This is a genomic window from Mycolicibacterium llatzerense, assembly GCF_025331195.1.
GTDB classification, from domain to species: domain Bacteria; phylum Actinomycetota; class Actinomycetes; order Mycobacteriales; family Mycobacteriaceae; genus Mycobacterium; species Mycobacterium llatzerense.
Genome location: NZ_LXOV01000014.1, coordinates 1 through 96,262, shown reverse-complemented (window position 1 = coordinate 96,262; position 96,262 = coordinate 1). Strand labels below are relative to the sequence as shown.

Below are 96,262 nucleotides of genomic sequence, written 5' to 3'. Positions count from 1 at the left end.
CCCCCGCCCCGCCGCGGGTGAACACCGCCGCGTCCACCGCCTGCTCGACGAGCTCAGTGCGCATGTGGTCAGCCACCGACCAGCCCAGCACCCGTCGCGAGTGCTCGTCGCGGATCGCGCACAGGTAGGCATCGCCTTCACCGCAGGTCAGATAGGTGATGTCGGAGGTCCATACCGCATCGAGGCGGCCTTGATCGAAGACCCGGCCCACCCGGTCGGGTGGGAAAGACGCCGCCGGGTCGACGACTGTGGTTTTGACCTTGAAGGTGCGCGGGCTGATGCCTTCGATGCCCATCTCGGCCATGATCGCCGCGACGGTGTTGACCGACACCGAGACCCCAGCGGCGTGCAGGTCGGCGGTGATCCGTGGTGAACCGTAAGTGCGTCGGGATTCTTGCCAGTGGGCCAGGATCTTGACCTCGAGATCGCGGCGCCACTGCTGCCGCGGCGTGGGTTCGGTGCGTCGCTGCCGTGCTTCCCAGGCGTAATAGCCCGAGCGTGAGACGTCGAGGAGCTCGGTCAGTGTGGCGATGTCGTGGTCGGCGCACTCCGCGGCGATGAGCTCAAACCGACTCACCGATGTTGCTGTGCCGCAAAGTACGCCGATACTTTTTTCAAGAAGGCGATATCTCGGTCCTTCTCGGCCAGTTCCGCACGCAGCCGCACCAATTCGGCGCGTTCACGGGCCGTCAGATCGCCTTCTGGCGGCCCATGGCGGGCATCGCTGGCCACCCCGTCGCGGACCCTCTCCTGACGCACCCACTTGCCCAGCAGACTCTCGTGCAGGTTCAGTTCGCGGGCCACCTCCGAGACCGGCCGGCCCCTGTCAATCACCCGACGAGCAGCCTCCACCTTGAACTCCGGTGTGAACGACCGACGCGTCCGCGACATATCGACATCCTTCCAGCAGGACACCGTCCCGCTATCTCAGGTGTCCACTGAAACTGGGGAACCTCCATCGGCCTGGAAGCCGGCGCTTCTGAGGTGCTGGTCGATGACCTCTCCGTTCAGGTCAAAGCGGCGCTGTCCGGACCGGTCGAAAACCTGGCCTTCACTCGGTCGTAGCGCAAACTCGGACTACTACTGCGGATAATCCGATTTACTGTCCCTAGCTCAGATTAGTGGCGGTGTTAGTCCGAGTTAGGATACGCATGGAGCCAGCAACTGCGTGGCCACCGCACGACCGAGAAGCGCGCTCTACATCCCACCGCCCGCAGAAACCGTGCCGGCCTAGATGGACGACCTCATCGCCTATACACGTCGCAACGACATGCCGTCACTGTTGCAGGCCGCGGTCTCGCGTGCGCAGCTTGAGTCGATCCACCCGTTCACCGACGAGAATGCAGCTACGTGGCCCCATCGCCGCGCGCTACGAGAATCTGGTTCTTGATCTCCCGGTAGGCCTGCACCCGCGCCATCACCGCATCCACCGCCGAGTCCGTTGGGCCGACATCTTGAGTGGCCTCGATCCCGTACAGCATTGCGCTCAATTTCGCGTGCAGCTCGGCGCGCTGCTCGGCAACCCGGGCATCCTCACGTTCGGTGCGCAACGACTTATCGATACGCTGCGCTTCCATGGCACATTTGCCAATCAGCTCCACCCGCTCGGTCGCAGCGGTTTCCAGACTTGCAATGGTGCTCTTGGCCTCCGCCAGGATGTTTCGGTCCTCTCTCGTCGGCTTGTCCAACGCCGACAGTGTGTTCGCCACCTTGCGCAGGGCGTACGCCTTCGTGAAGTTGTCGGTAATCCCTTTGATGTCGACACTGAAGTCGACCTCACCCAACCATCCGGCGCGAGCCGCCTCGGACGCGGCAACCCGCTTCACCGCGCTCAGCGCGGATTCCAGGAGCGTGGCGTTCTGCTTGCCCAGCGTATTGACGCGTTGCTGCGCTTCCTTGCGGACCTGTTCCTCTCGTTGACGTTTGGCGGCCGCGGCCTGCGCTGCCTGCTCGACACGAGCCCGCTCCTCGGCCTCGATGCGTCGCTTCTCCGCAGCCGTGACGACCGCATAGACAATCCAGATCACGAGACTGACTGCGGTGATGACCCCGAGGAAAATCCAGACCGGCTTGGGGATCATCACGACGAGCAGAATGACGAAGAAGATGAAGCCGCCCAAGGCATTCGACCCATCAGATGAACGCTTGCTGCTCATCGGGCAGCCATGTCTGCACGGGAGTGAACTTCACTCCCAAGGCACGCGCGCTGGCCGCCGGATACCGATCGAACTGATCCAGCCATCACAGTCGTTCTCATCAACATTGTCCGCACCTGTCTCGCTCACTGGCGCTACCTGCATTCCAGGCAGCCGAACAGGATGACACAGGTCACCGACAAGTCGGCTTGCCAGGACGTGGGTGCCAACGCGATCACGACGGATCTATCAGGTCCCCGGCGTTTCTGCCCACAGCGCAATGTGCGTCGCGCCCCAACGAACGGGTGAACCGCCCGCTCACCACCACTCGTGACCACACGGCTCGCAATGCCATTTCTCGTCTTTCACGCAGCACCCGCCCATATCGAGCCACGGTGCCCATACATCCGGGCTCATGACCATGCCGTACCGAATCACTTGAGTCCGCTGGCCACCACACCGGGGACAGCCGGGATTCTGGGCGAACTGAAAATCGATGAAAGACCGGTAGTTGCCGTTGCGTATCCGGTCCCGGCATCGACGGCAGAGCACCGCCGGCCAGTCGTCTGCTGAATGCCGCAGCCAGCCGCGGTACGTCTGTCCGCTTGGGCCGTTCAACGTCCGGATCGGCGAAGGGGGCGCGGGGCGTCGCAGCGGGTCGACAGTATGCACGTGGATCTCGTCCCGCGCGTCAACACCGGTCAGGTCAATCTCCTGAGCACAGCAGTGGCATCTGCCATTGAAGGACAGCAGATTTCGTGCCGCGACCACCGATGAGTGCCCCCATCGATAGTGGATGCCTCCGCGCACCCGACTCTCGTGCAACGCGAGGATCAGTCGCTCGGCGTCGTCGTCATCGAAGCGCCACGTCTCGCACGGATCGCTGAGATCGAGCATCATTGCCAACGTGGTCAAGTCCACGAGGCTGGCCAGGTATCGCGGTGTGCCGCCCACCAGTGCCCCACCGAATCCGCCTTCGTGATCAATACGACCGAGGACCGTCAGTACCGACATCGGATCTGTCCCCAACACCAGCAGCACACAGTCGCCAGGACGTGACTCGCCGAACGCGTAGCGCCACGGCCGGTAGGGCGACTGGGGCTCGAGCAGAGTGATGACGCCGTCTTTCCAATCGGCTGCTTCGAGGACGTGCAGGCGGTGGTGAATCGTTTGCGACATGAGTCAATTATCGCAGTGGGGTATGACAATTCAGGCGTTAGGTGATTAGCTGGAGGGCTGCGTACTCATCGTCCGCCAGACCCAGAATCTCGGCTATTGCCGTGAACCCCGGTGTCCCCCGGGAATGCCGGCGGCATGTAGCCGCCATAGGTGCCGCGCGGATCGCCCTGGACGTAGAACCGGTCCTCGCGTTCGGCACGGTTGGCGATCATGTCCCGCTCGAACTGTTCCCTGCGCAGTTCAGCGTCGCGTGCTTGGGCCGACTTGAGCGTCCAGGCAGCGAACAGCGACAGCACCACCAGAGCGATCAGCACGCCGTACAGCCACGGGTGCTCGTGAGCAGTGCCCAGCAGAAACAAGCCGCCGAAGACCGCAGCCACTCCCACCGCCGGGCGCCTCCCTGGGGCACGCGCCACGGCGCCAAAGCCATTGCCTCCGTCGGCAATCGCGACCGACGAGGACGAACCTCCGCCGAAGATCGCCATCAGGACCCAGATCGGTAGCCACAGCCCGCAGGACAGGAGGGTCAGAATGGCGTGCAGCGCGTGGTTGGGTCCGCCGCCGGCTGATACTGCGACGGCCACCGCAGGCGCCGGGGCGGCAGGCGCGGTGGGGACGAAGTGTTCAGTCCAGCGCTGGCCGTCGTGGTAGCGCTGGCCGTGTTGGCCGCTGGGGTCTGGGTACCAACCCGGCGCGGGGGTCGGATAGTTGTGATTCGGCATGTCGGTTCCTCTCAGCGCATTTCAAGCAGCCGAACAGAATGACAGCGGCCACCGACAAGTCACCGACACCGACCCAGAGTATTGGCTCACACACCAAGTTCACGCCTCGAGCACGTCCCCAAAATCAGACTCTGGCCGGCGTCCCGGTAGTGGCGCTTGCCGCTCGTGCACGCGGTCGCGTCCCTTGAGCCACTGGGCTCAGTCGGTTCCGGGCGGCGGTGCCGAAGTCATGCCATACGTCTGATGCACTGGATCCACGGGCTGACGATGCATACGGTAGGCGCCACGGCGCCGTGAAGCAATTGAGGAGGCGAATCTTGTCGTCCGCCAACGTCAACGTCACAGTTCGAAGTAGTGGCGAACCAGTCGACCTGCTCAAGGATCGACCTGTCCGTATTCTCCCAACCGGTACAGCGGGCGTTGTCTACGCGGGTGAAGTCTTCCCTCTGCATTCGGGAAACACCATAGATCTCGAAGATGACCGCTATGACAAGGCCGCTTGCAAATTCTTCGTCGATGCCCGGAAAGCAATCCCATATAGCCCAGTCGCCTCTGCGACACCGACCACCACCCGGCTAGAGGTCACTGCCTGGAATATCGAGCACAATCGGTTCGGCAATTACCTCGTATTCGACGCGACCGAAAGCACGGCCGAGAGAGTCGCCCAATTGATGGACGACATTGGGCTAGGGGTAGTTCGATGGGATTCGAGCAATCGCCAATCCGTCGATGGCTATCACTACGATTGGTTCGTCCGCCTAAAGTTCTCCGGCAGCCAACAGGATGCGTACGCTGCCGTCGCAAAAGTACTAGCACCGCATAGCTCAGTGCCACCAGCTGATTACCCTGATATCGCAGGGTATTCCACATCATTTCAGACAACAGAGAAGGTAGCTGCCGAGGCTGAAGAGCTCGCTCGTTTAGCAGCTGTCGTTGAAGGGCTCTTCGCAAGTGTCGAAGAGTGGCGGAACTCGCATGGACAAGTTGTCACAAAGGTCGTTCGACTCGAACAGGAGCTTGACAAGGTACTGAGGGCTGAACGCCAACACCGGCAACAGTTGGTTGCTGAACAACGTCGTCGCATCGACGCTGAATCCACAGTCGCCTCAATGCGGACCCTTCAGGACGATCAATCCACGAGCCAGACCGCGCTCGCAGCCGCAGTGAAGGACGTTGAAGCTCTCGCTACCGAGCGCCTCCATCGCGCAGATGAAGATCGGCGCGCGGCAGAAGAACTAGCGGAGGAGGCTGAGGCAGACGCCGCCAAGAATCGAGCGCGCATTGTAGAACTCGAAGCCGAATTGACTTCGCGCAACGCGCAAATAGCGTCAACACTCGAAGAGAAACACAAACTTGCGTCCTACATAGCTGAGCTAAGCGCGGCCGACGAAGAGCGAGCAAGACTGCGCGTCGCAGGGCGGAAGCGCCAGACTGCCAACGGACGTAGCAGTGCTGACCGTTTCACTGAAGCGATTCTGCCGAACATCACGTTGTCCAATGAGGCGCTAGACACCCTGCTTTCGATAAAGAATCCGTCGAAGGTCTTCGCGGTGCTATACGAGTTGAACGGTGGAACCACGGTTCCCGCCAAGGTGTTCAAAGGCACCAATAGTCTCCGTGTGATGGAAGTGGACCGCCACCTGCACATCGGCGACGAGGGAAAGTCCTCAGACATGGGCCGCGTGTACTACTGCCGAACCGAGGGACGAGTATTGGTCCATATCCACCGAAAGCAAAGTGACAACGAGCAGCGGCAGACGGTTGAGCGCTTTGCAGCGTGGTGCCGCGAAGAACTATCGAACTGAATCTTGGCCAAGCGACGTTTGCAGGGCGGGTCAGCGTGACCCGAATATCCTTCGGACTCCTTCACACGGGGCGGCGTTAGAGGACAGTTGAGACTTGTCGACGCGGTCGGCGGCGTCGACAGTCGGGCGACGAGTGTCCCGTGCTCGCTAATGTTCCCCCATGGGTGGACACCTTTTTGTCATCAATGGTGACCTAACGAAGGTCGCGTGCGATGCGTTGTTGATCCCGACCGACACCGGCCTGAACATCGAAGGGCCCTGGAGGAAGTTCCTTGAGTCGCGCAGGTACTCCACGCCCGAGTCGTGGGGGCTCGGCAATGCCTTCCTGGCGGCCGCCGATCAGGCCCCACACGTCTGGCTCGGCAACATCGGCCAACTCAATAGCAGCTCTGGCTTCACGGCGTTCGCGCCGACTGTTGAAGCGTTCGTTGAGGGAGCGAAGGCGGGACTGGAGAAAGTCAAAGATGCTGACCGCATCTGCGGGTGGCCCAAGAGGCGCCTAGCGGTGAACGTCGTCGGATCGGGCGCGGGCGGCGGTGTGGGCATGAAAGGCGACCTCACCCTTGGCCTGGTCCGGACATTGCGCGAGCTGGCAACGACCCACGACGTCGACATCGTTTTGGTCACCTGGGGCGAGAAGGCTTACGCCGCAGCCCAACAGGCGCGTCGACAAGTGATCGACGGCCGCGAGGCTGAAACCTGGAGATTCCATGAGCGGGCCAATCGCGACCTCCTCGATGCGGCTCGCGACCTAGCCGACGAAGCCCGCAGGAACCAGTTGGTGCTCTTCATCGGCGCAGGAGTGAGCGCCGGCGTGGGCCTGCCGACGTGGGATCAGTTGCTCCGGGACGGTGCTGAGAAGGCAGGATTCGACTCAAGCCAGATCCCGCTCTTCGAAGATCAGGACCACCGAGACCAGGCCACCCTCATCGATCGTCGGATGCGTGCGATCAGCGGCGACCCCGTTGATGGCCGCAGTCAATTCAAGACCGATATCGCTGCGAAGCTCTCTGCGACACAACCATATTCGCTAGCCCATGGCCTGCTTGCTTCGCTTCCCAGCAAAGAAGCCATCACGACCAATTTTGACGTGCTGTTCGAGCAAGCGTGCAAGATCGCCGACGCGGACATCGCGGTGCTACCCGAAAGTCCTCGCACCGCCGATGGCCGTTGGCTCCTGAAGCTGCATGGCAGCGTGGACGCCCCGGAACGGATGGTGCTGACGCGTTCTGACTATCTCGAAATGCCGCGGCGGTACGGCGCGCTGATGGGCCTGGTCCAGGGCCTGCTCATGTTGCGGAAGATGGTATTCGTCGGATACTCATTGAGCGACGAAGACTTCCATGAACTAGTCGACGAAGTGCGTGCCGCCCGAGCAGGTGCAACCGAAATTTTCAGGGGCACCGTGCTATCCCTCGCTGAGGATCCACTCCAGAATCAGCTATGGGGCACCGATCTCGACGTGGTGCCGATGATCGTCGGAGTATTCGATAGGAAGAACCCGACGGAAATCGCCCTTGCGGCACGCGAACTCGACCTATTCCTCGACCTTGTCGGCTACTGGTCGACGACGTCAGCGTCGTTCTTCCTTGACGACACCTACAGCGATCTGACCGCAGGTGAACAGAAGCTTCGCAACTCCTTGAGCAAGCTGCAAGCATCGATGCGGAAGTGCGAGCGAGGCCCTGTAGCTGAACTTGTCGGCGAATTCCTCCACGGGTTGGGTGCGACGGACCGTTAGGCCTGCACGCCCAATTGCATGTAATTCTCTGCCCGCACAGTCGATTCCCCTGACCATCGGTAAGCGGTCAATGCCCCGCCTTTGACGGCGCTGAAGTCGACACATGCCGTGCGCTCGGTCCAATCCAGGCCGTGCTCAGGACTTCCTGTCCGCCAGTAGTGGCCATACACCACCGGTACCTCGCCACGGTAGACGTGATCGTCGTTGGCGATTGTGAGTGACGGCAGCTCGGGATACGGCGAGCTATCCGGCCTGGTGAAAGTACTTGTCATCTCTGCCAACTCGCGCAGCGTCGAACCGGTGCTCCACCACCGCAGCCGCGCATGATCACGGGCGTGTCCGTCTTTGTCCAGATATGACAGCTGCCCGTGGTCGGTCAGGCTCAACTCGGGCCCTTTGATAAGTGTCTCGATGGCTTCGTACAACGGGTGGCCTTTGGTCGATGCGTTGGCGAACTGCGCGTCGTTTCCAAAGACATTCGAACCCAGCTCCTGCTCAACGACTTTCATCGAGGGCTCATGCCAGCACGCATGCACGACCCGCACACCACCGAGGTCCAGCCACAGCGGAATGCTGCGGAACCAGTCCAGGTAATACCGCTGCTGCTCAGCAGTCAACTGCTCCAAGAATGCGCGGTGCTGATGGGCGTTCTTGTCCGAGTGCCGACGCAGATGTTCACCGTCAGCATGCGGGATGCCGTAACAGATCGCGTTGAACTCGTGGTTACCCATGGTGATCTGCGCACTGCCGGCGTCGACCATGGCCTTGACCGTTTCCAGGACGCGCAACTGTTGCGGTCCGCGGTCGACCAGGTCACCGACGAACACTGCTTGGCGGGTCGGGTGCCGAAACGCGCCGTCGGTGTGGCGATAGCCCATGGCATCGAGCAACGACTCCAGCGGATCGGCGCAGCCGTGGATATCGCCGATGATGTCGTAGCCGGTCACAGGCTGATCATCGCACCTCATTCGCGCAGACGGCCCAGCATCAGGGCTCCCCTACCTGGTTAACCCGCCGATACGCCGCCGCGAAGCCCTTGGCGATCCCCGCAGCACGGCGGCGATACTCGTCATCGTTCAAATCACGATCGCCTCGTCGATAGCGTGACGCCAGGCGTGCCAGCGCATCAGCGCCCTCGTTCAAGGGCTCGCCGCGATGGCCGTGTACCCAACGCAGCTTGATCCGGCTCCGTTCGGCGTGAATCCGACGTTGCATGGCAATCAAGTTCCGATCGGACCCGGACTCCACCACCGGGTATTCCGCAGGCAGTACGAAATCTCCACGTTTCCAACGATTCACCATCGCCACCGCGGCGCGGCTATCAGACAGCACCGTCAGACGATTACGCGGAAGTCCATACACCGCACTACCGATGGCGTACAGCTCGGCCACCAGCACGGGGTTGGCGCCAACTCGCTTCGATGACGAAGCGAACGCCGCAAGTCCGTGCTCACCCGAGGAGGCCAGCCAAGCGAAGCCTGCGTGCCGGCACCTCATCGAGCCATCGGTAGCGACGGTGAAGGGACCACGGTCCAGGGGAAGCGACGGCAGCGACAGACGCGCGTTCTCCAATTCAGCGGCCGCGCGTTCAACAAGTGATCGGTCTGCGTGGGAGGGACGCTCGATCCACCAATCCGTTGCGGCAGTCCAGATCTGGCCGGCGTAGCGCCACAACGGACTACCGCTCCCCACGCAGGCAACGAACCGGATGCGCTGTTGTTCGGGACGCTGGGCGCAGATTTCGTCGATCGCGTTGAGCACCGCGACCTCGGCGTTCGGCGCTGCGACGACACCCGACCACGATCGCTGCGCGCTGACGGCGACGTAGCAATGGCCCAGGTGCGATTCGGCCACATCGATCACGATCGATTCGACTGGCCGTGGCTGCGCGAAAGCGAGATCGGTGCGTCTGGGCTGCGGACGCGGCAGCGGCGTCACGGATTCGCACCGTGAATCGAGGCGACCGACCATCATGCCGGCACGCCTTTACCGCCTGCAGTTTGGTTGAGGAAGGCGTCGATCACCGGTTGCGTGTCAGGGCACATGTCGTCAACGGCTGCGACGATGATGGTCGCCGCCTCGTAGCGCTCGTAGCCAGCTCGTCCCAGGAAGCCCATCGCGCCGGGTACGCCACCACCGGAGCGCAAGATCCGGCAGGTCATCTTGCCGGCGTCGATGACCCCGGAGACCGACGAGTAGTACACGCCGTTGTTGTCCAGGTACACAACGAAGTCGTACTGGTCGGCGTGAGCAGGCGCCGAGCCAATCAGCCCCGCCAACACCATGAAGGCAGCGATGACCGATATGCGGCCGCGGTTGAAGTAGGTGGTCATCGGGCTCTCGGTCCTTCTGAGGAAATGCCCGCTTCCTGCGAGCCCTACAGATTGACAGACACCACCGACAAGTTCGGTGCCTGCGTAGGCCCTCGCCGACACCGTCGAATTGTCGGTAGCTTGCGATACGTTCGCCCGTTCGCCAAGCCGCGCCGACAACGGCGCCAAAAGAATGGATGGAGCAATGGCCACAGCGCATTTCGGCGACGGGTCCCGAGCGTCGCGGGCGCAATCAGCGATGGCGCATGCGTTGATCTACGTACTTGCCGTGGCAGTGCTGGCGCGGATCGCCTCCTGGTTCGGACTGCTCGGGTGGGTCGATATCGCAACGGCATCGGCGTTGGTGGCGTGTTGGGCTGTTTCGGTGTTCCATCGGCGTCGGGACCACCTTTGCGCGCGATGCATGTACGCCATCCCCGCCGACGCCCCGACTCAAGCTGAAGGACGACGGTTCCCGCTGTGGTTTGTCCACTTCAATAGCACTCTCCGCGGCATGACGATCACCATGCTGCTGGTCGTCGGTGCTCGACTGCCCCACGCAATCGCTGGCGATCCCGGTCTGCGACTGGTGCAGATCCCGGGTGATCTCTGGATGTTCGCGATCATCTACAGCGAATGGTTGCACCACCGGTTGCGTCCATGGTGCCCCTATTGCCGGCCGTGGGACGACGGCGGCGACGAGGAGCATGCACCGGATCCGACGCTGTTCGGCACCAAGGCGGGTCGCTGACAGTGAAGCTGCTCTGGATGACGAGCGCCGCTGACGGCGGCACGCCGAGCGGATTCGGCTACAGCTCAAGGATTGTCGACGGGTCATGATGCACCACGACACCCGCAAATCGGGCCAGGAGTGCGAACACGAATGCCGACCGCTTGACAGTCTTCACCAGCTCCCCTTGCCTGAGGGTTCGCTTCTGCCGCAGGAGATTCCATCCGGAAATGATCATCCAGGCCGGCACCAGCTGCGGGCCGCTGCCCTTCTGCCTGGACGCTTCAGTCTCAACCCAGATACCGGTGCGGTCGATGCCAGCGATCCAATTGGGCTGATTGCGAGTCAGCGTGGGAATTTCGTCGCCGATAGCGACTGCGGTGTTGATGCGCTCGAACAGGTCGTCGTCGAACTCGGTTGGGCGCGCTGGACCGGTCATCCAATCAGTGTCACTTATGCGGCCCCGGGGTGGTAACACAGTCCCATGGCTGACGATCCACTGCTACTGGGCCAGCGTGTGGTGGCGATCCTGGAGACCGGCCAGCGCGACGCGACCTACAAGCTGGCCACCTTGCTAGCGCTGATCGAGCACTGCATCGAGAACCTACCGCCCGCCCCGGACGATCGTCTGCGGGTGCCGATCGCCGATCTCGCCCACCGGGTCCTGGCGATCTACTGGCGGCAGGTCCGGACCTTCGACGGGCATGTGCTGTCACAGCGCCGGACCGGATCGAAAGCACGGCTCATCGACGCGACGCTCGAACTGCGCGCAGCCGCCGGCGCCGGGAACACCGGTTTGTCCCTGGAAATGGCGAAAGCCCGCGCGCCCGAGGACTATCGCGCCGCGATCGACAAAATCGTGATCGCTCTGGCAAAGCAACCACTGCCACGGCTACAGAAGCTGCCGGGAGCTGCGACCAGCGACCCGTTCCTATATGACGATTCGTTCCTCGGCGAGGACGTATCGCGAAAGATCCTGCGCGACAACGGTAATGCCATCGAATTGATGCCCGGCGTCGCGAACGGCCTGGCCCGACTCGCCGGGCTCCTCAAACCCGCCCTGGAAATCATGTGGGTGGACGACGTCCGCGGGATGAACAAGTTCCTGACTGCGGATGTACCCGATCTCGCCGGCCACCTGTTCGGCCGCGACCGCACCGCGTTGGCTGCGGTCCGCGGTCCTCTCAAGGAAGCATTCGGTCCTCACTGCTTCTACTGCAATACCCATCTGCCTGCCGGCAATCCGGTCGACCATGTGCTGCCGTGGTCGCTGGTCGGCATCGACGGGCTGGCCAACCTGGTGCTGGCGTGCCGTCAGTGCAACGGTGACAAACGTGATGCGCTGCCCGCAGTCGGCATCGTGGACCGTGTGCTCGGCCGCGACCGCGAAGTACTGGAACAGATTGCCGACGAAATCTGTTGGCCTACAGAGCACAAGCGCGTAGTCGCGGCAGCACGTGGAATCTATCGCGGCCAACCGCCGGGCGTCCCCACATGGTCGGGCTACAAGGCAAGTATGCGGCTGGACATCGCGGTGCCGCCCTGGTGGGTGATGATGTAGAGCGCCACCCGACACCGATCGTTGTCACGCCGGCAACAACGACGCCACGACCCCGCACAGGTGCTCAATCTCCGCCGTCGACGGCTGCAGTTCAAACGCATGCACATGGCAGGCGGTGCTCAGGCGGCTCCACGCGACGGCAGCGCTATCTGCCGCGTCCTGGGTATCCAGAGCACGCAACACCACCAGTCGGCTCCGCGCCGTCGCCCACGGCGCGGCTGCACCGAGACTCGCGCACCGCAGATCGATGATCTCCTCAAGGGCCTGACGAGCGAGGAACGCGGCCATGCGGGCCGAGAGGCCGTCAGCGCGTGCACCGTTGAGTACCTTCTGTGCCTCCACGAGAAGCTTGATAGCGCTCATTGCTCTGCCAGAATGTCTTTGACGGTCCGACGTAGGTCACTGATGTCTGCGTCTCCGACTCCGTGAGCGCCGTGGGCACCCGCGTTTCCGATGTCCAGTGTGTTCTTCCGATATGGCTTCGCAAGCAGCCAGCCCGTCAAGTCCGCCGTCGAGTCACCGAGTACCGCAAGCGCCAACCGTGTTCGTGTGTTCCTCGCTGATTCCCACTTCTTCTCGGCGTCCACTCTCGATTCGCCGCCCTTCGACTGCTTGGCGTAGTGCACCTGGGCGGCAACCGCTTCGAGCGCCATCCTAAAGAGGCTCGGCGCCACCCGACTCTTGACAGCGGGCGGGAGCTTCTCATCCTTGACCATCGCGTTCGCGTCACTGACTAGCCGGCCGGCCGGGTCAAGGTTCGGGCGCACTACAACCTTCGATCCGGCCTCACGAACAACTTCGACGAGACGGGCGTTCACGCCGGTCTGGCGGACCACCGATGCGAGACGGTCATCGTGCGAGAACACGATCACCTGGTGAGTCCGGGCGATGTCGGTGAGGATACGAACGAAGCCGTCGATCTTGGCTGGGTCCATCGCCTGAATCGGGTCATCGAGTACCACGAACCGAAACGGACTCTTGGCGGATGTCGCACGCGGTAGGAACAGCGCCAGCGCGACAGCGTTCTGCTCGCCCTGACTCATCACCGACAACGCCTGCGTCTCATGACCATCCACCGATCCGCCGAGCACGGCCTTCCGCTTGGTCGCAGTGCCTGCCAAGGTGATCTCGGCGAGGTCGACATTGCTCTCCTGCCGCAGCTGACCCCAGATCTGGCGTGCCTGGGCGGCAATGGGTTTCAGCCGCGCATTCCGAAACTCAGTGCCGTTGTCGGTGACCCATTTCTTGGCCGCGGTGAGCGCTTTGAGCTGGTCGTCCGATTCGCGGGCATGTCGTTCGTTGGGCACCCAGGCCGCGATCTGTTCCGCTACGGGCGACCAGACATCCTCACGCCGGGACAGCTCCGCAGCGGCCTGTTCGCGTAGTACGTCCGCGGCACCGACTGCGTCGACAAGCAACGATTCCACATGATCGGCGAGCTCCAGGTCGTCGGTCGGCACCTCGCCGGCCTTGAGGGCGGCCTTGTTGTAGCTCTCGAGGCCGGCCAACTCGACGCCGGGAACAGCGGCCGCCTGCCGAAACCCACCAACCGCACTGGCCGCAGTCTGGCGCGCTTCCTTCAGTTTGGCTGTTGCCGAACGGTATTCCGCCAGTGCGGTTTCAGCTTCGGCGACAGCAGCCCTGGTCCGTCCAGTCCAGTCAGCATCAAGCTCACCACCACCACAAACCGGACAACTCGTGTCACCGGCATGCTGATGAAAATCCAATGCAGCATGCAGCACTGCGACGCGTTTGTCCACCAGGGCCGCGGCGTCTACTGCCGCGCTCTGCAACTCACCGACAGCGGTCCGCAGATGCGATGCCGCCGACGCGATGTCGTCGATGGACGGAACCGTCAAATTGGACAAGTCACGCAGCGCTGCAAGCACATTCAGTTCAGGCGAGCCGGCGCCGGTAATGACCGACACAACCTCGTCCAGCGGAGGCGGCCGTTTCCTCAGCAGCGTCACGACACGTTCAGCACGTTCATCGGTCACGTCACCCAACGCTGCCAACAACTGTCGACGCTCGCTGTCGGCCGCTTCGCGCGATTCCTTGGCCACCTTGAGATCCGCGGTCAGCTTCTTCTCCACTGCAGCAAGCACATCCAGCCCGAGCAGTTTGGCCAGCGCGTCATACAGCACCGACGGACCGCCGTCGAACAGCCTCCCGAGCTCTTCGTAGGACAGCACCGGTCGATACAGCTCCAGCGGATTCGCCCAGCCGAGTTCGTCGATGCCCTTGGTCCGCTCCTCGCCGCCCGACTGGGACCATAGGTCGCGGTCATCGAGTTGAGCTTCATCAGCCCAATCCACGCCCACGGTGACCGGGCCGGCACCTTCACGGGTGAACTCGACGCGCACCGCGCAGGGATTGGGCTTGTGCAGGTTGCGCCAGGACTCCGACCACAGCGACTGGCGCTCCCGCCACCGGTAGCTGGTGCCGGTGAGCGCCAGTTCCAGTGCCTCGGCAAAACTCGACTTGCCGGAGCCGTTGCGGCCACTCACCACCGTCAGGCCCGGAGCGGGATGCAGCTCAAGCTTCGCTGTCGACCCGATGCCCCGAAAACCGCACACCTTGATAGTGTGGAGAAAGGTCAGAGACGGCTCCGTGCCGGAAGTGCCGCCGTTCTGGTCAACAACGGCGGCAAGCGTCTCAAACACCACAGCCCGAGCCGCATCGCTCAGGTCCGCTTCGTCTTCCATGTCCAGCAGCCGGATGATGACGTCCTCAACTGATTCTTCACTGTCGGCCACGGTGTCTTGCGATGCCTGTTCCACACCGAGATTGAACTACGAGTCACCGACAGTCAGAAGCAATTCAAGATAGCCGGCGTGTAGCACGACAGTCTCCGCAGCCGACGCCGCCAATCGGCGCCTTGACCGGGGAGTCAACGAACCACTTCGACTTACAACGGATGTCGATCTCGCGGCAGGTAATCACGTAGCCACTGCGGTAGCAGGGGCTTCATTCGGCATCCCCCCTTCGGGCATCAGCCGAGCTGAGCGCCGCGTCAGTCGCCAGACGCCCGGGAACGCTGCTCGTCGCTGAATTCGGGCATCCGCGCGGCGCAGTCGCGTATCTTCGCGTTCCGGTACTTGCGCACGTTGTCAGACACGACCTCCATTGCCTCGCGCGACTTTCCGCGGCTGTAGGTAATGGACTGTTCGGCCTTCACGCCGAGTCCTTTACCGACTTCGACGGCGTTCTGGTTCGCGCCCATGTACAAGAATTCCCAACCGAATTCGTTGGTTTGTTGCTCCACAAGAGATTTGACGTCCGGCTGGCGCCATTCCCGGCTGGCGTTCTCGAATCCGTCGGTCATGATGGCCACGATCACGGTACCCGGCTTGTCGTCCTCTGAGAGTTCGTTGATCTCGATGGCCGCACCAGTGATCAGCCGACCCATTGAGTCGAGCAGTGCGGTACTCCCCCGAGGCTCCAACACTAATTGCGGCACATCCGCCAGCGGAATGTTCCGGTAGACGACCTCGTACTCGTTGTCGAACTGAGCGAGGGTTGCCGTGCACTGCCCTTCGCCAGTGCGTTGTTCCTCCACGAAGGCGTGGAATCCGCCAATGACATCGGTCTTGATCGACTGCATCGAGCCCGACCGGTCGAGTAGGAACATCAGGTGGGTGAGGTTCTGATTGGCCATTGTGGATTTCCTTTCGAAATATCAAGCAGAGTTGTCGTTTTCAGACAGTGAGTACCGCCAAGCAGTGAGCGGCGGCGACGTCAAGGACGCACGAGACCTTTCGGCAACGACGTGTCGCACTAACGGTGACATGCATATCCGGGACCACCCGACTAATTCAGACCGAAAGGCACTAATTGCGGATACAGCAACAACTGCGGACATCGGAGCGTGGTTGCTGACCGTGCGGGCCCTAAAACTCGAACCGCGGTCCGCGTTTTGGTGCTGTCTACATGTTACGTCCGGGCACCGACAAACTGCCCGGCCCTGGCCGTGACGAATGCTCCCGCAGAACGATGCAGTCCGAGCAGCACGCATTGCCGATACCACCACATCATGTCGGTGGGTGGTCGTAACCTGCTCTGAGGATCAAGGGGAGGTAGCCAACGTGTTGTGTGTCGGCATCCGGGCATTCATCGGATTGGGTGCGAACAAGAAACTTCATCAACGACGACGTCTCGCTATGGCAGCCCATTGGCGGTGGGCCGACGACAATGCTCATCAAGGCCTCAGCCGATGAACACCGACCCGCCCGCGACCGAAGCCCGCGCCTGGACGGAAGCAGGTGTCGACCCAGCGGACGTTGAGGATTTCATCGAGCTTGGCCTGACCCCCGCGGAGGCGGCGACGTACGCGACGAAGGGGGTCCGTCCATATCAGATCACCCGCACCGACAGCGGGTACGCAGTCGAACTCGAACCCTGGCAGGAGGACCCTGTCGATCAGCTGCCGAAGGTGATTGAGCCAGGGCGTATCAGCCTCAGCTTGTGGGCAGAGCCCTCGTGGGGCGACGACTATCTAGAGAGTGACGTGGTCATGACCTGGGATGGCGGGCACACGGTCGATTGGTCTGTAGTCAGCGGCTCGGGCCTGGGGATGGCTTCGAGTGTGTCGTTCCGCGGCATCGCGGGATGGCCGAACGGCAAAGACGTTCATCTGAGCTGCTACTCCGGTGATGTCGGCGTCCGAGGAGCTGCCACGCTCATCGGTGCCGCACCCACATCAAGTGGCGCTACCGCCACGAATGACCCTCAGAGTTGGGTCAATCTGGCCCAGAAATTGGTCTGGCTCGCGGACGAATTCGATGATTCAAACAGAGAAGATTGTGAATACGCGGCCGAGTACCACCGCCCCGCTGACGACTGGTGGGGAGAGTTCGACGATTTATTCCTCCAGTTCTTAGAAAGCGCCGATCCCGACGGTTCCCTGCCTTCCTTCGACAGCTGGCTCGCCGACGCGCTCGAGACGGGGACGTACCAACCGGGGGATGGGACAAGTTGACGTCACCAATGCAGGGCTATGGCGACTTCGAATGGACATCAACAGCCGATCTTGCTGAGCACGCCCACGATGACGAACCAGACGAGCCATGGCGCTTCTACCTTGCTACTGCAGTGCATTTCGCCGACGGAAGGGTTCTTCCTTCGCAGGACGGCGACGGCGACGAGCCGCCGTTCGGACCACTACACGTGATCAGCGCGGTCCAACCGGATGCCGACCCCGAAGATACCGACAGCGCCAATCGGCTGGACATCCTCGACCGCGAACTCACCGAACACGGCGTTGATGCGGTTCCTGTTGTCGGTACCGCGTTCGACGGAAGCCACGCCGAGAACAGCCGGGCAGTGTTCGGACTCACCGACGACGAGGCCCGCGCTATCGGGTTGCGATTTGGCCAGGTAGCGATCTTCAGCTGGCAGGGGTCATGGTGGTCAGTGCTGGCATGCGCGACCAATCGGGTCGACCAGCGCCGATGGCGGTGGGAACCCAAGAGCTGAGGATGCCGGCCAAGGACCGTTTCCGTCGCAGGTGTGCTCAACAAGGGGATCTCAGGACGCGCCTGCTGCAACTCCCGACACCGACCTCAATTGCTGTGGGTCAGACAGGAACGAGATCCGAATGACTGACGATCACCCAAAAGTTTTTCCACCTCAAGACGGCACAACGGACTTCGGACGCAGCCAATTCGCGACCAGTCGGCACGCAAGCAAAAAGGACTACTCCGTGAGCGATTTCGGAATGACAGTGATCGACGACCTACGGCAATCGCCCATGATCGAGGATGAGTGGACAGTCCGCCATGACCGCGGATTCACTTGGTGGTCAGGAGATTTAGCTCAGCACTTTGCGCTTGGTGAAGTGCGAACAACGCCTTCCGGGAACGAGTGCACCTTACGAGTCTGGACCGACGTGGTCACCGACGTCGACCCTGACTCAAATCCCGAGCGACTGCTTGCGATGGTGAACATGCGGGAGCTCGCCATGAATGCGTTGATCTGGGATCGAGAAGCGGCGACCATCAAGGTCTCCTGTTCGATGTCAATTCACGACGGCAACACAGGCTTCGCTGCGAGGCTGATCGGTTTGCCAACGGTGCTGCAGAACTATATGGCCCACGCCTTGGCCGACCGATTGGCTCACCAATGCCGTGGGGCCCGCGCGTCGTCATCCAATCCAAGCACTGGAGCTCACGGAGATCCGAACGATCTTCGGGCGTTCGCCGGTATGGTCATCGGCGCAGGTGAAGACCCATCGGTGTTTTCGAATCCAGAGCCCGATGCGATGCCGGGCGAGCCACTGGGGTCGTGGATGAGCAGATTGCCTGCTTTTGCCGATCGACTCCACTGTCGTGGCAGTGGCAACGACATCGCATTCAGTGCCGAAGTGCCATTCGCGGAGTCCGGGCCGGCCGGGTGCGTCGAGGTTTTTACACACCAGCCGCATCCGGTGTTCGGCAATGGCGTGTGGTTCGTGCTGCAACTGCCGTTGGCTCCCGGAGTCGACAACGCGTTCGTCATGGCAAATGCACTCAACGCACAGGAATTCGACTGGGTCCCGCCGGGACTCGCGGCGCTCGGCGCGTGGTCACCAGACTTTCTTGAGGACAAAATGAATGGATTGGCGTTCTCAACGTTCGTCCCGAACAAGCTCGGCGGCTCAGGGATCCTGGAGAACCTTTTCACCTACGCGGCTCTCCGCGCTCGGTTCTCGGCCGATGTCCTCTCACCTTAGTTGGCTTTATGACCTGCACGGCACGCAAGGAGGACGCATGGTAGAACGGCTGCTGACCCCGTCAAAAGTTACGGCGTGGCTTGATTGCGCCCACTATCTGTCGTTGCAGAACCAGGTCGATGACGGCACGCTCGCGAAACCGAACCAACCGTTCGGGTCGTTCGCACAGTTGTTGGCGGACAAAGGGACCCGGCACGAGACAGATTGCCTCGCGGAATACCGACGGCAACAGAAGTCGATCTGTGAAGTACCAGCCATCTGGGAAGGAGAGAGATTCGCCAGCTGGGTTCAGCGGGTCGGTAACCCCATGGCCGATGGGCACGACGTGATCTATCAGATGCCGTTCGTGCATGACGGCATCCGAGGCATCGCGGACTTCCTTATCCGAGTGCAGGACCCGGAGACCGGTGTGGTTTCTTATGAGCCGGTGGACGCCAAGCTGGCGCGCAAGGAGGCCAAGCCCGGGCACCTCCTGCAGCTGTGCTTCTACGCGGATGCGGTCGAAGCGTTGACTGGGGTGCGACCGGCGCGCATGCACATCTGGCTGGGGTCGGGCGTCGTAGAATCGTACAGGGTCGATGAATTCAGTGCTTATTGGCGACGGCTGCGCGGCCAATTGCGCGCCGCACTCGAGGCCGGCGCCGCCGCCAGCACGACGCCGGCGCGTTGCACCCACTGCCAGTTCTGCGAATTCAGCGATCTCTGCGAAAACCATTGGCGGGATGAGGATTCCCTGATCTACGTCGCAGGGATCCGCGCAATCGACATAGATGCGTTGACCGCCGCAGGTGTCAACACCCTGACGGCGCTCCTCCAAGCTACCGGACCGATTACCGGTGTCCGGCCGCTAAGGCTGATCCGCCTAGTCGGTCAGGCCGCGTTGCAGCTGCAGGCCCGGCCCGAGGACCGCCCGCCATTCACCGCAATCGAGCCAGTCGATGAGACCGATTGGGGCCGAGGACTCCAGAAACTCCCCCAGCCCGACGACGGGGATGTATTTCTGGATTTCGAGGGACACCCGTTCTGGCGCGCCGACACCGGCCTGTTCTTCCTGTTCGGGCTGATCGAGCGCACGGTGGGCGAAACCTGGGACTATCGGGAATGGTGGGCGCACGACCCCGAGCAGGAAGCTGTCGCCACTGCCGCCCTCATCGATCATCTGGCTACCCGGCGGGCAACGCATCCGGGGATGCACGTCTACCACTACAACCACACCGAACGCAGCTCCCTCGAGGCATTGGTCACCACCCACCGGGTGCGGGAGGATGTCCTGACCGAACTCGTCGGACAAGGGGCGTTCGTGGACCTCTACCCCTTGACACGCAACAGCTTCCAAGTAGGAACGGAAAGCTACGGGCTGAAGTCGCTGGAACGACTAACGAATTTCGTGCGCAGCCACGAAATCGACAAAGGCGCCGGCGCAGTGGTTCAGTACGAAAAGTACATGACAGAAGGCGATGCCAGCCTGCTGACCGACATCGCCCGGTACAACGAGGACGATGTCCGGGCCACCATGGCGCTACGGGACTGGCTGATCGAGCGCCGTCCTGGGAGCCTCGAATGGTTCGTCGCCGAACCGGAGCCGGAGGGCTACACCCCCAGTGAGCTCATCGTCCGATTGCACGAATTCGACTCGGACAGTGTGGAATACCTACTGGGAGACCTGCTGGGCTACTGGAGCCGCGAATGGTGGGCGTACTACGCACCCAAGCGGATCAAACTCCAAGCAGACCCCGAGGACGTACTCGACGATGCAGCTGTCATCACCGCCCTTCAGTACACCGGCCTGGTCGAACGGACCGGCACCAAAGGACGAAAGGTCCTGCCCGCTCTGGGATTCACCTTCCCGCCGCAGGCGCTCGATGATTTCCCGACGGAGGGCGACCGAGACAGCGACGTCCACACCATCAACGTCGAGGGCCAGCGCTTCGACCTCAAAATCGCCCGACTCGACCGAGACGCCGGTCTTCTAGAGCTGGTACAGAGCAAGAAGGCCGCCGAGGACGGCCATGTGCCCAGCGCAGCAGTGCTCCACGAATGGGTCTCGCAGCGCGCCAAAACGGACACACTAGAGGCTTACGCGACCGACTGGCTGGACGGCAACAGGCCCGAGACAGCGACGGCGGCGCTCCTGCGCCGAGACCTGCCCCAGTTCCGCGACAAGGGCGGACCAGTCGGTGGTGTGTTCACCGATGACATCGACGACATGTGCCGCTGGGTCACCCAGTTGGACACCGCGGTGGTGGGCATCCAGGGTCCACCTGGGGCCGGAAAAACCTACAGTGCAACACATCTGATCTACACCCTGATCACGGCCGGCCAGAGGGTCGGTATCACCGCAACCAGTCACCACGCCATCATCAACGTGCTGCGCGGCGTCGTCGCCGTCTTCGCTGAGAAGAACCAACTGGAGTTGCTGCGCGGGGTGTATAAGCCAGCGGCCGGCAGCAATCCCGCGCTGCCCGGGATCGATGTGGTTGACAAGAATCCCGCCAGCGCAGACCCCGAATACAATCTGGTGGCCGGAACGACGTGGTTATTTGCATCATCGGCGATGCAAGCCGCGCCGCCGGTTGACGTGCTGCTGATTGATGAGGCCGGGCAGATGTCGTTGGCCGATGCGGCCGTAGCGTCCACCGGGGCCCGCAACGTGATCCTCTTGGGAGACCCGCTGCAGCTGCCCCAGGTTGCCCAAGCTAGCCATCCCGGGCACAGCGGCCTGAGTGTGCTCGATTACCTCCTAGGTGAAGCCACCACCATGCCCTCGGAGCGAGGGGTGTTCCTGTCCACGACCTACCGCATGCACCCCTATGTATGCCAGTTCATTTCAACGCAGATCTATCAAGGCCGCCTCACCAGCGCCGACTCCTGTTTGCAGCAGAACACCGCGGTCGGCACGGGTTTGCGGTGGCTGCGCGCCGAGCACACCGGCCGCTCTACCTTTTCACCCGAAGAAGCTGATCTGGTTGCCAAACAGATCAGCGCACTCATCGGAACACCGTGGACGAATCAGCACGGCGAGCAAAACCCTTTGACGACATCCGATTTCATGGTCGTTGTCCCGTACAACGATCAGGTCCGCACCGTCAAGCAACGGCTTGCCAGCGAACCCGCGCTGAACGGAGTGCGGGTCGGGACCGTCGACAAATTCCAGGGCGGCGAGGCCGCGGTGGTGCTGTTCAGCATGACCGCCTCTAGCCGCGACAACATCACCCGCGGGGTGGACTTCCTGTTCTCCCGCCACCGGTTGAATGTCGCAGTAAGCCGAGCCCGCTGCCTGGCCTACCTCATCTGCACCGAGGACCTGCTCAACGCCCGCGCCCGGGATGTCGACGAGATGCGGCTGATTGGAACGGTGTCGGCATACGTGGAAGCAGCGACTCCGTAGAATATTGTTTCGGTGCGGATTTCGTCTTCGAACGTTGCCTGCACAGTGTCCGATGCCGTCGCATCGCCAAGACGTCTCGTTCAAGTCTAATAGCGACAAGCGAAGGAGCATCACCACCGGCCGCGTTCGACGCGCGAGTCAGAGGCACCGAGTCGATCAAGGCCAATGTTGGGACTGCGCCTGAATTCGCTGACTCCTGATCCGTCAGGATTCGTGCTCGCTCGAAGGATCAAATCTCGTGCCGAAACCGCTCTCTGCCGATTTCCTCGAGCAAGAGGCCGAGCTGAGCTATGCGTCGCATGTCAACTGAACTCGGGGCAGCCTCCGAGTCGTTCATAGCGGTCGATTCCATCACAGTGGATCACTTCCCGCGAGCGCGAAGCTAAAGGGGGCCTACTGTCGGCAGGTTGCGCCTTTACTGCGCTCATCGCGGCGAGAACCAGTAGTGCAGACCACTGCCCTTATAGCGATATACCTCAGAACCTCTCTGTGCAAATGGGTTTGGTAACAGCAACACTGACGTCTCTGACGGCTCGCATACATGCCGGACGTAGATAATCCGGTACTTGTCACGCGACGTGTTCCGTCTGGCGGCATCAATCTCGGACGGAGTCAGTTCAAATTCGGTACTGTCCTCTGCCGCACCCTTGACTTCAAAGAAGTACGAATTGGATGCAGTGAGGACCTCGATGTCGTATCCCAGCCTGTCGTTTCCCTCTGAGCCACCTAGGACTTTGTCGCGATAACCAGAGCGCCAGATGACCTGCGCATCTTTGTACTGAGGCTGCGCTTTCAGCCAGTCGAGCGCGATGACTTCGGCAGATAGGCCAACCACAGCACGTTGCCCGTCATTCAGGCGAACTGGATTGCCGCGATAGAAGGAACCTTGCTTGGCTGAGTTAGCGGTGTCCGAGCTTCGTCGGGCCGGCGTTTGGCCAAGGTCCGCGACACGGAAAGGTGTCTGCGTGAGGCCGGGCCGCATGCTGGAACGGATGGTCTCGACGACATCGACGAATGCGTCGGGGTTAGTTGACACGCGCTCAGAGCCGATCGGAAGGGTGACTCGCGAGAGCTGCTGCTGAGTGCGTACGCGGTCTTCTTCGGTCTGCCCTCCGAGGAGGTCTTCGTCCGTCAGCGCGAGCTGCTCGGCGTCGAGAATGTGCGGCATCCCGCTCGGCCAAGCCCCGGCACGGGCTAGGTGTGGGATGAGTGGTTGGAGGTCTCGCAGAATGACGAAATCGAGCAGCCCCTGGTCGTCGGACCAGTCTGCGAGTCGCCCCCCGGTTCCGTCCCCTTCCCAAAGGCCCGAACATGACGTTCCAGCCGTACGCGCCCATGCACGAACCAACACACCAGCAGTATCGCCACTTGTTGTGATCGTCCTGCGGTTCTCCGTCCTCATGCGGTCTACCGACTGATCCTCGACAGAAGTATCGAGGGTCGGCGCACCGGCCGATCTCAACCAATTGTTCACCGCCTCAGTCATCATGGAGTCGGTCGGGATCTCAACTTCTTCGACCCAAAGGGGATCTCGCGCTATCTTGAGCTTCCTCGCAGCCAGATACATCGAGAGGTCTTCGCCGGCATGGAACGCCGCTGCGAACCGGGTGCGCAGTCGCGACAGGATGGCGTCGCGACGGGTCTTCAGGAAGTATTCGAACGACTGGTCGTGCGAAGCCGGATCGGCCAGCGATCGTTGTCCCATCGCTACCAGCGCAGCATTGAAGTCCTTATAGGACGTGCCCAGTTCAGCGCGAAGTTCAAGATAGTCTGTCGCACGCGTCGCCAAGGAGAGCACCGCCGCTTCCTCTGGTACCGCGAACCGTCGTAGCAGCGCGACTACGTCATCCTCATCGTGGGCGGCTTCGAGCAGTTCCTGAAGTTCATTACCCACTTGGATAGACATCGTGCAGGCTGCGATCACCGGAATTCGCTCGCGCAGAACGTCAATCGGGGTTCTCAGGATGTCGCACACGTCGTTGAACTGGCGCATGCTGATGCCCAGAGCGTCGGCACATTGCTCGGCGGTTGGATCGGACAGACCGTTATCACTGCGGTCAAGCAACGCGATGGCTTCAAACAGCACTGGTCCGATTTCTGGTGCGCCGGCTACTGTGGCGACGGCACCGGATAGCCGCTCCAGCGTTTGGGTGTCGAGATCTCCGGAGAAATCCTTGACAACTATGTAGGGCCGAACGAGGTTTCTCACGGCGAATACTCCGCGCATTCGACTTGCATCGATCGACCGATGCCCGTCGAGGGTCAAGTCGATGTCCCGGGCGGCGACAAGCTGCACATCGCGCAGCTGCCGTGCAGCCGCCCGCAGGCGATTCTCGCCGTAGCGCCGAAACTGGCCGCCGCGGAACTCCATTGCAGCGACGGCCAGCGGCACAATCCAGTCAGTATCCGCGCTGACAAGAGCAATCCCAAGGGTGTCGTCTGTGACAGGTACACCATCGGCACGAACGACCACATCTACGTCAGATACCAGCCGCACTTCAGCGCCGGGGACGTCATCGAGCAGTTCGAATACCCGTGGTCCGTCGGCAGCCCGCGCACAGAGGATCGCGCCACCAAGTTCGCGAATCATGCGAGTGTTAGCGGAATCACCGTCGGTGTCGACGTAGATCGGCCCATACCCGGCGCCCAGCTCAATCGCTTCCACGCGGTCGCCGCAACGCACAACCACGTCGCTCACCGCGTTCTCTTGGCTCCAAGGTTGTTGGTGCTGAGCCAGGCTGCGGCGAAGCGCGGTCTCGTATTCACGCGCCAACACTGACCACTGGTCTGCACCGACCCTGTCCTCCTTCAATGACTCGGAGAGGACGCGCATGACCTCGACGGCGTCCAGCGAATTGTTCCAACATCGGATACCGCACCACTCTCTGAGTCGCTGCCCGGCTAACGTGTCATCGCGCAATATCCGACGGTACCGACGAGGAATGATGGGGGCGAATGCGGGAGGCTGCGCGTCCTGCGGAGCGTCGTCATCGAAGTACCATGCCTCTACTGGGGTTACGAGCCGCACTGGTGTGTCGCCAGTCTTCACCGGAACCCAGGATTCACTGTCGAGAAACTGCGCCAACGGCGTTGGCCAGTCTGGTGCCAATTCATAGGGATAGTTCTCGCGGCGAACCGAGACCTGCTGACAATCGGCTGGCCAGGTGCCGAGATTGTCCAGAACAAGCTCGGCATAGACTTCCTGAGCCGCGGGAATGAAGCGCTTGAACTCGAACTGCCCTGGAAGGCACCACAATTCGGTTGTCGACTTGTAGATCGAGCGACGATGCTCGCCGTAGCCGTCAGGTCGGGGAACTCGGGCTCGCCATACTTCGCTAAAGCCAGGGTGGTCGAAACCGGCTGCCCGCGCCCAAGCACCTGGCGTGAACATTTCACCGCGAGTCGAGAAACCTTTCTTTGCGATCGGGTGCAGTCCGTCGCGGACGCCGAGGCGCAGCAGGAATTCAGTCCATTCGGCGACCGAGGTCCCTGCAGGTATCCACTGCCTTGGATCTTCGACCAGTCGGGCCGCCAGGCCGGCGATGTCAGGTGAGATTGCCGCAGTCAATCCGATCAACTTTGTCAACAACGGGCCCTGCGTATCTGCCCAGTCCTGGGAGAACACCGCCTGGACCGCCGGTCGCCACCCACCTGCAGTCGGTACGTAAAGCCGCACTGACTGCAGGGTCTTATCTGCGGGTGCACGGTCGCGCAGTCGAAAGACGAACAGCAGGGCCGCGCGGAGCACCTCCGCATCGCTGCGATGGCCACGAACGAAGCGTCCGACCGCCTCCAAGACATCTTGGGTGTTGTACCGGCGAACAAGTTTGTTCTTCTCGAAGAACGAGCGCGCCGGCCGTTGTGATCCGTCGCTGGTATACCAATCGAGGTCGCGGTGGGTGAACCAGAGACCCTTCCGCAGTTCCCGGGGAGGATCCACGTCGACAGAAGCGTCGACGTCCTCCTCCCCGGCGGTTCGGTCTCGGACTGGATAGAAAAATGCGGTCCGCGCGCTTGGAATTGCCCCAGTCTCAGTCGAGGGAAACTTCCGCAATCGGTTCTGATTATCGACGATGAGCCGCCTGCCACTCAAGGCACCCACATCACGGCCCTCGAAAACGGCTGCGATGTCGTCGTAGAAGTCCATCCACTCACCGGGCTGAGCCGCACGACTCGATTTACTCAACGCTTGAGCGCAGCTTTCGACCCATCCCGCCAGTTCATGGTCATTGGGGCTGCCGTCGTCGTAAGGGTTCAGACTGCGACGCAGATTTCTGAACCGCGCGATTCGTGTGCTATCCAGCTTCGGGTCGACGATCACGGCGTCGGTGCCAGCGGACAGGGTTTCAGCTGTCAGCGTGGTTAGTTCGGCGTCGAAAGGCCCCCACACCCGGACCCCGGCCACCGAGCCAAACGACTGGCCCGCGCCAGAGGCAATCGGTATGAGCTCGGCTCCATCGAGTTCAAGTCCGCGATGGACGAATGCCTGCTTCAACCACTCAAGGTATTCGTTGGACCAGCAGGTCAGGTCCACGCACAACGCACTGTAGGCAGGTGCATTGTCTCTGATCCACAGAGCGGTATCCACGCATAGTGCAGCAAGTTCGGTTAGCAGAAAGGCATTGAAGTACACGTCGAAGCTGACGCTGTTGCGATCCAGTTTCGTGAAGAACGGAGCGTTGGCGTGAGCAGCCAGCGGGGACGGCGCCTTGCTCATCGGCAAGAATGTGTAAAACCGCCAGTCCACGCCGATCGAATCTAATTGCGCTGCAATGGAGACTGTCGCGTCGTCGGACCACGACTCCCATCGCGAATCGATATCTGACGACGATTCGACAATCGCAGCCTGGAGGTCCTCGGCGGCAACGACCCGCGTCGCCACCACGAACCTTCCCTGATCGCCGAGATCGACCTCTGCGAGGGTAGACGGATCGTCGCCTCCGTAGCCGTAAATGGATTTGGCTTCCCGGAGAAGCAGCGCATCAAGGGCCGAGGCGGTATCCACGTCCTCGATAGTCAGTCGCAGCGAGGCGATCCGGTCCAGAAACAACAACACAGGAGTTTCGGAGCTCACGAGGTGGCGTAGTTCGTGTTCAGATCGTGCAGCTGCCTTGACGTCGCGCAGCGGTAGCCGTATCACCGTGCAGAACCCATGAGAACGTAGTTCGACCACGCGTTGAGGCACGCGCTCGATCGGGATCGGCAATGCCAACGCAGACAGGGCTCGTACCGCATCGTCGAGATCAGCAGCATCGACGAGGGCGGCGATGTCGTCGCGGCGCGCGAAGCGGAAACTGTAGCCTTCGAAGGCGCTCTCGGTGGTGTAGTCGGTCTTGGTTGAGTACACCTCTGGCCAGTCCGAGACCTGCAGAACACTCTTGAAGCCGACGCCCTTATTGCCGATGCCCTGGCCCGGCGGCTTGCTGCTCTGGGCGATACCGGTGATCGCAACGAAGTTCTTATCGGTGAACGCCCGGCCGGTGTTGGCAACATAAAGTACGCCGTGATCGCCTTCAGCGAGATCGAGTAGCACCTCAATCTTGCCGCCAGACGATCCTGGCGGATGAGCATCGTAACCGTTCTGAATCAACTCGACGAGGAACCGATCCTCATACTCACGCGCAGCGTCTTCAGCGAAACGCTTAAGGCTTGACGCCCACTCTCTGCCCATTTCTCCGTTGCGGAGACACATGTCCAGCGTTTGCCGGGTTTTACCCAGGATTCGCTCCGCTATGGACGCTTCGATTTCTGTATCCATCGACAGGAAACACTACGAAAGATCCTGATGGTGGAGGATGAGTTTGCCGGATGCCGCTCACGGCGTGCCCGCCCGCGGTGACCTGCCGGGTCCTGGGGTTCTCTACCCAGACGTTCTGCAATTGGCGTAAAAAACCTGCTGCACAACGTGATGGGGACGATGCTCACCTGATCAACGCCGTCCGTGACATCCATGCCGACGACCCCGCATTCGGCTACCGGTTCATCGCCGACGAACTCCCCAGGCGTGGAATTGCCGCTGGCGAGAACCGCGTCGCACGGTTGTGCGCTCAAGAGCGCATCTGGTCGATCTTCGCCAAAAACGTGAACTGAACCGCCGCTCCCAGCCACCAGTCCACGACGATCTCGTGCAGCGGCAGTTCAGCACCCAGGTCGCCAACCAGGTCTGGCTGACCGACATCACCGAACACCGCACCAATGAAGGCAAGCTCTACCTGTGCGCCATCAAGGATGTCGACTCCAACCGCGTCGTCGGCTACTCGATCGACTCGCCGATGAAGTCCACGCTGATGGAGGCAGCCGACTCCGGTCACGAAAATTCCTCCAAGCACTGTCGCACAACGGATTATAAGGTTCGATGGGTCGCGTCGGCGCAAGTGGGAACAACGCCGCGATGGAGTCTTTCTTCGCGCTTTTACAACGTGCTCGACCGCAGACGCTGGTCCACCCGAGCCGAACTACACCTGACGATCGTGACCTGGATCGAGCGTACCTACCACCGCCGGCTCCGCCAATGTACCCTCGGCAGGCTCACTCTGATCGAATTCGAACTGCTCCACACTCCAGTCGCAACCGCGGCCAGAAATTCACACCCGCCGAGTCGGCTGAACTCGGGGCAGTCCCGACGACCCGCCGGGGCTAGGGTTGCGTCATGGCACGCGTGCGCTCGCTCGAACAAAGCACCCAATCGATCAGCCCCCATAACTCGGAGGTGGACTGCCTGTACGCCGTGGTCCACCAGCCGGACGGTACCGCGCTCCTGCATCTCAGTACGTTTGGCTCCGATCAACGACAGTCAAAACCCAAGAGCAGCCAGTCCATTCAGGTCGATGAAGACATCGCGCGCGAGCTTGTGGCGCTGCTGGAGCAGACATTCCCTCGGCTACGCCACTAGGGCTCGAGCGGCTGCGGCCGTCAGCTGTCAGCCATAGCTCGACGGGCCCCGCCCGATTCGCCAGGAGCTTGGCTTGTAGGACCGCATCGATTCGCGAGCGGCTTCATCCGACCGCTTCTCCGCTTCAGTTTTCGGCCGCCGAGGTGCGTTCATCTCCTGGATGCGCTTCCTTACCACCTCCGGATCCGGAACGCGAGGCTCGCGTTTGGCAGTAAGACGAGAGCTGGTGCGGTTCAGCTTGAACGGATTGCCGGCCGAGCTCGCAGTCGTTCGTGTCCGGCGCGGGTTCGCTCGGTTAGCTGCCGGCTGCCTCTTAGGTGGCGGCTGTTTCCTAGGTGGCGGCTGTTTCTTAGGTGGCGACTGGTTCAGTTGGCTATTACGTTGCAGGAGTTTCTCAATGTGCTTCCGTTGCTCCTCGGAATGCGCCTGCAACCTCCGGCATTCGGCCTTCAGCTTGGCCACCTCCGCTGCGGCATGTCGGCAGTGCTCACGCCACCAAATTGCTTGGTATTCAGGAAGTTTCGCGACGCATTGCTCGCAGATTTCCCTGCCTTCCGTGTCCACCGAGGGTTGCGACTTCATGCCGCCACAACCACACAGCGCATGGTCAGGTCGCTTACCTAGGTAATCCAAGTGGTGGACTGGGGTTCCCCTGAAAAAGTGGACACGGTTAGCTTGATTGCTGATTGATCCGTGCGGTGATCTCGAAGTCGATAGGTGAGATCATTCCCAGTGAACTATGCCGCCTGTCATGGTTGTAGTAGCGAAGGTAATTGTCAAGTCCCGCAGCAAGATTCGCATACGTTGTGAAGGCATGCCGCTTGTAGTACTCGTGCTTGACCGTCGACCACAGTGATTCGGACCCGGCGTTGTCCCAACATATGCCGGTGGCCCCCATAGAGCGGCGCAGGCCGTGATCGGAGCAGACTGTGGCCAAGTCGTGACTGGTGTATTGACTGCCCCGGTCCGAGTGCAAGATGGTGCCGGCCACCGACCCGCCGCGGGTGAACACCGCCGCGTCCACCGCCTGCTCGACGAGCTCAGTGCGCATGTGGTCAGCCACCGACCAGCCCAGCACCCGTCGCGAGTGCTCGTCGCGGATCGCGCACAGGTAGGCATCGCCTTCACCGCAGGTCAGATAGGTGATGTCGGAGGTCCATACCGCATCGAGGCGGCCTTGATCGAAGACCCGGCCCACCCGGTCGGGTGGGAAAGACGCCGCCGGGTCGACGACTGTGGTTTTGACCTTGAAGGTGCGCGGGCTGATGCCTTCGATGCCCATCTCGGCCATGATCGCCGCGACGGTGTTGACCGACACCGAGACCCCAGCGGCGTGCAGGTCGGCGGTGATCCGTGGTGAACCGTAAGTGCGTCGGGATTCTTGCCAGTGGGCCAGGATCTTGACCTCGAGATCGCGGCGCCACTGCTGCCGCGGCGTGGGTTCGGTGCGTCGCTGCCGTGCTTCCCAGGCGTAATAGCCCGAGCGTGAGACGTCGAGGAGCTCGGTCAGTGTGGCGATGTCGTGGTCGGCGCACTCCGCGGCGATGAGCTCAAACCGACTCACCGATGTTGCTGTGCCGCAAAGTACGCCGATACTTTTTTCAAGAAGGCGATATCTCGGTCCTTCTCGGCCAGTTCCGCACGCAGCCGCACCAATTCGGCGCGTTCACGGGCCGTCAGATCGCCTTCTGGCGGCCCATGGCGGGCATCGCTGGCCACCCCGTCGCGGACCCTCTCCTGACGCACCCACTTGCCCAGCAGACTCTCGTGCAGGTTCAGTTCGCGGGCCACCTCCGAGACCGGCCGGCCCCTGTCAATCACCCGACGAGCAGCCTCCACCTTGAACTCCGGTGTGAACGACCGACGCGTCCGCGACATATCGACATCCTTCCAGCAGGACACCGTCCCGCTATCTCAGGTGTCCACTGAAACTGGGGAACCTCCGACTGCATCAGGTGACTGCTCCTCGACATAGAAATACGCAGGATCGGGCAACAATTCGTATCGTGGCGCCTTCGCATCGGCTGCTACAGCCGGCTTCGCCTTTGCAGGTCGCTCCTTAGATGGCATCTGCCTGGTCGTGCTGTTGGTCTCTGACGCGAACCTAACCTTCACTTGCTGGGCAAATTCGGGTGTGACCGAGGAGCTGCCATTCTGTACATTCACACCAAGGTGGCAGAGGTATCCGACGACGGCAGCCTCGTGCACACTGAGCTCGGCGACGAGATTGGCAACTGTAGGGCCAAATACATCCGGAGCTGGCACTGGCACTGGCACTGGACAAACCGCAGTCCGGAAATGTTCACGTACGGCACGTACAACCGGGGCCTCAAGCGTAGATGATGCTGACTTGACAAACTTCCCCTGTTGGCCCAGTACCGACAAGACGTCCTTACTTCTGACGCCAAGCTCCTTGGCGAGTTCGTGAACACGTGCCTTACCAGCCACGCTATGTACCCCCTTCTAAATTCCGCTGTCAACGACGGTCCAAGTCGTGTGCAGTGGAATCGACCTCGTCATCTAACTATTTACGCCCCGCCAATGCTGTCAATTTGCTGAAAGTCATATGCAGCCGCCGGCCGCTTGTCGCGATGCAGTGCGCGCGAGAACATGATGACCGCGTTGGACAGGTCGACGGTGGCTAGCCCCAATCGGCGCAGGAATCACCGCAATCCGTGGCCTGTATCCACCTTCTCATCACCTACTGTGGCGCCGACGGGCGGTGCCAAATCTCGCACACTGCTTCCGCGAGATGTTCCGAACGAGAGAGGATGTCGTCGTCGCCCCAGGAATGCTCATGGCTTTGGATGATTTCCTTGTTCAGAACGAGCAGGCTGAAACCGTCGATCAAGCTGCGCTTGCCTCTGCCCGGCTCGCCACCATCTTTCAGGCCCGCGGCCTGGAGGTCCGTCCACGGCCGATTGGAAAGAGATCCATTGAGAGCCTTCGTCACCAGCGTCAAGTTGCCGATGGTGTTGATGCGCTTGTCGCGGACGGCCGCATCCTGAGAATCCAACGGGGGGTTGGTATCCCAGTGCGTCCGCCAGCCTTGCGGCATGATGTGCTCGAGTTCCAAGCCAGTAGGTAACGTCAGGGCCTCATATTTGGTGCTTCGCTCTCTGAGGTGCTGCTCAACCGCAGCGAGAACCACCCGGAGCCGTCCCTGGTTGATGACCCCGTACATCTTCGCTTCCGGCAGAGATGCTTTCATCGTGGAATCAGTAGGCCAGAATCGAGTTTCCGCAGTCTGCTCTGCCAAGAAGGAACGGATCGTATCGCCAGCCGCTTCAGATGCGACGGCTCCGAGCTCCTTAAGTACCGCGACCATGAATCTGTTGATGTCCTTGGTCGTAAGTCGCAGAAGAGAACGACGGATAGCCCAACTCTCCAATGAGTCGAGCCCGATGCGGACCTGCGAGGCGGGAACGCCATGGTTCTGCGACAACATCCAAAGAAAGACAGGGGTTACTACGGCGAGCTCCATGATTTCAACTACTCGGCGGTAGAAGCGGCCTTCGGCAGTTGACTGTTCGAGTTGAGCGAGATTGCGATACGTGTCGGCGTCCCGGCGCAGTTCGCCGAGAAGAACGTCGGCCTTTTCTGCAGTCGTCATGTACGGCTCCGCATATTCGGCGAAGACGCGAAAAGCCTGTTCCGACTTCACTTCGTCTTGGCGGCGCATGGTGAGCCAGTACTGCAGGAAGATATCTACGCGAGACCGCATCTGGCGGCCCTGTTTGATTTCCTGTCGCCACCATGCGGTGTCGAAGTCGGCCCAGTAGCTGATTGACCAATTCTCGACGTCGGCCCCGACGGCCTCACCCTTCCGAAAAATCCAGTTCTTGATCAGGTCAGCCTTCAACAGAGGGGTCCCGCGATCGTTGAGCGTTTCGAAGATGAGCTGCGAGTCGTCGTGACCTGAGAGGTCGATAGCGATGAGCGTCAATCGGTCCTGCAAAGTGGAACTAAGCGCCTCGACACGTAGTTCCTCCGATCCCGGGGGGACTACTCCGTCGTCATCAGGCTTACCAGTGAGCCAGCGCGTCGTCTCTTGCCTGAAGAACCTATGGGCTTCGGTGACACGGTGTTCACCCACCTCGTCTCCCTGGGGATCCATAGCATTCTCGAAGGCCTGTCTATCCGCTTGGGAAGGCCAGAGTTTGAAACGCTCGCGCTTGCCCGCGAATGCCTTCGGCTTGTTCAGAATCAGGTCTTCGAGCGCCTCGGCGTGGAGTTCATGCCCTCGGGCTTCCACGACCTCGTGTACTGCGTCCAGCAAAAGCTGGAGCGTAGTCATGCGTTGCTGTCCGTCGATAACCTCATGGCGCGTGACGTCGCCAGCAATCGGAGGCTTCGATTCGAAGACAACGGCACCGAGAAAATGTTGCGGCACCGCCGGGTCGACGCCCGATTCCTTAGCGGCTACGTAGCTCTCGGCCACTCGCACGACGTCGTCCCAGAGCGGCGCCCACTGGTCCTCTTCGTTCCAGACATAGGGTCGCTGGAAAGCGGGGATCTCGTAGTGCTCCTTGCCTTCGAATAGTTCGCGTGGGCTTCGCGGGTTCGCCTCCACAGAAGCTTCGCCTCCAATCTCATACTGATCATGCGTAGGGAGAACGCTAATAACTCAATCGCAGGATGTGGCTACTCGACGGCACTCTCGGCGAAATCAACACCTCCGGCGAATCTGATTTCGCTATCGGCAGGAGCAAATCCGTAGTAATTGACACCATTCCAGTCGGTGTTCACAACAAGCATGATTGCGCCATCGATCTCGAGACTCTCCGTAAATTCATCGGGCTCCGCGTCGTCAACGAACCTGATCACCTCGCTTGGAAAACGCGGGCTGATGTAGTCCCATTGACTGACCATCCCGCAATAGACGAAAAGCAACGTAGGGTCAGCCTAGTTTGCACCCTCATCGTTCAACTCGGCCGGGAGACCGCTGAAAGGGGAATGGATCTGGCCCAGGTACGTGAATTCAATTGCAGGCAGAGACATTTGGTGCCCTTTACTGGGATTGTGGTTACGTGCACGGATACGAATAGGGAGCGGTTGAAGTCAGGAACCAAAGTCTCGAATGTAGGTCACTCCGAATGCAAAGACCTGTCGGAACTCTTGCCGACGCGTGCCGAAGTCGAACTGGGTTCCGGAGCCTCTCTGGAAGATGTCGAGACCTCGGCCGAGGAGGATCTTCCAGCCGGTATCCGTTCGGATGGATCGGTCATGGATGGACTCGTCCCACTGAACATTGAACTTGATTCCGACTGAGGCTGCCCCGTCTTGAATGGCCTTGAGCATCAACAGCTGTTGCTGCTGGTATTCGGGCTTGTCCTCTTTGGTCACCAGCATCACGGCGATCTCGTCGGCGGGGTCCTTCGCTGAGGCCAGCACGGCAAGAAGGTCAACGAGGTTACGACCCTGGTGCGGCGCGCGAATGTATGGGTCGACGATGGTGATGCCAGCCGCCCCACGAAGGTAAGGCATCAGCAGATTATCGTAGGAGACGCCACGCTGGTTCTCCTGAAACTCGCGATGGCCCTCGAATAGCGGCTTGGGCTTCGGGGGTTCACCAATCGTCGGAGTAGCGGGAGGTTTTGGTTCCTCACTGCCCGAGGAGCCGGCGGATTCGTCGTCACTTCGCCGGCACTGGTGGTAGTAGGCGGGGTACTCGTCCTCTTCGAGCGTTGTCACAGAACGCCATTCGCCCGCTTTGTCCAGGTAGCCGAATTTGACCTCAGCCATCGTGGAATCGATGCGGAGGATCTGGTCCTTGACGCGTTTGCGACCCTCCACGGCGAACCGGAGGACTTCTTCGATCTCCTCGCTCGTGGCCTCCCCGTGCGGGTACAGGATCTTCATCAGCCCAGAGACCGTCTTGTGGATTCCGTCCCGGTCACGCGTAGAGATGTCGGAGCCGAGCGTGAAGTGCTGTTGGTAGCGGTCGGAGTAGTCCGCGTCGCGCATGGACTTGAGCACTTCGGCTATGTAGTCGACGACGAAACCGTAACCGTCGGAGAACATCTCACCGCGGATCGTGTCCACTTCCCAGCCGGGAATGTAGAAGTGCAGGCGGTCGAGGTAGGCCGAGTCGTGGTAGCTCTCGGGGAGTTCGTCGAACAGGTCTGCGTGTTTGAGCATGTAGGGCACGTTGTGGGAAGTGTTGCCCACAAACACCATTGAGGCTTCGGCGCCGAGAGTTTCAACACCACGGGAGAACGATTTGTTCGCCATGTAGTTCTTCATGATGTCAACAAGCGCCTTGTCCGTGCGCTTCTTCTTGCCCGCAAACTCATCGAACGCGACAACGTCCCAGTAGCCGACCAGCCCGATGCGGCCGTTCGAGTTATTGACAAACAGCTTCGCAACGGTGACCTCACCGCCGGAGATGAGCATGCCGTGCGGCGAGAACTCGGAGAAGATGTGTGACTTGCCGGTGCCTTTGGGGCCCAGCTCTACGAGGTTGTAGTTGCGCTCGACAAAGGGGATCAGCCGCACGAGTTGGATAAGTTTTGCGCGCCGGCCGAACAGTTCCGGGTTGAACCCGATCGACTGGATCAGCAGGTCGATCCACTCGTCGGTGGTGAATTTGCGCCGCGAGGCGACGTAACCGTCAAAGTCGAAGTTAGAGAGCTGGATCGGTTTGATGGAGCCGAGGATCCACGGGACCACGCGGGCGTTGTCACTGTGCTGGTACTCGATGTCGCAGATGCACCAGACGCCGCCGACTAGCAGCTTGGGGTGGGCCTTGATGATCGCTGGCGCGACGATCACCTGCTTGATGCCGAGGTTTGCAAACTCGGCCTCGTAGGTGTCGTCCTTTTCGTTGAGCTGGACCTGGACCTTGTCGATCACGCGGTAGCGGCCTTTTTCGCGGATGTGAGACTTCACGAGTTCGGCTTGGTTGCGGTGGACGTAGTGGTCGGCAAGGATCTTGCGGACACTCTCGATGCCTGACTGGATGGTCGCCTCGTCGTCGGAAGCCGCGTATTGGCCCAGCAGGTACTCCAACACGAATGACGGCACGATTGCGTTGCCTTTGACGGCCTTCACAAGGTCCTTGCGCACGACCGCGCCGCCGAAGACATCGTTGATCTTCTGGTCGAGTGCTGACTTCACTGGAGGGACTGGCGACGGTCCGCCGGTCAAGCCGTCCGAGTGGTCATCATCCGCTGCGGCTAGGTCTGTCTGCTCGGTCATTGTTGTCACCCGTTAGAAGTCGAAGTCCGTCATGAACGAACGCTTGATGGTGTAGTTGGCTTTCGAGAACGTCTTCCATTGATTCGTGTTGGGGATGCGGTCTTCAAGCCGCAGCTCCACGGCGCGGTTGTTGACATCATCAGCGTCCTGTGTGAGATACAGCGTTACGGATTGGTACCGCTCGCGCTGGTCACCCGAGGAACTGTCGAAGGTCAGTACCGGCTGGTCCGAGATCGGCGTCACTCCGGCGTAGATGCCGAGCCGGACCTGGCGTGGCTGGATCTTGTCGGTGACTGCCTCGCGCTGAAGCAGCTTGACCGCGAGCTGTCCGGTCGTGATCTTGTCGGTTTCGGGCATGAGGTCGACCTGCACGGGCCGAATGTCGCTCTTGCGCTTCTTGTTGACGGCGATGACTGGCACGACGATCTCCTGCAGCGACGCGCCGCCGTGGACGTATCGAGTGCCAGCGCCGGCTTGCGGGATTCGGTGAATGGAGTTGGGGATTTGGATGTCAATGTCGCCGACCAGTCCAGCCTGCGCTGAAGTGAAGGTCATGAACGAAGGCGAGGGTTTCAGAGACCTGCCCAGCACGTAGCGGCGATTGGTCTTGGTGATTGCATCTCCTTGCGGCGGCTCGGAGACGTAGTACGCCTGTTCCAGCGGAGTGTCTTGGTAGAGGAACCCGTGATCTGCGGTGATCACGATGTTTGTGGCATTGGCGTTAGTCCACTTCTTAACGAGTAGCACCAATTCGCGCAGTGTGTCGTCGGCTGCCTGGAACACCGTGCGCTCGGTGGCGGCTTTGTCCCCGGCCGCGTCGATGCGGTCGTGATAGACGTAGAAGATTTGGTGCTGCTTATAGAGGTCACGTAGTTCATCGCCGGGCATCGCCAGCACATCTGCTGCTGAAATCGCATGGCCCTTGACCGCTTGTAATATCTTGTCGCGGTTTGCAGTTCCGTTTGTGGGCTTCCCGTCCGCCAGTACCGGCAGTGCCTCTGGGTCCAGCTCTAGCGCCGACTGAGGCAACAATGCGGCCATACCGAGCTGGGTGTAGCTAGGTAGCATTCCGAGCACCGCAGACAGCGAGCCATCGAATCGATCCTCATTGCGGATCAGGGATGTCAGTTCGTGCGCAACCTCATAACGCATGCCGTCCGAGATTATGACCACCGCTTTTGTGCGGCCGTCTTTGACGATGGGAGCGACATGGTTGTCGAAGAACTTGCTCTGGGGCCCAAGGGAAATGGACTTCCACTGGTCCGTCGGCTCCAGCGCCTGCTGCCATAGTCCACCGAAGTTATGGAGGAACTTGTTGGCATATTGCTTGTCGACCTCGGCCTTTAGGGCTTCGAGGGGCTTCTGGAATCCGGCGGTTTGGTAGGCGAATGTGAACCAGCGGTATTGCTGGTCGATTCGGAACCACTCGGATTGGTACTTCTGCAGGCCGGCGTCCATTGATGGGATCGTGTTGGGCAAGGCAGCAATGGCCGCGAGGAGCTCAGAGGCGCTTTGGGTCGCCTCGTACAGCTTGGCGTATTTGTCTTTCCAGAGGCTGTCTTGACGCTGCCGTACCGTTTCGGCTACCTCTCGGGGCGTTATCGACTGAACTGCGACTGCGGCCGCAAGATCGACGATGATCTTGCGATCGATTTCCTCGAAGGTCGTGACTGGGATTAGTTCGCGGAAGTCGCGGTGCTCGATCTTTGACTTCACGTCAAGTGCATCGGCCGCCCGGGAGGCCAGCGTCGTCATCATGCCTTGGGTGCGAACGTCGTAGCGCAGGCTGTTGAAGTCATTCCGGATGTTTCGGAACTCGCCGGGCGTTTCTGACGCGAAGTCTTCGATCGCCCGGCTGTACATCCACAGCACGAAATCGTCGATGGTCGGGTTGGCGCCCGAGTACTTATAAATCTTCGCCAGACCGCCCCAAAGGAACTGGTCTAGTGCGAATGTCGCGAGGTCGTCGAATTTAGCCCGTTTGTTCGCGGCGTTCTCGGCGAGGAGTTCGCGAATTATGTCGGTCAGCGTGTGGCCTGAGGACTTCACGAGAACCTGGGACATCTTGGCCCGCATCTTGGCAGCGTCGTCGCCTGGGGCAAGGAGCTTTGCCAGTGCGAGCTTTCGAGAGTTGGCGCCGAAGAAATTTGGGTGTTGCTCGATGACTGCAGCTAGCGCGGGATCGCTAAGCCCAAATTCCTGTTGGAGCATGGATGTCTTGTCTGCGGTGAAGACTCCGTAGGCCAGCTCAAGGTCAAGTAGCCAGTTTCCTGTGCCCCGCGATATCTCACCCGAGCGATAGACAAGATGCTTGGTGACGTGATCGGCGAGAATCGTGCTCTTCACGCCAAATTCGTTGCCGTGCACTCGCATGACGTTCAGGACGCCGAGTTCGAGCGCTTCGACGTCTGCGTCGTACTCGCCGGTAGGGTCGTGCCAGAACACGACTCGCTGCGTGGCCAGTCGGTTGCTGATGGCGTCCTTAACCGAGTCCAGCTCAGTCACCCGAAGACTCCAACCCGGTGATCTTCCTTAGAGCTCCACCGAGCTTTGGGTAGTTCACCTTCACACCGTCGTCGAGGTCGATGACGACGTTCTCGGATGCCTTCGGATAAAGCGTGTCGTGCTCGTACTCGTTCAGTTCAACGAGGATCTTGCGCAGGCGGTCTGCTTCCTTGGCGTTACCGGCGCGCTCCGCCTGCTGAAGGCTCGACTCAAGCTTGGTCACGTACTCACGCAGGTACGTCAGCACTGTTGAGGCGGTGGACGGCGTGTAGCGGTGTAGGTAAATCAGCGCGTTGAACGATCCCTTGGGACTTGAAAACAGCCAGTAGATCGGGCGCTTCTTGTACCGCTGAACATGGTCATCATAGAACTTCGACTTTCCAGCCTTCGTGATGAAGTACTCGCGAAGGTTCTTGACGCTGAGCGACTCCGTCACGAAGCGCAGGTTCTCCTCGAAGTTTTTGTCGCCGAACGCAACTCGGAGGAACTGGCGGAACCGACCGACGATGTCATCCTCGAACCAGTCGCCATCGACAATGGGGATGACGTTGTCTTCGTCTGGCGCGAACGACGATGTTGGCACAATGGCGAAGAAGTCCTTCAGGGTTGCCCCCTGATCAGCGAGGATCAATCCGGGCAAGTCGTGGCTGTATCGCCCGAACATGCAACCGACCGCGAAGGAGATGAAGTCTTCGACAAGCAAATGCCGTCGGTCAACCTCGTTTGCCGACACGGGACGTCGAGCGACATTTTTGGTGGATTGCGGACCCAAATATGCCGCCGCGAAGAACTCATCCAACTCCGCCTCAGCAGTCGCAAGTGCGTCAGCGCGCTCGTCCTCAACCCCCTGGCAGGCCTCGATAGCCGTTGCAAGAGACTCGCTCAAACCAACGAGTGGTGAGCCCTGGAAGTCGGCCGACAGCTCGCAAGTATCCCATTCCTGCTTGGACAGGTCGACGCACCGTGCGACCAGCCCCGACACATGAGCGCTTTCCCGTACGCGTATCGGCAGGCTCAACACGTGACCAAGCTTGAAGTCGAGTCTCGGTGCGAGCAGGCGCATGAATTGTGTCGCTGTAGAGCTATTGAGGAAGCCTTCCAACACCGGCAGCTCATCTGGGCGATGCGGGAACGCCATCGGACCCTTAGTGTCGAACATGAAACTGCCTTCAACGTGACGAACGGCGAACCCGTCGCCAGAGATGCTGGACCACGTCAGGCCCCGTTTGAACCCATACGTCCCGTTGTAGTTGTGCGACCGGACTCGTCCGGTCGCCTCATCGATGTTGGCCTGCACCCGTTCGCCATCGTTTTCCCAGTCGACAACGAAGTCGAAGTTGCCATACCAGCGCCGTGAAGAGCCACCCTTCTGGTAGGGGAACCAGCGAGCGCCGGATGTGACGCCATCCGCCGCAGACTTGATCCCGAAGCCGACTTTGCGCTGCGATATCTCGTACCAACGCCGGAGGAACCGGTCGTTATTGCCAGTCGTGAGTCCTTCTCTAGCCTGGAGCAGCTCGCCGAGATATGGGCCCTTTCGCAATGCAGCAATCTCATCGTCCGATGCCCAGTAGATAACTGGCGTATTCGGCACATCCAGAAAATCGGAGACGCTCCGCACATAGGCTCGCTGCGCCTCGGAGCCGGCCGCCACACCCCGGAGGACGGTTGCTTTAGCTTCGCCCTCGACATCCACTGCTCGAACAAAGATCGATTGCGCGGCACCCCTTTTATTGGTGTCTGCAACAAACGCGACTGTAGAAACTACCTCTCCACTGATTGTGTCGAAGGCTGACGTTCCGAGATGGGCGAGGGTCGCTACCGAACCGTGCTTCAGCAACCAGGCGCGGTATTTGGAATAGTCTCCTAGGAACATCCAGCTGTCTTGGGTGACCATCGCGACGGCGCCGGCCGAGTCGACTAGGTCGAAGCAACGGTCGATAAACATTGCATACAGGTCGATCTTGGCTAGCGGATACTCTCGCTTCGCAAAGTTGGCGAGCACAGGCTCCATGTTGCCGCTGCCCATGTATGGAGGGTTCGCGACAGCGACGTGGTACGTCGCCGCGAGCACCTCGGCCTGACGCACAACAGCATCTGCTCGCTCCAGCGTCTCAGCCGCAAGCATGTCGCCATCCGCCGCGCTGGCTTTGGCCTGCGCGAGACCACGCCGAGCAGCTTCGAGACTAGTTCGGTTCGGTTTAACCAACGAGCCCGTGATAGCTGCACTTGAGAATAGATTCCAGACGCCAATCTCTTCATCCCGGTCGCCATCAGGTGTCAGCAGGAAGTCGAGCTCCGGAGGCGTAAAGGTGATCGGCCCGAGCGCGCAGATATTCGGCTCGACCTTCTTACCAAAGAACGTCCGCTGCCGCCCACGCGCCTTCATCGTCAGTGCGAACGCTGCCAACGCTCCAGCGCGAGGATCTATTTCGGTGCCGTAGAGGTTGTTGGCGAGGATCAAGCCCGGAATCTCGGAAGGCGCGTAACCCTCCTCCGCGTATATCGCATACAGGAGATCGAACGCGTAGGTCAGCATGTGTCCTGAACCGCAGGCCGGGTCGATAACCTTCAGTTCCTCGGGCCTGGCGATCCTGAGGAATTCAGTCTCCTCGTCGACTGGGGCGATGTAGTAGTCCATTTGGTGGACGAGCCCCGAGGTCGGTCTGTTCAGCATCCACAGCCGGCCCAGTGAGTTCTCAACGAGGTAACGCACGATCCAGTGCGGGGTGAAAAGTTGTGTAGCGGCAGGGATTTCGTCGGCACCCGCCTTCTTGTTCTTCTTGAATCCGGCGAAGACCTCGTCTTTGCGCTCCGAAATGTAGAACTGGTAAAGCCAGCCGATGACCTCGACGTCCTTGCAGGCGTCCTCGGTCAGAACTTCAACCGAACGGTTGAGCACCGAGTCGCCGGCCAATAAGTTGGCTGGGATCAATAGCTCGGTGAAATCACCCTGGCGCTCAAACATGAAGGGCATTGCCTTGTGCCAGAACCGGCAGTAGGCCGCGAGGAGCAGCGAGTAGGCCTCCGCTTGGGCGTCCACGCCCAAGCGTGGCTGCCGACTGCCAGCGAGCAAGCCAGCGATGGCGGCCATGTTGTCAGCGTTGGACACGACCTCTTTGTCGATCTGTCCACGTTTAGCGGCAGCAAGCACCTCGGGTTGGCCGACTTGATCGGTGGCCGGCGAGACCACACCGAGACCGGTGTATCCGTTGGCGTCCATGAATCTCAGGGCAATGATGCGATTGAACCAGGTGTAGGCGACTATGTCTGCCACATGCGCCTTGCCTTTATCGCCGCCTCCGCCAGCGGCGACCGCTTTCTCCAAACCGGCTACTGTCGTGAGGCTTTCGACTCGCTCGGGCGATCCTGGGCCGAGGACGGCCGTGATTCGCGCGGTGACTTCACGGATCAGTTCGGTACGGGCTGACGTCGCGAAGGCCTTAAGTGGTGCGGTTTCCATCAGTTTGCAATCCGGTTCGCTTTGATCGCCTGTACGAGAGAGACCCGAAGTGCAGCGAGGTAGGCGTCGACGTCGGGCTCGGTTTCGATAATGGCGGGGCCTCCGGCCGCCTTTATGCTGGCGACGGCAACCGTGGGCTTCTGGGGCTTGCCGCCGGTGTCGGCGGACTTGGTGAGTTGGTCAATCAGGCCCGGGTAGGTGTTGGACTCGAACTGGCTACCGGTTTGGTCGACGACGGCGATGAGGTTCTGGTTGTCGAGTGTCGCCAGAAGCGTCTTTACCGTGTCGACTGCCGAGCTTTGGGCCTCTGCCGATGCTGCCTTGTAGAAGTGCTCCTGCAACAGACTTTCAAGCTTGGTCTCGACTGCGCTTCTTATCGCTGTGCGGGCACTGGTCACCTTCTCGTCAAGCAGACTCTTCAGGGTGTCCGACGCTGCTTTGAGTTGGGTCATCTTGTTGCCCCGGAAGGCATTCGGGTCGGCAAGCAGCGTCTTGACGTTGTCGGCGCTGCCTTCTGGGAGGTAGGTGAGGTTGCCCGCATTGGCAGTGAGTAGTGCGGTTGCCTCGTCGAAGATCTTGGCTTGCTGACCTTTGAGGAAGGCCTTGATTGGGTCGATCAAGTCTCCCTTGGCCTCAAGGAGTTCGTCGGCCGTGCTGAATTCGGCAAGGTACCAGTCGGCAGGTTTGCCGATGACTTGGTCTAGAAGCGCTACGACTGCCGCGAGCTGGCTGACGAACGGGTACCGGCTGGTGCTGACGAGTGCGTTGAGTTCCTCACGTTTGGCTGCGAGCTTGTCTTTGCCGAACCGAGCGAGTTCCGCGGGGTCGCTCGGCACTGCGCCCTCGTCGAAGAAATCCGTGCAGAACTTCTTGAATGCTGCCACTTTTGTTGCGTCGTAAGCCTTTTGCGGAGCGACGACGGCGTGCTGCTGTTTGGCAGTGTTTTTGATCAGGGCGGCGGCCTCCGTGCGTACCACTGGGGTGGCATCGACGTTGAGGGCTATCTTTCCGGTCCCGACCAGCCAGCCCAGCACCACTTCGATCGAGCCGAGGTTCCAGCCGTATGGCTTTGACTCGAAGCGGCCGACGATTTTCTTGACTGTTACCTGTTCGCCGAGGTTGGTTTGGGAGATGATCCACGACTCCATTTCGGCCCCCGGCGATGTCAATGCCGACAAGTTCTCGGCACCAAACAGGCCCTGGTCGTTCTGAATGGCACCCGCGACCTGCTGCTCTGAAAAGGCTTTGCCGCCAAGGAGTCCCATACTTGTGTAGGTGCGGCTGACGAGTTCTTGGAAGCCGTCAGATACCCGTGTGAATGCCTCCTGCGAGCTGGAGGTGACCTCGGAGGCGTTGATGATCATCTGCGCGTTGCCGACAGCCTGGCGCAGCCTCTCGATGAGCTCCTTCTCGCGGTCGGCGTTGAGCACCTGCTTGGCTTGAAGGATGGCCAGCATTGACGGTGTGGCGCCGGAGTTTGTGCGTTGCTTCGTGTATTTCTCGGTCTTCACAAAGAGACGCAGGTCGGCGAGCAATCGCTTGTCGCGACCAAGGAAGACGCGCAACTCGTCCTTGCCTGCGCTTTGCATCTTGATTTCGTCGTCGGTGTAACTCGTCTCGGGGGTGATGAAGTGGACGGTCAGCTCTTGCTGCTTGCCTTGGACGATGTCATCGAGCTTGTACCCGAATGGGAAATCGTGGCCGTTCTTCGCGTACTTCATCTTGTTGGTCTTCAAGATGTCTGACGAGAGGTACTTGAAGAGCTTGCTGGAGACCTCGGACGAGTCGATATCGACGCCCTTGATCTCCTTTTCGATTTCCTGCTCCTCGTTGGTCAGGTACTCGTAGATGTTGCCGTTGCGCTGTACGTACGACTGAGTCTCCAGCAGGTTGAGCGCTTCTTGAACCAAGGCGCCCAACGACTTTAGGTCTAGACCGAAGCGGTCGTAGACCAGCACGGTGAGGTTGCGCGGCGTGGCTTTAAAGGTGTCGACATACTTGACCAGGAACAGCGCCTTGAGCAGCCGGTTCGCCAGGATCGTCACGTCGGAGTCCGGATCGGGAAGGTGTTTCTCCGCCTGCAGAATGGCACTCTGGGCAGCAGATTTCAGAGCCGCGCTGATGCCGGCGAACATCTGGTCAAAGGTGGCCAGGTATCCCACCTGTTCGCCGCCAATGAGTTTGGCAACCTCCTGGACCACACCGAGCATCGAACGCTCACCCACCGAGCTGTTCTTGCCCTCAAACATGTTGTGGTCAGACAGGCCTTCGATGGCAGCCTGGAACATCGGGATCTGATACGTCACGAACGGATACGTGTGGACAAAACGGCTTTCATCAACGTAATTGCGGTAAGTCTTTGCGCCATCGACAAAGTCGAAGATCGTTTTGAAATTCGCGGAGTCCCGAACGTAGATCGCCTTGACGTCGGCAGCACCCGCGTCGTTCTTCTCCAGCAGACGCTTGCTAATGACTTCTTCGACGTCCTGACTTGTCAGCTTCACCTTGGTGCTGAACCGAGCTTGAATCTTGGAGAAGTCGTTGCCCTGCTGCTTGGTTCGATCTCCGACGACCTTGTCCATGTCCTCCTGAGACGTGACAAAGACCCACGACTGACCCTTGCACTTTGTGTTGAGGGACTCGGCAATGGTCTGCAGGTTGAGCATGAGCTTAACGTCGTCGGCGATGAACTGACCGACTTCATCGACGAAGAAGTTGAGCCGGAAGCCGGGCTCCTGCCAATCAATCCACGCCTTGACCGAGGTGGCAAAGTCTTCAATCGACACGGCGTACGACTTTTGGTACTGAGCGATGATTCCGGGGTTCGCCCCGCCGTTGATCTCAGCGAAAGCTGTGTCGATGTGGTGGGCTTCGAGAGCTGTCTGCTCACGGCCGTGCGCCCAGTCGATGCCGGCTTGCTTCTCAAATGCCGTCTTGAACGCTTCGTATTGGCCGCGCTTGTCGAGGTCTTCTTCGAACCGAGCGACGGCGCCATCGTTGCCAAAGTAGCCGCGGCTCTCGTCAAAAACTTTCACGAAGACCTTGAGCAGCGCATCGCTCTGATCTTTGGCGATCAGCGTCGCCTTTTGGTCGATGTTGAACAGCAAGCTTTTGGCCGGGATCGTGGCCGCCTTCTTCAGCGAGGCCTCCAGCATCGCGTCGCCGGCCTTGCTAAGGAAACTGTCACTGACCTTGCTTCGCGGGAAATCTTGTCCCTCAACGTCTCCGAGTAGATGCGCAAGCATCTTCAGGAGGTGAGACTTACCTGAACCGAAAAAGCCTGAGATCCAAACACCATTTGCATTGGTGTAGTTGGTGTACTCCGCAAGCAGCGGGCCCACACCCTTGGCAGCGTCGTTGGTGAAGACGTACTCCTCGACCTCAACGCCCAAGTGGTCGAGGTCGTCGGCCTTGACCACGCCCTCGATCGAGCGGTTGACGTCCTTGAGGAAGATTTCATTGAGTTTCATCGGGTCATGCTTCCTGATCGAGGATGCGCTTGGCGCGGTAGAAGGAGTCGTCCTTGAGCTGGCCAAAAAGGACGAGTGCTGAGCCTTGTGTGGCGGAGACGTCGTACTTGCCGGGGAAGAACATCAGCATCGGCCAGTCGGAGACCACGGTCTGCAGGTTGTTGAGCACGGTGTGCGAGCGAACGAAGGGGAATACTTCGCCGACCCCGGTCAGGAACAAGATTTGGAATGTCTCGCTGTTGATGCGCGCCTTGATGGCCGGCGCCAGGTGCATCTGGGGATCGAGCATGTTCTGCAGCATCTTGAGGAAGTCGGGCTTATCCATCGACGGCTCAGCTGCGAGGACGCGGTCCCAGACGTTGCGTTCCTTCAACAGTTCGACGCAGAGGTCATAGAGGTTGATCTCGAAAACCTTTATGCCCTCTTCGGTTTCAAGCTTAGTTTTGATCCGTTTCTTGGCCTGCGCGACGTCGAGAGCCCAGGTTGGGTCGTAGTCGTAGATGAAGTGGGCGACCTCGTTGCCCAGGCCCTGCATCTTGAGGAAGCGCTCGCTTTTGAGTACCTGGAAGAGGTGCTCCTCATGCTGTGCCAGCGTCGTCCGGTTTGACATCGTCATCATGTCGCCTTCGTCGGAAAGAATCGGATGTCGCTAGGAGTGCGGTGCCTGAGACAGTCAGCGACACGTGCCGAAAGCGACGTCGGCTCGATCAAGCCCTGCTTGGTTAGCAGGCCGGCATCGACCATCATCTTGAAGACGACCTGCCGGGCCTTCTGATACGACAGTTCCGTGACCTCATCCAGTTCGTCGTGCCAAATGGCCTTGCCGCGGTAGAAGGAGTCGAACTCTTCGTATGTCACATTGCCGGCCAGCGTGAGGAACCGCTCGCGCAGCACTTCCTCGGCGAACTCCCCGATCAATGCGTATCGACGGCAGGCCGACGCCCACATCAAGTGACCACGCTCGGTAGACGTTCCGTCTGCGACGATCTGGAGCTCGGCATCAGTGAGCACTTGCAGCCGCGGAATAAGCTCGCCCAGCATGCGGGTGTTCGATCGCGCAACGCGGGTCTGGAGCAGGTTTTCGTCCTTGATCCGTGCGCGGGTCGTAGCCCAATCACGTTCGCTCAGGTAGATCGGTGCAGCGATGAGGGCTTCGCGGGTTAGCAGCGAACCGCTGGTAAACGAAAGCGCGTATCGTTGTCTGGCTGTCATCATCGGCGCCCCCTTCCGGCCATCGGCAAGTCGATCAGGATAGACCGACCGACCGACAAAATCTGAAAGTTGTTTAGGTGGGCGAATTGGCCTCACCCGTCGTCTCAGCGCCCCCGCGTCGGACCCAGTCGTCGACCTCGCTCGCCTGGAATTTCCAGAGGCGGCCGACCTTGTGGGCAGGCATGGCTTTGTCTGCGATCCATGCGTAGACCGTGTCCTTCGTGACGCCGAGGTGAGCGGAGATATCGTCGGCCGACAACCACGGCTCAGACATGACGATGCGGACCTCCCACGTCTACGAGGACCCGGATATGACCGGGTTTGGCCGAGTTTAGCCGAGTCGGTACCGGTTTCAGAGCAGTTGATAGTACGTCGGACAAGCCGCGGAATCGGTGGGGCTGTCGAGCCCCTTGTCCAGGGCAAGCCGCCCACGCTGTCCGTCAGCGTGGCATGCCCCTCTTGCGTACCCGACACCCTGTCCCCATCCCCGTTCCTGAGAGAAGACTGTAAGCCAGGCCACCGATCCCTCGGGGCGACCGGTGGCAATTCATAGCAAATATTGACGTAGGCAGCGGTCGGCCCCTATGAACCCGCTATCGACTCGAAACGAATGCACCGCCAAAGCCTCACGGACACTTCTCCGTATCCCGCACCACCCCGAAACTGATCGCGGTACTGGACGTGATGGTCGACCCCGCCGCGGGCATCGACGTACACACCTGCCAGTTTCAGTCAATGATCTGCGCCCGACCCTTGCCTGTCAGATCCGTCGATCCGCTGAACCAGACCGCTCCCCGGGTCAGCGACTGGATCGCATCCTGAGCACCCTGCAGGTCCATACCGATCAGGTTTGACATCGTCCACGACGGCTCGGCTGCCGCCACCGGGCTCAACGCCACAGCTGCCCCGAAGGTCATCGCAGCCACCAACAGTTTCTTCATTTCTTCCTCCTGATTTGAGTGAGCCGCAGATCGTCGCACCACCCACCGACAAGTTCGACGGCCTATCCATACGGGCCTACTGTGGGAATTGGACGACCTAGTCAAATAAGGCGGGCGATGGCGATAGGCGAGGCGACACAACAGGTCCCGGGTTCAATTCCCGGCGACTGTCAGCCACCCGTATCGCAAAACCTCTCGCCAACAAGGCACAACACCGATCAGGAGGATCCACCATGGCTGATGCAGCATCGCTCCAGACCGACATCTCCGGCGTCACTGCCAACGGCATGCCCGAACCCTGGCGCGCCGTCCTGGCCCGTCACCCGCGCAACATCGGCGACATCGTCGACGACCCCAACCGGGGGCCGTGGAACTCCACCCACAACGGCCAGACCTACCAGGGCACCTTCGACGCCTTCGAACAGCAGGTCACCACCGCCGAGCAGATCGCCTGGGTGCACACCTTCAGCGACGGCATCACCCGCGACAGCGGTGACGTGCTCATCGAACTGATGGAGTTCGCCATCCAGTGGCGCAAAGCAAACGGGCTCCCCACCACAGCGAAATGAGCTGAGCGATGACCACTTTCAGTGATATCGCCGCCAACATCTCCGGGGTCTTCCACGTCCGCCACGCCGTCCTAACCTTCGCCGGCACGTGGGCCGCCCCCGGCACCGGCTACCCCTCCGACGTCGTCCACGCCGCCGACCCCGACCTCGTCTTCGAAGTCCCCATCCAAGCCCCCTGGACCTTCGGGCCCATACCGCCGGGCGCGCCGCTCTCGCCGAGCTACGCCGAATCGGTGCGGATCGCGGTCACCAACGCCATCGGCTGGATCAACAACTACCCGAAGCAGACCTTCGCCCTCGGCGGCTACAGCCAGGGCGCCGAAGCCGCATCGCGGGTCCTGGCCGAGATCATGACCGGCTCCCTGCAATGGGCGCGGCCCAACCTGATCGGCGGCTACACCTTCGGCAACCCCTGGCGCTTGACCGGCCACACCTTCCCCGGCGGCACCGATCCGGGCGGCCGGGGCATCGCCGTCACCAACTTGACCGCCGCGCAAATCCCCAAGGACGCCAACGGCATTGACACCTGGTGGGACTTCGCCAACCCCGGCGACCTCTACACCACGACGCCCAACAACCAGGCCGGCCGTGACATCACCGCCGTCTACAAGGCCGCCGTCCAACTCGGCATCAGCATCAACGCGGCCATCGCGCTGATCGCCGGCCTGACCGGCCAGGGCAGCCTCGCCCAGCAGGTGCTGGCACTCGTCACCGACCCGATCGTGGGCGGCCCCGCCCTCGTCGAGGCCATCGACCGGGCCGTCGCCTTCTACGCGACCAACCCGCCGACCCTGCCGCACATCACCTACGAGTTCGTCGACGCACTCCCGCACCAGAGCTCGGTGCAGGTCGCGACAAGCCACCTCAATCAGATCGCTACGGCGACCGCGGCGCGGATGGCGGCGTAGCGCGGCACGCGGACCCGAGCCGCCCCAATCAGGGCGTAGCGGCAGCTCCCACAGTCCGCCGCCGCGTCGCACCCCACAACCCGACACCGATCCCGACAACGGCGCCTCCGAGACCGACGTACTTCTGCGACGGCCTCATCTCATGATGAACACCCATGCCGCCCAACAGATCTGCCGCATCGGCACCGCCCGAGGCCAGGAACCAACCGCGGGTTTCCCGACCACGCAGCGCCGCCGCGGCGAGCAGCCCGCCAATCAACGCATCGCGGTAACCCATCGAATGCAGCAGCAACCACGTTGATCCCGTCGGCTTCTCGGGGTCACCCCACACCCGATTAGCCCGGGCTGGGTCGACCAGGAACGAGACCCCCGACGCAAGGCGGATACAACCGACAACGAGCCCAGCACGGTCAACAGACATGGTTCGCAGCGTAGGACCTCACTTGGCTGCCCGTAGGCAAGTTGAGAGTCCCGCTCGGGCACTCGCGAGAGTCGCGTCCTACCAAGGACTCTTCGAGTAGTCCTTCAAGAAGCACCCGTAGATGTCTTCGCCCAATTCGCCTCGCACAATCGGGTCATACACGCGCGCAGCACCATCCACCAGATCCAGCGGCGCGTGGAAACCTTCCTCGGCCAGCCGCAGCTTGGTCGGATGCGGGCGTTCGTCAGTGATCCAGCCGGTGTCGACGGCGGTCATCAGAATGCCGTCCTGCTCCAGCATCTCCCCCGCGCTCGTGCGGGTCAGCATGTTCAGCGCGGCCTTGGCCATGTTCGTGTGCGGATGCCCGGGCCCCTTGTAGCCGCGGTTGAACTGGCCTTCCATCGCTGACACATTCACCACGTACTTGCGCCGAGCGGGCGAGGCGGCGAGAGCCGGACGCAGCCGACTCACCAGAATGAACGGCGCCGTCTGGTTGCACAGCTGCACTTCGAGGAGCTCCATCGCGTCGACCTCATGCACCCGTTGGGTCCAACTGTTGACCGACGCGGTGTCCGGCAACAACCCACCCGCGTCGATCGCGAGGCCGGCGGCGATCCGCTCCGGCGACGCGCTACGGGCCTGCAGCGCGAGCGACGTCAGCGTGTGCGCGGTGGGGTGCTCGCCGAGGCTCCCGGCCAGGGCATGCGGATGCGCGTCACTGACGTGATCGAAGGTGATCACGTCCACCAACTCCGGCGGCGGGGTGCGCTCGGCCTCCACCAGCGCGGCGTACGAGCCCGGCGGGCGGCGCACCGTCTGGGCGGCGTTGTTGATCAGGATGTCCAGCGGCCCCTGCGCGGCCACTTCGTCGGCGAGAGCGACCACCTGGGCCGGGTCACGCAGGTCGATGCCCACTACCCGCAACCGGTGCAACCAGTCGGCGCTGTCCTCCATCGCGGCGAAGCGGCGCACCGCGTCGTTGGGGAACCGGGTGGTGATCGTGGTGTGCGCGCCGTCGCGCAACAACCGCAGCGCGATGTACATGCCGATCTTGGCGCGCCCACCCGTGAGCAGGGCGGTACGACCGGTCAGGTCGGTGCGCGCGTCCCGCTTGGCCCGGTTGAAGGCCGCGCAGTCCGGACAAAGCTGGTGGTAGAACGCGTCGACCACGGTGTGGTGGTTCTTGCAGATGTAGCAGGCCCGCGAGCGCAGCAGCGTGCCCGCACTGGCCCCGACCGTGGTGGATACCAGCGGCAGACCCTGGGTTTCGTCGTCGATCCGTCCCGGCGCACCCGTGGCGGTAGCGGCGATGACAGCGCGGTCAGCGGCCGCAATCGCGTCGCGTTTGGCGGTCCGGCGCTCCTTCTTCAACGCCTTGAACATCTTCGCGGTGGCCAGGCGCACAGCAACGGCGTCGGGGTGCTCGGGCGGCAGCGCGCTCGCCTCGGACAGCACCCGCAGGCAGGTGCTGAGCTCGTCGGGATCGATCGCGGTCACCGTGGAAGGGTACGGGGACTGGGCCTGAACAGGCCAATTAGCGAACCGGCGACGGTTCGGTGCCGACCGACCGTCGCCTCGATTCGGCAGCCAGAATCTGTCGGTGCCCGCTCGTACGGTGGTGTTCATGAGCGAAGACACGACTCCCCGAATTGACGTGTTGACCGCCGAGGCACTCGACCTGTTCACCGCTTCGGTGCGTGAGATTCCCGCACAGCGCTGGGACGATCCGTCGAACCTGCAGGAGTGGACGGTGCGCGAATTGGTCGGGCACGCAACGGGTAGCGCCACCAGGGTCATCGTGCTCGTCGAAGACGGCGAGCTGTGGGACGGACCTTCAAAACCCTCAGACTGGATGTACGACGACCCTGCCACGCAACTGAGCGAGTTGGGCATTCGACTTCGCGGCGCCCTCCCCACGGCGGACCTCGACGCCCTACGCAAGTCCCCGCAAGGCGAGGTTCCGCTGCGCCGGGCGCTGATGTTCCCGGTGGCTGATCTGGCGCTGCACAGCTGGGATCTACATCGTTCGTTGGGCGAATCGATCGAGCTGCCCGACGACCTGCTCGCCCTGTCCGAAGCGCTGGTCCAGTCGGTTCCGGAACCGATGCTCCGACGGCCCGGCGCTTTCGGGCCGGCTCAGCCGGCGCCGGCGGATGCGTCGCGCACCACCAAGCTCTTGGCGTTCCTCGGCAGGACTGTCAGCCCCAGTGCGTAAGGCCGCCCCGTCGATGACAGGGGCGGCCTCAGCGGTGACAGAAAGTCTCAGCGGTGGTTGTGCTGGTGGTGGTGATGCACCGGGGTGCCCGGCTGCGGGGCGTTCTGCTGATGCGGGAACGCGTGGTGGGTACCGACCGGGGTGTTGTTGGTCGAGACATCGGCGTGCGCGGTGGCGGCGCCCAGGAAGATGACGGCCGGGGCGGCGGCGAGGGCGAATCCGGCGGCGATGCGGTGGGTGAGGTTCATGTCGACTCCTATGTGCGGGAAGGCTTTTCAAGTTCTTTCCGGTGTGTTCCGGTGTTGAACTAAGAATGCCGTCCGGCGACGTCGACGGGTATCCGCCAACCGGCCCCCGCACCGGTTGAATCCCGTGTCCCCCAATCGGGGGAACCGCGCCCAGGCCGGCCCAGGCGCGAGACCGTCGGTTCACCCGAGCCGCAGAGAAACGCCGTACGTCGAACGTGCGGCTTTCTGGGTCGACACGCCGGCGCGGATCACGCCACGGCCCACGCTCGACGTAGGGAGCCCGAACACATCCCCCCAACCGGCGCCACCGTTTCCCCTGACGCCGCAACGCACGAGGCCGCCCCGTCGAAAGAACGGGACGGCCTACCGATGCGGGATCGTTGCTACTGGCCGGCCCTCAGGCCGGAATCCGGCTCAGCCAATCGTCGTCGTCGATGATCTGCCCGTCGATCACGACCTGCGGCACACCGGGATTCGGAAACTCGTGCAGGAGCTTGAGGTTATTGGCGGCGATCGCCCGGGAGTCGTAGCCGACCGGCAAGCCGACACGGATCAGATCCTGGGCCTGCTGCGGCGCACCGGCATCCCCCGCCAATGCAGCCAGCTGATCGTTGCTCAGGTCCGTGGGCCCGCCCTCTTTCGGCTGGTGCTCTTTAGAGAAGATCTGCTGCACGAAGCGCCACGCCACTTCACTCGATTTCGACTCGCCGGCCACGACGAACGCGGCGTAGATCGCCCGGCGATCGTATGTGCCACTCGCCGAATACTTTTCGAGGAAGTTCACCAGCCGTAGGTTCACCCGAATTGCGCCGTTCTCGATACGACGGCCCAGCTCGTCGCCTTCTTTCTGGATCAGCTTGCCGCTGTACGGGCACAGCGGGTCCAGGTAGAGATCGACCTGACCGAGGGCGTTGGGGTCACCGATGGAGATGACGTCACCCGCCGGTGCCGCGACCGCCGCGCTCGCCGTCCCGGCGATCGGTCCGCACAGCAGCGACACGACCACCGCCGCGACAGCGCCCAACGCGCGAACCAATCGAGTCAGTCGTGTCCAATCCATACGTCCATCATGCCCGTGCCACCCGGCGAAGTCCGCCAGTTTCCCGTGTCTGGCAATTGGCTCGACGTCAGCGTAGCGCTAGCAACGCCGTCATTGGGCGCCGGATTCGATGACGCACCCAAGCGCCTACGCGCCCAACCGCCCCGACATCCGGTTCAGCCGACCCAAGCTTGCGTCGTCAAGCCCGTTGAACTGCAAGGCCTTTCCTCCGGCGAGGTTGGCTACGAACGGAGAGGCGACCGATTCGCGCGCCAGCTCAGTCGGCGATGCAGCGGAACCCGATGTGCGACGTCGCGCTGTCCTGTGACTGCGACGACCGCGCCGCCGGCCGGTACCGATGGCAGTACTCCGGCGCGCACAGGTGCGAGCCGCCCTTGAGGGTTTGCATGATCGCCGGGTCGCCGGACGGTGCCGGGCAGCAACCCGATACCTCGGGATTGTTCTGATGCCGCGGCGCGTACCGGGTGGTGGTCCACTCCCACACGTTGCCGATCATGTCGACCAACCCAAAACCGTTGGGCGGGAACATGCCAACGGGTGTCGTGCCAACCCAGCCCAGCGCACCGGTGTTGCGGTACGGGAACTGGCCCTGCCAGGTGTTGGCCATCAACTGCCCGCCAGGCCGCACGTCGTCGCCCCAGGCGTAGACCGTCGTCGCGCCCGCGCGGGCGGCATACTCCCACTGCACTTCACTGGGTAGTCGCCGGCCCGCCCACGCCGCGTACGCCGCCGCGTCCGGATAGGCGACCTGGATCACCGGGTGGTCGAGCCGGTCTGCGATCGACGATTCGGGACCGAAGGGATGCCGCCAACAGGCGCCGGGCACCCACGTCCACCATTGCCGCCAGTTGCGTAAGTCCACCGGGCCCGCGGTGGGATGGAACACCAGCGCACCGGGAATGAGGTCTTCGGCGGGCACACCGGGAAACGCTGCCGGATCGAGTTGTTGCTCGGCAACAGTGACATGGCCGGTCTCGGAAACGAATTCGGCGAACTGCCCGTTGGTGACCGGATGCCGCTCGATCGAGAACGGCGCGACTGTCACATCGTGGACCGGCGCTTCCTCCGGGTAGAAGCCCTGCGAACCCATGCGGTACGACCCGCCGCTGAGGGCGATCAGTTCGGTGAGCATCCCGACAGGCTATGCATTCGCGCGCATAAAAGGGCGCCCGAGTGGGGTTCGGAGCTTTTACTCGCCGGGATAGACGACACTAGACAGATGACGGATACCGCTGCCAGCCGCGTAGCGGTCTACCTCGACTTCGACAACATCGTGATATCGCGGTACGACCAGGTCCACGGCCGCAACTCGTTTCAGAAAGACAAGGCCAAGGGCCTCGAACAGGACAAGCTGACCCAGGCCACCGTCGACGTCGGGGCGGTGCTGGATTTCGCGTCGTCCTTCGGCACGTTGGTGCTCACCCGCGCCTACGCGGACTGGTCCGCCGATGTCAACGCCGGCTACCGGCAGCAGCTCGTCGGCCGCGCCGTGGACCTGGTGCAGCTCTTCCCCGCGGCCGCGTACGGCAAGAACGGCGCCGACATCCGGCTCGCCGTCGACACGGTCGAAGACATGTTCCGGCTGCCCGACCTCACCCACGTCGTCATCGCCGCCGGCGATTCGGACTACATTCCGCTGGCCCAGCGCTGCAAGCGCCTCGGACGGTACGTGGTGGGTATCGGGGTGGCCGGGTCATCGAGCCGGGCGCTCGCGGCGGCCTGCGACGAGTTCGTCAGCTACGACGCGCTGCCCGGCGTCCCGGCACTCGAGCCGCCCGTCGAATCAGCGCCACCGAAACGCGCCCGCCGCACAGCCGAACCCACCGAGCCCACCGAGCCCGAACCCCCAGACCCTCAGATCTCGGCGACCGCCCTACTCACCCGCGCGCTGCAGATCGGGCTGGAGAAGGACGACGTCGAGTGGCTGCACAACTCGGCGGTCAAGGCGCAGATGAAGCGGATGGACCCGTCGTTCAGCGAAAAGTCGCTGGGATTCCGGTCTTTCAGCGATTTCCTGCGCTCGCGCACCGACGTCGTCGAACTGGACGAGAGTTCGACGACGCGGATGGTGCGGCTGCACGTCCCGCAATAGGCCGTCTAGAGGCGCAGCACCGCAAGCAGCTCCGGCAGCGGCACGGTGGCGAAACCGATTGCGGCATCGCCGATACCGTAGGGCAGCACCAGGGTGTCGCCGTGAACCATTGCGCCACACGAATACACCACGTTCGGCACGTAGCCGTCCTGCTCGTCACTCTCGGGGCTCAGCAGAGGCTCCGGCAACCGACCGATGATCTGGGTCGGGTCATCGAGGTCGAGCAGAATCGCGCCGATCGAGTACGTCCGCATCGGACCGACACCATGGGTGAGCACGAGCCAGCCCGCATCGGTCTCGATGGGTGCCCCGCAGTTGCCCAATTGCAGTGTCTCCCAGGCCTCTACCGGACGCTGGCAGGTCGACGCATCGCTCCACACCGAAAGGTGGTCGGAGTAGGCCAGGGTGTTCGATTCCCGGTCCGACCGCGACATCGCTGCGAACCGTCCGGATATCCGGCGAGGAAACAGCGCCAGGCCCTTGTTCGCGGCCGCCGCGCCGACCATCGGCATCGACGTGAACGACCGGAAGTCATCGGTCGTCAACAGCTGCTGGCGGATCTGCGATCCGCTGTACGCCGTGTAGGTGGCGTGGTAGGTGGCGGTGCCGTCGTCGTCGACGAAGCGGACGAAACGCGCGTCTTCCATGCCTGCCGCCTCGGCACCAGTCGCCGGCCAGAGCACATGCTCGGAAATGTCTGTGGCTGAGGAGAATTCGACAGCGTACGACCGATCGGCGATATCCCGGATCAGCGCGATGGTCGCCGGCGCGTGCTTTCGGGTGCTGCGGTGGAGCAGCAGCTTGTCCAACTGTTCATCGAGGTCGGTGCGGGTGAACTGGTCGCCCAGCGCGTCGAGCACATAGTCGGCGGCCTCGCCGGCGTCGTCCAACCGGGCCAGCTCGCTGCGAAACACCACCGCGTCGAGCAGCGTCGGCACCACGGTGCCGACGGTGGCGACCGGAGCTCGATCGTCGATCGTGACGCAGCCCGCATGGTCCACGGTGCCCGTCCGAAACCCGATCGAGGACCGATGCCCCTCCCCGATTCCCCTGACACTCAGCACAAATCGCAGACTGCCCGCGGCCACACCCGTCTGATCAGGGTACGCGACGATGCTCGGATTGCACAGTGCCGCCCCCTCGATCGCGAACTCACTGGTGAATGTCGCACCCACCAACAACATTCGAGTCTCGGAGATTTTGGTGCCGGGCTCGAGGCGATCAGCGAGCTCATGTGCATGACGCCGAAAGGTGCCGGCCAGATCACGGTGCCGGTGGTCGAATCGACGGACGACACTGTCGAGCGCTGACCGCACGTCGGCCTCGTCCAGCGCCAGCACCCGCTGCAGCACCGCACCGGCGCGGGAATCCTGGACCTCGAAGCCTTCCTGCCCCGGAACGAACAGCCGGGTGATCACCCGTGCCGGGTCTGCGGTCAACCGCAGCCTGCTGCGTGTGACCAGCCCCGACCGCACCGCGGTCATTGGGACACCGCGACCAGGCGGCGGGCCTGCTGGAACGTGGACAGCACCGCGAGCGTCGACTCGGCGCCCTGGTTGAGGTTGACCCCGTCGGCCTGCAGTCCGTCGAATCCGCCGCCGGTTGCCGGATTCCACATCGTCGCTCCGACATCGTTCGTGCCTTGGAACCAGGCCGCGGCTGCCCGGACGGTGTTCGGCCAGAGCGCGCTGGCGTCCACGTCGGAGGCGCGGGCGCACGCATCGGCCAGCGTGGCAACCTCGATGGGTTGCTGGTCGAATCCGGGCCGAGGATCGCCTGGCGCCCAGCCCCCGGCCGGGCTCACCGACAGGTGCCCGTCTACGGTCTCGCCATCGATCAGCCATTCCAGCAAGTCCAGGCCGTGCTGGCACAGCTCTGAGTCGTCCCGGGCGACGCCGGCCGCGATCATCGCCTCGGGCAGCAATGCATTGGCGTACGACAGCCGCGCCTCAGGCCATGGCCAATCGCGGTCGCCGTTCGGCTCGGCCACACCCGCGGCGTAATCATCGATGAGGTGACGCGCCGCCGCATGGTCAGGATCGACGCTGAGCAACTCGGCGGCGCCCAGCGCCGCGAACGCCATCGCGCGCGGCCATACCGACCGGCCATGTGCGGCTCGCTCGAACTGGACCACCGACAAACTGCGGACCAGACCGACATCGCTGTGCGCGGCGGCCGTGCCCAAGCCCCACAGGCAGCGTCCCCAGCAGTCCTCGAACGCGAAGTCGTCGGTCCAGCGACCGTGGCGGTCCATCCGGTTACGGCAGCCGCCGGCGAACGCCTGCGCCTCGTTGAGGAACTTCACGGCCAACCTGGCCAGTGCATGCACGGCGTCCCCGGCGTCAGGTTCGCGACTGGCAACGACCAGAACTCTGGCCATGTCGTCCGTGCAGTAACCGTGTTCCAGGCGCGGCTCGGCGCCACACGCATGCTCGAAGGTGCCATGCCGGTCGGTCAATGCGAGCAGATGGTCGAACTTCGGGGACGGCACTATTGCAGCCACGTCCGCTCCGGTCGCTTGGTCAGAATCCGTTGTGCCAGAGCTTGATACGACCTGGCGATGATCGGCCAGGACATCGACGGTGCCAGCCGGCGCGCCTCTGCCGACATCGCGCCGGCCAACCGAGGCTCGGTCAGTACCGTGCGCAGCGCCGTGCGGAGTGCGTCGGGATCATCGTGCGCCACCACGATGCCGGCCCCGGTCGACAGCAACTCGACCGCATGCGGGAAGGCCGTGGCGACAACCGGCCGGCCACTGGCGATGGTGTCGACCAAGACGCCGGACGTGGTCTGATCGGTGGAGTCATACGGCAGCACAACCACTGCTGCGGACAGCATCAGCGCGATCAACGACGGGATGTCGCGGTAGCCGGCATCGAAGTGCACCGAATCGGCCACCCCGGTGCACCGTGCCTGCTCGATCCGGGCGTCGCGGTAGGCCTCGCCGTCGGCGGCGATCACCTTTGGATGGGTCTCGCCGGCGACCAAGTAACGCGGCCGGCTGTTGAGCTGGTGTAGCCCGCCCATCGCATCGATGACGCGCTCGACCCCCTTGCCTGGCCCCAGTAGACCCCAGGTCAGCAGCGTCGGCCGGCCACCGCGCTTGGTGTGGCCACGAACCGGAACGGTCGCGCCATGCGGAATCGTGCTGATCTTCCGCCGGTCTACGTCGAACCCGTAACGCAATTGCGCGCTCGCGGCGTCGGACAGCACCACCACCTGGTCGGCGAGCGTCACAATGGCCTCGAGCACCGACCGCTGATGCCGCGTCGGATGTTTCGGAATCGTATGCGCGACAACGATTGACGGGACCTGCAGGGCGCCGATGATGTCCACGACTTCATCGCCGTCGGGGCCGCCGTAGATGCCGTACTCGTGCTGGATCACCGCGACATCGCTCTGGCTGAGCAAATCCACCGCCGCTGCCGCTGACGACGCCGATCCGTTGGTCAGTTCCCCGACGACACGAGCGTCACTGGTGGATGACCCGTCTGCGACGCGAACCACACTGACATCAGCGCCGTTGACGGCCAACCCGCGGCTCAGTGCGGCACTGAAGGTTGCCAGGCCGCATCGTGTCGGTGGATAGGTGCTCAGAATCCCGAAGCTCGGCAGGCCGGCACTCTGGTGACTCAGTACCGATGTTTCTGAAAATTGAAGACTGGCTTGCGATTTCATGGTGATCCCGTCGCGTGGTTGTCACCGAGGCGTGTCCGGCGCGAGCGGCTGCTCGGGGGAATGCAAGCGGCAAAAGGCTGACTACGCCCGCACTGACTGGGTTCCCAACCTCTTCCACGCTACACCCCCGAGCCCCTCCGAGCGGAGCGAGCAGCGGCCCTGTTGACCAGTCGTTGCAGTTCACGGCAGCAAACGGGTGTAGTGTGACAGGTGGACAGAACTCCAGTTGTTCGAGCCCAACGTATCGGTGACCCTTGATGCCTTCGGATCACCATGGCCGACAACTTGCCGACATGCCCGTCTGGGCGGCCGAATGCCAGAACCGAAGGCATACAACGTGTTACGCCAATGCGCCTGAGCCCGTTGCCACCGAGTAACCCACGGCGACAACGCAATTCGGCTGCGGTTGACAAACCGGACCTGAAACCCAGCGCGGACCAACGCGCTGCACTGAACTGACAATAGAAAGACCGAACATGAAACTCGCAAAAACCATGGCCCGCAAAGCAAAACGTGCGTCAGACGCCACCAAGAGCTACTTCGGCTTCAGCGTCGGCAACAACGGACCGTACGACGACGGACAGGCACATCAAGCCTCCGCCGACACCGGACAGATGCGGGCCAAAATCCAACGGGCCTTCGACGTTTGACGCATTGCCGGCCACCGGCGCTCATCCGTGACTGACAGCCATTGCGCCATCTGGGAACGCCAGCCGGCAGATGGTACGCACGGTCTGCAGGTACTGCCGAGTTAGCGAGCCGGTGGTGTAGGGCAGGTCGTACTTGTCACACAGCTGACGCACCCGAACACTGACCTGCGCCAACCGATTGCTCGGCAGATCCGGAAACAGGTGATGCTCGATCTGGTAGCAGAGGTTTCCGCTCGAAAATGCCAGCACCCGACCGGCTTTGAAGTCCGCGGCTCCCAGCATCTGACGCAGATACCACTCCGCTCTGGTCTCGGACCGCAGGACCTCCGGGGCGAACGTCTGCACGCCATCGGGAAAATGCCCGCAGAAGATCACCACATACGACCACAGGTTGCGCAGCAGGTTGGCGGTCGCGTTGGCCGCCAGCGTTCGGCGCCAGCGGCGCAGGCTGAGCGCGGGCACGACGAGGTAGTCCTTGGCGGTCTGTCGGGCGATCTTGATCAGCATCGCCTTCTTCACCACCTGCCGCGCGTCCTCTGTGCTGGCCCGTTCGGTTTCGGAGTGAAATCCGTGGCGCGCGATACCCCATTCGAAGACCAAGGCCAACAACATGTTTCGCAGAGGCTGCCACAGATATGCGGGCTTCCAGGGTTGATCGCGGGTCACCCGGAGTACCCCGAATCCGAGATCGTCATCCACCCCGACCACGTTGGTGAACACATGGTGGCGGTAGTTGTGCGAGTACCGCCACTGCGCTGACGGCCCCACCATGTCCCACTCCCAGGTGCTCGAGTGGATTTCCGGATCGTTCATCCAGTCCCATTGACCGTGCGAGACGTTGTGGCCAATCTCCATATTCTCAACGATTTTCGCGTACGCCAACGCCGCCGAGCCCACCGCCCAACCGACCCTGGACCGACTCCGGGCGATCTGGAGCCGAGCCACGACGTCCAGAATCCGCTGGAATTTGATGACGCGGCGGATATAGGCCGCATCCTTCGCGCCGAGGGAGTCCTCGACATCGGCGCGAATGGTGTCCAGTTCAGCCCCGAATGCCTCGACGTCCGCTGGGGTCAACCGCGCGTACGCGGCAATATCATTGATAGGCAAAGGAATTCCCGGTCCGTCTACGCGCGGCAGCGGGTCTTGGCCACCTAGGGTGTGTGTCACCACCAGCCTATGCCCCAGCACGCAACGGCGCCACATGGCGGCGTCAACAGCATTGACCACTGCATTGCCTGCCTGTAAGCGGTGCGCGTATGGTCGGTTGATAGGGACCATCCAGGCCCCCGAACAAAGGGGCCAGTCATGTCTGACAAATCTCCGCGCCAGAGTATGTCCAAGAAGCCCGGCAAGTCGCTCAAAGAGAAACGCGCGGAAAAGCGCGCCAAGACAGACCCGGCGCCGACCGAAGGCATCCTGCACTCCAAGAAGCGCTGACACAGGGAACAACAAAGCAGGCCAACGCTTTTCGTAGAGCGTCGCCGACAGCCTGGCCGCCGGACGCGGTAGTTTCACCGCGTCCGGCGGCCAGGCTGTCTGCGCGAATTTCTCTGCCTTCCAATCCGTTTCGATGCCCTATCGCAGGTGAACGTCCGGCGGTTCGGACCACATTCCGCTAGCCCAGTGCTGCCACAGCGCTGGCGGCACCTGGTCGGTATCAGCGTGGCCGGCCAGGGCTCACCGGCGGCCTGCCGGTGAGTTCCTCAGACCTGCCACCGGGCGGGTAGTCCAATCAGAGCTCCGACACAGGAACCCGTGGCGTGCCGGATCAGATGCAGAGAAGGCGAACCCCGGCGAGAACGCCGGGGTCATCCGAGCCGAAAACTCGGCTCACCAGAGTGCGGGCGGTGGGACTCGAACCCACACGTTCTTTCGAACACGGGCACCTAAAACCCGGGCGTCTGCCATTCCGCCACGCCCGCAACAGGATGAGGATAGCGCGATCGCGCAGCGAAGACCCTGTCGGACCGTTGTCATAGGTTGAATGCAACGTATGACGGGGGTTCCATGCGCAGCTTCGACGAGTTCGACCAGGTTCAAATGCTCATCGCAACCGGTATGAATGACTGCGCTATCGCGCGAACAACGGGTATCCCGCGAACCACAGTGCGTGGTTGGAGGAAAGGCCCCGGTATCTGGCGCCGGCAGGTGGCAGGCGATTCCACCTGCGGCATCGACCACGACTTCACGGCATTGCCAGCAGTCGAGTACTGCTATCTGCTCGGCTTGTACCTTGGCGATGGCTGTATCTCCGACGCGCGCCGCGGCGTATGGAGGCTGCGAATCACACTCGACCAGAAGTACCCCGCCATCATCGACCGCTGCCGTGAAGCGATCAGCGCCGTTATGCCGGGCAAGCAGGCGGGCTTAGTTCAGCGAAAAGGATGCGTCGAGGTGTACGTCTGCTCCAAGCACTGGCCGTGTCTGTTCCCGCAACACGGCCCTGGTAAGAAGCACACGCGCACGATCGCTCTGGAGCCGTGGCAACGAGACATTGTCGACCAAGCCACCGAGGAGTTCGTCCTCGGTCTGATCCACAGCGACGGGTGCCGCGTCGTCGCCAACGACCGCGGCGTAATGAGCGTCCGCTACCACTTCACCAACCTGTCCGAGGACATCGTCAACCTGTTCACGGGCGCGCTCGACCAACTCGGCATCCACTGGCGGCGGTCGTCGAGAAAGCAACTCTCGATCTACCGCAAAGCAGACACCGCTCGTCTCGACGAATTCATCGGCCCGAAGTCCAGGCTGGTGCCGTGGCCGTGTGTCCAACGTCCGGCGTCGTAGCCCGGCCGCGAATCGCAAACCGCACGTCACGCGCGGTACCGTTGCCTTATGTCCACTACACGGCGTAGGAGGCCGGCGCTCATCGTGCTGGTGACCGTCGCTGCCCTGGGCTGCATGGCCCTGGCCTGGTGGCAGTGGTCGCGGTTCCAGTCCAGCGCCGGCACCTTCCAGAACCTGGGCTACGCCCTGCAGTGGCCGATGTTCGGCGCATTCTGCTTCTACGGCTACTACAAGTTCGTCCGCTACGAAGACGAGGGCCCCGTCGCGCCGCCGACCGATGGGCCCACCGAGATCCCCGAGGGTCTGCTCCCCGAGCGCCCCAAGGCCGCCAAAGACACCGCGGACCCGACCCTCAACGAATACAACGCCTACCTCGCCGAACTGGCCGAGAACGACAAACAGGACAGGACCACCACATGACCGAGTCGCAGCCGACCACCCTGTCGAAAGACACCATCCGCAAGGCCCTGATCGCCTACCGCGTGATGGCCTGGGCGACCGGTATCTGGCTCATCGCCCTCTGCTACGAGCTGGTCGCGCACTACATCTTCAACGACGCCAGCCTGAACTGGATCGGCATCGTCCACGGCTGGGTGTACTTCGCCTACCTGCTCTGCACGTTCAACCTGGCGGTCAAGGTCCGTTGGCCCCTCGGGCAGACCATCGGCACCCTGTTCGCCGGTACTGTCCCACTGCTCGGCATCATCGTCGAGCACTTCCGGACCGAAGACGTCAAGAAGCGCTTCGACCTCTGACAGTCTTAGCCGAGGTGCTTGAGAACCTCGGCAGCCAGCTGCTCGCCCCGATCCTCCTGCAGGAAGTGCGACGCACCTTCGATCCGCACTTGCTCGGCCACGGTCGGGATCAGGTCGACGAACGCCTCGCCCGCGCGCGGATACGGGAACACCGGGTCCTGATCGGAGAACGCCACCAGCGCGGACTTCTCCCAGCGCGACAGCGCGTCGGTGACCGCGCGCATCTCCGTCGCACCCGCGGCGTCGTCGGTGATCGGCACCAACAGCGGGAACTGCGCGGCGCCCGCCTTGGACTCCGCCGTGGGGAACGGCGCGTCATAGGCCGCGACGATCTCGGGTGACAGCTCCGTCGTCGTCGCGCCCTGGATCACGAAACCGACGGGCAGGTCCGGATTGGCCTCCGCGAAGGCGCGCCAGGCCATGAAGCCCTTCGATACCCGGCCGGTGAACAGCCCCGTGTTGAAGATCGCAAGCGCCCCAACCTGATCCGCGTTCTCCGTCGCCCACCGCAAGCCGATCGGCCCGCCCCAGTCCTGCACGATCGCGGTAGCGTCGTGCAGATCCAGACCACCCAGCAGTCGAGTCACCAAGTCGACGTGCCGGTCGTAGCTGTACCAGCGCCGGTCGGTGGGCTTGTCCGAGCGGCCGAAGCCCGCATAGTCAGGCACGATCACGCGGTGCCCGGCGTCGACGAAGGCGCCGATCATCTTGCGGTACAGGAACGCCCACGTCGGTTCGCCGTGGAAACAGACGATGGGCCTGCCGTCGCGCGGTCCCTCGTCGAGGTAGTGCAGCCGCAGCCCGTCGATGTCGACGTAGTTCGGCGCGAAGTCATAACCCGGCAGCTTCGCGAAGCGTTCGTCCGGGGTGCGGAAAATCTCAGTGGTGGTGGCGGTCATCTCGTCAAGCTAGCCATAGTTGACCGACCGGTCAACTATGGCTACGATTCTCAGGTGCCCCGAAGTTCAGATGCCCGCGAACGCCTCGTGGCGACCGCCGCCCGCCTCTTCCTCGAACGCAGCTACCAGGCCGTCGGCGTCGATGAACTCTGCCGCGCGACCGACATCAAGAAGGGCAGCTTCTACCACTACTTTCCGTCGAAATCAGAACTCGGCAAAGCCGTTATCGACTTACACGCCAGGGCCTTTCAGCGTCAGCTGACCGGCTCACCCACCGCGACGCCCGCCGAAAAGCTGCATGCCGTTCCCGACGCCATCGGCGTCATCCAGTCCTCGCTCGAAGCCCAATTCGGCCGGGCGGTGGGCTGCCCCTTCGGCAACTTCGCCGCCGAACTGTCCACCACCGACGACGATCTCCGCGCCCATCTCGCACACACCCTGGCCGCGATGCAGCACCACATGGCACTCGTGTGTCAGGAAGCCCTGGCCGACGGAACCCTACGGCCGGGCACCGATCCCGAGCAGCTCGCCCACGCGCTACTCGCGCAGTATCAGGGCATCATCCTGCTGGCCAAGCTCAACGATTCCGGCGTCGCGCACCTGGCACCCGCGCTGCACGCTTTCATCGACGGCTACCTAGCCAATCCAGCTTCCACCGAACGCAACTAGGCGGCGGTAATTCGGCCTGAAAACCGCCTTGCGGTTGCGGTCGGATAGCCCGGAGCCATCGCTACGACGCCCGCATCTCAGTGGGCCACAGTCTCTCCGCCTCGTCCCGTGGGAATCGCCAGGCAATATCGTCAACCGCACCCCGCGAAGCACGACCGTTGATGAGCCGATGCAGTACGACGCCAGCCGGGTCGCGCGCAGTCACCCGAATGACGAGCCAACCCACCTCAACCATGCACTCGATCCTCGCGATGTCTCGACGAACTGCATCCGGATCGGTGTGGTGCACGCCCTCGTACTCGATTGAGATCTTCAACTCCGGCCACGCGAAATCGACAACCCCGATCAGCGCGCCATATTCGTTGTAGATCGGGTACTGACTCTCCGGCTTCGGAAGCCCGGCCCGAATGATCAACAGCCGCAACGCCGTTTCCCTGGGCGACTCGGCTTTCGGGTCAACGAGTGCAATCGTCTTCCGCGCCTGGCGAATCCCCCGCTGTCCACACTGACGCTCCGCTGCCGCCTCAATATCAGCCACCGTCAGTCGTGCTGCGCGAGCCAATGCATCAATGGCAGCGACGGCAGCATCCTCCGGAAGTCTTCGGGCCAAATCAACCGCGGTGCGTACTGGAGTCGTCAGCCGCATCTCGCCGATGCAGCACACCTCATCGTCGGGTGGGATGTCTCGCCACAACACGACACCGCGCTCACTGCGGCAGTAGCGGTCACAGATGTAGGCGGGTACTTCAGGCCCGATGAACCTGGCCCCATGCAACGCGGCCGCCGAGAAACCCGCGAGCACTCCCCGGCGTTTGGATCGCAGCCACACTGCCTTCGCTCGCATGATCGCGGTCGGCCTCGTACCTCTCGGCACGTAAACGTCCTTGTGCACAGCCACAAAGTTCGTCCGTAACTGATGACGAGTCAGGCGGCCCGCAGATAGGGCTTCGTTCCCGATAAATGGCTCCCCCACCACGGCAGTGTGCCCAGCGGATCGCGAATCTCGCCAGCATCGGCGGGCGCAGCCTGTGGATAACCCGCGGACGGTTCCCCCAACGCAACTGTGTGGCGGAAAAACAGCCTGAAAATCGCCCTGCAATTGCGTTGGACGACGGCAGTGCGCCGGCCGCCGACGCTAGCCCGCAGCCAACTCCCGCAGCGCCGGCACCAACTGCGCCAACGCCCGTCCACGATGTGACGCCGCATCCTTCTCGGCAGCACTCAACTCCGCCGCGGACACCGAACCACCGGCAGGGACGAACACGGGGTCGTACCCGAACCCGCCCGAGCCCCGCGGCTCCCGCGCAATAGCACCGGGCCACTCACCGCGAACGACAACGGAACCCGCAGCGGAAACCAGCGCGCAGCAAGACACGAACGCCGCGCCGCGGCGCGAATCCGGCACATCCTGGATCTGGCCGAGAAGCAGCGAAAGGTTCGCCGCATCATCCCCGTGCCGCCCAGCCCACCGGGCCGACAGCACCCCGGGCATGCCGTTCAACGCATCGACGGAAACCCCGGAATCATCTGCGATACAAGCGATTCCGGTGGCCGCAAAACCATCACGAGCCTTGGCCAAGGCATTCTCTTCGAACGTCGCCCCGGTCTCGGGCGCCTCGGGATAGTCGGGCACATCAGACAACGACAACAACCTCAGACCGACGACACCCGCGGCATCGAGAACGCGCTGCAACTCCACAAGCTTCTTCGCATTGCGGGAAGCAACGAGTAGGTCAGGCACCAAATGCCTTCTTGGCCGGGCCGGACGACTCCGGCAGCACGCCCGGGTACGGCAGCTCCAGCGCCTCACGCTGCAGCGCGAACAACTGGTCGCACGCGGCCAGCGCGGCATCAAGCAGCTTGTCCAGCGTCGACCGCGGGAACGTCGCACCCTCGCCGGTGCCCTGCACCTCGACGAGAGTCCCGGTGTCCGTGGCGACGACGTTCATGTCGACCTCGGCGCGCGAGTCCTCGGTGTAGGGCAGGTCCGTGCGGACCCGGCCGTCGACCACACCGACCGACACGGCGGCGATCGCACACGACAGCGGGCGCGGATCCTTCAAGCGCCCGGCCGCGGCCAGGTAGGTGACGGCGTCGGACAACGCCACGTACGCACCGGTGATCGCCGCGGTGCGGGTACCGCCGTCGGCCTGCAGCACGTCGCAGTCGATGGCGATGGTGTTCTCGCCGAGGGCGCTGAGGTCGATGCACGCGCGCAGCGAGCGGCCGATCAACCGGCTGATCTCCTGGGTCCGTCCACCGACGCGGCCCTTCACCGACTCGCGGTCGGAGCGGTCATGCGTGGCGGCCGGCAGCATCGCGTATTCGGCGGTCAGCCAGCCCAACCCGGAACCCTTGCGCCAGCGTGGCACGCCTTCGGACACCGAGGCGGTGCACATGACCCGCGTCTCGCCGAACTCCACCAAGACCGACCCTGCCGGGTGCTTGGTGAATCCTCGGGTGATCTTTACCGGGCGGAGCTCGTCGTCAAGGCGACCGTCTTCTCGTCTGGACACCCGACAACCCTAGCGGGCCGCCCAAAGCGGGGTCCCGACTTGCCCAAGTCTTACCGGCGGGTGATGTCGAACGACTCGTTGCAGACGACGCCGTGCACGGGTCCGTCGAACTCGGCCTTGGCCTCGCTGATGACGTCCTCGCGGGAGGTCCACGGCGGGATGTGGGTCAGCAGGAGCTCTTTGACCCCGGCTTCGCGGGCGGCGCGTCCCGCCTCGGTACCGGACAGGTGCAGCTTCGGCGGACGGTCGGGCGAGTCGGTCCACGACGCCTCGCACAGGAACACATCGGCGCCGCGAGCGAGGTCAACCAACGCGTCGCAGTAGCCGGTGTCAGCCGAGTAGACGAGCGTCGCGCCGGACGGATCGGTGAACCGCATGCCATACGACTCCGTCGGGTGGCACACCAGTCGCGGCGTCACGGTCAGCGAGCCGATCTCGACGTCTTCGCCGTCAACCCAGACCTTGATGTCGAAGATGTCGGTGATGTCGTCGATCTCGCCGCCCTCGGGCGACGACGCCGCACCGAGCCGGTGCCAGGTGGCCGCCGGACCGAACATCAGGGCGCGACCAACGGGAGGATTCGGGTGATACCGACGCCAGACGAACAGCCCGGGCAAGTCCAAGCAATGGTCGGCATGCAGATGTGACAGCAATATATTTACGGCGCCCGGATCAGCATGCCGCTGCAGTGCTCCGAGTACGCCGCCGCCGAAGTCAATAACCATCGGCGTGGTGTCCGGAGCGGTCAGCAGATAGCCCGAGGCCGGAGAATCCGGCCCACCCACGCTGCCGGAGCAACCGAGAATGGTGAGGCGCACACCCCTAGCTTGCCACGTCAACACGTCCTGCGACGAAAAGACGGCACCTTTAGGCGGCCAGTTTCTCGATTGGTCCCGAAAGCGATACCGATCACGCTTCGGGCATCACCGCGCGCGGCGAATTCCAAATTCAGCAAATTACGTCGGAATCGACGGCAGGGCTGAACCCTTACGCCGTTCGCGCGCTTCTCTTTCCGGACTGCTCAGCAAATACGCAGCAAGCACGCCGGCGAGGCCACCGCACAGATGGCCCTGCCACGACACGCCGAATGTGCCCGGCAGCGCGCCCCACAGCACACCGCCGTAGACGAACAACACGATGATGCCGACGATGATCTGCCACGCGTGCCGAGTGAAGAACCCGAACACGATGAGGAACGTCAGCCAACCGAAGATCAGCCCGGACGCCCCGATGTGGACGGACTCCACACCGCGCGGCGCGCCGATGTTGCCGATCAGCCAGGTACCGAATCCGCCGAGAATCCAGATGATCAACGTCGCCCCGAGGAACCGGCCCATGCCGGCGAGCGTCACCAGGAACCCGAGTACCAGGGCCGGGCCGGTGTTGGCGATCAGGTGCGCCCAGTCGGCGTGCAGCAGCGGCGCCCACAAGATGCCCCAGAGCCCATCGGTCTCCAGCGGCCGGATGCCGTCCTGATTCAGCCGCTGCTGATGCAGCGCATCCCAGCCTTCGATGAGCCAGAGCAGCCCGACGAAGCCGACGATGGTGACGCCGCCAACCTTCCACGTCGCAGGCGGCTGCGGCTTGGATGAGGTGGTCGACAGGTCCGAAGTCATGCGCGATCCGCTCCGCTACTCGCTGACGTCATACCCCCAGGCTACCGGCGGAACGCTTCAGCCGAAGGCTCCTGGCAGCAGGTCGCGGTAGGTCGGTATATCGGCGATCGACTCGGCAGCCAGCACCCCGACCATCACGGCGGTGGCGAGCGCGTCGGCGGCGGCCGCCCCGATCTCGGAGATGAGGCGCGTCTCGGGGTTCATCTGTTCCGGTGTCGCGGGGTCCGGCTCGATATGGACCCGTCCGGTCGCGAGCGCGAAGACGGTGTCGCCGTCGACGGCGGTGTGCGCCGGACGGATGGTGTGGGCCAGCCCGTTGTGCGCGGCGACGGCCACCTTCTTGCAGCCGGCCGGGCTGAGCGCGGCATCGGTCGCGACGACGGCGATGGTCGTGTTGAGCGGCTTCGGGTCCTTCACCCTCGTGCGGTACGCCTCGATCTGGTCGGGCGGCGGAGGCTGCAGCCCGAAGCGGGCGATCTGGTCGGCCGACCACGGCAGTCCCGTCTGCGGGTCGACGACGTGGCCGGCCGCATTGACGATGACGAGCGCGCCGACGGTGACGCCGTTGTCGAGCATCACCGACGCCGTCCCGAGCCCGCCTTTGAGTGCGCCCGCCCGGGCACCGGCGCCCGCGCCGACGTTGCCCGTCGGCACCTCGGTGCCGGCCTGGGCCACCGCCTGGTAGCCGAACTCGGCCGTCGGCCGGTTGGCCCACGCCCCCACCGGCAGATCGAAGATCACTGCACCCGGCACGATCGGCACCCGTCCACCGGGCATCTTCACTCCGCGGTCGTGTTCCTCGAGCCAGGTCATGACGCCGTCGGCCGCGGCCAGCCCGTAGGCGCTGCCGCCGGTGAGCACGATCGCGTCGACGTGCTGCACGCTGTTGGACGGGTCGAGCAGGTCGGTCTCGCGGGTGCCGGGCGCTCCCCCGCGGACGTCGACCGCGCCGATGGTTCCGGGCGGAGCCAGCACGACGGTGGTGCCGGTGGCCCAGCCGCCGCCCAGGGTGGCGTCTTCGATGCGGTGGTGATTGCCGACCAGGATGCCGGCGACGTCGGTGATGGAGCCCGTCACCGCTCGTCCAGCAGGCTCAGCACCAGGTACTCCTGCAGATACGTCAGCCACTGATATACCTCCAGATGCCCCGCCATCGGATGGTCCGGCGAAAGACGTTGCGGCCCATCGGGTCCGATGTCGAGCATCGCGCCGAGGGCAAGCCGGACATCGTTGATCGCGGACGCCCAGCCCTCCGCCTGCTCCTCGGTCAGCTCGAACTTGCCGGCCGGTTCCGGCAACGAGTCCAGAAGCCGTTGGGCGGCTTGCCGTTTGGCGTCCACGATGGTCGGCTCGTGCAGGCTGCGGAGGGCACCGTTGAGGCTCTCACCGGCGGCGTGGCCATCCGGATGCGTGGCCGGATCGTGGTAGAAGTCCGGCAGGAGCCGGCGCATGGTGTCGTCGTCGGGAGCTTGCGACGGCCCGATCTTCATGCCGGTCAGCTCCGCGAGTTCGTCACGCGGTGAAGCGGATTCGCGATCGTCGAGCATCTCGACCAGCGAGCCGACCAAGTTGCGCAGCATCATGACTTCGTGCGCTTCCAGGCCGGATCTGATGCGCACACCCGACGACGTGTTGACCCGCTTCCACTTGCGCATCGGTCAGTGGTCCTGCTGCATGGTTGCCCACAGTCCGGCTGCGTGCAGTTTGGTGACGTCGACCTCCATCGACTCCCGGCTGCCCGCCGAGACGACGGCCCTGCCCTCGGTGTGCACCTGCATCATCAGCTCGGTGGCACGCACCTCGCTGTAGCCGAACAGCTTCTGGAAGACATAGGTCACGTAGGTCATCAGATTCACCGGGTCGTCCCAGACGATGGTCACCCACGGACTGTCGAGGCTCGCCGCCTCTTCGACGTCAGTCGCCGGGCTTGTCCGCGCGACCGGGGCACCCAGAACCATGAGCCCAGAATAGCCGGGTGGTTGCCAGTCGCAGAACCAGTACGGTGAGCTCTGTGACCGCAGCTCTGCTGACCGACAAATACGAGCTCACGATGCTCGCCGCCGCGCTGCGCGACGGCACCGCACACCGCCGCGCGTCGTTCGAGGTGTTTGCCAGGAGACTGCCGTTCGGGCGCCGGTACGGCGTGGTCGCCGGCACCGCGCGGTTCCTGTCCGCGCTCGCCGAGTTCCGGTTCGACGACGACGCGCTGGCCTCGCTGGACTTCCTGGATGCCGCGACGCTGCGCTGGCTGGCCGACTACGAGTTCCGCGGCGACATCGACGGCTACCCCGAGGGCGAGCTCTACTTCCCCGATTCGCCGGTGCTGTCGATCCACGGCACGTTCGCCGAGTGCGTGATCCTCGAGACGCTGGTGCTGTCGATCTTCAATCACGACACCGCGATCGCCTCGGCGGCCGCTCGCATGGTCAGCGCGGCGGTCGGCCGGCCGCTGATCGAGATGGGCTCGCGACGCACGCATGAGCAGGCGGCGGTCGCCTCCGCGCGCGCCGCGTACATCGCCGGGTTCACCGGCACCTCGAACCTGGAGGCGCAGCGGTCGTTCGGCGTCCCGGCGCTGGGGACGAGCGCGCACGCCTTCACCCTGGTGCACACCGCGGCGACCGGTCCCGACGAGGCGGCCGCGTTCCGGGCCCAGGTCGACGCGTTGGGCGTCGGCACCACTCTGCTGGTGGACACCTACGACATCACCCAGGGCGTGGCCAACGCCATCGCCGTCGCCGGGCCGCAGCTCGGCGCGGTGCGCATCGACTCCGGCGACCTCGGCGTGATGGCCCGCCAGGTCCGCGACCAACTCGACGGGTTGGGCGCGACCGGCACCCGCATCGTGGTGTCCGGCGACCTCGACGAGTACTCGATCTCCGGGCTGGCCGCCGCCCCCGTCGACGTCTACGGCGTCGGCACGTCGGTGGTCACCGGCTCCGGTGCGCCGACGGCGTCGATGGTCTACAAGCTGGTCGAGGTCGACGGCATGCCGGTGGCAAAACGCAGCAGCCACAAGGAATCTCACGGTGGACGCAAGGCCGCACTGCGGTTGGCGAAGGAGTCCGGAACCATCGTCGAAGAGGTGGTGCACCCGGCTGGTTCACCGCCAGTTGACGACGGACGCGTCTTGACGGTGCCGCTGGTGCGTTCGGGCTCCGTCGTGTGCGACTCGTCGCTGGCCGACGCCCGCGCGCGCGTCGCCGCCGGACTACGCAGCCTGCCCTGGGATGGGCTCAAACTCTCCCGCGGCGAGCCGGCCATCCCGACCCGACTGGTGGGCGCGTGAGCCGCAAAACCGATCCGACCGACGTTTCCGCCCTGCTGTCCATCGCGGTATCCGCTCTCGGCGGAGCCGAGCGCAGTGGGCAGATCGAGATGGCCGAAGCCGTCGGCCACGCCTTCGACAAGGGCGAGCACCTGGCGGTACAGGCCGGGACGGGCACCGGAAAGTCGTTGGCATACCTGGTGCCGTCGATCGCACACGCCGTGGCGTCGAATCAGCCGGTCGTGGTGTCGACGGCCACCATCGCCCTGCAACGCCAGCTGGTCGACCGCGACCTGCCCCGGCTGGCCGACGCCCTGGCCCCGCACCTGCCCCGCCGGCCCGAGTTCGCGTTGCTCAAGGGCCGCGGAAACTACCTGTGCCTGAACAAGGTTCACAGCGGAGCGCAGGCCGACGAAGATCTCCCGCAGGAGGAACTGTTCAACCCCGTCGCCGCCTCGGCCTTGGGCCGCGACGTCAAGCGGCTCATCGAATGGTCGTCCGACACCGAGAGCGGTGACCGCGACGAGGTGGTGCCGGGCGTGCTGGACCGGGCCTGGTCGCAGGTCAGCGTGGGCGCGCGCGAATGTATCGGCGCTACCCGATGCCCTTATGGCACAGACTGTTTCGCCGAGAAGGCCCGCGCCAAGGCCGGGGCGGTCGACGTCATCGTCACCAACCACGCGCTGCTGGCCATCGATGCCATCTCCGAGGTCAACGTCCTGCCCGAGCACCAACTGCTGGTGGTCGACGAAGCCCACGAGCTGGTGGACCGCGTGACCAGCGTGGCCACCGGCGAACTGTCGGCGACATCCATGGCCGTGACGCTTCGACGGGCGGCCCGGCTGGTGGAACCCGAACTGGCAGAACGCCTCGAGGCCTCCATCGCCACGCTGTCGTCGGCCATCCACGACATGGAAGCCGGACGCATCGACGTGCTCGACGACGAGCTGGCCACCTACCTGACGGTGGTCCGCGACTCGACGGACAAGGTCAAGATGGCGATCGATACCGCGCCGTCCGACCCGACCGCCGCCGCGGCGCGCAGCGAGGCCGTCACCTCGCTGACCGACCTGAGCGATACCGCGTCCCGCATCATCGATTCGTTCGTGCCCGCCATCCCCGATCGATATGACGTGGTGTGGCTGGATCGCGAAGAGTCCAGGGGCTCGGTGCGACACATCCTGCGGGTCGCCCCGCTGTCAGTGGCCGGGCTGCTGCGCGGGCGGCTCTTCGGTGAGGTGACGGCGGTGCTGACATCGGCGACGCTGACCATCGGCGGGCGCTTCGAGTCGATGGCTCGGGCGTGGGGCTTGTCGGTGCCCGAGGACAGCACTGCGACGCCACCGAAGTGGAAGGGCATGGACGTGGGATCGCCCTTCTCCCATGCCAAGTCGGGCATTCTGTACGTCGCCAAGCATCTACCGGCGCCCGGTCGTGACGCCGCCGCACCGGAACAACTCGACGAGATCTACGAGCTGATCACCGCGGCCGGCGGCCGCACCCTCGGACTGTTCTCGTCGATGCGGGCCGCCAAGGCCACCGCCGAGATCATGCGCGAGCGCCTGGACACCCCGGTGCTCTGCCAGGGCGAGGACTCGACGTCAACTTTGGTGCGGCGCTTCACCGAAGACGCCGAGACGTCACTGTTCGGCACGCTGTCGCTCTGGCAGGGCGTCGACGTGCCAGGACCGTCGCTGTCGTTGGTCATCATCGACCGAATCCCGTTCCCCCGCCCCGACGATCCACTGCTGACCGCCCGGCAGCGCGCCATCGCGGCCCGCGGCGGCAACGGCTTCATGGCCGTGGCCGCGTCCCACGCCGCGTTGTTGTTGGCGCAGGGCGCCGGGCGCCTCCTGCGCAGCGTCAATGATCGCGGGGTCATCGCGATCCTGGATTCCCGGATGGCGACGGCGCGCTACGGCGGCTTCCTGCAGTCGTCGCTGCCGCCGTACTGGTCGACCACCGATCCGGTTCGGGTGCGCAGCGCGCTGGAGCGGCTGGCCGCGTCGAGCTGACGGGCCCGCCGTCGACGCGGCTGCTGGAGCTCTCTCCCCACCACATCGCGCTGGGAGCTGTCAGCTGAGGCTGACATTGTCACCATGTGCTGACAATGTCATCGCATGGTGACGGGTCCGGGCCACACATGTCCTAGAGAGAGCCGACACGCCCGATGTCGATCACATCCCGCGCAACCGCGCGACATGTTCGCGCTGCAGTTCGGCTGCCCGCGTGAGGAATTCGGTGATCAGCTCCAGCTGTTTGGCGTTGTAGCGACTCAGCAAGGTGCGTTCCCCCTCGGCCACCAATGGACCGATGAGAGCGAAAGCACGCTCTCGCGCGGTAGCGGTGGCGTGGACCAGGAGCTTGCGCCGGTCACTGGGATGCGCTGAGCGCGTCACGTAGCCGACCTTCTCCAACCGGTCGAGCATCGTCGTGGCGCTGCCGGTGGTGAGGCCCAACTGGTCGGCCAGCTCCCGCGGCGTGACGCCGTCGGAGGCTTCCTGGAGCAGAATCTCCAGACACCGCGTATCCGTCGCATTGATGCCGAGCAGGCGCGCGACCTCGCGGTCGAAGTCGTCGACCGCGGCCTGGTAGCCCTGCACCGCCGCGCCCAGACGGCCAGACATCGGATTTTCGCTTGACAATCGAGCGATCCACCTTTCAGGATATTGCTTGACAATCAAGTTATCCGATCGTCGAGCCAGGTGGCGACAATCCGAGGAACACGCATGACCAAAGCGCTCATCATCGGCGCCGGCGTGGCCGGCCCCGTCCTGGCCATCGCGCTGCAACGCGTCGGTATCGATGCCCACATCTATGAGCGCTCCCCGTCCGGCGCCGATCTCCGCGGCGCGTGGTTGAACTTTCAGGCCAACGGCATGGATGCCCTGCGTGCCGTCGATGCCGCAGGGCCGCTCGAGAACCTGGGCTACCCGAACGACACCATCAGCTTCATCACCGGCAGCGGCAAGAGGCTGGGTCGTATCCCGATGGCCGCACACCGCCCGGATGGCCAGCTGTCGATCATGATGCGCCGAGCCGACCTCTACCGCGAGCTGAACGCCCTGGCCACAGCACGTGGTGCCCGGTACAGCCACGGCAAGGAATTCGTCTCCGCAACAACAACTTCCGACGGCCGCGTCCGCGCCCAGTTTGCCGACGGCAGTGCCGCATCCGGTGATCTGCTGATCGGCTGCGATGGTGTGCATTCCGCGGTACGCCGCGTGATCGATCCGGCGGCACGGGCTCCGCGCTACGTGCCGGTGCTCAATGTCGGTGGCTACATCCCGAACTTCACCGTCGATGTGCCGCCCCAGGAATTCCGGATGCAGTTCGGCACCCGCTGCTTCTTCGCCTGGTTCCCCACCCCGGACGGTGGCACCGTCTGGTTCGCCAATCCGCCGATGGCCCGCGAACCCGAACGCGGCGCGCTGTCTGGCATGACCGATGCCGAGTGGCGAAACTGGCTGCACCAGTTGATGTCCGGCGACGTCGGACCGGCTCACGAGATCATCGACGCCGCGCCCGGTCCGATGGTCGGGTGGGCCACCTACGACCTGCCGGTGGTGAAACGGTGGCACAACCACCGCAACCAGATCATCATCGGCGACGCCGCCCATGCCACCGCACCGTCAGCGGGCCAGGGCGCGTCGATGTCCGTCGAAGACGCCGTGATTCTCGCGCAGTGCCTGCGCGATTGCCGCGACATCCCAACGGCTTTCACGATATTCGAATCATTGCGCCGGCACCGGGTGGAGAAGATCGTCCGGCACGGCCACCGGTCGGCCAACAGCAAGGCGGCGGGCCCGGTCGGACGGTTCCTCCGTGACCTGATCCTGCCGGTGGTATTCCGGCAGGGCGCGAAAGATGGTGGCCGCTCGATGATGTGGCTACAGGGTCACCACATCGACTTCGACAGCAGCGTCCAGCCGGTACCCGCCTAGACCGGCAGCCGCACCACGAACCCCGACTCCAACGCCACCCACAGCGCGCCATCACGGTCCACGGCCAACCCGTGCGGCTCGCTGCCCGGCGGCAGATCGAACGTCGAGACCTCGCCATCGGCAGTGACCCGTGCGATTCCGTCCGCACCCCACAGGCTCACCCACACGCCGTCGGCCTCATCGGCGACCACCGCATGCGGCTTGCCCGGCAGATCGAGTTCCTGGATGGCGTCGTTGAGCGGGATGCGGCCCAGCTTGTCGGCGCCGATTGCGGTGAACCACACCGCATCATCGTGAGTGGCGCAGATGCCGACCGGCCTCGCCGACGGTGTCGGTGTCGGCCGGATCGACAGATCACCGGCGACCGTCAGTCGCCCGATCGCGGACTTCTGATTCAGCGTGAACCACAGCGCACCGTCACCGCCGGCAGCAATCATCGACGGCATCCCGCGGGGCACGGCAACCACCTCGACCGCGCCGTCGGCCCCGACCCGGCCCACCGTTCCGGCGTCCATGGCGGTGAACCACACTGCGTCGTCGGGTCCCACAGCGATGCCGAACGGTGCACTGCCCGAATCCAATTCGACGAACGTCAGTGCACCGTCACCGGCGATCCGGCCCAGCTGGTCTGTGCCGGAGCAGGTGAACCACATGGCCCCGTCGGGTCCCGCGCAGATCTGCATCGGGCGGCTGTCGGCACCGACCTCGAACAGCCGCACCTCACCGCGCGCGTCGATCCGAGCCACCGAACCCGCCGACACCAATGTCACCCACATCGCGCCGTCCGGACCAGCCGCCAGCGCGTACGGTCCGCCATCGACCGCAACAGTCAGAGCACTCACGCCAGCGTGACCAGCCCGAGCTCGTTGTCAGCGGCCAGTAATGCGTTGTGCGGCAACACTCGCACGGTGTACCCGACCGGGCCCGCCACCGGCAGCGGTGTGGTCGCTGAGAACACCTCGACGCCGCCGTCACCGGAACTGGTGTGCGCCATCGGCACCGTCACCGGGTCCACCAACTGGTCGCCGGCATCGACCCGACCCAGCACCGCTTGCACCACAACCTCATCGGTGCGCAGCCCGGCCAGCTGCACGGTGGCCGTCAGCGACAATTCCGAACCCAGCAGCGGTGTGTCAGGCAGCCCGTAGCTGTCCACGTCGGTGATCTGAATCTTCGGCCAGGCCTCCGTCACCCGCTGCCGATAGGCCGCCAGCGAGCGGGCCGCGCCGTACGGCACGCCGTCGACCGGCTCCACCGTGCGCCGGAACGACTGTGCCGCAGGCGCGTAGTACTTCTCGGTGTAGTCGCGCACCATCCGCGATGCCAGCACCTTGGGCCCCAGAGACTGCAGCGTGTGCCGCACCATCTCCACCCAGCGCATCGGCACGCCGTTCTCGTTGCGCTCGTAGAACTTGGGTGCCACCGAGTTCTGCATCAGGTCGTACAACGCCGCTGCTTCGAGGTCGTCGCGGCGCGTCTCGTCGGTGACGCCGTCGGCAGTCGGGATTTCCCAACCGTTTTCGCCGTCGTACCACTCATCCCACCAGCCGTCGCGGATCGAGAGGTTCAGCCCACCGTTGAGCGCGCTCTTCATGCCCGACGTGCCACATGCCTCCAGTGGACGCAGCGGGTTGTTGAGCCACACATCGCAGCCCCAGTACAGCAGCCGCGCCATCGACATGTCGTAGTCCGGCAGGAAGGCGATCCGGTGCCGCACCTCGGGCCGGTCGGCGAACTTCACCACCTGCTGGATCAGCGCCTTGCCGCCCTCGTCGGCCGGATGCGACTTGCCCGCGACGATCAACTGCAGCGGCCGCGACTCGTCCAGCAACAGCCGCTCCAGCCGCTCCGGGTCACGCAGCATCAACGTCAGCCGCTTGTAGGTGGGCACCCGGCGGGCGAAGCCGATGGTCAACACCGAGGGATCGAAAGCGTTTGCAATCCAGCCGAGTTCGGCCTCGGTGGCACCGCGCTCCAGCCACGAGCGGCGCAGCCGGGCCCGCACGTCGGCGACGAGCATCTCGCGCAGCTGCGACCGAATCCACCACAGGTGGCCGGGATCGACGTCGTGCAACCGCTGCCACAACTGCGGCTCCCCTGCCGCCTGGTCGACCGCCGCCATTCCTTCCACGCCGACCAGCTCGCGGCCCAACTCCAGCCATTGCGGCGCTGCCCAGGTCGGCGCATGCACCCCGTTGGTGATCGACCCGATCGGCACCTCCGACTGGTCGAAGCCCGGCCACAGCTCGTTGAACATGCCGCGGCTGACCCGGCCGTGCAGCAGCGACACCCCGTTGGCCCGCTGCGCGAGCCGTAAACCCATGTGCGCCATGTTGAATTTCTCTGGGTCGTCCTCCGCGCCGAACGCGACCACCCGATACAGCGGCACCTCAGGCAGCAGCGGCGAGGCGACGGTGTCATCGAAGTACCGGCGCACCATCTGCACCGGGAACCGGTCGATACCGGCCGGCACCGGGGTGTGGGTGGTGAAGACCGTCGACGACCGCACCACCGTCCACGCGGTCTCGAAATCCAGCCCGGACCCGCTGATGTACTCCCGAATACGTTCCACGCCAAGGAAACCCGCGTGGCCTTCGTTCATGTGGTAGACCTCGGGCGCGTCGATGCCCTCGATCTCGGTGAACGCCCGGATCGCGCGGATGCCGCCGATGCCGGCGAGCAGCTCCTGCTTGATCCGGTGTTCCTGGTCGCCGCCGTAGAGCCGGTCGGTCACCGAGCGCAGCTCATGATCGTTCTCGGGGATGTCAGAATCGAGCAGCAGCAACGGAACTCGTCCGACCTGCGCCACCCATACCCGAGCCCGCAGCACCTGCGATTCCGGCAGGTTCAGCGACACCAGCGCCGGCTGGCCGTCGGCCCAAGTCAGCAGCCGCAGCGGCAGCCCCTGCGGATCGAACGACGGATAGTTCTCGTTCTGCCAGCCGTCGGCCGTCAGCGACTGCTTGAAATAGCCGGACCGGTAGTACAGCCCCACCGCGATCAGCGGCAGCCCGAGGTCCGACGCCGACTTGAGGTGATCGCCCGCGAGGATGCCCAGACCGCCCGAGTAGTTCGGCAGGACCTCCGCGACGCCGAACTCCATGGAGAAGTACGCGATGCCCTTCGGCATCGCGGGACCGCCGTCCAGCGCATTGTCGGCCTGCTCCTGGTACCACAGCGGCCGGCTCAAATAGCTGTCCAGATCGGTGGCCCGGTGGTTCACCCGGCCGACGAAGTCGTCATCGGCCGCCAGCTCATCGAGACGCGCCGGGCTGACCGCCCCGAGCAACGCCACAGGGTCGGCGCCGACCTGTTCCCACAGCGCCGGATCGATCTCCGCGAACAGCTCCTGGGTCGGCGTGTGCCAGGACCAGCGCAGGTTGATGGACAGCCGCTCCAGAGCGGCGAGGCGTTCGGGCAGGTGGGCACGGACGGTGAACCGGCGGAGGGCTTTCACACGAGCCAACCTTACTGACATTTCTTGCGTATGCAGGGTCAGTTCGGTGACAGCACAGATGCCCATCCAACTGGTCACTGCCCATCGGGTGTCATGGGCTACTACGGTGGGTATGCGTAGTCCCGCAGTCCCGGGTAAGGAGTGATTTGGTGGCCGGTCGGATCGAGATCGACGACGTCGCACCAGTGGTGTCCGCAGGTCGATATCCCGCCAAGGCCGTGGTCGGCGAAGTGGTTCCGGTCAGCGCCACCGTGTGGCGCGAAGGCCACGATGCCGTCGCCGCAACGCTGGTGGTGCGATACCACGGCCCGGTCTACCCACAGCTCGCTGACACCCCGCCGGGCGCGACGCCGGCGCCGGCCCCGTCGCGGGCCAAGGTCAAGCCGACCCGCATGCCGATGGCGCCGGGCTATACGCCCGACGTGTTCCACGGTCAGTTCACGCCCGATGCGGTCGGGCTGTGGACGTTCCGCGTCGACGGCTGGGGCGACCCCATCGCGACGTGGCGCCACGCCATCACCGCCAAGCTCGACGCCGGCCAGAGCGAGGCGGAGCTGTCCAATGACCTGCTGATCGGTGCGGGGCTGCTGGAGCGCGCCGCCACGGCCGTCCCGCAGGACGACCGCGCCCCGCTGCTCGCCGCCGCGCGCCGGCTCCGGGAGGAGGGCGACCCGTTCATCCGCGCCGGAGCAGCCCTCGCACCCGACGTCACCGACCTGCTGCGTAAGTACCCATTGCGTGAATTGGTCACTCGCGGAGAGCAATACGGCATCTGGGTCGACCGCCCGCGGGCCCGGTTCAGCGCCTGGTACGAGCTCTTCCCCCGCTCCACCGGCGGCTGGGATGCCGATGGTCAGCCGGTGCACGGCACGTTCGCCACGACCGCCAAGGCCATTCCGCGGGTTGCCGCAATGGGATTCGACGTGTTGTACCTGCCGCCGGTGCACCCGATCGGCAAAGTGCACCGCAAGGGCCCGAACAACAACGTGACCGCGGCGCCCGGCGACGTCGGCTCTCCCTGGGCCATCGGCAGCGACGAAGGCGGCCACGACGCGGTGCACCCGGCTCTGGGCACCATCGCCGAGTTCGACGACATGGTCGCCGCTGCCCGCGACAACGGCTTGGAGGTGGCGCTCGACCTGGCGCTGCAATGCGCGCCGGATCACCCGTGGGCCAAGGACCACCCCGAGTGGTTCACCGTGCTGCCCGACGGCACCATCGCGTACGCGGAGAATCCGCCGAAGAAGTACCAGGACATCTACCCGCTGAACTTCGACAACGATCCGGCCGGCCTGTACGACGAAGTGCTGCGCGTGGTCAAGTTTTGGATGTCGCACGGCGTCAAGATCTTCCGCGTCGACAATCCGCACACCAAGCCGGCGAACTTCTGGGCCTGGCTCATCGCCCAGGCCAAGAACATCGACCCCGACGTGCTGTTCCTATCCGAGGCGTTCACCCGCCCGGCCCGCCTCTACGGGCTCGCGAAACTCGGCTTCACGCAGTCGTATACGTACTTCACCTGGCGCAACTTCAAGTGGGAGATCACCGAATTCGGCCAGCAGATCGCCGAGTATGCCGACTTCTACCGGCCCAACCTGTTCGTCAACACCCCCGACATCCTGCATGCCGGCCTGCAGCATTGCGGCCCAGGCATGTTCGCGATCCGGGCGGTGCTGGCCGCCACCCTGAGCTCGTCCTGGGGCGTCTACTCCGGCTACGAACTGTTCGAGCACCTGGCACTTCGCGAGGGCAGCGAGGAGTACCTGGACTCCGAGAAATACCAGTTGCGGCCACGCGAATTCGAGGCCGCTCTGGCCGGCGGCCGGTCTCTCGAGCCGCTGCTGACCCGGCTCAACGAGATCCGGCGGGTGCACCCCGCGCTCAGCCAATTGCGGACCATCAAGTTCCATCACGTCGACAACGACTCGATGTTGGCGTACAGCAAGTTCGACCCCGTCACCGGCGACACCGTCCTTGTGGTGTTGACGCTCAACGCATTCGGCCCCGAGCAGGCCACGCTGTGGCTGGACATGGGCGCCCTCGGCATGGACGAGCACGACCGGTTCTGGGTACGCGACGAGATCACCGGTGAGGAATACCAATGGGGCGCATCGAATTACGTGCGACTGGACCCGGGCAAAGCGGTAGCCCACGTACTGAACATGCCGCAAATCCCGTACGACAAACGGCTGAACCTCCTGCGGAGGCAACCGTGACGAGCCATCTCCGGCCACCCGTCGCCGAGCTGGCCCGGCTGCTGGCCGGCGAGCACCACGACCCGCATTCGATTCTGGGTGCACATGAGTACGGCAAGAACACCGTCATCCGGGCGCTGCGACCGCACGCCACCGGGATCACGGCGCTGATCGGCAAGAAGCGCTATGCGATGAAGGCCATCGAGGGCGGCCTGTTCGCGGTCGAGGTGCCGTTCACCAAGCTGGCCGACTACCGCTTCGAAGTCGAATACCCTGGCGACGTCGTGCATTCCACCGCCGACCCCTACCGCTTCCTGCCGACGCTCGGCGACATGGACCTGCACCTGCTTGCCGAGGGCCGCCACGAACGGCTGTGGGAAATCCTTGGCGCACAACCGCGTTCGTTCACCACACCCGACGGCGTGGTCGAGGGATTCTCGTTCGCGGTGTGGGCGCCGAACGCCAAGGGCGTCAACCTGATCGGCGACTTCAACCACTGGGACGGCAGCGAGGCCCCGATGCGGGCACTGGGCTCGTCCGGGGTATGGGAGCTGTTCTGGCCCGGATTCGAGGCCGACAGTCTCTACAAGTTCCGGATCCACGGCGGCAACGGCACCAACGGCGCCGTCACCGATCGCGCCGACCCGATGGCCTTCAGCACTGAGGTACCGCCGCTGACCGCGTCGAAAACCTTTGTCAGTTCCTATGCCTGGGACGACGACGCCTGGATGTCCGCCCGCGCGACGTTCAACCCGATCGTCGAGCCCATGAGCACCTACGAGGTGCATCTGATGTCCTGGCGACCAGGGTTGAGTTACCGGGAGCTGGCCGTCGAGCTCACCGAATATGTGGTGGCGCAGGGCTTCACGCACGTCGAGCTGTTGCCGGTGGCCGAGCACCCGTACGGCGGCTCCTGGGGTTACCAGGTGACGTCGTACTACGCGCCGACGTCACGGCTCGGCACACCCGACGACTTCCGGCACCTGGTCGACACGCTGCACCAGGCCGGCATCGGCGTGATCGTGGACTGGGTGCCCGCGCACTTCCCCAAGGATGCGTGGGCGCTGGGCCGCTTCGACGGCACTCCACTGTACGAACACGCCGACCCCCGCCGCGGCGAGCAACTCGACTGGGGCACCTACGTTTTCGACTTCGGCCGGAACGAGGTCCGCAACTTCCTGGTGGCCAACGCGTTGTACTGGCTCGAAGAGTTCCACATCGACGGCCTGCGCGTCGATGCCGTCGCCTCCATGCTGTACCTCGACTACTCCCGCCCCGAAGGCGGTTGGACCCCCAACATCTACGGCGGCCGCGAGAACCTCGAGGCGGTGCAGTTTCTGCAGGAGATGAACGCCACCGTCCACAAGCTGGTGCCCGGCATCGTCACCGTCGCCGAGGAATCCACCTCATGGCCCGGCGTCACCCGGCCGACAAACCTTGGCGGCCTTGGCTTCTCGATGAAGTGGAACATGGGGTGGATGAACGACACCCTGGACTACATCAGCCACGATCCGGTGCATCGCAGCTATCACCACCACGAGATGACGTTCTCGATGCTGTACGCCTACAGCGAGCATTACGTGCTGCCGATCAGCCACGACGAAGTCGTGCACGGCAAGGGCACGCTGTGGACCCGGATGCCCGGCGACGACCACGCCAAAGCGGCGGGCCTGCGTCAGCTGCTCGCCTATCAGTGGGCACACCCGGGCAAGCAATTGCTGTTCATGGGACAGGAATTCGGTCAGCGCGCCGAGTGGTCCGAGGAACGCGGGCTCGACTGGTTCCAGCTCGGCGAGCACAGCTTCTCCACCGGTGTGCAGCAGCTGGTCCGCGACATCAACGGCATCTACCGCGAGAACCGCGCGCTATGGTCCCGCGACAGCAGCCCCGAGGGCTACTCGTGGATCGACGCCAACGACTCCAACAACAACGTGCTGAGCTTCCTGCGGTTCGGCGACGACGGGTCGTCCATCGCCTGCATCTTCAACTTCTCCGGCAGCGAGCATGCGCAGTACCGACTGGGCCTGCCGCACGCCGGGACCTGGCACGAGCTGCTGAACACCGACGCCACGGTCTACAACGGTGCAGGCGCGGGCAACATGGGCGCGGTCGAGGCCACCGACGAGCCCTGGCACGGCCGTCCCGCCTCCGCCGTCCTGGTGCTCCCGCCGATGTCGGCCCTCTGGCTCAAGCCCGCCTAGCGTTCTTCCGCGAGCAGACGTAAAACTGTCGATTTCAAGACGAAATCGACAGTTTTGTTGGGGGCACCTCCCTCTGGGGGACTGCTCGCGAAGTCAGGTGCGCAGGCCGTCGAGGAGACGACGCAGCGCGGCACCGATGTCGCGGCGTGTCCGGACGGGATCCGGCGCCCCCGCGATTGCCGCGACGGCTTGATTGCTGAGTCCCATCAGCAGCACTGCCAACGGTGAAATCGGCTGCGGCGCAAGCACACCCTGCTCCAGCAGGGTGACGAGGCCGGCTTCGATATTGGCCAGGGTGTACCGCGCGTTGCGCTCCTGCCATTTCTGCCAGCCGAGTACGGCGGGCGCATCGACCACGCGGATGCGCTGCAGCGGCGCGTCAACCGCCGTGTCCAGCGCTGCATCCCAGCCGGCAAGGAACACCGACCAAGCGCCCTTCCCCTGTTCGGCCGCCGCTGCGGCGGCCGCCCGAACCCGGGCACTCACGACCTGGTCGGCGCGGTCGAAGACCTCCTCGAACAGCGCTTCCTTGTCCGCGAAATGGTGATAGAGCGAGCCGCGGGTCACGCCGCTGCGGCGGACGATCTCCTCGGTACCGGTCTGGTGATAGCCCTGCTCACCGAACAACTCGGTGGCGACTGCGATGAGCCGCTCCCGCGAATCCCCCTTGACCGCGACCATACAAGTTGTATGGTATCAGCATACAGACTGTATGGAGGTCGCCATGACGACACTCGACACGCACGTCCCCACCTGCCTCGGCGATCTGCACGTGCGTCGCACCGGAACCGGACCTGCCGCCGTCTTGTGGCACAGCCTCTGGGTCGACTCGCGCAGTTGGGGTTCGCTCGTCGACGGGCTGGCCGTCCAGCGCCAGGTGGTGACGATCGACGGACCGGGATACGGCGCCAGCAGCCCGATACACCGAGACTTCACTCTCGCTGAATGCGCCTGTGCCGCAGGCGAAGTGCTCGATGCGCTCGACCTCGATGCGGCCGACTGGATCGGCAACGCCTGGGGCGGCCACGTCGGCATCACGCTGGCGGCAACACAGCCGCACCGGCTGCGCAGCCTGACCACCATCGCGGCACCGGTCACGCCCGTCAGCCGACGCCAGCGCTGGACCCAGACGTACCCGCTGGCCGCGGCCTACCGGCTGTTCGGCCCCAATCCCCTGCTGACCAACGTGCTGTTCGACGTCCTCCTCGGTGGCGCCGAGGCCACATACCCCGACCAAGCCGCCGAACTCAAAGCCGCATTCCGGGCAATGGACCGCGAATCAGTAAGACGCACAATCCGATTCATGCACCGCTGGCACGCGCTGACCGACCGTCTCACGGCCGTCACCGTCCCGACGCTGCTGATGACCGGCGATCTCGGCGATCAGGATTGGTCCCCCGCGGCCGCCCAGGCCGCCGCCGACACCATGCCCGACGCCCACGTCGTGCCCCTCACCGGAGCCGGACACGTCGGCCCACTACTTGTCGATACCGCCGCCATCACCGAAGCAGTCACGAACTTCTGGGCTTCGGTCACCGCTTCCCGCGAGCAGACATAAAACTGTCGATTTCAAGCCAAAATCGACAGTTTTATGTCTGCTCGCGGGAGATCAGTAGAGCGCGTTGGCGAGGTTGCGCCGGCCGGCGATGACCTCGGGGTCGGCGGGGTCGAACAGCTCGAACAACTCGATGAGTCGGGTGCGCACGCGGGTCCGGTCGTCGCCCGCGGTTTTCTTGACGAGCGCGATCAGCCGGTTGAAGGCACCGTCGACGTCGCGCTGGAACAGCTGTACGTCGGCGGCGGCGAAGGCCAGGTCGATGTCGTCGGGCGAGGCGTCGGCGAGACGCACGGCTTCCGGACGCTGCGCCGACGCGCGCTGCAGAAACGCGATCTGCCGGACGGCACCCTTGGCTTCGACGTGCGCCGAGTCGGCGTCGAGGATCGTCTGGTAGGCCGCCAAGGCGCCGTCGAAGTCACCGCTGTCGAGGAGCTCTCGGGCCTGCGCGAGCGCGGGGTCGACCTGCTCCTCTTCGCCCTCGGCACCATCGCCCAGCTTGCCGGCGGTCGCCTGCAACAGCGAGTCCACCCAGCGCCGCAGCTGGTCAGCGGGCTGGCCGCCCTCGAAGCTGGTGATCGGCTGCCCACCGGCCAGGGCGACGACGGTCGGGACGCCCTGAATACCGAACATCTGCGCAATGCGCGGTGCGGTGTCGACGTTCACCGTGCCGAACGACCATGTGCCACCGTCCTCGGCAGCCAGCGCGGACAGCGTCTGCCCCAGCTGAACGCTCGAGTCGCTGCGCGGCGACCACAGCAGCACGACGACGGGCACCTCACCGGAGCGGATCAGCACCTCGGCTTCGAGATTGGCCTCGGTGATTTCGATGCCGCCGGGAGCACCACCGGGTTCGCTACCAGCTGCGGCAGCGCCTTCGGCGGGACGGTTCTTGAGCGCGGACAGGTCGACCGCACCGGACAGCGCGGGACCAAAAGGACGCGGACGAGTCACGCTGTCCAGTCTGTCACGCGACGGCCGATGCCTCCGGCTCGGCCTCGGTGGCAGCGGCCCCGACGGCCAGGGCCCCGTTGCGCTCGGCCCAGCGCAGGAAGATCACGCTGGCCAGCGGCACGATGCTGGCTACCGCCGCCGACACCCAGGTCAGCAGCGACCAGCGCGCGGCCCAGCCGACGATCAGTCCGGTGGCCAGGAACGCCAGAAACACGATTCCGTGGACCATGCCGAAGATCTGCACGCCGATCTCGGTGCGGGGCGTACCGAGGTACTTGAAGTACATGCCGGTCAGCAGCCCGACCCAGCTGACGGCCTCCGCCAGAGCGATCAAACGAAACCAGCCCGCCACCCGGGGCACAACAGCGTTCATGGCGCCATTGTGCCCGAGTGACGGGCTGACTACTACGAGGCGTAGTTCACACCTCTTCGCCGCCGAGATGACGGTTGATGACGAAAATCGGCAGAAATCCGTCAGCAAGCGTCATCTCGGTGCCGCGAAAACTACGGACGACGCAGGATCAGGGCGTCGCCCTGACCACCGGCGCCGCACAGTGCCGCGACGGCGTAACCCGAACCCTTGCGGGCCAGTTCCAGCGCCGCATGCAGGGTGATCCGGGCACCGGACATGCCGATCGGGTGGCCGATGGCGATGGCGCCACCGTTGACGTTCACCTTGGCTCCGTCGACGCCGAGTTCCTTGGTCGAGGCCAGCGACACCGCCGCGAAGGCCTCGTTGATCTCGATGACGTCCAGCTGATCGACGGTGATGCCCTCGCGCTCGACGGCCTTCTTGATGGCGTTGGCGGGCTGGCTCTGCAGCGTCGAATCCGGGCCGGCGACGACGCCGTGCGCGCCGATCTCGCACAGCCAGGTCAGACCCAGCGACTCGGCCTTGGCCTTGCTCATCACCACGACGGCACACGCGCCGTCGGAGATCTGCGACGACGAACCGGCGGTGATGGTGCCGTCCTTGCGGAAGGCCGGCTTCAGGCCGCCCAGCGACTCGGCGGTTGTGGTGCCGCGGATGCCCTCGTCCTCGGCGAACTCGATCGGGTCGCCCTTGCGCTGCGGGATCGACACCGGCACGACCTCGTCGGCGTACACGCCGTCCTTCCAGGCAGCCGCGGCCTTCTGGTGCGACTGCGCGGCGAACTCGTCCTGCTCGGCGCGGGTGAAGTTGTCCTGATCGTTGCGCTGCTCGGTCAGGGCACCCATCGGCTGGTCGGTGAAAACGTCGTGCAGACCGTCGTAGGCGAGGTGGTCGAGTGCGGTCACGTTGCCGTACTTGTAGCCCTCACGGCTCTTGGGCAGCAGGTGCGGGGCCTGGCTCATGGACTCCTGGCCACCGGCCACCACGACCTCGAACTCACCGGCGCGAATCAGCTGGTCAGCGAGCGCGATGGCGTCGATACCGGACAGGCACATCTTGTTGATGGTCAGCGCGGGCACGTCCCAGCCAATACCGCCGCCAACGGCCGACTGACGCGCCGGCATCTGGCCGGCACCGGCGGTCAGGACCTGGCCCATGATCACGTAATCGACCAGCGAGGCGTCGACGCCGGCCTTTGCCAGCGCGCCCTTGATCGCGACGGCACCCAGGTCGCTACCCGAGAAATCCTTCAGCGAACCCATCAGCTTGCCCACCGGAGTGCGGGCTCCGGCAACAATTACCGAGGTCGTCATTTCCATCCTCCAACAAATCTGTAACGGCTAATGTGGCCGATCACACAGGCGCAAATTCGGTCGTCTCAGGTTACCTTTACGTTATGACCACCGAACACGTCGATGCCCGTCCCGCGCTGGCCAGCGCCCTGGTGACCGCCATCGATCATGTCGGCATCGCCGTGCCGGATCTGGACGTCGCCATTCGCTGGTACCACGATCATCTCGGCATGATCGTCCTGCACGAAGAGGTCAACGAGGACCAGGGCGTCCGCGAGGCCATGCTGTCGGTCCGTGGCGCAGCGGTCGGCAGCGCTCAGATTCAGCTGCTGGCGCCGCTCGACGAGAAGTCGACCATCGCCAAGTTCATCAGCACCCGCGGCCCCGGCCTGCAGCAGCTGGCCTACCGGACCAGCGACATCGAGGCCCTGTCCGAGCGCCTGCGCGCCGACGGCGTCCGCCTGCTGTACGAAGCCCCGCGCCGTGGCACCGCCAACTCGCGCATCAACTTCATCCACCCGAAGGATGCCGGCGGCGTGCTGATCGAGCTGGTCGAGCCCGCCAAAGACTCCGCGCACTGAGCCTGAACTAGGACCACCTTCGGGTCGGTCCTCTGTTCCCCCGATTCGTCCAGCACGGCGTGTGCCAATGCCGGCGGTCTTCGGCATCGTCGACCCGTAGCACCACCACATGCGCTGTGCCCGGACGAATCTCGTGATCGCACCCCGGGCACCGGTAGGTCTTGACGGCGCGCGAACCGGCCACCGGCCGCACCTCATAGTCGTATCCGTCAGGTCCGGTCTCCACCCGGCGCGACGACAGCCCGAGCAGCGGCGGCGGGTCGCGCCGAGGCCGCTCCGGACGTCGCCGAGGCATCAGAACAACCGGAACTCGTCGTTGTCCATGCCGCGCATCTTGTCGTAGTCCAAAGTCACGCAACGGATTCCACGGTCGGTAGCGAGCGTGCGCGCCTGCGGCTTGATCTGCTGGGCAGCGAACACCCCGGCCACCGGCGCCAGCACGCTGTCGCGGTTCAGCAGGTCCAGGTACCGCGTCAGCTGCTCGACGCCATCGATCTCGCCGCGCCGCTTGATCTCCACTGCGACCGACGCACCGGTCTCATCCCGGCACAACAGGTCCACCGGACCGATCGGCGTCGGGTACTCCCGGCGCACCAACGTGTAGCCGACCCCGAGCAGCTCCACGTGCTCGGCGAGGAGCTCCTGCAGGTGGGCCTCCACACCGTCCTTCACCAGGCCCGGATCGACCCCGAGTTCGTGGCTGGAGTCGTGCTCGATGTCCTCGACGGTGATCCGCAGCTGCTCGCCGGCCTTGTTCTCGACGACCCAGACGAGACCCTCTTCAGCCTCCTCGGTGATCCAGCACGGCGGCGTCATCCAGTTCAGCGGCTTGTAGGCGCGGTCGTCGGCGTGCACGCTCACCGACCCGTCCGCCTTGAACAACAGCAGGCGACGGGCCGACGGCAGATGTGCGGTCAGACGTCCGACGTAGTCAACAGTGCACTGGGCGATCACGAGACGCACCCGACCCACCTTAGGGGCAGCGAATCCTCGTTCGGACTCGCCCCACGAACTAGGCTGACGACCAATGACTGCGGACCAAGCCGGGACGACGCGCCTGGTACGGATACGGGAAGCCATAAACCCGCGTACCACCACGCCCGAATATGGATCGTGGATTCTGGGGCGCGTCTCCGAGTCCCAGCGCCGACGCCGGATCCGCATCCAACTGATCCTGACCACATTCGTGATCGTCGCCAACATGATCGGTGTCGGCGTCTCCATTCTCATCGAGACCGTACTGTTCCCGACTCCAAACGTCTTCAGGGCCGACGTTTGGTGGATCACCACGATCGTGGCGCCCGCATACATCTTGGTGGCCTTCCTGATCGGCGTGGTGTGGGCGACCAACAGGGTGATTCAAAGCGTGCGCTGGGCCATCGAAGGACGCACCCCGACAATCGAGGACCAGCGCAACACCTTCCGGGCGCCGGGCCAGCTCACGCTCGTGCTGCTCTGCCTGTGGGGCGCCGGCGCCGCATTGCTGACCACGCTCTACGCCCTGCACGACACTCAGTTCATTCCCAAACTGCTGCTGGGCGTCACCTTCCCCGGCATCGTCGTCTCCACCAGTTGCAACCTGTACACCGAGTTCGCGCTCCGCCCGGTCGCCGCCGACGCGCTCCAGGCCGGACGACCGCCCTCACGGCTGGCACCCGGAATCATGGGCCGAACCATGGTGGTGTGGGCGTTCGGCTCCGGCGTGCCGATGCTCGGCGTGCTGTTGGCCGCGGTGTTCGCGCTTACCCAATCCACCCTCACCCCAACCCAGTTCGCGTTCGCAGTACTGGTCCTGGCGGTGTTCGCGTTGGTGTTCGGCGCGTTGTTGATGTGGATCGTGTCGTGGCTGACTGCCAGCCCGATTCGCATTGTGCGACAAGCGCTCAGCCGGGTTGAGCAAGGCGACCTGACCACGGATCTGGTCGTCTTCGACGGCACCGAACTGGGCCAGCTGCAACGCGGATTCAACTCGATGGTGCACGGGCTGCGCGAACGCGAACGAGTGCGCGACCTGTTCGGCCGGCATGTGGGGCGCGAAGTCGCGGCGCTTGCCGAGCAGGAGAAGCCACAACTCGGCGGCGAAGAACGGCACGCGGCCGTGATCTTCGTCGACGTCATCGGCTCGACCCAACTGGTGACCAGCCGCCCGGCCGTCGAGGTCGTCGCCCTGCTGAACCGCTTCTTCGCCGTCATCGTCGACGAGGTGGACCGGCACCACGGGTTCGTCAACAAATTCGAAGGCGACGCGGTGCTGGCGGTCTTCGGGGCGCCGGTGTCGTTGCAGTGCACCGAGGGTGACGCCCTGGCAGCCGCCCGGGCCATCGCCTCGCGGCTGCGTGACGAGGTGCCCGAGCTGAAGGCCGGACTCGGCGTCGCCGCCGGCACCGTGGTGGCCGGCAACGTCGGGGCCAAGGAACGGTTCGAGTACACCGTGATCGGCGAGCCCGTCAATGCGGCGGCGCGACTGTGCGAACTCGCCAAGTCCGTGCCGGGGCATCTGGCCGCCGCCGCGGCCATGCTCGACGCCGTCAGTGAATCGGAAAGAGCGAACTGGGCTTTGGGCGACACCGTCACCCTGCGCGGACTGTCCGAACCGACGCAACTGGCCATCCTGGCCTGAAATTCACATCTGCTTCACACAGATCCGGAGGATCATGGTGATCATGAAGCGACACACCGTCATGGCTGCTGCCGCCGGCGCACTCGCCGTGTCGCTGGCGCTCGCTCCGCTCGCCGCGGCCGACCCCACCCTCGACACCGACGGTTCGGCAGCCGACGTCATCAACAACCTCCAGGCCGAGGGCTACCTCGTGCAGATCAACTGGACCAACGGTTTCGACGTCAAGCCACTCAGCGTCTGCTGGGTCACCGGCGTGAACAACCCCGGCAACTTCAAACCGGGCGGGCCGGTCGCGGCGACGGTGTATGTCGACGTCCAATGCCCGAACCACGAATGGTGAGTCACACCTGCGGGTAGGGCGCGAACCTCTTGTCGAATCCGGCCTTGCGTGCGTCGAGGGCCGCTTGCCGTTGTGCCGCAGTGACATACGTCGTCCCGGCCGGCAGGACGGTGCCGAGGTCGCTGAGCGCCACCACCTGTGAGCTCACCTTCGGCAGATCGGTGCCGGCCGTGTCGATGTCCTGGAAACGGATCGAGATCGTGCCCTGGTTCAGGCCGCCGGTGGACACCCAGTTGGCCACACCAGGATCGGTCGGCGACACCACGATGGTGTAGCTGCCGTCCGGGTTGACCTGCGACTGCGCGATGTTCAGGCTCGTCTGCTGATCCCAGTAGTTCTTGGTGATGGTCCAGTCGTTGGTCACCGGCACGACGAAATAGCCGGCATCGCCGGGCTTGATCGTCAGCACCAGCGCCTCGTTGTCAGCCAGCTGGAAGTACCCCGCGCTCTGCAACTGGGTCGACAAGAACGTGGCATTGCTCTCGGGATCCGTGAAGACGTTGGCCGCCTTCGTCTTTCCCGACGAATCCTTGGTCGCCACATCCATGTACTGCGGTTCCATCCGCAGCCCGAGCGCGAGGATCACCGACGCTTCCAGGCCCTGCAGGAACCGCGGCATCACCGGCAGCGGCGGGACGAGCGAGACCAGGTTTGTCAGGAACGGGTTGCCGGACACGGCCGGTCCCAGCCCGGGGATGTCGAAGCCACCGATCTGCGCGAACAAGCTGTCCCGTGGGCCACTGACCCGCTGGATGGACAAGCTCATGGGTTCCTGAGCGTTCCAGTCCGACAACGTGTTCCGAGCCACGATCAACGTGGTGTCGGTCGGGATCTGCAGATGGTTGGTCTGTCCTGCTTCGGCCGGACGGGAACTCACCGTCACGGTGAAGGTGCCGTCCGGGTTGATCTGCATGTCCTTGGCATTGAGCACCGCGGCGGTCTTGCCACCGAGGCCCGTCAACACACTGAACGTGGTCTCCGCCGGGCGCTCCCCCGGCCCGAACTTCCCGCTGATGACGTACGTCGACGTCGAGTTGACCGCCATCATCCGGTAGATGGTGTCCGGGTTGTCGTACAGGATGCGGGTACCGGTGATCGACTGGCCGAACCAATTATGCGGCGGCATAACCATTTCCAGCACCGTCGGTCGCATCGGGTTGAGCAGCTGGTACTCCATGGCGGCCTGTTGGGCGTATTCGTCGACCGCCTGGCCCAGCTGGTCCAGGTTCTCCTGGTCGGGCCCACCGACCTGGGAGTACTGCTGCTTGGCATTCATCTGGAACGCAAACTTCAGGATCGCCTTCATGAACTGCATCGGCAGCGTGTTCACGATGGCGTTGGCTTTCCTCTCGGCAGCCAGCTGCTGTGCCGTGCCGAGCACAGTGGGCGTGCTCTGTAGTGACGTCGGCGCGGCCGCCAATGTCGTTGTCGCCGAGGAGGATGCAGTCTCGCGACGGGTGGCGCCCAGCAGGGCGGACAACGCGGCGTTCTGCAGCGGTGCCACCGGATTCCCGGACGCATTCGCCGTCCCGTTCAGCCCCACGGCCGCGAGCGCGTGCGACACCGCCGCGGTAGCCGCAGCGACCGGCGCTCCGATTGCAGCGACCGGCGCGACGGCATGCACCCGCGGCACGGAGCGCGTGGGCGCGTCCTCCTTCGCCGCCACGGTTGCCTGCACTGGCGGGGGCTTCTTGGCCGCGGTCACAGTCGGCGTGTTGGCGGCCTTCTTCGCGGTGGTCTTGGCGTCAGGCCCGGATGCCTTGTCGGTGTCGGTGGCATCCTTCGCGGCCGACGGCTTCGCGACATCCGTCTGCCCCGACGGCCGCTTCGACGACTTCTTCGCCGAATTCAGGACGCCCGAACGCTTGTCCCCTTTGTCGGGCTTCGGCTTGCTCGCGTCGGCCTTGTCGCCGTCACCCTTGGCGTGGCTCTCGCCCTTGGCATGGCTGTCCGACGAGGACCCGCCGGCGTCACTCGGGGCCGCAAACGCCACGCCTGGGCTACTTGCCACGGCCACGCCGATTCCCAGGGCGACTGCCAACGCACCAACCCGGCCGACGAATCTGGCTGCGCCAGTTGGCAACTGCTCACGACTGTTCATTGGCATGTACTTCCCCTCGACCCCGACTAGAACGCGTTCCAGTTATAACAAAGCCCAACACACAAGTCAGTAGAAAACGAGACAAATGATTAAAATTGTCTCGCGAGCCACGTTGATGTCGGTTTTCCGCTAGTACTCTGCCGGGGCGCATGCCATTGTCGAAGGCATGTACGACGACTTCGACCGCTGCTATCGGGCAGTCCAATCCAAGGACGCCCGATTCGACGGTTGGTTCGTCACGGCCGTCCTCACCACGGGCATCTACTGCCGTCCCAGTTGCCCGGTCCGGCCGCCATTCGCGCGCAATGTCCGCTTCTACCCAACTGCCGCGGCAGCGCAGCGGGCCGGCTTCCGGGCCTGCAAGCGCTGCCGACCCGACGCGTCGCCCGGGTCGCCGGAGTGGAACATCCGCACCGATGTGGTCGCCCGCGCGATGCGCCTGATCGCGGACGGCACCGTCGACCGCGAGGGCGTCACAGGGCTGGCCGCCAGGCTCGGCTACACCACCCGACAGCTCGAGCGGCTGCTGCAGGCCGAGGTCGGCGCAAACCCCTTGGCACTCGCCCGTGCCCAACGGAGCCAGACCGCCCGCGTCCTCATCGAGACCACCAAACTGCCCTTCGGCGACGTCGCGTTCGCTGCCGGCTTCTCCAGCATCCGGCAGTTCAACGACACCATCCGCGAAGTGTGCGCACTGACGCCGACCGAACTCCGTCAACGAGCTCAAACCCGGTTCGAACCCAACGAAAACCCCGGCACGGGAACTCTTTCCGTCCGGCTACCCGTTCGGACGCCCTTCGCCTACGAAGGGGTGTTCGGCCATCTTGCGGCCGGCGCGGTACCCGGCGTAGAAGAAGTCCGCGACGGTGCTTTCCGCCGCACCCTCCGGCTCCCCAACGGCACCGGCATCGTCGGACTGTCGCCGAGCGTCGACCACGTCCAGTGCACGCTGATCCTCGACGACTTCCGCGACCTGGCCACCGCCATCGCCCGATGCCGGCGACTCCTCGACCTCGACGCCGACCCCGAGGCCGTCATCGACGTCCTCAACACCGACCGGAACCTTGCACCCATCGTCGCCAAGGCACCTGGGCAGCGCATCCCCCGCACGGTCGACGAGAACGAATTGGCACTGCGGGTGGTGATCGGCCAGCAGGTGTCGATGAAGGCGGCGGCGACGCATACCCGCCGGCTGGCGGTCGCCTACGGCTCGACCATCAACGACCCGGAGGGAGACTTGACCCATGTCTTCCCCTCCGTCTCGCAGCTGGCCGAGATCGATCCGAGCCACCTCGCCTTTCCGGAGTCCCGCCGACGGACCGTTGTCGCGCTGATCGGCGCCCTCGCCGCCGGCACCCTTGAGCTCGACGCCGGATCGGACTGGTTGCAGGCCCGTACCCAGTTGGCCGAACTGCCCGGGGTCGGGCCGTGGACAGCTGAGGTCATCGCGATGCGGGCGCTCGGTGATCCTGACGCCTTTCCTGCCAGCGATCTCGGGGTCCAGGCTGCGGCCAAACAAGCTGGGCTGCCGGATAATCCACGCAAATTGATCGAGCACAGTGCGCATTGGCGCCCCTGGCGCGCCTACGCCACGCAACACCTATGGACCTCCCTGGATCATGCGGTCAACCAATGGCCGCCGCTGACGACGCCATCACCCCGACAGGAGCAGGCATGACCGCCACCTTGCAGACCCGGACCATGCAGAGCCCGGTCGGCACCATCACCCTCGCCGGCCGCGACGGCCGGATACGCCATCTGCGGATGCACGATCAGACCTACGAACCCAGCCACGACGGTTGGGAGCCCGACGAGACCGCATTTCCGGAGGCCGTCGACCAACTCACGGCGTACTTCGCCGGTGACCTCCAGGAATTCGACTTGGAGCTCGACCTCATCGGCACCGAGTTCCAGCGCCGCGTCTGGGGTGCGCTGTTGACCATCCCGTACGGCGAAACGCGTTCCTACGGTGAAATCGCCGTGCAGGTCGGATCGCCAGGAGCGTCACGGGCCGTCGGATTGGCGAACGGGCACAATCCGGTCGGCATCATCGTGCCCTGCCATCGCGTGATCGGGGCGAATGGCAGCCTGACGGGATATGGCGGCGGATTGGATCGCAAGAAGCTGCTGCTCGATCTGGAGAAGAGCCGGTCTGGCACCGAGGAGCCGACGCTATTCGATTAATGGAACGACGTCGGCCGGCGCGGTGGAATTCCGCGGCGCCGAAATAGAGGCCGAAATAGAAATGCGTCAAAACGCAAAAATGCCTCGACCCCCGATTTTCATCGGGGGTCGAGGTCAATTTGTGTTCGGCGGTGTCCTACTTTTCC

General features: G+C 63.6%; 83 protein-coding genes, 1 tRNA gene and 2 pseudogenes. 31 read left to right on the top strand and 55 right to left on the bottom strand.

What is annotated here, in order from left to right; translation table 11 throughout:
• From A7G45_RS21555 to A7G45_RS21525, 5 genes are all read right to left on the bottom strand, one after another.
• On the bottom strand, nt 1-577 hold a 577-nt coding region (locus A7G45_RS21555; RefSeq protein ID WP_260940198.1), incomplete at its 3' end, for an IS3 family transposase.
• Nucleotides 574-891 carry a transposase gene (locus A7G45_RS21550; RefSeq protein ID WP_260932170.1) on the bottom strand — a complete coding sequence of 106 codons (318 nt, stop codon included), beginning with the start codon at nt 889-891 and terminating at the stop codon, nt 574-576. The genes A7G45_RS21550 and A7G45_RS21555, both read right to left, overlap by 4 nt.
• A gap of 455 nt (nt 892-1,346) precedes the next feature.
• On the bottom strand, nt 1,347-2,156 hold the full coding sequence (locus tag A7G45_RS21535) for a hypothetical protein (RefSeq protein WP_260940196.1): 810 nt from the start codon (nt 2,154-2,156) through the stop codon (nt 1,347-1,349).
• 297 nt (nt 2,157-2,453) lie between these two features.
• Nucleotides 2,454-3,314, bottom strand: coding sequence for a hypothetical protein (locus A7G45_RS21530; protein ID WP_260940195.1), 861 nt, complete (start codon nt 3,312-3,314; stop codon nt 2,454-2,456).
• 65 nt (nt 3,315-3,379) lie between these two features.
• Nucleotides 3,380-4,036 (bottom strand): DUF2510 domain-containing protein, encoded by a 657-nt coding sequence (locus A7G45_RS21525; protein WP_260940194.1) that lies wholly within the window; start codon nt 4,034-4,036, stop codon nt 3,380-3,382.
• A gap of 317 nt (nt 4,037-4,353) precedes the next feature.
• Here A7G45_RS21525 and A7G45_RS21520 point away from each other — a divergent pair, with 317 nt between their 5' ends.
• Together A7G45_RS21520 and A7G45_RS21515 are read left to right on the top strand one after the other, a co-directional pair.
• The gene (locus A7G45_RS21520) at nt 4,354-5,841 is read left to right on the top strand and encodes a hypothetical protein (protein ID WP_260940192.1); all 1,488 of its coding nucleotides are present in this window, start codon (nt 4,354-4,356) and stop codon (nt 5,839-5,841) included.
• Nucleotides 5,842-6,001: 160 nt separating this feature from the next.
• Entirely contained in the window at nt 6,002-7,582 is a 1,581-nt protein-coding gene (locus tag A7G45_RS21515) for an SIR2 family protein (protein WP_260940191.1), read from the top strand.
• Here the strand turns inward: A7G45_RS21515 and A7G45_RS21510 are convergent.
• Genes A7G45_RS21510 through A7G45_RS21500 form a run of 3 tightly spaced genes read right to left on the bottom strand, consistent with a single transcriptional unit; the run spans nt 7,579 to nt 9,915 of the window.
• Entirely contained in the window at nt 7,579-8,550 is a 972-nt protein-coding gene (locus A7G45_RS21510) for a metallophosphoesterase (protein ID WP_260940190.1), read from the bottom strand. The genes A7G45_RS21515 and A7G45_RS21510 overlap by 4 nt on opposite strands.
• A gap of 19 nt (nt 8,551-8,569) precedes the next feature.
• Nucleotides 8,570-9,520, bottom strand: a complete 951-nt coding sequence (locus A7G45_RS21505; RefSeq protein WP_260940189.1) for an RNase H family protein — start codon at nt 9,518-9,520, stop codon at nt 8,570-8,572.
• Between the two features lie 32 nt (nt 9,521-9,552).
• Nucleotides 9,553-9,915 carry a DUF732 domain-containing protein gene (locus A7G45_RS21500; RefSeq protein ID WP_260940188.1) on the bottom strand — a complete coding sequence of 121 codons (363 nt, stop codon included), beginning with the start codon at nt 9,913-9,915 and terminating at the stop codon, nt 9,553-9,555.
• A gap of 184 nt (nt 9,916-10,099) precedes the next feature.
• Here A7G45_RS21500 and A7G45_RS21495 point away from each other — a divergent pair, with 184 nt between their 5' ends.
• On the top strand, nt 10,100-10,645 hold the full coding sequence (locus A7G45_RS21495) for a hypothetical protein (RefSeq protein WP_260940187.1): 546 nt from the start codon (nt 10,100-10,102) through the stop codon (nt 10,643-10,645).
• Nucleotides 10,646-10,703: 58 nt separating this feature from the next.
• On the opposite strand, the gene A7G45_RS21490 is transcribed toward A7G45_RS21495, so the two are convergent.
• Nucleotides 10,704-11,063, bottom strand: coding sequence for a hypothetical protein (locus A7G45_RS21490; protein WP_260940185.1), 360 nt, complete (start codon nt 11,061-11,063; stop codon nt 10,704-10,706).
• Nucleotides 11,064-11,108: 45 nt separating this feature from the next.
• Here A7G45_RS21490 and A7G45_RS21485 point away from each other — a divergent pair, with 45 nt between their 5' ends.
• Nucleotides 11,109-12,185 (top strand): HNH endonuclease, encoded by a 1,077-nt coding sequence (locus tag A7G45_RS21485; RefSeq protein WP_260940183.1) that lies wholly within the window; start codon nt 11,109-11,111, stop codon nt 12,183-12,185.
• Between the two features lie 24 nt (nt 12,186-12,209).
• Here the strand turns inward: A7G45_RS21485 and A7G45_RS21480 are convergent, their stop codons facing one another.
• The 3 genes from A7G45_RS21480 to A7G45_RS21470 all read right to left on the bottom strand — a co-directional run bounded on the left by A7G45_RS21480 (nt 12,210) and on the right by A7G45_RS21470 (nt 15,843).
• Complete coding sequence (locus tag A7G45_RS21480; RefSeq protein ID WP_260940180.1) at nt 12,210-12,548, bottom strand: hypothetical protein; 339 nt, start codon at nt 12,546-12,548, stop codon at nt 12,210-12,212.
• Nucleotides 12,545-14,965, bottom strand: a complete 2,421-nt coding sequence (locus A7G45_RS21475) for an AAA family ATPase (protein WP_260940179.1) — start codon at nt 14,963-14,965, stop codon at nt 12,545-12,547. The genes A7G45_RS21480 and A7G45_RS21475 overlap by 4 nt, the downstream gene beginning before the upstream one ends.
• Nucleotides 14,966-15,198: 233 nt before the next feature.
• The gene (locus tag A7G45_RS21470) at nt 15,199-15,843 is read right to left on the bottom strand and encodes a vWA domain-containing protein (RefSeq protein ID WP_260940178.1); all 645 of its coding nucleotides are present in this window, start codon (nt 15,841-15,843) and stop codon (nt 15,199-15,201) included.
• Nucleotides 15,844-16,398: 555 nt separating this feature from the next.
• Here A7G45_RS21470 and A7G45_RS21465 point away from each other — a divergent pair.
• The 4 genes from A7G45_RS21465 (at nt 16,399) to A7G45_RS21450 (ending at nt 22,282) form a co-directional block, all read left to right on the top strand.
• Entirely contained in the window at nt 16,399-17,163 is a 765-nt protein-coding gene (locus tag A7G45_RS21465; RefSeq protein WP_260940176.1) for a hypothetical protein, read from the top strand.
• A complete protein-coding gene (locus A7G45_RS21460) occupies nt 17,160-17,660 on the top strand; it encodes a DUF3293 domain-containing protein (RefSeq protein ID WP_260940175.1) in 501 nt (166 codons plus the stop codon). Before A7G45_RS21465 ends, A7G45_RS21460 begins: the two co-directional genes overlap by 4 nt.
• Nucleotides 17,661-17,886: 226 nt before the next feature.
• Nucleotides 17,887-18,894 carry a hypothetical protein gene (locus A7G45_RS21455; RefSeq protein WP_260940174.1) on the top strand — a complete coding sequence of 336 codons (1,008 nt, stop codon included), beginning with the start codon at nt 17,887-17,889 and terminating at the stop codon, nt 18,892-18,894.
• Entirely contained in the window at nt 18,878-22,282 is a 3,405-nt protein-coding gene (locus A7G45_RS21450) for a TM0106 family RecB-like putative nuclease (protein ID WP_260940173.1), read from the top strand. The genes A7G45_RS21455 and A7G45_RS21450 overlap by 17 nt, the downstream gene beginning before the upstream one ends.
• Before the next feature lie 424 nt (nt 22,283-22,706).
• Here the strand turns inward: A7G45_RS21450 and A7G45_RS21445 are convergent, their stop codons facing one another.
• The gene (locus tag A7G45_RS21445) at nt 22,707-28,040 is read right to left on the bottom strand and encodes a protein NO VEIN domain-containing protein (protein WP_260940172.1); all 5,334 of its coding nucleotides are present in this window, start codon (nt 28,038-28,040) and stop codon (nt 22,707-22,709) included.
• Between the two features lie 68 nt (nt 28,041-28,108).
• Between A7G45_RS21445 and A7G45_RS21440 the strand changes: the two are divergent.
• Nucleotides 28,109-28,860: pseudogene (locus A7G45_RS21440) on the top strand (IS3 family transposase); the annotation flags it as partial.
• A gap of 71 nt (nt 28,861-28,931) precedes the next feature.
• A complete protein-coding gene (locus A7G45_RS21435) occupies nt 28,932-29,174 on the top strand; it encodes a hypothetical protein (RefSeq protein WP_260940497.1) in 243 nt (80 codons plus the stop codon).
• Between the two features lie 670 nt (nt 29,175-29,844).
• Here A7G45_RS21435 and A7G45_RS21430 read toward each other — a convergent pair.
• From A7G45_RS21430 to A7G45_RS21370, 13 genes and pseudogenes are all read right to left on the bottom strand, one after another.
• The gene (locus A7G45_RS21430; RefSeq protein ID WP_260932168.1) at nt 29,845-30,738 is read right to left on the bottom strand and encodes an IS3 family transposase; all 894 of its coding nucleotides are present in this window, start codon (nt 30,736-30,738) and stop codon (nt 29,845-29,847) included.
• Nucleotides 30,735-31,052: a transposase gene (locus A7G45_RS21425; RefSeq protein ID WP_260932170.1), complete on the bottom strand. Its 318-nt coding sequence runs from the start codon at nt 31,050-31,052 to the stop codon at nt 30,735-30,737. Before A7G45_RS21425 ends, A7G45_RS21430 begins: the two co-directional genes overlap by 4 nt.
• A gap of 417 nt (nt 31,053-31,469) precedes the next feature.
• Nucleotides 31,470-31,622: pseudogene (locus A7G45_RS21420) on the bottom strand (translation initiation factor IF-2 N-terminal domain-containing protein); the annotation flags it as partial.
• Nucleotides 31,623-31,875: 253 nt separating this feature from the next.
• On the bottom strand, nt 31,876-33,747 hold the full coding sequence (locus tag A7G45_RS32560; protein ID WP_260940171.1) for a DUF262 domain-containing protein: 1,872 nt from the start codon (nt 33,745-33,747) through the stop codon (nt 31,876-31,878).
• Between the two features lie 71 nt (nt 33,748-33,818).
• Nucleotides 33,819-34,067: a hypothetical protein gene (locus A7G45_RS21410; RefSeq protein ID WP_260940169.1), complete on the bottom strand. Its 249-nt coding sequence runs from the start codon at nt 34,065-34,067 to the stop codon at nt 33,819-33,821.
• Between the two features lie 168 nt (nt 34,068-34,235).
• On the bottom strand, nt 34,236-36,374 hold the full coding sequence (gene brxL, locus A7G45_RS21405) for a BREX system Lon protease-like protein BrxL (protein WP_260940167.1): 2,139 nt from the start codon (nt 36,372-36,374) through the stop codon (nt 34,236-34,238).
• A gap of 12 nt (nt 36,375-36,386) precedes the next feature.
• Nucleotides 36,387-38,879, bottom strand: coding sequence for a BREX-1 system phosphatase PglZ type A (gene pglZ, locus A7G45_RS21400; protein ID WP_260940166.1), 2,493 nt, complete (start codon nt 38,877-38,879; stop codon nt 36,387-36,389).
• A complete protein-coding gene (gene pglX / locus A7G45_RS21395; RefSeq protein ID WP_260940165.1) occupies nt 38,872-42,342 on the bottom strand; it encodes a BREX-1 system adenine-specific DNA-methyltransferase PglX in 3,471 nt (1,156 codons plus the stop codon). The genes pglZ and pglX overlap by 8 nt, the downstream gene beginning before the upstream one ends.
• Nucleotides 42,342-45,812, bottom strand: a complete 3,471-nt coding sequence (brxC, locus tag A7G45_RS21390; protein ID WP_260940163.1) for a BREX system P-loop protein BrxC — start codon at nt 45,810-45,812, stop codon at nt 42,342-42,344. Before brxC ends, pglX begins: the two co-directional genes overlap by 1 nt.
• A 4-nt stretch (nt 45,813-45,816) precedes the next feature.
• Nucleotides 45,817-46,428 carry a DUF1788 domain-containing protein gene (locus tag A7G45_RS21385; RefSeq protein WP_260940162.1) on the bottom strand — a complete coding sequence of 204 codons (612 nt, stop codon included), beginning with the start codon at nt 46,426-46,428 and terminating at the stop codon, nt 45,817-45,819.
• The gene (locus A7G45_RS21380) at nt 46,428-47,027 is read right to left on the bottom strand and encodes a DUF1819 family protein (protein WP_260940160.1); all 600 of its coding nucleotides are present in this window, start codon (nt 47,025-47,027) and stop codon (nt 46,428-46,430) included. Before A7G45_RS21380 ends, A7G45_RS21385 begins: the two co-directional genes overlap by 1 nt.
• Before the next feature lie 70 nt (nt 47,028-47,097).
• Nucleotides 47,098-47,298, bottom strand: coding sequence for a helix-turn-helix domain-containing protein (locus A7G45_RS21375; protein WP_260940159.1), 201 nt, complete (start codon nt 47,296-47,298; stop codon nt 47,098-47,100).
• 454 nt (nt 47,299-47,752) lie between these two features.
• The gene (locus tag A7G45_RS21370) at nt 47,753-47,965 is read right to left on the bottom strand and encodes a hypothetical protein (protein ID WP_260940158.1); all 213 of its coding nucleotides are present in this window, start codon (nt 47,963-47,965) and stop codon (nt 47,753-47,755) included.
• Nucleotides 47,966-48,198: 233 nt separating this feature from the next.
• Here A7G45_RS21370 and A7G45_RS21365 point away from each other — a divergent pair, with 233 nt between their 5' ends.
• On the top strand, nt 48,199-48,534 hold the full coding sequence (locus A7G45_RS21365) for a hypothetical protein (protein WP_020102362.1): 336 nt from the start codon (nt 48,199-48,201) through the stop codon (nt 48,532-48,534).
• An 8-nt stretch (nt 48,535-48,542) separates the two neighbouring features.
• Nucleotides 48,543-49,442 carry a hypothetical protein gene (locus A7G45_RS21360; protein ID WP_260940157.1) on the top strand — a complete coding sequence of 300 codons (900 nt, stop codon included), beginning with the start codon at nt 48,543-48,545 and terminating at the stop codon, nt 49,440-49,442.
• 28 nt (nt 49,443-49,470) lie between these two features.
• On the opposite strand, the gene A7G45_RS21355 is transcribed toward A7G45_RS21360, so the two are convergent.
• Together A7G45_RS21355 and A7G45_RS21350 are read right to left on the bottom strand one after the other, a co-directional pair.
• Nucleotides 49,471-49,863: a DUF4267 domain-containing protein gene (locus A7G45_RS21355; protein WP_260940156.1), complete on the bottom strand. Its 393-nt coding sequence runs from the start codon at nt 49,861-49,863 to the stop codon at nt 49,471-49,473.
• A 78-nt stretch (nt 49,864-49,941) separates the two neighbouring features.
• The gene (locus A7G45_RS21350; protein ID WP_260940155.1) at nt 49,942-51,360 is read right to left on the bottom strand and encodes an SDR family NAD(P)-dependent oxidoreductase; all 1,419 of its coding nucleotides are present in this window, start codon (nt 51,358-51,360) and stop codon (nt 49,942-49,944) included.
• Nucleotides 51,361-51,487: 127 nt separating this feature from the next.
• On the opposite strand from A7G45_RS21350, the gene A7G45_RS21345 reads away from it, so the two are divergent.
• The gene (locus A7G45_RS21345; RefSeq protein ID WP_260940154.1) at nt 51,488-52,078 is read left to right on the top strand and encodes a TIGR03086 family metal-binding protein; all 591 of its coding nucleotides are present in this window, start codon (nt 51,488-51,490) and stop codon (nt 52,076-52,078) included.
• Between the two features lie 47 nt (nt 52,079-52,125).
• Here the strand turns inward: A7G45_RS21345 and A7G45_RS21340 are convergent, their stop codons facing one another.
• From A7G45_RS21340 to A7G45_RS21330, 3 genes are all read right to left on the bottom strand, one after another.
• Entirely contained in the window at nt 52,126-52,326 is a 201-nt protein-coding gene (locus A7G45_RS21340) for a hypothetical protein (protein ID WP_043394524.1), read from the bottom strand.
• Nucleotides 52,327-52,723: 397 nt separating this feature from the next.
• Nucleotides 52,724-53,386, bottom strand: a complete 663-nt coding sequence (locus tag A7G45_RS21335; RefSeq protein WP_260940153.1) for a thioredoxin domain-containing protein — start codon at nt 53,384-53,386, stop codon at nt 52,724-52,726.
• 256 nt (nt 53,387-53,642) lie between these two features.
• A complete protein-coding gene (locus A7G45_RS21330; RefSeq protein ID WP_260940152.1) occupies nt 53,643-54,518 on the bottom strand; it encodes a formylglycine-generating enzyme family protein in 876 nt (291 codons plus the stop codon).
• Between the two features lie 87 nt (nt 54,519-54,605).
• On the opposite strand from A7G45_RS21330, the gene A7G45_RS21325 reads away from it, so the two are divergent.
• Nucleotides 54,606-55,478, top strand: coding sequence for an NYN domain-containing protein (locus tag A7G45_RS21325; protein ID WP_260940151.1), 873 nt, complete (start codon nt 54,606-54,608; stop codon nt 55,476-55,478).
• Nucleotides 55,479-55,483: 5 nt separating this feature from the next.
• On the opposite strand, the gene A7G45_RS21320 is transcribed toward A7G45_RS21325, so the two are convergent.
• From A7G45_RS21320 to A7G45_RS21310, 3 genes are read right to left on the bottom strand one after another with little or no spacing between them, the layout of a single operon-like run.
• Nucleotides 55,484-56,962, bottom strand: coding sequence for a glycoside hydrolase family 130 protein (locus A7G45_RS21320; RefSeq protein WP_260940150.1), 1,479 nt, complete (start codon nt 56,960-56,962; stop codon nt 55,484-55,486).
• Nucleotides 56,959-57,981: a glycosyltransferase gene (locus A7G45_RS21315; RefSeq protein WP_260940149.1), complete on the bottom strand. Its 1,023-nt coding sequence runs from the start codon at nt 57,979-57,981 to the stop codon at nt 56,959-56,961. Before A7G45_RS21315 ends, A7G45_RS21320 begins: the two co-directional genes overlap by 4 nt.
• Complete coding sequence (locus A7G45_RS21310; protein ID WP_260940148.1) at nt 57,969-59,156, bottom strand: glycosyltransferase; 1,188 nt, start codon at nt 59,154-59,156, stop codon at nt 57,969-57,971. The genes A7G45_RS21315 and A7G45_RS21310 overlap by 13 nt, the downstream gene beginning before the upstream one ends.
• A 476-nt stretch (nt 59,157-59,632) precedes the next feature.
• Between A7G45_RS21310 and A7G45_RS21305 the strand changes: the two genes are divergently transcribed.
• Nucleotides 59,633-59,806 (top strand): hypothetical protein, encoded by a 174-nt coding sequence (locus tag A7G45_RS21305; RefSeq protein WP_157850338.1) that lies wholly within the window; start codon nt 59,633-59,635, stop codon nt 59,804-59,806.
• A 21-nt stretch (nt 59,807-59,827) separates the two neighbouring features.
• Here A7G45_RS21305 and A7G45_RS21300 read toward each other — a convergent pair whose 3' ends face one another.
• A complete protein-coding gene (locus A7G45_RS21300; protein ID WP_260940146.1) occupies nt 59,828-60,916 on the bottom strand; it encodes a fatty acid desaturase family protein in 1,089 nt (362 codons plus the stop codon).
• 198 nt (nt 60,917-61,114) lie between these two features.
• On the opposite strand from A7G45_RS21300, the gene A7G45_RS21295 reads away from it, so the two are divergent.
• On the top strand, nt 61,115-61,246 hold the full coding sequence (locus tag A7G45_RS21295) for a hypothetical protein (protein WP_260940144.1): 132 nt from the start codon (nt 61,115-61,117) through the stop codon (nt 61,244-61,246).
• A gap of 402 nt (nt 61,247-61,648) precedes the next feature.
• On the opposite strand, the gene A7G45_RS21290 is transcribed toward A7G45_RS21295, so the two are convergent.
• Nucleotides 61,649-61,731: transfer RNA gene (locus A7G45_RS21290), tRNA-Leu, on the bottom strand.
• Between the two features lie 226 nt (nt 61,732-61,957).
• Here A7G45_RS21290 and A7G45_RS21285 point away from each other — a divergent pair.
• From A7G45_RS21285 to A7G45_RS21275, 3 genes are read left to right on the top strand one after another with little or no spacing between them, the layout of a single operon-like run.
• The gene (locus A7G45_RS21285; protein WP_377041970.1) at nt 61,958-62,596 is read left to right on the top strand and encodes a hypothetical protein; all 639 of its coding nucleotides are present in this window, start codon (nt 61,958-61,960) and stop codon (nt 62,594-62,596) included.
• A 48-nt stretch (nt 62,597-62,644) separates the two neighbouring features.
• Nucleotides 62,645-63,016, top strand: a complete 372-nt coding sequence (locus A7G45_RS21280) for a hypothetical protein (RefSeq protein WP_260940142.1) — start codon at nt 62,645-62,647, stop codon at nt 63,014-63,016.
• The gene (locus A7G45_RS21275; RefSeq protein WP_043394541.1) at nt 63,013-63,351 is read left to right on the top strand and encodes a DUF3817 domain-containing protein; all 339 of its coding nucleotides are present in this window, start codon (nt 63,013-63,015) and stop codon (nt 63,349-63,351) included. The genes A7G45_RS21280 and A7G45_RS21275 overlap by 4 nt, the downstream gene beginning before the upstream one ends.
• A 5-nt stretch (nt 63,352-63,356) precedes the next feature.
• Here A7G45_RS21275 and A7G45_RS21270 read toward each other — a convergent pair whose 3' ends face one another.
• The gene (locus tag A7G45_RS21270; protein WP_260940141.1) at nt 63,357-64,250 is read right to left on the bottom strand and encodes a haloalkane dehalogenase; all 894 of its coding nucleotides are present in this window, start codon (nt 64,248-64,250) and stop codon (nt 63,357-63,359) included.
• A gap of 54 nt (nt 64,251-64,304) precedes the next feature.
• Here A7G45_RS21270 and A7G45_RS32555 point away from each other — a divergent pair, with 54 nt between their 5' ends.
• Complete coding sequence (locus tag A7G45_RS32555; RefSeq protein WP_260940140.1) at nt 64,305-64,919, top strand: TetR/AcrR family transcriptional regulator; 615 nt, start codon at nt 64,305-64,307, stop codon at nt 64,917-64,919.
• 61 nt (nt 64,920-64,980) lie between these two features.
• Here the strand turns inward: A7G45_RS32555 and A7G45_RS21260 are convergent, their stop codons facing one another.
• From A7G45_RS21260 to clpS, 8 genes are all read right to left on the bottom strand, one after another.
• A complete protein-coding gene (locus tag A7G45_RS21260; protein ID WP_260940139.1) occupies nt 64,981-65,892 on the bottom strand; it encodes an endonuclease domain-containing protein in 912 nt (303 codons plus the stop codon).
• Nucleotides 65,893-66,054: 162 nt separating this feature from the next.
• Nucleotides 66,055-66,660 (bottom strand): RdgB/HAM1 family non-canonical purine NTP pyrophosphatase, encoded by a 606-nt coding sequence (gene rdgB, locus A7G45_RS21255; protein ID WP_260940138.1) that lies wholly within the window; start codon nt 66,658-66,660, stop codon nt 66,055-66,057.
• Nucleotides 66,653-67,435, bottom strand: coding sequence for a ribonuclease PH (rph, locus tag A7G45_RS21250; protein WP_043394550.1), 783 nt, complete (start codon nt 67,433-67,435; stop codon nt 66,653-66,655). Before rph ends, rdgB begins: the two co-directional genes overlap by 8 nt.
• 50 nt (nt 67,436-67,485) lie before the next feature.
• Nucleotides 67,486-68,253 (bottom strand): cyclic nucleotide-degrading phosphodiesterase, encoded by a 768-nt coding sequence (locus tag A7G45_RS21245; RefSeq protein WP_043394551.1) that lies wholly within the window; start codon nt 68,251-68,253, stop codon nt 67,486-67,488.
• Between the two features lie 138 nt (nt 68,254-68,391).
• Nucleotides 68,392-69,051, bottom strand: a complete 660-nt coding sequence (locus A7G45_RS21240; protein WP_043984214.1) for a rhomboid family intramembrane serine protease — start codon at nt 69,049-69,051, stop codon at nt 68,392-68,394.
• A 57-nt stretch (nt 69,052-69,108) separates the two neighbouring features.
• Nucleotides 69,109-70,128 carry a P1 family peptidase gene (locus A7G45_RS21235; RefSeq protein WP_260940136.1) on the bottom strand — a complete coding sequence of 340 codons (1,020 nt, stop codon included), beginning with the start codon at nt 70,126-70,128 and terminating at the stop codon, nt 69,109-69,111.
• A complete protein-coding gene (gene aosR, locus A7G45_RS21230; protein WP_260940135.1) occupies nt 70,125-70,706 on the bottom strand; it encodes an oxidative stress transcriptional regulator AosR in 582 nt (193 codons plus the stop codon). Before aosR ends, A7G45_RS21235 begins: the two co-directional genes overlap by 4 nt.
• Before the next feature lie 3 nt (nt 70,707-70,709).
• Nucleotides 70,710-71,009: an ATP-dependent Clp protease adapter ClpS gene (gene clpS, locus A7G45_RS21225; RefSeq protein ID WP_043394555.1), complete on the bottom strand. Its 300-nt coding sequence runs from the start codon at nt 71,007-71,009 to the stop codon at nt 70,710-70,712.
• 44 nt (nt 71,010-71,053) lie between these two features.
• On the opposite strand from clpS, the gene A7G45_RS21220 reads away from it, so the two are divergent.
• Together A7G45_RS21220 and A7G45_RS21215 are read left to right on the top strand one after the other, a co-directional pair.
• Nucleotides 71,054-72,340, top strand: a complete 1,287-nt coding sequence (locus A7G45_RS21220; RefSeq protein ID WP_260940134.1) for a nicotinate phosphoribosyltransferase — start codon at nt 71,054-71,056, stop codon at nt 72,338-72,340.
• On the top strand, nt 72,337-74,334 hold the full coding sequence (locus A7G45_RS21215) for an ATP-dependent DNA helicase (RefSeq protein ID WP_043394559.1): 1,998 nt from the start codon (nt 72,337-72,339) through the stop codon (nt 74,332-74,334). The genes A7G45_RS21220 and A7G45_RS21215 overlap by 4 nt, the downstream gene beginning before the upstream one ends.
• Before the next feature lie 162 nt (nt 74,335-74,496).
• Here A7G45_RS21215 and A7G45_RS21210 read toward each other — a convergent pair whose 3' ends face one another.
• A complete protein-coding gene (locus A7G45_RS21210) occupies nt 74,497-74,946 on the bottom strand; it encodes a MarR family winged helix-turn-helix transcriptional regulator (RefSeq protein ID WP_260940133.1) in 450 nt (149 codons plus the stop codon).
• A gap of 102 nt (nt 74,947-75,048) precedes the next feature.
• Here A7G45_RS21210 and A7G45_RS21205 point away from each other — a divergent pair, with 102 nt between their 5' ends.
• Complete coding sequence (locus A7G45_RS21205) at nt 75,049-76,263, top strand: FAD-dependent oxidoreductase (protein ID WP_260940132.1); 1,215 nt, start codon at nt 75,049-75,051, stop codon at nt 76,261-76,263.
• Here A7G45_RS21205 and A7G45_RS21200 read toward each other — a convergent pair.
• Both A7G45_RS21200 and glgP read right to left on the bottom strand, forming a co-directional pair.
• On the bottom strand, nt 76,260-77,105 hold the full coding sequence (locus A7G45_RS21200; protein ID WP_260940131.1) for a virginiamycin B lyase family protein: 846 nt from the start codon (nt 77,103-77,105) through the stop codon (nt 76,260-76,262). The two genes, A7G45_RS21205 and A7G45_RS21200, sit on opposite strands and share 4 nt — an antisense overlap.
• Nucleotides 77,102-79,720, bottom strand: coding sequence for an alpha-glucan family phosphorylase (gene glgP, locus A7G45_RS21195; RefSeq protein WP_260940130.1), 2,619 nt, complete (start codon nt 79,718-79,720; stop codon nt 77,102-77,104). The genes A7G45_RS21200 and glgP overlap by 4 nt, the downstream gene beginning before the upstream one ends.
• A gap of 149 nt (nt 79,721-79,869) precedes the next feature.
• On the opposite strand from glgP, the gene A7G45_RS21190 reads away from it, so the two are divergent.
• Together A7G45_RS21190 and glgB are read left to right on the top strand one after the other, a co-directional pair.
• The gene (locus tag A7G45_RS21190; protein ID WP_260940129.1) at nt 79,870-81,936 is read left to right on the top strand and encodes an alpha-1,4-glucan--maltose-1-phosphate maltosyltransferase; all 2,067 of its coding nucleotides are present in this window, start codon (nt 79,870-79,872) and stop codon (nt 81,934-81,936) included.
• Nucleotides 81,933-84,116, top strand: a complete 2,184-nt coding sequence (gene glgB, locus A7G45_RS21185) for a 1,4-alpha-glucan branching protein GlgB (protein WP_260940128.1) — start codon at nt 81,933-81,935, stop codon at nt 84,114-84,116. The genes A7G45_RS21190 and glgB overlap by 4 nt, the downstream gene beginning before the upstream one ends.
• Nucleotides 84,117-84,209: 93 nt before the next feature.
• On the opposite strand, the gene A7G45_RS21180 is transcribed toward glgB, so the two are convergent.
• Nucleotides 84,210-84,797, bottom strand: a complete 588-nt coding sequence (locus A7G45_RS21180; RefSeq protein WP_260940127.1) for a TetR/AcrR family transcriptional regulator — start codon at nt 84,795-84,797, stop codon at nt 84,210-84,212.
• Between the two features lie 43 nt (nt 84,798-84,840).
• Here A7G45_RS21180 and A7G45_RS21175 point away from each other — a divergent pair, with 43 nt between their 5' ends.
• Nucleotides 84,841-85,674, top strand: a complete 834-nt coding sequence (locus tag A7G45_RS21175) for an alpha/beta fold hydrolase (RefSeq protein WP_260940126.1) — start codon at nt 84,841-84,843, stop codon at nt 85,672-85,674.
• A 51-nt stretch (nt 85,675-85,725) separates the two neighbouring features.
• On the opposite strand, the gene A7G45_RS21170 is transcribed toward A7G45_RS21175, so the two are convergent.
• The 3 genes from A7G45_RS21170 to A7G45_RS21160 form a co-directional block, all read right to left on the bottom strand.
• The gene (locus A7G45_RS21170) at nt 85,726-86,625 is read right to left on the bottom strand and encodes a tetratricopeptide repeat protein (RefSeq protein WP_260940125.1); all 900 of its coding nucleotides are present in this window, start codon (nt 86,623-86,625) and stop codon (nt 85,726-85,728) included.
• 13 nt (nt 86,626-86,638) lie between these two features.
• Nucleotides 86,639-86,998: a DUF3817 domain-containing protein gene (locus A7G45_RS21165; protein ID WP_260940124.1), complete on the bottom strand. Its 360-nt coding sequence runs from the start codon at nt 86,996-86,998 to the stop codon at nt 86,639-86,641.
• Nucleotides 86,999-87,129: 131 nt separating this feature from the next.
• Nucleotides 87,130-88,311 (bottom strand): acetyl-CoA C-acetyltransferase, encoded by a 1,182-nt coding sequence (locus A7G45_RS21160; RefSeq protein WP_260940123.1) that lies wholly within the window; start codon nt 88,309-88,311, stop codon nt 87,130-87,132.
• Between the two features lie 83 nt (nt 88,312-88,394).
• Between A7G45_RS21160 and mce the strand changes: the two genes are divergently transcribed.
• Nucleotides 88,395-88,871, top strand: coding sequence for a methylmalonyl-CoA epimerase (gene mce / locus A7G45_RS21155; protein WP_260940122.1), 477 nt, complete (start codon nt 88,395-88,397; stop codon nt 88,869-88,871).
• Between the two features lie 7 nt (nt 88,872-88,878).
• Here the strand turns inward: mce and A7G45_RS21150 are convergent, their stop codons facing one another.
• Together A7G45_RS21150 and nucS are read right to left on the bottom strand one after the other, a co-directional pair.
• A complete protein-coding gene (locus tag A7G45_RS21150; RefSeq protein WP_377041973.1) occupies nt 88,879-89,169 on the bottom strand; it encodes an Rv1322 family protein in 291 nt (96 codons plus the stop codon).
• Entirely contained in the window at nt 89,166-89,834 is a 669-nt protein-coding gene (nucS, locus tag A7G45_RS21145; protein ID WP_043394692.1) for an endonuclease NucS, read from the bottom strand. Before nucS ends, A7G45_RS21150 begins: the two co-directional genes overlap by 4 nt.
• Nucleotides 89,835-89,898: 64 nt before the next feature.
• Here nucS and A7G45_RS21140 point away from each other — a divergent pair, with 64 nt between their 5' ends.
• Both A7G45_RS21140 and A7G45_RS21135 read left to right on the top strand, forming a co-directional pair.
• Nucleotides 89,899-91,491, top strand: a complete 1,593-nt coding sequence (locus tag A7G45_RS21140) for an adenylate/guanylate cyclase domain-containing protein (RefSeq protein WP_260940120.1) — start codon at nt 89,899-89,901, stop codon at nt 91,489-91,491.
• A 43-nt stretch (nt 91,492-91,534) separates the two neighbouring features.
• Nucleotides 91,535-91,831, top strand: coding sequence for a hypothetical protein (locus tag A7G45_RS21135; protein WP_260940119.1), 297 nt, complete (start codon nt 91,535-91,537; stop codon nt 91,829-91,831).
• Between the two features lies 1 nt (nt 91,832).
• Here A7G45_RS21135 and A7G45_RS21130 read toward each other — a convergent pair whose 3' ends face one another.
• On the bottom strand, nt 91,833-93,932 hold the full coding sequence (locus A7G45_RS21130) for a DUF1214 domain-containing protein (protein ID WP_276555503.1): 2,100 nt from the start codon (nt 93,930-93,932) through the stop codon (nt 91,833-91,835).
• A 166-nt stretch (nt 93,933-94,098) separates the two neighbouring features.
• Between A7G45_RS21130 and A7G45_RS21125 the strand changes: the two genes are divergently transcribed.
• The gene (locus A7G45_RS21125; protein WP_260940117.1) at nt 94,099-95,610 is read left to right on the top strand and encodes a DNA-3-methyladenine glycosylase 2 family protein; all 1,512 of its coding nucleotides are present in this window, start codon (nt 94,099-94,101) and stop codon (nt 95,608-95,610) included.
• The gene (locus A7G45_RS21120) at nt 95,607-96,116 is read left to right on the top strand and encodes a methylated-DNA--[protein]-cysteine S-methyltransferase (protein ID WP_260940116.1); all 510 of its coding nucleotides are present in this window, start codon (nt 95,607-95,609) and stop codon (nt 96,114-96,116) included. The genes A7G45_RS21125 and A7G45_RS21120 overlap by 4 nt, the downstream gene beginning before the upstream one ends.
• The last annotated feature ends 146 nt before the right edge of the window (nt 96,117-96,262 follow it).

Excerpts from the sequence above, each read along its gene's own strand:
- A7G45_RS21550 (WP_260932170.1), bottom strand. The coding sequence starts at position 891 with ATGTCGCGGACGCGTCGGTCGTTCACACCGGAGTTCAAGGTGGAGGCT.
- A7G45_RS21535 (WP_260940196.1), bottom strand. The coding sequence starts at position 2,156 with ATGAGCAGCAAGCGTTCATCTGATGGGTCGAATGCCTTGGGCGGCTTC.
- A7G45_RS21530 (WP_260940195.1), bottom strand. The coding sequence starts at position 3,314 with ATGTCGCAAACGATTCACCACCGCCTGCACGTCCTCGAAGCAGCCGAT.
- A7G45_RS21525 (WP_260940194.1), bottom strand. The coding sequence starts at position 4,036 with ATGCCGAATCACAACTATCCGACCCCCGCGCCGGGTTGGTACCCAGAC.
- A7G45_RS21515 (WP_260940191.1), top strand. The coding sequence starts at position 6,002 with ATGGGTGGACACCTTTTTGTCATCAATGGTGACCTAACGAAGGTCGCG.
- A7G45_RS21510 (WP_260940190.1), bottom strand. The coding sequence starts at position 8,550 with ATGAGGTGCGATGATCAGCCTGTGACCGGCTACGACATCATCGGCGAT.
- A7G45_RS21500 (WP_260940188.1), bottom strand. The coding sequence starts at position 9,915 with ATGACCACCTACTTCAACCGCGGCCGCATATCGGTCATCGCTGCCTTC.
- A7G45_RS21495 (WP_260940187.1), top strand. The coding sequence starts at position 10,100 with ATGGCCACAGCGCATTTCGGCGACGGGTCCCGAGCGTCGCGGGCGCAA.
- A7G45_RS21490 (WP_260940185.1), bottom strand. The coding sequence starts at position 11,063 with ATGACCGGTCCAGCGCGCCCAACCGAGTTCGACGACGACCTGTTCGAG.
- A7G45_RS21485 (WP_260940183.1), top strand. The coding sequence starts at position 11,109 with ATGGCTGACGATCCACTGCTACTGGGCCAGCGTGTGGTGGCGATCCTG.
- A7G45_RS21480 (WP_260940180.1), bottom strand. The coding sequence starts at position 12,548 with ATGAGCGCTATCAAGCTTCTCGTGGAGGCACAGAAGGTACTCAACGGT.
- A7G45_RS21470 (WP_260940178.1), bottom strand. The coding sequence starts at position 15,843 with ATGGCCAATCAGAACCTCACCCACCTGATGTTCCTACTCGACCGGTCG.
- A7G45_RS21465 (WP_260940176.1), top strand. The coding sequence starts at position 16,399 with ATGAACACCGACCCGCCCGCGACCGAAGCCCGCGCCTGGACGGAAGCA.
- A7G45_RS21450 (WP_260940173.1), top strand. The coding sequence starts at position 18,878 with ATGTCCTCTCACCTTAGTTGGCTTTATGACCTGCACGGCACGCAAGGA.
- A7G45_RS21445 (WP_260940172.1), bottom strand. The coding sequence starts at position 28,040 with ATGGATACAGAAATCGAAGCGTCCATAGCGGAGCGAATCCTGGGTAAA.
- A7G45_RS21435 (WP_260940497.1), top strand. The coding sequence starts at position 28,932 with ATGGCACGCGTGCGCTCGCTCGAACAAAGCACCCAATCGATCAGCCCC.
- A7G45_RS21425 (WP_260932170.1), bottom strand. The coding sequence starts at position 31,052 with ATGTCGCGGACGCGTCGGTCGTTCACACCGGAGTTCAAGGTGGAGGCT.
- brxL (WP_260940167.1), bottom strand. The coding sequence starts at position 36,374 with ATGACCGAGCAGACAGACCTAGCCGCAGCGGATGATGACCACTCGGAC.
- pglX (WP_260940165.1), bottom strand. The coding sequence starts at position 42,342 with ATGGAAACCGCACCACTTAAGGCCTTCGCGACGTCAGCCCGTACCGAA.
- brxC (WP_260940163.1), bottom strand. The coding sequence starts at position 45,812 with ATGAAACTCAATGAAATCTTCCTCAAGGACGTCAACCGCTCGATCGAG.
- A7G45_RS21385 (WP_260940162.1), bottom strand. The coding sequence starts at position 46,428 with ATGACGATGTCAAACCGGACGACGCTGGCACAGCATGAGGAGCACCTC.
- A7G45_RS21380 (WP_260940160.1), bottom strand. The coding sequence starts at position 47,027 with ATGATGACAGCCAGACAACGATACGCGCTTTCGTTTACCAGCGGTTCG.
- A7G45_RS21375 (WP_260940159.1), bottom strand. The coding sequence starts at position 47,298 with ATGTCTGAGCCGTGGTTGTCGGCCGACGATATCTCCGCTCACCTCGGC.
- A7G45_RS21370 (WP_260940158.1), bottom strand. The coding sequence starts at position 47,965 with ATGAAGAAACTGTTGGTGGCTGCGATGACCTTCGGGGCAGCTGTGGCG.
- A7G45_RS21365 (WP_020102362.1), top strand. The coding sequence starts at position 48,199 with ATGGCTGATGCAGCATCGCTCCAGACCGACATCTCCGGCGTCACTGCC.
- A7G45_RS21360 (WP_260940157.1), top strand. The coding sequence starts at position 48,543 with ATGACCACTTTCAGTGATATCGCCGCCAACATCTCCGGGGTCTTCCAC.
- A7G45_RS21355 (WP_260940156.1), bottom strand. The coding sequence starts at position 49,863 with ATGTCTGTTGACCGTGCTGGGCTCGTTGTCGGTTGTATCCGCCTTGCG.
- A7G45_RS21345 (WP_260940154.1), top strand. The coding sequence starts at position 51,488 with ATGAGCGAAGACACGACTCCCCGAATTGACGTGTTGACCGCCGAGGCA.
- A7G45_RS21340 (WP_043394524.1), bottom strand. The coding sequence starts at position 52,326 with ATGAACCTCACCCACCGCATCGCCGCCGGATTCGCCCTCGCCGCCGCC.
- A7G45_RS21335 (WP_260940153.1), bottom strand. The coding sequence starts at position 53,386 with ATGGATTGGACACGACTGACTCGATTGGTTCGCGCGTTGGGCGCTGTC.
- A7G45_RS21330 (WP_260940152.1), bottom strand. The coding sequence starts at position 54,518 with ATGCTCACCGAACTGATCGCCCTCAGCGGCGGGTCGTACCGCATGGGT.
- A7G45_RS21325 (WP_260940151.1), top strand. The coding sequence starts at position 54,606 with ATGACGGATACCGCTGCCAGCCGCGTAGCGGTCTACCTCGACTTCGAC.
- A7G45_RS21320 (WP_260940150.1), bottom strand. The coding sequence starts at position 56,962 with ATGACCGCGGTGCGGTCGGGGCTGGTCACACGCAGCAGGCTGCGGTTG.
- A7G45_RS21310 (WP_260940148.1), bottom strand. The coding sequence starts at position 59,156 with ATGAAATCGCAAGCCAGTCTTCAATTTTCAGAAACATCGGTACTGAGT.
- A7G45_RS21305 (WP_157850338.1), top strand. The coding sequence starts at position 59,633 with ATGAAACTCGCAAAAACCATGGCCCGCAAAGCAAAACGTGCGTCAGAC.
- A7G45_RS21295 (WP_260940144.1), top strand. The coding sequence starts at position 61,115 with ATGTCTGACAAATCTCCGCGCCAGAGTATGTCCAAGAAGCCCGGCAAG.
- A7G45_RS21280 (WP_260940142.1), top strand. The coding sequence starts at position 62,645 with ATGTCCACTACACGGCGTAGGAGGCCGGCGCTCATCGTGCTGGTGACC.
- A7G45_RS21275 (WP_043394541.1), top strand. The coding sequence starts at position 63,013 with ATGACCGAGTCGCAGCCGACCACCCTGTCGAAAGACACCATCCGCAAG.
- A7G45_RS21270 (WP_260940141.1), bottom strand. The coding sequence starts at position 64,250 with ATGACCGCCACCACCACTGAGATTTTCCGCACCCCGGACGAACGCTTC.
- A7G45_RS21240 (WP_043984214.1), bottom strand. The coding sequence starts at position 69,051 with ATGACTTCGGACCTGTCGACCACCTCATCCAAGCCGCAGCCGCCTGCG.
- aosR (WP_260940135.1), bottom strand. The coding sequence starts at position 70,706 with ATGCGCAAGTGGAAGCGGGTCAACACGTCGTCGGGTGTGCGCATCAGA.
- clpS (WP_043394555.1), bottom strand. The coding sequence starts at position 71,009 with ATGGTTCTGGGTGCCCCGGTCGCGCGGACAAGCCCGGCGACTGACGTC.
- A7G45_RS21210 (WP_260940133.1), bottom strand. The coding sequence starts at position 74,946 with ATGTCTGGCCGTCTGGGCGCGGCGGTGCAGGGCTACCAGGCCGCGGTC.
- A7G45_RS21205 (WP_260940132.1), top strand. The coding sequence starts at position 75,049 with ATGACCAAAGCGCTCATCATCGGCGCCGGCGTGGCCGGCCCCGTCCTG.
- A7G45_RS21180 (WP_260940127.1), bottom strand. The coding sequence starts at position 84,797 with ATGGTCGCGGTCAAGGGGGATTCGCGGGAGCGGCTCATCGCAGTCGCC.
- A7G45_RS21175 (WP_260940126.1), top strand. The coding sequence starts at position 84,841 with ATGACGACACTCGACACGCACGTCCCCACCTGCCTCGGCGATCTGCAC.
- A7G45_RS21165 (WP_260940124.1), bottom strand. The coding sequence starts at position 86,998 with ATGAACGCTGTTGTGCCCCGGGTGGCGGGCTGGTTTCGTTTGATCGCT.
- A7G45_RS21160 (WP_260940123.1), bottom strand. The coding sequence starts at position 88,311 with ATGACGACCTCGGTAATTGTTGCCGGAGCCCGCACTCCGGTGGGCAAG.
- mce (WP_260940122.1), top strand. The coding sequence starts at position 88,395 with ATGACCACCGAACACGTCGATGCCCGTCCCGCGCTGGCCAGCGCCCTG.
- A7G45_RS21140 (WP_260940120.1), top strand. The coding sequence starts at position 89,899 with ATGACTGCGGACCAAGCCGGGACGACGCGCCTGGTACGGATACGGGAA.
- A7G45_RS21135 (WP_260940119.1), top strand. The coding sequence starts at position 91,535 with ATGAAGCGACACACCGTCATGGCTGCTGCCGCCGGCGCACTCGCCGTG.
- A7G45_RS21130 (WP_276555503.1), bottom strand. The coding sequence starts at position 93,932 with ATGAACAGTCGTGAGCAGTTGCCAACTGGCGCAGCCAGATTCGTCGGC.
- A7G45_RS21125 (WP_260940117.1), top strand. The coding sequence starts at position 94,099 with ATGTACGACGACTTCGACCGCTGCTATCGGGCAGTCCAATCCAAGGAC.
- A7G45_RS21120 (WP_260940116.1), top strand. The coding sequence starts at position 95,607 with ATGACCGCCACCTTGCAGACCCGGACCATGCAGAGCCCGGTCGGCACC.